This is a genomic window from Halococcus sediminicola, assembly GCF_000755245.1.
GTDB lineage: Archaea > Halobacteriota > Halobacteria > Halobacteriales > Halococcaceae > Halococcus > Halococcus sediminicola.
In genome coordinates, this window is sequence record NZ_BBMP01000006.1 from 113,168 (window position 1) to 224,779 (window position 111,612).

Genomic DNA, 111,612 nt, shown 5'->3' on the forward strand with positions numbered 1-111,612 from the left:
GCTCTGTTCAATCTCGACGGCGGGGCCTACCCGAGCGAGGGTTTCCTGGTCGCCTTCGAGATCATCGACCTCGCGCTCGTCGCGGCGCTCGCGGCCGCGGTGATGCTCGCGAAGACCGAGGAGAACGGTCGTATCGCCGGCGCGCTCCGGTTCGTCTCGCCAGACCGCGACGCCGACGACGAATCAGAAACCGCCGCGCGCGCCGACGGTGGCCGCGACGTGGCGAGCGAGAGGGAGGGTCGCTGATGGTTCCCGTCCAGTACTACCTCCTCCTGTCGGCAGGGCTGTTCTGTATCGGTCTGTTCGGGATTCTCACCCGCCGGAACGCGCTCGTCTTCCTCATGAGTGTGGAACTCATGCTCACCGCTGCCAACATCAACTTCGTTGCCTTTTCGTTCCAGCACGGGAATCTCACCGGACAGGTGTTCAGTTTGTTCACGATCGCACTCGCCGCGGCGGAGGTCGCGGTCGGCATCGGCATCGTCCTCGTCCTCTACCGCAACTTCCGCGGCGTGGACGTGACTGAAGCAGCGACGATGAGGTGGTGACAATGGCGGCATTCGATTACGCGCCGGCGATCGCGCTCCTGCCGCTCGCCTCGTTCGTCATCGCGCTCTTCGCGGGCAAGTACATGCCCAAACGCGGCGCGCTCGCGGGCATCCTCGCCACCGGCGGCTCGCTCGTCCTCTCGATTTGGATGGCGTTCACCGTTGCGGGCGGCAGCTCCTACAATCAGGTGCTCTACACGTTCGTCTCGCCCGAGGCGTTCGACCTCCACCTCGGAATCCTCATTGACCCGCTCGCGGCGATGATGCTGATCATCGTTTCCTTGGTGGCCTTTCTCGTCCACGTCTTCAGTCTCGGCTACATGAACGACGAGGGCGAGATCGGTCTGCCCCGCTACTACGCCGGTCTCGGGCTGTTCACGGCGAGCATGCTCGGATTCGTCCTGGCCGACAACCTCTTCATGGCGTTCATGTTCTTCGAGATGGTCGGCCTCTGCTCGTGGCTGCTCATCGGCTTCTGGTTCCGCGACGATGCGCCGCCGAGCGCGGCGAAGAAGGCCTTCTTAGTCACTCGCTTCGGTGATTACTTCTTCCTCGTCGGCGTCGTCGCCGTCTTCGCCACCTTCGGAACGGCGACCTTCGCCGGTCCCGAGAGCTTTGTGCGACTCGCCGAGGAGGCCCTCGCCGGCAATGCGGGCGACGTCTCCACGTTCGGTTTCAGCGCACAGACGTGGTTCGCGGTTCTCGGACTGCTCGTGCTCGGCGGCGTCATCGGCAAGTCCGCCCAGTTCCCGCTGCACACGTGGTTGCCCGACGCGATGGAAGGCCCTACCCCCGTGTCGGCGCTCATCCACGCCGCGACGATGGTCGCCGCCGGTGTCTACCTCGTCGCGCGTATGTACGGTTTCTACGCGCTGCTGCCCACTGTGCTCGCCATCATCGCGTTCATCGGCGGGTTCACCGCGCTGTTCGCGGCGTCGATGGCGGTCGTCAAACGCGAGATCAAGCAGGTGCTCGCGTACTCGACCATCTCCCAATACGGGTACATGATGCTCGGGCTCGGCGTCGGCGGCTACGTCGCCGCGACCTTCCACCTGATGACCCACGCCTTCTTCAAGGCACTCCTCTTCCTCGGCGCTGGCTCGGTCATCATCGCCATGCACCACAACGAGGACATGTGGGACATGGGTGGCCTCAAGGACCGAATGCCCGTCACCTACTGGACCTTCCTCGCCGGCTCCTTGGCGCTCGCGGGCATCTTCCCCTTTGCGGGCTTCTGGTCAAAAGACGAGGTGCTCTACGAGGCGCTCGTCCACGGCCTCAACGACCCGCTCCTGTTGGGTGCGTACGCGATGGGCCTGCTCGCCGTGCTCTTCACCGGATTCTATACTTTCCGGATGGTCCTCTTGACCTTCCACGGCGAGCCACGCAGCGACACCGCCAGAAACCCCCACGGCGTGGGCTGGAACGTCAAGGGTCCGCTCGCCGTGCTGGGAGTGCTCGCGGTCGTCGCCGGTTTCATCAACATGGTGCCGGTGGCCGAACTCACGGGACTCGAAATCGAGTTCCTCCACAAGTGGCTCGAACACGGTATCACGGGCGTGAACTCCGAACACTACGGCGAACTGCTACACGACGTCGCGGGCTACACCGCGGCCGAACTCTCGCCGCTGATTCCGGCCGTAGTCTCGCTGGCGCTCGCGCTCGCCGGCGCGGGACTGGCCTACGTCCTCTACCGTGGTCCCGCACCCGACGCACACACCGACCGACTCGGCAGTCTCAAAACGCTACTCATGAGCAATTACTACCAAGACGAGTATCAAGTCTGGCTGGCGAACGCGACCGCACGGGTCGCGCGCGCGGCCGATACGTTCGACCAGGGAGTCATCGACGGCGTCGTCAACGGCGTTTCGGGCGTGAGCCTCTTTTCGGGCAGTCGCGTCAAGCGCGTCCAAACTGGTGTCGTCACCAACTACGCCGCGCTGCTCTCGCTCGGACTGGTGGCGCTGTTGGTGGTCTTCGGCCTGCTCGGGGGGTGGTTCTGAGTGATCATCGAACTCCTGCTCGCGTTCTGTCTCGTCGGTGCGGTCGTGGTGTTCGTCCTGCCCGACGAGTACGCGCCCATGGGTGCGCTCGCGGCGAGTCTGTTCCCGCTCGTGACGAGCCTCGTCATGTGGTTCGACTTCGACGGTTCGGGCAACGCCTTCCTCGCGGGTGGCGATTTGGCCTACGAGACGATGGTCCAGTGGATATCGCTGGGACCGTATGCAATCAATTGGCACGTCGGCGTCGACGGCATCAGCATGCCGCTGGTCGTCCTCGCCACGCTGCTGACGACGCTGGCCATCCTGACGGCGTGGACGCCCATCGACGAGCGGCGCTCGCAGTTCTACGGGCTGATGCTGCTCCTCGAAGCGGGCCTGCTCGGCGTGTTCGTCGCGCTCGATTTCTTCGCGTGGCTCGTCTTCTGGGAGGTCGTGCTGGTCCCGATGTACATGCTCATCGGCGTCTGGGGCGGCCCACGGAGAAAGTACGCCGCCGTGAAGTTCTTCGTCTACACCAACCTCGCGACGCTGGTGATGTTCCTCGGGTTCATGGCGCTCGTGTTCGGACTCGGCGATTCGGTGTCGACGCTCGACATGCCGGCGATCACACAGGCGATCCGCGCCGGTGAACTCGGCTCGCTCGCTGGCGTCGCGCCGGGAACCATCAAGACCGTGGCCTTCATCGCCATGTTCGCCGGCTTCGCGGTCAAGGTACCCATCGTCCCGGTCCACACGTGGCTGCCAGACGCTCACGTCGAAGCGCCGACGCCAGCGTCGGTGATGCTGGCCGGTGTGTTGTTGAAGATGGGGACGTATGCCCTGCTGCGATTCAACTTCACCATGCTGCCCGACGTCGCCGCAGAGCTCGCGCCCTTCATCGCGCTGTTGGCGGCCGTCTCGGTCATCTACGGTGCGATGCTCGCGCTCGCCCAACAGGACCTCAAACGCATCGTCGCCTACTCCTCGATCTCCTCGATGGGCTTCGTCATCCTCGGATTGATCGCCTACACCGAATACGGGCTGGGCGGGGCGACCTTCCAGATGATCTCTCATGGGCTGCTCTCGGGCCTGCTCTTCGCCTGCGTCGGCGTCATCTACAACACGACGCACACGCGGATGGTCGGCGATATGTCCGGGCTCGCCGACCGCATGCCGGTCACGACCGGCATGTTCGTCGCGGGCTCGTTCGGCTACATGGGGCTGCCGTTCATGGCCGGCTTCATGGGCGAGTACTTCATCTTCCAGGGCGCGTTCGCCGCCGACTTCGCCGGGTCGATGGTCTTCACGGCGGTGTCGATGTTCGGCATCGTCATCGTCGCGGGCTACTTCCTCTACGCGATGCAGCGCACCCTCTTTGGAGAGTACCGCCTCGAAACCGACTATCAGGTGGGGCGGGCGGCCGTCCACGACATCGTGCCGCTGGCGGTGCTGGTCGTGTTCGTCATCGTCCTTGGTACTGCGCCGAACATCTTCTTCGACATGATCACCGATGCGGTCGGTCCGATGCTGGGGGGTGGGCTGTAGATGGCTCCGCTTCCCGACTGGGCGACGCTCGCGCCGACGCTGCTGCTCGCGCTCACGGCGCTCGTGCTGCTGGTCATCGACAGCATCAGCCCGCACACGAAAAACCGGAACCTGCTCGCGGGCACGACGCTCGTGGGGACACTGGCCGCCCTCGCCGCGGCGGCCGGGCTGCTCGTCACCGGGACGGGCACCGATGGTGGCATCTCCATCTACGGCGGCCAGCTCATCGTCGACGGGATGAGCCTCTTCTTCACGGTGATCTTCACGAGCGTTGCGGCGCTCGTCACGCTGGCGAGCTACGACTACCTCGCCGGCGAGACCGAGCAGGCCGAATACTACGCGCTCGTCATGCTCGCCACCACCGGGATGGCGCTGATGGCCTCGGCGGGCAGTCTCGCGGTCGTGTTCGTGAGCTTCGAGTTGCTCTCGTTGCCCTCCTACGCGCTGGTCGCGTTCATGAAGGACAACCGCGGCAGCGTCGAGGCCAGCCTGAAGTATCTCCTCATCGGCGCGCTCTCGTCGTCGATCCTCCTCTACGGCATCAGCCTCGTCTACGGCGTCACCGGCGGGCTGCTATTCGAGACGGTCGCCGAGAACGTTCAAAACAGTGGTCTCACAGGCATGCTCGGCATCGGCGTGCTGATGGTGCTCGGCGGGTTCGCGTTCAAGACCGCGAGCGTGCCGTTCCACTTCTGGGCACCGGAGGCTTACGAGGGCGCACCGGGACCGATCTCGGCGTTCCTCTCGTCGGCATCGAAGGCCGCCGGGTTCGTCGTTGCCTTCCGCGTGTTCACGATGGCCTTCGGCCTCGACATCGTCTCCAGCGTGGATTGGGTGCTCGCCTTCCAAGTTCTGGCCGTGGTGACGATGACGCTCGGCAACTTCGCCGCCGCGACCCAGGACAACGTCAAGCGGATGTTGGCCTACTCCTCGATCGGGCAGGCGGGCTACGTGCTCATCGGGCTGGCGGCCCTCGGCGGCGGTCAGAACGCGCTCGTGTTGGGTATGAGCATGACCCATCTCTTGGTCTACGGGTTCATGAACACCGGTGCCTTCCTGTTCATCGCGCTCGCAGAACACTGGGAGGTCGGCCGGACCTTCGAGGACTACAACGGACTCGGCTCGCAGGCCCCGATCGCCTGTGCGGCGATGTCGGTGTTCATGCTGAGCCTCGCCGGCATCCCGCTCGGCGGTGGGTTCCTCTCGAAGTACTTCCTGTTCGGCGCGGCCGTCGGCGCGGGCTTCTGGTGGCTCGCGGGCATCGCCATCATCAACAGCGTGCTCTCGCTGTACTACTACCTGCGCGTGGTCCGCGCGCTCTGGTTCGAGGACGCGAACGGCGAGCGCACCATCGAGAGCTACCCGCTCGGTCTCTACACTGCCGTGGTCGCCGCCGCGGTCGTCACGGTGCTGCTGATTCCCGCCTTCGGATTCGTCTCACAGCCGGCCGTCGACGCGGCTGCCGCGCTGTTCTGAATCGGTTTTCGCTTCGATCTATCCGTTATTCACGCTGCCGCCAGCGGCGGCTGTGCGGTTGCGGTAGCGGTTCCTTGCGGATGAAGGGCAAGACCGTGAGCGAAGCGAGCGGTCGAGGGCTTCTGTGGTGCTGTGCGGTTTGCGGAGAGCATCAGCATCCGCGCGAGTGAAACGAGCGCGGTTCGCCGCGAGCGAAGTGAGCGAGCGGGAGTTTTTAGTCCAGGTTTTTGGACGGGGTTCGAGGCGAGCGCAAGCGAGCCGAGGATCCCGTGTAAAAAAGTGGGCGACTATGTTCGGAACGACTCGCCGCAGCCACACTCGCTGACGACGTTCGGATTTTCGACGTGGAAGCCAGCGCCCTGGAGACCGCCCTCGAAGTCGAGGACACTGCCGCCGATGTAGTTCATGCTCGCGGGGTCGACGAACACCCGGAGGTCGTGGTGTTCGTACACTTGGTCGTCGGCTTCGGGTTCACCGTCGAAGCGCATCCCGTAGGAGAGACCCGCACAGCCACCCTGCTGGACGAACAGGCGGAGGCCAGCGACCCCGGTGTCCATGCCCTCGCCGTCGAGGAGGTCGAGCGCCTGCTCGGCGGCGGTCTCCGAGACCTCGATCGTCGGTGTCTCGTCGGCGGTTGCAGCCGTGCTCATACCGAGTACTTCGTCGCCAGCGGGTTAACGGTGACGGCGAGGGTCGTGGGTTGTCGAAGTGCTCGCCAGTCAGCCGTGGGTGGAGCGGTGGGTGAGCTACAGCACGCGCTTGCCGAGCGCGCTCGCGGCGAGTTCGGTGGCGAGTTCGGCGGTCTCGTTGTGCGAGTCGAGGATCGGATTCACTTCGACGACTTCGAGCGAGCGCAGCGCGTCGTCGTGGTCGGCCACCAGTTCCATCGCCGAGTGGGCCTCGCGGTAGGTGACGCCCCCTCTGACGGGAGTGCCCACGCCGGGCGCGTGGGAGGGATCAAGCCAGTCCATATCGAGGCTCACGTGCATCCCGTCGACGCCGTCGGTGGCGACGGCGAGCGCCTCCTCGGTGACCGAGACGACGCCACGCTCGTCGATGTCGGACATCGTGAACGCCGTCATCTCGCTGTCGCGGATGCGCTCGCGTTCTGGATCGTCGACGCTGCGCAAGCCGACGAGCGCGACGTTCTCCTCGGCGAGGTTCGAGGCGTTCGCCCACGGCGTGTCGGCGAAGCTCCCCATCCCGAGTGCGGCCGCCAGCGGCATGCCGTGGACGTTTCCTGACGGAGTGGTTGCGGGCGTGTTGACGTCGCTGTGGGCGTCGAACCAGACCGCGCCGATGTCGGCCCCCCGCGATGCGCCCGCGAGCGTGCCGATGGCGATGGAGTGGTCGCCGCCGAGGACGAGCGGCAGCGCGCCGTCGGCGAGCGTGCCGGCCACCTCGTCGGCGAGTCGCGTACAGATCGACTCGATCTCGGCGAGATACTTCGCGTTGCTCGTCTCCTCGTCCGGGTCGCGCTCCTCGGCGTGTGGCACCGTGAGATCGCCCCGCTCGACGGTCGAGCGGTCGATACCGTCGAGCGCCGCCGACAGACCGGCATACCGTATCGCCGACGGGCCCATGTCGACGCCACGCCGGTCGGCACCGAGATCCATCGGGACGCCGATAGTCCGAATCGTCATGGCGAACCTGTGTGTGGGCGGTATAAAAAACGACGTTTTACTGGTACTGTGCGCAGACGCGCCGGATACCTTCGTCGAAGTCGATCTCGGGTTCCCAGCCGGTCGCCGCCTTCATCTTCGAGGTGTCGGCCATCGTGTCGTGGACGTAGGCGTGGTCGGGGATCGGGTTCTCGATGTATTCGGGCTCGATATCCGAATCGAGTTCGTCGGTAAGGCGCTCGACGAGCGTGTTGATGGTGTAGCTCTCTCCCGTCCCGAGGTTGTAGATGCCCGTCAGGCGCTCCTCGGCGGCACGTTCGAGGCCGCGAACGATGTCGTCGACGTGGGTGAAATCGCGCGTCTGCGTGCCGTCGCCGTAGATCACCGGCGAGTCGCCGTTGGCGATGTCGTCGGCGAACTGGGCGATGAGGTTGGCGAACTCACCCTTGTGTTCCTCGGCGCCGCCGTAGCCCTGATAGACCGAGAAGAAGCGGAGGCCGGCCATGTCCATGTCGTAGTAGTGGGCGAAGTACTCGCCGTAGCGCTCGCGGGCGAGTTTCGAAGCCTCGTACCCCGTACGAGCTTTCACCTCCATGTCTTCCGGTGAGGGTTCGGTACGGTCGCCGTAGATCGAGGAGGTCGAGGCGTAGACCACGGTGTCGCAGCCGTCGGCGCGGGCCTGCTCGACGGTGTTGACGAAGCCTTCAACGTTGACCCGTGCGCCCTTCTGGGGGTTCTCTTCGTGCATCGGGCCCGACGAGAGCGCCGCGAGGTGGAAGACGACGTCGACGTCGGTCGGGAGGTCGTCGTCAAGCACACTCGTTTCGACGAACTCGACTTCAGAATCGAGGTTCTCGGGGGTACCGAGGAAGCCGTCGTCGAGGGCGATCACGTCGTTGTCCGCCGCGAGGTGGTTCGCGAGGTTCGAACCGATGAACCCCGCACCGCCGGTGACGAGCACGCGCTGTCCGTTCATGACTCGACAGCCTCGGCGAACAGTGAAATCTCTATCGGAATTCGTGGCGACGAACCGTCCGACCTGCCCTCCCTCCCGCGGGCCACCGAACCGGCAGCCGCCGGGTTTAAGGTCGGGTGTGACGAATGACACGATATGTCATCTATCGAACTCACCGACAGTCAGAAGAAGATTCTCCAGGAGCTCGTCGACCTCTATCGCGAGAGCGAGAGTGCGGTCAAGGGCGAAGCCATCGCCGACATGGTCGACCGCAATCCCGGCACCATCCGCAACCAGATGCAGAGCCTGAAAGCGCTCCAGCTCGTCGAAGGTGTCCCGGGACCGAAAGGCGGCTACAAACCCACGGCCAACGCCTACAGCGCGCTCGACATCGAGGAGATGGACGAGCCCGAATCCGTCCCGCTCAGCCACAATGGCGAAGTCGTCGAGAACGTCAACGTCCAAGAGATCGACCTCCTCAGCGTCCACCACCCCGAGAAGTGCCGTGCGGAGATCCACATTCAGGGCTCCGTTCGAGATTTCCACGAGGGTGATACCGTGACCGTTGGACCGACGCCGAAATCGAGTCTTGCCATCACGGGCCGGGTCGATGGTGTGGTCGACACCGACAACACGATCATTCTCGACACACAGAACATGAAAGCGCCCGCCGAGGACTGAGACCGCTCCGACACTCCGTCATCCCTGTCCTGCGACACCTACTGCAACCGTCTCGACGGTCGACGAACAGTACCGACTCCGGTGGATAGAAGCCTCACCGACTCGTGTCGCCTCCATGACCGGCCAGCAACACGATCGTGACACACTCGGACGGCGACGGTTCGTCGGAGCGGCGGCCGCGACGACTGTTTCGCTCGCTGGCTGCCTCGGCGGCGGGGCCGGTGACGAAGCAACGGCCGGCCCGACGGATGCCGGTGACGAGACGCCGACCGACGGATCGAGCGGAGAAGCGGCCCGAACGACCACTACCGCCTCGGACCTCGACCTGCGCGAGGCGAACGTCGTCGATGTCGCGGTCGAACCGAGCGGGGAGTCCTCCCGCTTCGCGGTGACGCTCTATCACGACGACGATGGCGAGGACGGCTACGCGAACTGGTGGCAAGTCGAAACGCTCGACGGAACGCGACTCGGCCGGCGCGAACTCAGCCATCCACACGGCACGACGCGGTTCACCCGCTCGGAAACCGTCGAAATCCCCTCGGGAACGACTCGTGTCGTCGTTCGTGGTCACGACCAGACCCACGGCTACGGCGGCCACGCGATGGTCGTGACCCTCGACACGGGCGAAACCGAAATCGTTGCACAGGGGTCCGAACCGCGGTCGTTCGGCGGGAACGGTTCCGGATCGACGACCGCAACCAGCGGCGGATAGCGAAGCGAGAGATGGCCGCAGAGAACGACGCTCGCGTAGCAGTCGACGCCGAACTCGATGATTTGGACGAACGTTTCGGCGACTTCGAACTCACCGAAACCACCGTCGAAAACGACCCCGCGTTCTACGAGCACGGTCTCGACCGCGTCCGCGAGACCGGCATGCTCGCCGACGCCAGCGCGCTCGTCTACGATGGTCGGAATCGAGTGCTGCTCGTTCGCCACCCCGATACGCCCGAATCGTGGGTGACACCCGGTGGGGGCTACGAGGCGAGTGACGGTTCGCTCGTGACGACGGTGATTCGTGAGGTCGAGGAAGAGACCGGCGTTCGCCTTGCGGTGACGGACGTTCTCTTCGCACGGGTCGAAACCATCGAACACCGCGACGAGCAGCGGTCGTATCCGATGCTCAGGCTGCAGTTCGCGGCTCGCGGCGACAGGCCAGCATCCGCCGCGAACGACGATGAGATACTCGAAGCACGGTGGTTCGCGGATCCACCGACCGATTTCGAGAACAACGATTTAACTGCTCCTCGCCCGATGGAGACCCATGCAGAACCCGCTTGCCGCGCTCGCCGGACGACTCCGCGGAACGCGAAAAACGGACGACTACACTGATCGCCCGATGCTCGACGTGGCCCACGAGATCCGCGAGAACCCACGCACCATCGAGTGTCGGGACGGCCGGGCGCTCGGCTACGCCGACTGTGGCGACCCCGCTGGCGACCCGCTGGTCGTCTTCCACGGCTTCCCGAACTCGCGGGTGTTCGGCGCACTCCTCGACCAAGCGGGCCGCGAGCGGGGGCTGCGAATCATCGCGCCCGAGCGCCCCGGTCTCGGGGTCTCGGACCCCCTACCGAACCGAACGGTCGCCGACTGGCCCGCCGACGTGGCCGATCTGGCCGCGGCGCTCGACCTCGATTCGTTTCCGGTACTCGGCGTTTCCGGCGGCGGGCCCTACGCGGCCGCCTGTGCCGCCGATCTCTCTAATGTCGAGCACGCGGCCATCGTCTGCGGGCTCGCGCCGCTCGAATCGGTGGGTCTCGGCGACCGATTGCCCTTCCTGCTGGCCGAGCACGCCCGGCCGCTGGCGACGCTTTCGCTGTGTGCCGACGGCCGCCGCGCTCGCAAGAACCCCGAAAAGTATCTCGCCTTGCGCGCCGCGGCGAGTGCCGCGGTGGACGAAAAGCGCTGGCGCGGCGAGATCGGGCAGGTATTACTCGCAAGCGGTCTGGAAGCGACGGCTCACCACGGCTACGGCCCGCTCACGACGGATCTCGCGGTGCCCGCCCGCGAGTGGGGGATCGACCTCGCGACCATCGACGTTCCCGTCTCGCTGTGGTACGGCAAGGACGACCACATCGTGCCGCTTTCGATGGGTGTTCACTACACCGAGCGGATCCCGACTGCCGAGAGCCACATCTATCCGAATCAGGGCCACCTCTCCGTCGTCGACGGCAACCAAGAGCGGATCCTCGATTCGCTCGTCGGCAGCTAGTGTTCGACCAACTCGACGAGAATCCCGCCCGTCGATTTCGGATGCAGGAAGGCGACCTCGTGGCCCCACGCGCCCGCTCTCGGCTCCTCGTCGATGGCTTCGACGCCGTGGTCGTCCATCCTGTCGAGCGCGCCCACGATGTCGTCGGTCGCCAGCGCGAGGTGGTGGATTCCGGGACCATTGCTGTCGAGATAGCGTGCGATGGTTCCGTCCTCGACCGGCTCGAGCAGTTCGAAATAGCCGTCCTCGAAGTCGAGAAATCGAACCTCCATCCCGTCGAAGCGCTCCTCGTGGACGACCGGTGTGTCGAACAGGTCGGCATAGAGGTCGGCGAGGCCGTTGGCGTCGTCGGTGGCGATGCCGGCGTGGTCGATGTGCATACGAGATATGGTCGGCGACGGCGGATGAGTGTGTGGATCGGCCACGACCATCGCGGACGGGACGAACGGTTGTGCGCGGCGGACGAATTTGGAGAAACAATTATTGCAGACCAATACCATGCATGTCTGTGTCTGACACAGATAGCACGGGTGCCGATTCGGAGAACAGGGAGGTCACACCGGACGATGCCGCGGCGGACGCGGAGACCAAGCCGGAAGCCGCGTCGGCCGGCGACGGGGAGTCGCTGTATGAGCGCCTCGGCGGTGCCTACGGCATCGCCGGCGCGGTGGACGACTTGGTCGACCGCCTGTATCACAACGATGCCGCCAATCAGAACCCCGCGGTCCAGGAGTTCCACCACGAGGGCGGCGAGGCGGGGTTCAAGTATCTCGTGACGGCGTGGTCCATTGAGGCGACCGGCGGGCCGAAGGTCTATGCGGGGCGTGACATGGAGGAGGCACACTTAGACCTCGAAGTCAGCGACCGCGAGTTCGACATCGTGTACACGGCGATCAAGCAAACCCTCCAACAGGTCGGCGTACCCGAGCGGGAGGAGACGGAGTTCATGGAGATCATCGAGAACTATCGGAACATGGTGGTCTATGACCGTGACTACGAGGACGATCCGGGCTACGTCGAGAGTCCGGGCACCCACTGACGGGGCGGGCCGATAGTCACCGGCGAGCGCTCGTCGGCCACTCGCCGCCGATACCTTTCGGCACGGAGATGTCCGATTAGAAAGTCGGACGAAACGTGTTCGGTTCGATCAAACAGTCCACATCAAAGCGTGGCCCCGCCTTGATGTTCGCCGAAGACGTCGCGCATCGCGTCGGCGATCTCGCCGGTCGTGGCTTCGGCTTTCACCGCGTCGATGATGTACGGCATCAGGTTCTCCTCGCCAGCGGCGGCGTCGTGGAGCGCGGCGAGCGCGTCCTCCACAGTCGAATCATCGCGCCCGTCCCTGACTTCCTGGAGGCGCTCGCGCTGGCGCTGTTGGTCCTCCTCGGTGACTTCCTCGATGTCGACTTCGGGTTCTTCGTCGACTTGATACTCGTTGACGCCGACGATCGTCCGTTCGCCCGACTCGATCTCGCGCTGGCGCTCGAAGGCCACGTCCTGGACCTCCCGCTGGACCCACTGGTCGTCGATGGCCTGTAACATGCCACCCCGTTCGTCGACCGATTCGAGGATATCGAAGGCTTCTTCTTCCAGTTCGTCGGTGAGGCTCTCGACGTAGTAACTGCCCGCGAGCGGGTCGATGGTGTCGGCCGCGCCCGACTCGTGGGCGAGGATCTGCTGGGTTCTGAGCGCCGTGCGCACGCTCTCCTCGGTCGGCAGGGCGAGCGCCTCGTCTTTCCCGTTCGTATGGAGGCTCTGGGTCCCACCCAGAACGCCGGCGAGCGCCTGATACGCCACTCTGACGATGTTGTTGTCGATCTGCTGGGCGGTCAGCGTCGAGCCGGCAGTCTGGGTGTGGAACTTGAGCTGTTTGGATTTCGGACTTTCCGCACCGAAGCGCTCGTCCATGATCTTCGCCCACATCCGGCGGGCGGCCCGGAACTTGGCGACCTCCTCGAAGACGTTGTTGTACGAGGCGAAGAAGAAGGACAGTTGGGGAGCGAACTCGTCGACCGCGAGACCGGCATCGAGCGCGCGCTCGACGTACTCGATGCCGTCACCGAGCGTGAAGGCGATCTCTTGGGCCGCCGAGGAGCCGGCCTCGCGAATGTGATAGCCCGAGATCGAGATGGTGTTGAAGTTCGGCACCTCCGCCGCACAGAACTCGAAGATGTCGGTGATGATTCGCATCGACGGCTCCGGCGGATAGATGTAGGTGTTGCGCGCGACGTACTCCTTGAGGACGTCGTTCTGGATGGTCCCACGGAGGTCCTCGCGGTCGACGCCCTTCCGGTCGCCGACGGCGATGTACATCGCCAACAGGATCGAGGCAGGCGCGTTGATAGTCATGCTCGTCGAGACTTCCTCCAGATCGATACCCTCGAAGACGGTCTCCATGTCGTGAATCGAGTCGATGGCCACGCCGGATTTGCCGACCTCGCCGGCGGCCATCCCGGCGTCCGAATCGTAGCCCATCTGTGTGGGCAGATCGAAGGCCATCGACAGTCCCGTTTGGCCCTCGTCGATGAGGTACTGGTAGCGCTCGTTGGTCTCTCTGGCGGTACCCATCCCGGCGTACTGGCGCATCGTCCAGAGCCGCCCGCGATACATCGTCGGATAGACACCACGAGTGTAGGGTTCCTCGCCCGGGAAGCCGAAATCGTCGTCGTAATCGCGCTCGCCGACATCGTCGGGCGTGTAGAGGCGGTCTATCTCGTGGCCGTCGGTGTCGGTCGTGAACTCCTCTTTCCGTTCGCCGAAGCGATCGAGCGTCGGCGCGAGCGTCTCCTCTTCCCAGTCGTCTTTCGCCGCGCGGATGTCGGCGAGGTCCTCCGCATCGAACATGGTCCGAATGGGCGGCGCGCGCCCTTAACGTTTGACTGCCTACCCGGTGTCGTACTTGTAGGTCGCGTTCTCGGTGTCGATGCCGAAGTCTTCCGGTGTTTCCTCGTTTTCGTCGTCCTCACCGGCGGCGCTGGCGTTCTTGAACCGCTCGCGGAGGCGTTCGGGCATCGCAAATTCCTCGATGGATACCGATAGGGGGACCGCATCGGGAACGCTGTCCTCGTGCTTCTCGTCGAGTCGTTCGTCGAGTTTCGCGGGGAGGTCCGCCCGGTCGCGGCGCTCGAAACCGAACCGTTCGAGATACTGAGCCTCGTCGGTGAGCGAATACACCGTCTCGAAGCCCTCGTCTCCCGCCCGGTCGAGCAGGCGCTCGATGACGTGTGCGCCGACGCCCTGTCCGCGCCACCGTTCGAGCACGCCGATGCCGGTGAGTTCGCAGACCCGTTCGTCACCACGGTGGATGCGAACCCGACCGAACCCTACCTTTTCGTTGCTTTGCTCGTCGATGGCGATGACGTAATCCCGGGACCGAAAGGCGGCAGCGTCGAGACCCATGTCCTCGATGTGGTCCAGAAGCCAGACCTCCTCGCGATTTCTCGCGTTCCGGACGTACATGGTCGTGATAGCCACGGCGACCATAAAAAGGGTTGCTTAGTAGGGAATCACGACGAGCGCGACGGCGAGGAACGGGATCAGCAGGAGCAACATCGTCGCCGCGTAGCCGAACATGTCGCGGGCGCGGATGCCGGTGATACCCAACAGTGGCAGCGCCCAGAACGGTTGGAACAGGTTGGTATGGGCGTCGCCGACCGCGTAGGCCACGACAGCCTTCCCGGGCGGCACGCCGAGTTCGTTCGCTGCTTGGAGAACCGTTTGTCCCACGACGGTCCACTCACCACCACCGGACGGCACGAAGAAGTTGATGAACCCCGCTGTGATCCACGCGATGGCCGGGAAGGTTGTGGGCGTCGAAACCGACACGAGCGCCTCGGCGAGCGTCGTCGACAGTCCCGACGAGTTCATCATGCCGATGATACCGGCGTAGAAGGGAAACTGGAGGATGATTCCACTAGTTGCCATGACCGCCTCGCCGAACTCGTTCTCGTAGGCTCGCGGGCGCGTAAACAGCGCCAGTCCGATGAATAGGAAGGCGAAGTTCACCACGTTGAGGTTGAGCGCGCCCAGCCCCTCCTGGGAGAACGTCCAGAGCGCGACGGCGACGCCGGTGAGCGCGATGACCGCGCCGACCGCACGGCTGTTGTTGATTCGGTCGCCAATCGTTCGCTCGCCACCGGCCGACTCGACGGCCGAGTCAGTCGGCGGCTCCTGCCCGCCATCGGCGGCCGCGCCGCCGAGTTGACTCTTTGGAACGAACTCGGTGATGCCCTCTGCCTCCTCGGGCGAGGGCGAGAGCAGATACAGCGCGATGGCGGCGTACGCGATTCCTAACACCGTGAGTGCGAGCGAGTACGTGCTGAAGATGGTTTGGGAAGTCGAGATGAGACCATCGACGATGCCCTGTTCGATGAAGACGTTGCCCGGTGTGTTCATCAACAGCGGAGCAGAGCCCGCAAGCCCCCAGTGCCACGTCAGGCCGAGACCCATGTAGCCAGCGACACAGAGGAGGGGATAGTGGACGGCAAGCCCGCGGCGGTCGGCCTGTCGGCCCATCTCGCGGGCGAGCACCGCGCCGACGATGAGACCCAGCCCCCACTGCACCCACGAAACGACCATCGCGAGCACGCCCACGAGGACGACTGCCTGCTTGCCGCTGTTCGGTATCGCGGCGACGCGTTCGATGGCTCGCCGGACGAGCGGGTGGTAGGCGAGGACGTAGCCGGTGGCGAGGATGAGCACCATCTGCATGGCGAAGGTCAACAGCGTCCAGAAACCGTCGTACCAGTAGCCGACCATCGCCCCTGGGCCTGCGCCCTCGATGACGATGCCGCCGAGGAAGACGATGTAACTCAGGATGATGGCGAACAGAAACGGACTCGGCATCCACCGTTCGACCACGTCCGCGATGCGCGACCCGAGGCGCTGAACCACCGTTCCGCCGGCGTCTGCTGACATGACGAGTACGATGGCTTATCCCGAAGGCATAACTCTTTCCCGGAACCGGCGGCCGCTCGCCGCACAAAGATACTTGTCGAATCCGACGGAAGGGCCAAATCACGATGACCTCCGTACCCGATACCGACGACATCGTCCACGACCCTTCACAGGAATTCGTCGAATCGACGAACGTGTGGGCGTTCATGCAGGAGTACGATATCGACGACTACGACGAACTCGTCGCCAGAACCTGCGGCGACGTTGAGGGCGTCGAGGAGTCGGGCATCGAGTGGTTCTGGGACGAACTCGTCGACTACCTCGACATCGAGTTTTACGAGGAGTACGACCGAGTGCGCGACAATTCGGATGGCCCGCAGTTCTCGGAGTGGTACCCCGGGGGGACGATCAACGTCGCGCACAACACGCTCGACCGCTACGCCGAGGGCGAGACACGGGACGAGGTGGCGTGTATCTGGGAGGGCGAACTCGGCGAGGTCCGCGAACTGACGTTCGGAGACGTTCACGAGCAGGCCAACCGGGTGGCCAACGCCCTCGAAGAGCGCGGTATCGAGACCGGCGACACCGTGGGACTGTACATGCCGATGGTCCCCGAGGTCATCTCGATCCTGTACGGCTGTTTCAAGGTCGGCGCGATCGCCGTGCCCGTCTTCTCGGGCTTTGGCGTCGATGCGACCGCCACCCGACTCGCCGACGCCGAACCCACGGTCCTCTTTACGGGCGATGGGTTCTACCGCCGCGGCAGCGAGGTCCGACTGAAAGGGGCTGCCGACGACGCCATCGCCGAGGCGGGTCACGTCGAGCACACCGTCGTCTTCGATAGGCTGGGACTAACCCCCGAGAACGACGGCGAAGTGCCGTGGGACGACACACGGGACGAGACGTGGAGCGAGGCCGTCGGCGAGCAGTCGGCCGAGTACGACACGAAGGAACTCGACGCCTCACAGGAGTCGATGCTGCTCTACTCGTCGGGGACCACCGGCACGCCGAAGGGCATCGTCCACACGCACGCGGGCATCCTCATGCAGTGTGCGAAGGAGATCCACTTCGGGTTCGACCACAAGGACGACGACCGCTTCTTCTGGGTGTCCGATATCGGCTGGATGATGGGACCGTGGACGCTCATCGGCAATCACGCCCTCGGCGGCACGGTCATGATGTACGAGGGCGCACCGGACCATCCGGAACCCGATCGGTTCTGGCGGATGATCGACGACCACGACCTCACGCAGTTTGGCATCTCGCCGACGGCCATCCGCGCGCTGCGCAAAAAGGGCGACGACTGGGTCGCCGGTCACGACCTCTCCAGTCTTCGATTACTCGGCTCGACCGGCGAGCCGTGGGACCCCGAATCGTGGTGCTGGTTCTACGAGAACGTGGGCGGCGGCGACACACCGATCATCAACATCTCCGGCGGGACCGAGATCTGTGGCTGTTTCCTGATGCCGATGCCGATACAGTCGCTGAAACCCTGCACACTCGGCGGCCCAGGGCTGGGGATGGACATCGACATCGTGAACGCGGCGGGCGAGAGCGTGGCCGACGAACACGAAAGGGGCTTTCTGGTAGCGCGCGATTCGTGTCCCTCGATGACCAAGAGCCTCTGGAGCGGCGACGACCGGTATCTGGAGGAATACTGGTCGACCTTCGAGGACCCACCGCTCTGGAATCACGGCGATTGGGCACAGAAAGACGAGGACGGCCTCTGGTTCCTGCACGGGCGGGCCGACGACGCGCTCAACGTCGCCGGGCGGAAAGTCGGTCCGGCGGAGGTCGAGGCGGCGCTCATCGAACACGAGAAAGCGAATCAGGCCGCCGCGGTCGGCGTCCCCGACGACACGACGGGAACGGCGGTGGTTGCCTACGTCGTCCTTGAAGACGGTGTGGAAACCTCGGACGCACTGCGCGAGGAACTCACGGCGCAAGTCGGCGAGGAACTCGGCAAGCCGTTCAGGCCGCGCGAAGTCCTGTTCGTCGAGGAGTTTCCGAAGACCCAGTCGGGCAAGATCATCCGCCGCGCCATCGCGTCGGTCTATCGGGGCGAGGAGTTGGGCGACATGGACTCCATCGAGAACCCCGACGCGCTCGACGCCGTCGAGCAGGCGCGATAGCTCGCCCGCACACGATCTCGACAGTACCGCAGCGCGGAAAGGCTGATACCATCGCCTCCCCCACATCCGGCTATGAGCACGCGCGCGTGGCGAGACCGCATCGTCGGCGACCGGATGACCGTCGATCAGGAGTTCGCCGATGCCGTCGAAAACTCACAGTTCAGCCGCCAGCAGTGGGGATTGATCATGACGGCCGTCGAGTTCGAGATCCACGACCCGGAGACGGACTCCGCCCGCCTCGTCGCCGATACCGAGAAACTGCCCCACGTGATGGACGAACTCGAAAACATCGATGCACGAACGAACTCGATGGGCGGAGCCGACGACTCCGGCGGCATCGTCGATTCGCTCAGAGGGATGCTCGGTGGCAATGACGGTAGCGACGAGCAGCTCGCGGCGGCCGAACGGCTCGCCGGGGAGTACGCCGACCGACTACAGACCCACCTCGAAGAGCGCGGGAAGTGGGACGAGATCCGCGCCGCCGCGCGCGACTAGGGACTGCCGCCGCGAAAGAGCGTGCGCTCTTCGGTCTCGTAGATGTTGATGAGTTCGGTCACGATCTCGTCGTAGGACTCTTCCTCGACGCGGAGGGCATCGAGACGGTCTATCGTGTCCTCGTCGAGTGAAATCTCGGGCATGAACTCGTCGTGCGAGCGCGAGCGGCTTAACCTCGGCGGTCAGAGCCGGTCGAGCAGTGCCCGCTCGACGTCCTCGGTCGCCGCCGTGCCCCCGAGATCCGGGGTGTGTGGTCCGTCGGCGAGGACTTCCATCACGGCCTGTCGGATCCGCTCGGCGCTCTCCGATCTCTCGAGGAATTCACAGCACATCGCGGCGCTCAGCACCGTCGCCACGGGGTTGGCGACGCCCTCGCCGGCGATGTCCGGTGCGCTGCCGTGGACCGGTTCGAACAGCGCGCGCTCGGGACCGATGTTCGCACTCGGCAGCAGTCCGAGACCACCGACTAGTCCGGCCGCCAGATCCGAGAGCATGTCGCCCGCGAGATTGGGACAGATGACGACGCCGTAGTCGGCCGGATTCATCACGAGATGCATCGCCAACGCGTCCATCAGGGCCGTCTCGTAGTCCGCCCCTTTCTCGTCGGCCACTCGTTCGGCGGTATCGAGGAACAACCCATCAGTCCGGCGCATCACGTTCGCCTTGTGCGCCACCGTCACCTCGTAGTCGTGCTCGGCGGCGTAGTCGAACCCGAACTCCGCGATGGCCCGCGAGGCGGGTTCGGTGATGAGTCGGGTCAGCGTCCGCACCTCCTCGGTGAGGTCGCTCTCGATGCCCGCGTAGACCCCCTCGGTGTTCTCGCGGACGAACACGAGGTCGGCGTCGGGATGGAGCGCGTCGACGCCAGGATAGGCTCTCGCGGGGCGGACGTTCGCGAAGGAATCGATCGCGCTTCGCAGCGGGAGGACGACGTCGGCCGCGCTCTCGCCAGCCGCACCGAACAGTGTTGCGTCGCTCTCTTCGGCTGCCCGTTTCGTCTCTTCGGGCAGCGCCTCGCCGGTCGCCTCCTTGACCCTGTCGCCGGCGTCGTACTCGGTGAACTCGAAGTCGCCCACCGCGTCGAGCACCGCGACCGCGACCGGCACGACTTCGCGGCCGATGCCGTCGCCCGGAATCACGGTGATGGTCTCAGTCATCGGCGTCGATGTAGGGGAGCGCGGCGGCCGTCTCGGCGACCGCACCCGAATTCGACCGCATCAGTGCCGTCGTGTCCCAGACGCCGTCGACGAGCGCCCGGCGCTGGGCGTCGCCGACCTCGACCGTCACTTCCTGATCCCCGTAGCGCACCGTCTCGTCGGCGACGTCGACCTCGATTTCGCTGTCGGGGTTCGCCTCAATCCACTCCTGGATGTCGGACACCGTCTCGTGGTCGGCCGTCACGGTCGGCATCCCGAGCGCGAGGCAGTTGCCCGCGAAGATCTCGGCGAACGACTCGCCGATCAGCGCGTCGATGCCCCAGCGCATGAGCGCTTGGGGGGCGTGTTCGCGCGAGGAGCCACAGCCGAAGTTGGCGTTGACGACCATCACCGACGAATCTCGGTACTGCGATTCGTTCATCGGGTGCTTTTTCTGGTCGTCATCGTCGTCGAATCGCTGGTCGAAGAAGGCGAACTCGCCGAGACCGTCGAAGGTAATGACCTTCAGGAAGCGTGCGGGAATGATCTGGTCGGTGTCGATGTCGTTGCCCCGAATCGGCATCCCAGTTCCCGCAACGCGCTCGACGGTTGCGACCTCTGAATCACTCATTGGACCGTCACCGCCGGCAGTTCGCGCACGTCGGTCACTTCACCCTCGACCGCCGCCGCGGCGACCATCACCGGACTCATCAGCACAGTCCTTCCCTCTTTCGAACCCTGCCGACCGACGAAGTTCCGGTTCGACGAGGAGGCACAGGCCTGATCACCCTCCAACTGGTCTTGGTTCATCCCGAGACACATCGAACAGCCAGCGCCGCGCCACTCGAAGCCCGCCTCGGTGAAGACATCGTCGAGACCTTCGTCCTCGGCGGCCGCCTTGACGCGCTGGCTGCCCGGCACGACCATCGCGCGCACGCTGGAATCGACCTCTCGACCCTCCACTACCTCCGCGGCCTCACGGAGGTCGGCCAGTCGGGCGTTCGTACACGAGCCGAGGAAGGCGACGTCGACGTCGTAGCCCTGCATGGTTTCGCCGGGTTCGACGCGCATGTGTTCCTGTGCGCGCCGTGCGGTGTCTTGCTTGTCCTCGGGGAGTTCTTCGGGGTCGGGAATCGCTTCGGTGATCCCGATGCCCTGCCCTGGCGTCGTGCCCCACGTCACGACGGGTTCGATTTCGTCGCCAACGATGGTCACGACGTCGTCGTACTCGGCGTCCGCATCCGAGGTGATCGACTCCCAGTACCCTCTGTACTCTGCGAACTTCTCCGGGTCGTCCTGGAAGGCATCCGTCTCGCGGAGCCACTCGTAGGTGGTTTCGTCGGGGTTGACGTACCCCGCCCGCGCGCCACCTTCGATCGACATGTTACAGATGCTCATCCGCCCCTCCATGCCAAGCGACTCGATGGCCTCTCCCCCGTATTCGTAGACGTAGCCGACGCCGCCGTCGACGCCGAGCCGGCGGATGATGGTCAGGATGACGTCCTTCGCGCCCACTCCGGGACCGAGGTCGCCCGTGACCTCGATTCGTCTGACCTTCTTCTTGTCCATCGCGATCGTCTGGGTAGCCAAGACATCTCGAATCTGTGAGGTGCCGATGCCAAAGGCGAGCGCGCCGAAGGCTCCGTGCGTCGAGGTGTGCGAATCGCCACAGACGATCGTCATTCCGGGCTGGGTGAGTCCCTGCTCCGGACCGATGACGTGGACGATACCCTGGTTTCCAGTCGTCGGGTCGTCGAACTCGATGTTCGAGTCTCGGACGTTCGCCTCCAACTCGCTCATCATCTCTTCGGCGGCATCGTCGTCGAACGGCCGGGACTGGTCCGCGGTGGGCACGATGTGGTCCACGGTCGCATGCGTCCGGTCTGGATAGGCCACGTCGAGGTCGCGCTCGCCGAGCATGCCAAAGGCCTGCGGACTCGTGACCTCGTGGATGAGGTGCAGGCCCACGAACAGCTGCGTCTGACCGGTGGGTAGCTCCGTGACGGCGTGTCTGTCCCAGACCTTATCGTAGAGCGTGCGCTCGCTCATCTGGTCTCGCCGCGGCCTTCCTCCCCTCGCTCGAACACCCGATTAGGGTCCTCCTCGTTCGGCGGCTCGTGATCGACATCCTTCATCCGCGCCTCGCCGGTCTCTTCGATGGTTTCCTCGGCGTCCGCGTCCGCTTCGGGCCCCTCGTCGCGCGCTCCCCCGTCGGCCGCTACCGTCGGGCCGCGCTGATAGACCACCGCCTCGCCGAACGGTCGGCCGGTGTCCGGGTGGGTGTGGTCGACTGCTTTCATCTCGGTTTGCGTCTCGGTGTCGGTGTTCTCAGTCATCTGCTTGCACTCGTTCGGTTTCGCTTTCGTCTTCGCTCTGTTCGGTCTCCTCGGCCCACGCGAACAGCCCGCGCAGGCGCTCGCCCACGTCCTCTATCTCGTGGTTCTTCTCGGCCTGTCGCAACTGACGGTAGGCGGGTCGGTTCGCCTGGTTTTCGGCGATCCACTCGCGGGCGAACGCCCCCGATTGAACGTCGTCGAGCACTTGCTCCATGTTCTCACGGGCGTGCTCGTCGACGACGACGTCGCCCTTGGTGAGACCCCCATATTCGGCCGTATCGGAGACCGAGTCCCACATCCCGCCGAGCCCGCCCTCGTACATCAGGTCCACGATGAGTTTCATCTCGTTGAGACACTCGAAGTAGGCCATCTCCGGACTGTAGCCGGCATCGACGAGCGTCTCGTAGGCCTGTTTGATGAGGCTCGTCACGCCACCACAGAGCACTGCCTGCTCGCCGAACAGATCGGTTTCGGTCTCCTCGCGGAAACTGGTCTCGACGACGCCCGCACGGGTGCAGCCGATCCCCTGTGCGTACGCGAGCGCTTCGTCGGCTGCCTCGCCCGTGGCGTCCCGATAGACCGCGAGCAGTCCGGGAGTCCCCTCGCCGCGCTCGTAATCCCGGCGGACGATGTGGCCCGGTCCCTTCGGTGCGATCATCGTCACGTCCACGTCCTCGGGTGGTTCGATCTGCCCGAAGTGGATGTTGAACCCGTGGGCGAACTGGAGGGTATCGCCACTGTCGAGTTCGCTCTCGATGTCGTCGTACACTGCGGGTTGGACGGTATCGGGCACGAGCATCGAGACGATGTCCGCTTGTGCGGCGGCCTCGACAGGAGTACCCACCGCCAGTCCGTCCTCGCGGGCGGCGTCGCGCGAACTCGACTCTTCGCGAAGGCCCACGACCACGTCGACCCCGCTGTCGGCGAGGTTCTGGGCGTGGGCGTGGCCCTGCGAGCCGTAGCCCATCACGGCCACGGTCTTGCCCTCGATGGCGCTACTCTCTACATCGTCGTCGTAGTGTATCGTCGCGTGTTCTGTCATGGTTCGTGTATTCGTTCGTACCGCTCCTCTTCCGCGTGTGTCGTCCACTCCTCGCCGCGGGCGAGCGCCGTCTGCCCGGTTCTGGCGAGTTCGCGAATGCCGAACTGTCGGAAGGCGTCGATGGCGTCGTCGATCTTCTGTTCGTCGCCGGTGATCTGCACCGTAATCGTCCGTGGTCCGGCATCCAGGGTCTCGCCGCCGTACATGTCGGTGATCGCGTTGACCTTGTCGGGTTCCTCACCGTGGACTTTCAGCACGACCAGCTCGCGGCGCACGGCGTCGCCGCCGAGTTCGCGCACCGAAATCACGTTCACGACTTTGGCGAGCTGTTTTTCGACCTGTCGGATGCCCGGTTCGGGTTCCTCGATGACGACTGTGACCCGCGACGTCTCGGGGTTCGTGGTCGTCCCCACAGTCAGGGATTCGATGTTGAACTGTCGGCGCGAGACCAGTCCCGAGATCTTCGCCAGCACGCCCGGTTCGTTCTGCACGAGCGCCGACAACACCGTGCGCCGCGGCTCGTGTGCAGCCTCCGTCTCGGGATCGATGCGGACGCCGTGGCTGGTGCGCCGGCCCGAGGGCTGGGGGCGCTCCTCGGGAGCCGGTCCCTGCAGGCCCTCGGCCGTCGTCTCTCCATCGCTCATAGCTGGTCCTCCTCCAGCACGAACTGGCCGTTGGCTCCCCCGCTTGGCACCATCGGATAGACGTTCTCGGTCGGGTCGATGTGTGCATCGACCACCGAGGGACCGTCGTGGGCGAGCGCCGCCTCGATGGTCCCTTCGACGTCGTCGTGGCTCTCCATCCGGAAGCCACGCGCGCCGAAGGCCTCGGCGAGCGTGGCGAAATCGGGCATCCACGGATACTCCGAGGCCATCCGCCGGCCCCCGTGGAAGCTGTCCTGCCACTGGCGCACCATCCCGATGCCCTCGTTGTTCAGCACGAACACCGTGATGTCGAGGTCCTCGCGGACGGCGACCGCGAGTTCCTGCAGCGTCATCAGGAACGAGCCATCCCCATCAAAACAGACCACCGACTGGTCGTCATCGGCAGCGAGGCGTGCACCGATAGCGGAGGGGAGTCCGTAGCCCATCGTACCCAGCCCGTGCGAGGAGACCCACGTTCGGGGTTCGGTGTACGTCCAGTACTGGACCGCCCACATCTGGTGCTGGCCGACGCCCGTGGTGACGATGGTGTCGTCGGCCGTCGCCCTATCGACGCTCTCGACGACGAACTGGGGTTTGAGCGGCCCCTCTTCGTCCATCGCGTAGTCCATCGGGTAGTCGGTCTTCCACTGCTGGCACTGCTCGACCCAGTCCTGGAAGCGCTCGCCGGTGGCCGCCATGTCCGCCGCGCGCTCATCGGCCATCGCCTCACCCATCTGTTCGATGACCGTGCCGGCGTCGCCCAGCAGCGGATGGTCGGCGTGGACGTTCTTCGAGATCTCCGCGGCGTCGATGTCGGCGTGGACGATCTCGGCTTCGGGAGCGAACGTCTCGACCCCTCCTGTGAGCCGGTCGTCGAACCGGGTGCCGACCGCGAACATGACGTCGCAGTGGGTGATCGCCATGTTGGCGTAGCCCGTGCCGTGCATCCCGGCCATCTCCAGTGCGAGGTCGTGGTCTTCGGGGAACACGCCCACCGCGGGCATCGTCGTCACCACCGGAATCCCGTACTCGGTGGCGAACTCCCTGAGTTCCTCGCAGGCCTCGCCTTTGAGCACACCGCCGCCCGCCAGAATCACGGGTTTCTCGGCGCGCGCGAGGACGCCGGCGGCCGTCTCGACCGCTTCGCTATCGGCGCGTTCGGGCGGATCGTACGTTTCGGGCGTCTCCCCCGCTTCGGGTTCGCGCTCGGTCGCGCCCTTCGTCACGTCCTTCGGGAGGTCGACGAGGGTGGGTCCCTGCCGGCCCTCACGGGCGAGCGCGAACGCCTCGCCTACCGTGTCGCCGACGGTATCGGCGTCGCCCGCGAAGTAGTTCTCCTTCGTTATCGGACTCGTCACGCCCGTGGTGTCGGTCTCTTGGAAGGCATCGGAGCCAACCATGTCCGATGGGACCTGGCCCGTCAGCGCCACCATCGGGTCCGAGTCCATCGAAGCGTCGGCGAGACCAGTGACCAGATTCGTCGCGCCGGGTCCCGACGTCGCCAGGCAGACGCCCGGTTCGCCGGCGACGATGCCGAAGGCGTCGGCTGCGTGGGCCGCACCCTGTTCGTGGGCCATCGTGACGTGGGTGAGGTCGGCGTCGTAGAGCGCGTCGTAGACGGGCATGATGGCCCCGCCCTGCACGCCGAAGAGGTGCTCGACGCCCGCGCGTTCGAGCGCCCGGGCGACCGATTCCGCGCCGGTCGTCACGGGTCGCTCGGCGGTCTCGTCCGCGCCGGTCGTCACCTCCGTCGGCTCGGCTGCCTCGGCCTCCTCGGCTCGCTGAGTTGGCTGTCCCTCACTCATCGTCGCCGCCCCCGTTGTCGGCGTCGGTTCGTGGTCGATACGTCGCTCGTGGGTGCGGTGTGTGCAGTCGTGTCTGGTGTTCTCTGTCGTTCATCGGTTGGCTGTCGTCGGCTGTCGTCGGCTGTCGCGCGTGCTGTTCGCTGTGTAGGATGCGTCCGAGTCGAAGTGAGGGGTGATGCAGGGGCTACGCCCCTACAATAATGCGTCCGCGCGCGCCGACCGCGCCGCTCGGAACCGGCGTGCGCCGAGCGGTCGTCGGTCGTGCCATCGTGGTCGTTCTCACTACGGTGGTGGTAATAACCCTTGCGCGCGGTGCAAACGTTGCCACGGACGCGCACGGTCCGCGCCACCTGCTGCTGGTCGGGTGGGGCGTTCGGTGAGGTCATCGTCAGGCGTTGACCTCCGTCCGTTCGGTCTCCCGGATGCCGACCTCGCGGGCGAACCGTTCGAGCACGCTCATCGTGACGCGCTCTTTCTCCGCACCGAAGTCCTTCACCCGCCGGGTGCACTCGCGCACCTCGTCGTCGGTCGGCTGGAATCCCGCTTCACACAACCGCTCGCGTACCGAGTGCGTGCCGGTGTGCTTGCCGAGAACGAGTTCGCGCTGTGCGCCGACCATCTCGGGGGTCATCACGCCCGGCTCGAAGGTATCGCTATTTTCGATGACGCCAGCGGCGTGGATACCCGACTCGTGCGAAAAGGCGTTCTTCCCCACGATCGGCTTGTTGCCGGGCGTGTCGATCTCGCTCGCCCGCTCGACCACCCGCGAGAGTTCCGTGATGCGGGTCGTGTCGATGCCCGTATCCACCCCGTAGAGCGACTCGGCGCTCATGACGACCTCCTCGTAGGCGGCGTTGCCGGCGCGCTCGCCGATGCCGTTGACGCTCACCTGAGCCTGCGCCGCACCGTTCTCGAAGCCAGCCAGCGCGTTCGCGCTCGCCAGCCCGAAGTCGTCGTGGGTGTGGACGTCGACCTGTGCGTCGGTGTGCGCACACACCTCGGCGATGAGGTCGCCAAACCTCGTGGGTGTGGCCACCCCGCAGGTGTCGGGGATGTTGATCCAGTCGGCCCCTGCCTCGGAGGTGGCCTCGATGACGTCCATCAGGTACGTTTCGTCCGTTCGGGTGGCGTCCATCGGCGAGAACATCACCGAGACGCCGGCCTCTTTGGCGCGCTCGACCGCCGCGACCGAGCGCTCCTTCATCTCCGCGCGACTCGAATGCATCGCGTCTTCGAGCTGGATGTCGCTCGTGGAGGCGAAGACGTGGACCATCTCGACGCCCGAATCGAGCGCCGCCTCCACGTCCTTCTCGACGACACGCGCCAGCCCGCAGGTCGTCACGCTCGTGCTCTCGGCGATGTCGCTGACGGCCTCGAATTCGGCATCCGAGTTCACCGGAAAGCCCGCCTCGATCACGTGGGTATCCATCTCGTCCAGCACGGCCGCTATCTCGCGCTTGTCGTCGTAGCTGAACGAGGTGCGTGGCGACTGCTCGCCGTCGCGCAGTGTGGTGTCGAAAACCCGAACTGTCTCTACCTCAGTCGTATCTCCCAGGGTGCCCTGGAAGAACTCGATCCGCCGGGGTCACCGACGAATCCTCCGTGTCCGCGTCGTAGTGGGACATGTACTCGACCGAATGCCCATCACACGGATAAACCTACCGCTCCGGAATCTCCGTTCTGTCGGTCTTCGAAACTCGAAATCGAAAAACCGCCAGCAGTCAACGGCCTTGTGCCCTCGGTAGTTCCTTATATCATACTGTTGCCCGGCGCGCCGAACCGCCTGATCGGTTCGCATCCGCGCCCGAATCGACGCGTGATTCGTCCAGCACGCGCTCGCCCGCGGCCGACCGGCGCGAACGCGTCGTGGCCGAACCTTTTTGCGCCGGTGTGGCGACGGCTGACGTATGTTTCCGCACGACGACCGACTGTGCCGACCGAGCGGGTGGCGGGCGTGAGCGTGCTCGACACGCTCGAACGCATCAGTGAGGGGGCGAGCACGTACTTCGTGGTCTGGGTGCTGCTGTTTTCGGGCGCGGCGCTCGTCGCGCCCTCGGGATTCACGTGGATCGCACCCTACATCACGCCGTTGTTGGGTGTCATCATGCTCGGGATGGGGCTGACGCTCCTGCCGGAGGATTTCAGGCGTATCGCCGAGCGCCCGCGCGACGTGGCCATCGGCGCGCTCACTCAGTGGCTCGTAATGCCGCTCGCCGCGTGGGCTCTCACTATCGTGCTCTCGCTGCCGCCGGCGCTCGCCATCGGCGTGATTCTGCTGGGGGCCGCACCGGGCGGCACGGCCTCGAACGTCATGACGTATCTCGGCAAGGGTGACGTGGCGCTCTCGGTGGCCATCACCACGGTGACGACGCTCGCCGCTCCGGTCGTGATGCCCGCGTGGGTCGTCGCGCTCGCTGGCGAACAACTCCAAGTCACCTTCGCCGAGATGTTTACCTCCATCGTCCAAGTCGTCCTGATTCCCGTGGTCGCGGGCTTCGCGCTCCGACTGGCCCTCGATCGCTACGCGCCACGTCTGGCGGCAGCGGGTCTGAACGTCTTTCCGGCGGTCAGCGTCGTCGCCATCGTCGCCATCGTCGCGGCGGTTGTCGGGTTGAACGTCGAGAACATCCTGACCGCGGGCGCAGTCGTCCTGATTGCGGTCGTCGCCCACAACGCCATCGGGCTGGGGGCCGGCTACGGCGTCGGGCGTGCGAGCGGCATGAATCCCGAACGGGTCCGGGCGTGCACCTTCGAGGTCGCCCTCCAGAACAGTGGACTCGCGGTCGCGCTCGCCACCGCCTATTTCAGCCCGCTCGCGGCGCTCCCGCCCGCACTCTTCAGCGTCTGGCACAACGTCACCGGCCCGGCGCTGGCGACGTACTTCTCGCGGCAGACGGAGACGGCCGACACGACGGCTGCGAGCGCGATCGACGACTGACAAACGAGGGTTTTTGTCGAGGCGCGGTGAGCCTGCGGTATGAGCGACTTCGACCTCGACCTGCAGGCCGTCGAAACCGAAATCGAGGAGAACGACCCCGAGCGCGCCCACCGCGTCGTCCTCGGCGTGCTCGACGGGCGGACACCGAGCGACGAATGGGTCGCCGAGGTCGAAGACGACGCGGTGCTCGTCCTCGCCGTCGAGGGTGACCTGAACCGCCTCGCAAGCGGCTTCGCCCGCGACGTCCGCGAGATGGGTGGCGAACTCATCCACTTCCGGAAGTTTCTGCTGGTGACCCCGCCCGGCGTCCACATCGACACTGATCGGCTGGACTGACTGGAGGCGCGGTTTTCGACTCCAATAAAAACGAACTGCGAACAGAGAGCTAGAAGTAGATGTCGGCGATTTTGTCGGCAGTCCGCAGCGCGAGCGCCTGTCCCGAGTTGGTAGGGTTCGGACCGCCGACGCCGTTTGCGAGCGCGGAGTGGTCGGCGACGAACAGTCGATTGACGTTTTTGGCTTCGGCGTTCGAATCGAGCACCTCGCCCATCCGCATCGACGACTGCATGTGGAGCAGCAGCGGCGGCCAATCACACCGGTGGACGTGCTCGGCTCCCGCTTCCTTGTGGATGTTCGCCGCGATACGCGAGAGTTCGTCGCGTTTCGCGTCGTCGTCGGGGTGTGGCTCCCACTTGACGTTCGGAACCGCGCCGTGCTCGTCCGAGAAGGTGGTATCGAGCGAGACACCGTTGTTCTGGCGCGGCAGGTCGTCGGTGAGGATCAACAGTGCCTTCGTCTGCTTGTAGTTCGACATCCGGCGTTTGAGTTCCTCGCCGACGACGTATCCCCGCGTATCCCACGGTTCGTCAGGGTCAACTTCGGTGTCGAAACTGTACCCGGCTTGGCTGAAGAGGTAATCGGCGTACGAGACCAGTCCCGGACTCATGCCGATGTCCTCCATCCCGCCGATGCCGGGCTTTTCGAACCGCACGGCCGAATTCTGGCCGACGTAGGGGTCCATGTGCTCGCCCTCGGGGTTGATGTCGGCGACGGTCTCGTCGTCGTAGACGCCGACGATCCAGTCGAACCAGTGAGTAGTGAGACCCTTGCCGACCCAGCCATCGTCGGGCAGGCCCGCGTTGAGCCAGAGCCGGGGTGTCTCGATACAGCCACCCGCGAGGACGACCGTATCGGAATCGACGGTCTGGGACTGACCGGACCACGAATCGCGGAAAGTCACTCCTGTGGCTTCGAGAGTTCCTGCACCCTCCTTGGTCTCGATGTCCGTCACGTAGGCGTTCGGTCGGAGCGCGACGTTGCCCTGCTCGGAACTCTCGTTGGTGTCGAGCGCGCGCGGCACGTAGCCCACGTTGCTCGACTTTCTGGCTTTGTCCCGCACGGGCGCATCGACGGGCGTCGAGGAACCCTGGAAGTGGTCGCCAACGAGTGTGTCTCCCCGAAAGCCGTCGTCGTAGGAGAACGACCCCTCGTAGTCGGCATCGAGCGGCTGCCCATTGGAGGTCTCTCGACCGGGAACTTCGACGGCGTTTGCCTGTGGCCGCCAGCCCGTCTCGGTGACGTTCTTGGTCTCGATGAGGTCGTAGCCAGCGTTCGTCGCCCCCTCGATGAACACCTCCTCCTTGCCGGTCATCGGTGCCTGCTGGGTGCTCGTCAGTTCCTCGTTCAGTTGGTAGTAGGGGACGAGTTCCTCGTAGTCGAACGGCCAGTGGGGCTGGTCGTTGAACGCGGTCGGGTAGCCACGAGGGTGGTTGGCGAAGTAGTGCAGCGACGTGCCACCCACGGCTCCGACCTGCCAGATGAAGGCGTTCTGGTGGAGGTTGCGGAACCACGGTGCCCGCGAGTGATCGGCCGGCCCCACGCGTAGATACCCATACGTGGGGTCGTTCGCGTCGGCCTCGCGGTGGGTGAACTGCTCGTCCAAGAGTTTGCCATCCAGATCGTCGGGGTCGGTGCTGACCGTCCCACCGGAATCGGCGTGTGGTTTCGGCCATTGTTCGTTGCCGTGCCACGGGCCGCCTTCGAGGAGAAGCACGTCCACACCGTGGTCGTGGGCGAGCTTCCACGCGGTCGCCGGCCCGTCAGCACCCGCACCGACGATGACCACATCGGGATCGTTCATGTTCCACCCCCGATGCCTTCGATGACGTCATCGCCTTTCAGGTCGCTCGGGAGGTTCAGGTCCTCGGCGTCTGGGTCGGCGAACCCGCCCTCGACGGCGTGTCGCCAGTTGGCGGCGTAGCCGTCGGCCGGGCCCGGATAGCCACTTTGTTTCCGGCTCTGGACCTCTCCAGCGGGCGTGGACAGCGAGCGCTCGGTCGGCGTGTTGGTCTTGGTCTCGCCCAGTCCGGACCACTCGGTGTAGTAGCCGAAACCGTGTAGCCCGTTGACAGCCATCACGACGTACTTCAGGATCCCCACATCCGGAACGAGCGGCGAGAGCAGGTCGTCGAGGCGGTCTATCACGCCGCCGTCGACGATGGTCCAGAGACATCGGAGGCGGTCCTCCGGGGAGAGCTGGACGAACGTGCCGCCGGCGGGGAACTTGCTTCTGTCGCGCTTGATAGCGTCCTCGTTTTCGCCGCGAGCGATGAACTCGGCGGCCACGATGTCGAAGACGAGCGTGAACGCCGGCGCGTAGGGGTAGTTCTGGACCACCTCGTGGGTCGTCTCGTTGGCGGTCTCGACGAGGAGTTCGAACGCGGCGGGACCCGACGAAGAGGCAACGTCATCGGCGAAGGAGATGTCGTAGCGTTCGACCGGTCCGAACGTGAGAGCCTCTTCGAGCGCATCGTCGTCCAGCCCGAGATCCAGACCGAGGAGGTCGAGGTCGGCGAGATTCAACACGGCATCGAGGGGCGAATCGGGACCGAACAGGCCACCGAGATTCGTCAGATCGAGCACCGACTCGAACATCTCCAGTGGCATCTCGGCGTCGGAAGGACCGTCGAGCAGTCCCTTCTCGGTGACCATCTCGGCACGGATCTCCTGGAAGTGATTGAAGTCCCAGACGAGGAACTTCTCCAGTTCGACGTCCAGCCCGCCGGGAACGTGCTCCGGCCCGAGCTCGCTCTCCAACTGTGGCGTGCGGGGCACGATGGCGTCCACGATGGAGCGGTACGTATCGAGCGTGTGCGGGTCGCTCGGCACCGAGTCGTTCAGAACGTCCTCTGCCTCCGCTATCGTCGCGCCGGACATCGACAGCGCGGCGAGACCGCCGATGCCCTTCATGACACCGCGTCGCGTCGTCGATGGGTCGGTTCGTTCGTTCATTGTCGTTTGTGACCTCGTCGCACTTCCGCCGATGGACTATCGATAGATAAATGTTTTGTTAACTCTTCTAGTACGTCCGACGATCGCAATCAAAATTTTGACTATGGTCGGCAAAGATCGGCTGCAGTATTGCGGTTTCGATCAGTATATTTTCCGTTCTCTATCCCAAATATATCTTGCCCACATCCGGCCCAATTCGACGTAGCAAAATTTCTTTGTCATGTATTATTTCATACTGTTACCGTAATACTACATTTTCACCCCCGAATTCCGTTCGGCATTACCGGACGAACTATGTAGACTGCGGCCCTCGTTCGACGCATGACGACCTACCCCGTTGCGGCGGTCAAAGTCTCCCACGACGTGCTCGGTGTGCTCGCCGACCGGGGCGAGGCCGGAGTGACCGAAGTCGCCGCCGCGCTCGACGTCCCGAAGAGCACGGCCCACGACCACCTCCGCACGCTGGAACGGGTCGGTTCGGTGGTCAACGAGAGCGGCCGCTACCGGCTGAGCATGCAGCACCTCCATTTCGGCAAGATCGCCCGGAACAACAACGAACTGTTCGTTCGAGGCCGTGACGAGGCACTCTCCCTCTCGGCGGCCGTCGGCGATCGAAAGTACGTCCAGCTCGTGACCGAGGAGAACGGCCGCTGTGCGGTGGTGCTGGCGACGCGCTGGCAGCGGGAGAACCTCCCGTCGCAGGCGACGCGGATCTACCCAACGCACGTCCCGCTCCACACGAACGCGCCGGGCAAGGCGATTCTCGCAAGCATGAATTCTGGAGACGTCGAACGGATCCTCGGCGGACAAGGGCTGAAGCGACGAACGCCCGCGACGATCACCGACGAGGACGAGCTCCTGCTCGAACTCGACTGCATCCGCGAGGAGGGGTACGCGACCGACGACGGGGAGCTGATCGCGGGCATGGCGGGCGTCGCCGCCCCCATCGTCACCGACGCCGACGTCCACGGTGCGATCGCCGTCTACAGCGCCAGCGAGGAGTTCGAAGCCGACCGGGACGACTCCCCCGTTGTCGACATGGTTCGTGACGCCGCCGACGAGATCCAGGCGAACCTCATCTTCGCCCATGACTGACGGGGTGGGTGCCGATCGACGAATTCGTCCGGCAATACCGGACGAGTGCTGTCGCTTTCGCCTTCCCTCTTAGTTCGCCAGTAATACTCGGTAGAATATATATCAGTTTCGTCGCAGAAACCCCTTTGGGAGCAGCTACCAAGCAGTATATCCATGAACTTCGCCACCCGTGCCGACCGCGCGGCACGAAACGCACCGACCGCCCTCGGAGTCAGCGATCGAGATCACTCAGTCACGTTCGAGCAGGTGGCCGAGCGCGCCGAGCGCATCGCGGATGGGCTGGCCGACCGCGGCGTCGAAGCGGGCGAACACGTGGCGCTCGATCTCCCGAACAGTGTGGCGTTCGTCTGTGCCTATCTCGGCGTGCTGAAGCGCGGCGCGGTGGCGGTCCCGATAAACACGCGCTTCACCGACCAGCAGATCCGGTACGTACTGGGTGACAGCGGCGCGGTCTGTGTGATCACGAGCGACGACATCGAAAACGACGAATACGCCTACATCGATCTGCTCAACGACGGAACATCCGGTCACGAGTCGACGCCACGGCGGAGCGAGGAGTTGGCCGAACTGCTCTACACGAGCGGGACGACCGGCGCGCCGAAGGGCGTCTATCATACGCATGGAAATCTCGCGGCGAACGCCGAGGGCTACATCGAATACAACGGCTGGGACACCGGGGATGTCGCGCTCACCGTCTGTCCGTGCTTTCACGTCACGGGTCTCAACGTCACCACGACGCCCTTTCTCGCCCTCGGGGCGGCGAACCACCTGCTCGAATCGTGGGACATCGAGGCGTTCCTGCGAGCAATCGAGCGCCACGGCGTCACCTACACTTTCCTGATTCCGACGATGATCGTCGAACTGCTTGATCACGAGGGAGTCGACGAGTACGACCTCTCGACGCTTCGGTCGGTCGGCGTCGGCGGGTCGCCGATGCCCGAAGAGCGCATCGTGGAGGCCGAGCGACTGCTCGATTGTGCGCTGCTCGAAGGCTACGGGATGACCGAGACCACGCCGCTGGCGGCGCTCAACCACCCCGGGAAAGACGGGCGCAAACCCGGCAGCATCGGCCGCCCGGCGAGCGAAGCAGTCGAGGTGCGCATCGAGGACCCCACCACAGGGGAGGCCGTCGAGCGCGGCGAGCGCGGCGAACTCCTCTGGCGCGGCGATACGGTCACGCCGCGGTACAACAAGCGCCAACTCACCGAGAGCGCGTTCGTCGAGCGCGCCGGCAAGCGCTGGCTCGAGTCCGGCGACATCGGCTGGATGGACGAGGAGGGATTTCTCTTCGTCGTCGACCGCATCGAGGACATGTTCACGACCGGGTGTGGCGACGTCTCGCCGCGGGAGATCGAGGCGGTCATCTACGCCATCGACCCCGTCCAGAAGGTCGCCATCATCGACCGCACCGACGACGTCCGTGGGGCGACGGTGACGGCCATCGTCAAGCGTCGCGGCGAGGAGTCCGTGTCGGCGGCCGACATCAAGCGCGCCTGCGAGCGAGAGTTGGAGAGCCACGAGGTTCCTGAACGTGTCGTCTTCGTCGAGGAGTTCCCCCGCACCGCGACCGGCAAGGTCGATCGGGGCGCGCTCCGCAGCGATTTCGGCTAGCCGACGAACGTCAGGAAGTGGCCGTCGGGGTCACGCACTCGGATTCCGTCGTCGAGACGCTCGACCGACCGCACCGAATTGTCCACCCGTTCGAGTGCTTTCTCGGGATTTTCGACCGCGACACCGAAATCGACGTGGACGCCGCCGCGCGCGTCGGCCAGCCCCAACTGGGGTTCCCAGAGTTCGAGGGCGAACCCGCCCGCCGAAAGCCGGGTTCGACGGCGGTCTTCCCCTTGGTCGACGACCTCCATCCCGAGGGAGGTGTAGAAGTCTTCGGCGCGCGCGAGGTCCTCGACTTCGAGGACGACCTCGAACATTCCGCAAACGCCGGGGCCGGCTTCGTCGGATTCGCCGAGTTCGACGCAGTTGCCCTCCGTGTCGTAAAAATACAGCGAGCGCGCGCTGCCGAAGGTGTGTTCGTCGAGAGTGAAACCTCTCGAAAGGCGGTCGTACCAGTCGTCGTACTCGCCCGCGGGAATCGAGAGCGCGTAGTGGGTGTGGAGACCGCCGCGGGGCACACTCTCCGGTCGGCGAAGCACGAGGTCGGTCTCGCCGACGGAAAAGGCGACCTCGCCATCGCTCTCGCGTACGGTATCGAGGGCGAGATGCTCGCGGTAGAACGCGCTCGCGCGGTCGAGATACTTGACTTCGAGGGCGAGCCAGCGCAGCGCCGCGATCATACGCCCCGAACGGTCCGTCAGCGTATAAATATCCGCCACCAACGCGCTCATCCGCCGCCGGTCCGAGGGTCGGGTATGTCGATGAAAGGCTCGGGAGCGACGGAATTGGAGGAAATCGACCGCTTCGAGGGTGGCGTCGGCTGGCTCGCCTATCCCGACGAGCGGATGCAGCGCGCGAGCCACGCGCTCGCCACCGAGGATGGCGTCTGGCTTGTCGACCCGGTGGATGCCAACGGCGTCGACGACCTCGTCGCCGAGTTCGGCGAGGTCGCGGGCGTGGTCGTCCTGTTGGATCGCCACAAGCGCGACGCCGCCGCGTTCGCCGAGCGCCACGACGTCTCGGTACATATCCCATCGTGGATGAGCGGCGTCGCGGGCGACATCGATGCTCCAGTGGAGCGCTTCGACGGCCAACTCGGCGAAACGAGCTATCGCCTCCGGATGGTCGCCACGCCGCTGTGGCAGGAGGCCGCACTCTATCACGAGGAAAACGAAACGCTCGTCGTCTCGGAGGCGCTCGGCACGGCTTCGTACATGCACACCGATACTGAGCGATTGGGAGTGCATCCGGCGCTTCGCCTGCTGCCGCCGCGGCAGTCGTTTCGGGATTTCACGCCCGAGCGCGTGCTCGTCGGCCACGGTGCGGGCGTCCACGAGCACGCGAACGCGGCGCTCGGGGCGGCGCTGTCGGGGTCACGCCGCCGCGCGCCGGCGCTCTATCTGAAGGCTGCTCGACTGTTCCTCTCGAACTGACGCGACGGGATTATACCGAGTGCCGCCGAACCCGGGGTAGGGACAGAACGGTGGTCTATGTGACTCACGGACTGGTCGAGATGCTGTGTGACCTCGCCCGCGAAGCCGAACCCGAGGCGGTGACGATAGCGCTCGCGACGACGCCGGCCGGCGAGTTCATCGATTCGTTGCCGCCGGAGACACCCGTGTTCACCCACTTCTACTTCCCCGAGGCGGGCCGGTCGCTGTCGGCAGTGTTCGGAATGGATCTGGGAACGCCCGTGGGTCAGACCCAGGGCCGGTTCGTCTCGCATCCGCAGGGAAAACTCGCACTCTCGCGGACCGACGACCTGCACGGTGTCGTGTTCGTCGCGGTCCCACCGTGGGAGCGAGAGGACCTCGCGGTCTTTTCGCGCGACGGTATCGAGAAGCCACTCGAACTCGTCGATTCCGAGCCACCGACCGAATCGCTCGGTTAGCCCCACCGAATTTCACACGAGCGATCGAGTGCTATCACATCTAATTATCCGAACACCGGCAACAGTTCTTCGTTCTGACCGAGTCGACTATCCGAGATAGCCCAGATCCCGGAGCTGCTCGGCGATCTCGTCGAACTGCGCTTCGGTGAGTTCGCCCTGTTTTTGATGTTGGATGACGATGCTGCGCAGCAGGAATCGGACGAGATCCGAAGTGCTCTGAAAACTCGTCCCTTCGATGGTTTCCTCGACCCGGTCGGCGAGGTCCTTGGGTATCGAGACGGTCGTGTAATCGGTCATGACGAGAGGAGGGCAAGCGCCCGGATAGTCGTTGTGCTCGCGGTCGTCGCACCGGGTACCCGCTGACGGGTGCGTGGCGACGGCGAACGGTCCAGCGCGCTATCGTCCGGACGACGCACCGACGGTGAGCGTCCGTGACGGCATATCGAGAAAGGCAGTCTCGTAGCCCTCGTGGCGGGCGACCTGTGGCGGCGCATCGACGGCGAGCATGAGTTCGTCACCGCTCTCGATGCGCCCGACGCCGGCCCCGTAGTGATAGTTCAGTTCCGGGTCGAGCGTCGCCCGCAGCGGCCCGTCGAAGACCGTCTCGTCGCCCCGCCGCACCGTCGCCGACAGCGACATCGCCGGCAGGACGTACCCGTTGTGCGGCGTCCGTGCCGAGACGACGAGATACGTTCCGTCGGAACCGAACCGCGAGGCGTCGTCGAGCGCCCGCACGACGAACGCGGCGTCGCCGGTCCGGGCCGTCCCGAGCGAGCGGCCGGGGAGCGCATCCCTCTTGGGTGCGACCGCGAGCGGCAGTTGCTTCATCCTCATCGGTTCGACCGCCCCGCGCGTGCCGGCCTTCCCGTCGAGTTCCTCGAAGGAGATATTGCTCACTTTCTCCGGGTCGAACGTGAGCGAGAACTCGAAGGACTGTCGGCTCCCGAACCGGCCCGCGAACGCCCCGGTCCGTCGTGCGGACGTCGGCGGAACGTCGACCGCGACGGTGTAGTCGCCGGCACCCGGAAGGGAGACGTTGTCACCGGTGTGAAAGCCCATGTTCTGTGAGAGCATCGTCCACGGTGAGAGCGTCGTCACCGACTCGCCGCCCTTCGAGACCGTCACCGTCGGGTTCGCGTCCATCGGGCTGATTCCCGTTTCCGGGTCCCAGACACTTACCATGAGGTGGAGCGAGTCGTCGTCCTCGATGGGCACCCTCTCGGTCCGCGTGCCGGTGACGGTCCAGAACCGGTGGGGGTAGCTGTAGGTGAGTGCACAGCGATAGCCCGCACTCATCTTCGAGCCGTCCGACGAGCCGTTCGAGCGGTTCGTCCGATCCGAGTTCGTCGTGTCCGCTGTCCCTGAGTCCGCTCCGGCCGCCCCATCGCTCACGCCGACCATCTCCATGCCCTCGATGTGGGAGGGGTAGTAGACGGCCGCCGGGCGGTTTTCGGGCAGCGCCGGCATCCGCTCTCGATAGCCCGTCTGGACGGAGAACAGTCCAGAACAGCCGGCGAGAAAGCCCGCACCGACCGCGCTCGCGGCCGTGCCGGCCCGGAGAAACGTGCGTCGATCCATTGCCCAATCTACGACTGCTCGCTTCGAGTGCGTTCTGGTTCGGGTCTGTGGCGGTCGTCGGCGTTCCGTCATCGTCGTGGCACGGCGGCGGGAAGCGCGCGCAACCCGCGCGGCGGGAGGAGGTAGTTGCCGCGTCGGGTCACGGACATGTACTGGAGGATGCCGTTGTTGTTCTTCCGGCCGAGCGCCGACTCCTCGGCGAGGTCGGTGCCGGTCATCGCTTCGTGTGTGTCGGTGAAGTCCGCTATCTCCTGTTGAAGCGAGAGGAAGTGCAGCGTCGCCTCGTCGCCGTCGGTCGAATCGAAGTCCCGTCGGAGGATGACCGGCCGGTCGTTCTCGCGCGCACGAGTGAGTTTCTGTGAGTGACCGACCAGCCCCGACTCGCGGGCGGACTCCTCGGCGGGCGGACAGTCGTCCATCCGGCTCGAATCGCCCAGATTGTCGCCGACGCCCTTGACGACGCCCGCCTCGGCGTGGGCGGGACAGAACATCTTCCCGACGCGCTGATACCGACTGTCCTGTTCGTACCACTGGTCGAGGTGGAGTTTGATGGTCGAGATCTGCTGGGTGGTCCCGCCCCTGAAGGGACCCGAGCGAATCGTCACGTCGTCTTCGGTCGCCTGATTCTTCTCGAAGCCCGACTTGAAACCCATGTACAGCGGCGCATCGTCGGGAACCGGCTCCGAATCGGGAATCCCCTGAACGTCCTGGTTCTCGGCGGGAAGTCCGTCGCCGACGAAGCCCGTCCGCCGGTCGCTGCGCTCGAAGATTCCATCGAGCGAGACGTCGATATCGACGCCGTTCAGGCTCTCCTTGTCGCCCAGCAACGCCTCCTCCGCACCGAGGACGACCTGCCCGTGGTCGCTGGCGAGGTGAACGACCGCATCAGGTGTATCGATTTCCGGGTCCTCGAACGGCGTGAGCGCCTTCGGCTGTTGGAGGTCCAGCGATTCCGGGAGGGCATCGTCGAAGCGCTCGAAGTACGCCGGGGAGTAGCTCACGGTGAACAGCAGGCCGTCGTGGGAGTGGGGATACGCCCGTTCGAGCGCCCGCAGCGCCCGTTCCATTCGCTCCCCGTCTGTTCGCGTCGGCGGGCCGCTCTTCGGGTAGCGGAGATACAGCAGCACGCGATGGCGCGGGCCGAGGTGGTTGTCGTTCTCGCCGAGCGCGAGGAACTCGTTCCAGGCGTGCTGGCGCGTCGGGAGCGCCGAGAGGTCGTCGGATCCCTTCGGGAGGTCGGGAGCACTCTCGCGGGCCAGACAGGCCGACAGCGCCGCCGGCCCACCGATGGCGACGGCGGCCTTCACGAACGCGCGCCGGGAGAGACCGCGCTCCGTGCCGTGTGGCATATATGGGGTACGTATCGCAGTAAAAAGGCGGTTCTGATCCACGCGCCGCAAGTCCGGAATCAGATTCGTTTGGTTGCCTGAAACGACACAAAACGTATGTTCGTGCACACGAAACGGACGAAAGAAATGCCCTACGACAGGGAAATCCTTCGTCAGTTCCTCGCGCTCGCGGCGGTCTGTGTCGTCGGTGCGGCGGTCATTGGGCCGGTTTTGGATACCGTGTTCGATATTGACGGCAACGTATTACTCGTCGGCATTTTCGTCTCCCTTGCAGGCTATGCACTTCTCGATACGGTGCGGAATCGACTGTCGGCGGGGTAGTTTCGCGCTCTTCGCCGTTGGCGTCGGGGGCTGCTCGTGTATCGAGATCCTCACTCGGTCAGGCCGTAGCCACGCTGGAACAGTGCGATATCGGCGGCGATCACCACCACTGCCGCGCCGGCGAGCACCGCGAGCGAGACGTTCGGGTCGATGTCGGCGACGCCGAGGAAGCCGTAGCGAACGCCGTCGACCATGTAGACCATCGGGTTCAACAGTGAAACCGTCTGCCAGAAGTTGGGCAGCGCCGACAGCGGGTAGAACACTGCGCCGAAGAAGACGAGCGGTCGGATGATGAACTGGTTCATCACGGTGAGATAGTCGAAATCGCGCGCCCAGAGACCACCCATGACGCCGAAGCCCGCAAAGAGGATCGTGATGACGAGCACGAACGCGACGACGTAGATCGGATGGGCGAGACTCACCGGTGGAATACCCGGATCGAGGTTCGTGAAGATCGTGCCGACGAGCGCGACCACCACCGCGATGACGATGCCGCGGAGCGCGCTCGCGGTGACGTAGGCGAACACCATCTCCACATACGAGAGCGGCGAGGTCTGGACCTCGTGGATGTACTTGTTCCAGCGGCCGTGAAAGATGGTGAACGAAGCGTTCTGGAAGGCATCGCTGGTCGCGCCGAGCACGACGAGTCCCGGGAGGATGAACAGGATGTACGGAATCCCGCCCGTGGCGCTGATGCGCCCGCCGAGGATGACACCGAAGACGACGAAGTACAGTGCATTCGTTATCGCCGGCGGGAGGAACGTGTTCCACGGCCGGCGGACGTATCTGAGTATCTCGCGGCGCACGAGCGTCCGCACGCCAACGGAGGCGAGGCTCACAACGACGCCTCCGGCGCTTCGCGTTCGCGCTGCTCGGCGTCGCGGCCTCCCTCGCGGCTCCCGCTTTCGTCGTCACCCGTGAGGGCGATGAACACCTCTTCGAGCGACGTGCGCGAGATGTCGATGTCGGTCACGGTGTGGCCCTGTCGGTCGAGCTGGCGGATGAGCCCCGGTGCGACCTCGCCGCCGGTGGGGGCTGTCGCCACGACCGCATCGTTCTCTATCTCGACCGACTCGACGCGCTCGACGTCGATTGCTGGAACTGTCGCCGGCGGTTCGCGCAGGCGGAGTCGAACCGTGTCGTTGCCCCGCGCCATTAGCTCGTCCGGGCTGGCGACCGTCACTTTTCGGCCGTCGTCCATGATGGCGACCTCGTCGCACAACTGCTCCGCCTCCTCGATGTAGTGCGTGGTGAGAAGAATGGTCGTCCCCTCGTCGTTGAGGCCGGTGATGATCTCCCAGAGGTCGTGGCGGAGTTCGACGTCCACGCCGGCAGTCGGTTCGTCGAGAATCAGCAGGTCGGGGTCCGAGACGAGCGCGCGGGCGAGCATGAACCGGCGTTTCATGCCCCCGGAGAGCCAGTCGAACCGGGAGTCACGCTTGTCGTAGATGCCTACCGTTTTGAGGGCGTCGTCGGCGCGCTCTGCGGCTTCGGCCTTCGAAATGCCGTGATAGCCCGCCTGATGGACCAGCACCTCGTGGACCGGGAAAAAGCGGTCGACGTTGAACTCCTGTGGGGCCAGCCCGATGGCCGAGCGCGCCTCCCGATAGTCGGACTCGACGTCGTGGCCGAATATTGCTGCCTCGCCGCCGGATTTGCCGACCAACCCTACCAGAATGTTGATGAACGTCGTTTTGCCCGCACCGTTCGGCCCGAGCAGGCCGAAAAAGTCGCCTTGCTCGACGTCGAGCGAGAGCCCGTCGAGCGCCCGAACGTCGCCGTAGTCCTTCACCAGATCCGTCGTCGAGATTGCGAGCGACACTACCGGAGAGAACGCCGGCGAGCGATTAAGCGTGTTGACTTCCCGTCGCGGCGGCTCAGCCCTCGACGGGCGTCGCTTGGCCCTCGACGTCGTACTTCTCGCGGAATTCGCCGATGAGTTGGCCCATCTTCGCGTACCAGTCGTTCAGCATTCGCTGCATCTCGTCGGCGACGACGTCGGGGTCGGTGGGGCGAAAGACGTGGTAGTAGCCACCCTGCTCGTAGTTGACCTGCTCCTTCTGGACGAACCCCGCCGTGAGCAGCCGTTGGAGCGACCGATAGACCGTCGAGCGCTCGCGGTCGACCTCGACGGCGATCTCGTCGACGGTCAATGCACTACTGCTGGCGACGACGACCGCGAAACACTCGCGGTCGAGATCGGTGAGACCGTGGAAACATTCGAGCAACCCCTCGCACTCCATGTCCGCACGGAGATACTCGACCATTGCATCGGGCATGGAGAACGTCGGTGAGCGACGACCAAAGGTGTTGTGTGTAGTGGACACGACTGCACACGACCCGTTCGGGGGCGGGTGTGTCACTCCACGACATCGCCGTGACCGTCGAATCTGTCGCGGGCACGGAAGCGAAACCCGTTTTTGTCGTGCCGTGCGAGGGCAGGACAGTTGATGGTATCCGTTTTGCTTGTCGTCGGCGTGTTGGTGGCGGTGTTCGTCGGCTACAACATCGGTGGCTCCTCGACCGGCGTCGCCTTCGGCCCGGCGGTGGGCAGTCGCATCACCGGCAAGACGCTTGCTGCCGTGCTGTTCACCGCGTTCGCACTGCTCGGCGGCTGGACGGTCGGGCGCGAGGTCGTCGAGACGATGGGCGGCGAGATCGTCCCCGCGAGCGAGTTCACCCTCGCCGCGAGCGTCGTCGTCCTCTTCTTTACGGGGCTCTCCCTGCTCATCTCGAACCTCTTTGGCGTCCCCGCTTCGACCTCGATGACCGCCGTCGGCGCGATCGCGGGACTCGGCGTCGTGACCGATTCGCTCAACGAAACCGTGATGTTCGGCATCGTCTCGGCGTGGATCGTCGCCCCGCTGGTCGCCTTCTGGTCCGGCGTCGTCATCGGTCGGTACATCTACCCGCACCTCAACGCACGCATCTCCTTCGGGCGCATCGAGGACGGGCTATTCGCGTTCGACCGGTCGGGCGTTCTCCCCCGGCCGATGCTCAAAGACGGCGCGACCGGCCGTGACGTCGTCGGCGCGGCGGTCGTGCTGTTGGTCGCCTGCTACAACGCCTTCTCGGCGGGCGCGTCGAACACCGCGAACGCGGTCGCACCATTAGTAGGAAGCAACGCCATCACCGTCGAGCAGGGCGTCCTCATCGCCGTCGGCGCGATGGCGCTCGGCGCGTTCACCATCGCCCGGCGCACGCTCGATACGGTCGGCGACGGCATCACCGACCTGCCGATTCTGGCGGCCATCCTCGTCTCGCTCGTCGGCGCGACCATCATCACCATCTTGTCGAATCTGGGCATCCCGGCGAGCCTCGCGGTGAGCATGACCTCCTGTATCATCGGGCTGGGTTGGGGCCGGTCGAGTCGGGCCGTGACGCTCGCCGACGCCGCCGGGTCGGCCATCGAGGGCGAGGGTCGACCCGACTTCTCGGTGGGCGCGCTCGCCGCCGAAGGAGGCGACGACAGTGGGCCACCGGCCGGTCCGACCGTCGGCGATCTCGCCACGGCCGAGACCGCCGCGGAACCGTCACCGACCGCCGCACCGAGCGGGAAAGTGCCGAAAATCGGCGAGGAGGAACCCGAGGAACTGCCGACCGACGATCTCTTCGACGCGGCGGCAACGGGTCGAATCGTCACGATGTGGCTGCTCACGCCGACGATCTCGGCCATCGGCTCGTATCTCGTCTTCTCGCTCTTCTTCTGACGCGCTCGCGACGGGGTGGGGAAGACATTTAGCCACGGAGTGTCAACATTTGACATGGGCGAGTCGCCAGACGACGCCGAGCGCGTACTCGTCCCGATGGAGGGCTCCGAGCGAGCCAAGCGGGCGTTCGAGCACGCGCTCGACCACTCCGAGGGGGTGCTCGTCATGCTCACCGTCATCGACCCGTTCGACACCGACCCGACCTCGACGGGGTATCACTCGCCAACGGGGGTCCCCGGTATGCCGGGCTACACCGAGGAGTGGTACGCGGGCGCACGAAACGACGCCGAAGAACTCCACGACAGCGCCCGTGAACGGGCCGGCGACCGCCCCGTCGAGAGCGCGGTCGTCTTCGGCAAACCCACTCGGTGTATCGTCGAGTTCGCCGACGAGCACGGCATCGACCACATCGTCATCGGCAATCACGCCCGCAACGGCCGCTTCCGTGGCCTGCTCGGCAACACCGCGACGTCGGTCGTCCGGCACTCGCGCGTCCCCGTCACCGTCGTTCGTTAGCCATTGCCGAGCAGCGACGCACAGCCGGCGGCGACGATACGCGCCACCTCGACGACCTCGTCGGTGTAGACGAACTCGCCGGCCCCGTGGATGTTCTCGCCGTCCGGCCCGACGATCACCGTGGGCAGTCCGGCCCGATGGCCGAAGTAGTTGAAGTCGCCGACGCTGGCGAAGTGCCCCGTGTCGGGTTCGTCACCGGAGACGTGCTCGACGCCCGCCGACAGCGCCGCGACGAGCGGGTCGTCGGGGTCGGTGACGTACGGTCCGTAGCGGACGTCCGGCCCGGGCGCGTCCCGGAATCCGACCTGTACTTCGGAATCGAGGGCGAGGTCATCGACGGCGCGCTCGGCGTCGGCGCGAACTTGGTCCTTCTCCTCGCCGATGACGACGTGGCGATCGACCAGCAGACGACAGGATTCGGGGACCGAAAGCGTCTCGCCGCCGCCGTCGATTTCGATCGGGCAGACCGAGCCGTCGCCGAGCCGTTCGTGCGTACCCACCTCGATGTCGGCGAGCGCATCGGCCAGCCGTCCCGCATCGACGACCGCGTTCGTTCCCTTGTGGGGCTGGGAGCCGTGGGCGGCTTTTCCTGTGACTCCGATGTCGTAGAGGAATCGCCCGCGCGCGCCGAGCAGCAGAGCGGGATTTTCGATGTCCTCTTGGGCGAGAATCGGACCCGGTTCGGTGACGATGACCCCATCGCAGTCGTCGGTCACTCCATCGCGAATGAGCTGGTTCGCCCCCAGCCCGTAGGGACCCTCCTCGTCGACGACGGCGCTGAAAACGACGTCGCCGGCGAGGTCGGTCTCGGCGAGTGCTTCGAACGCGACCATGACGGCCGCGAGACCGCCCTTCATGTCGCAGGCCCCCTGCCCGTAGAGTCGTCCATTTTCGATGCGCCCCGAGAGCGGGTCCTCTTCCCACGCCTCGACCAGCTGGACGGTGTCCATGTGGGCGTTCAACAACAGGGTGGGAGCCTCGGGGTCAGTTCCCGAAAGCCGGGCGAGCACGTTGTTGCCCTCGAAGCCCGTTAACTCCGACTCGCTCACCGGATGATACTCGGGGTCGAGTCCACGCTCGTCGAGCCAGTCGTACACGAACTCGGTGATTTCTTCTTCCTCGAAGTACGGGCTCTCGATGCGCACGAGGTCCTGGAGGAGCGAAATCGTTTCGTCGTGGTCGATTTCCTCGGCAATGTTCTCGATTGCATCCGTGTTCGCGGCGTCGGCGGTCGTGCTGTCGGCCGTTTGGGATGATGAATCAGTCATCGGCGGACGCCTCCTGGATGTCTGGGTCGTACTCGGTCGAGGGCACGCCGGGAAGGGTATCGAGAATCGCTTCCACGTCGGTGCCGGCCTGCTGGCCTCGATACCAGTAGATACCGAAGACGGCGATGCCGACGAGTATCCACGGCACGTAGATGACGAGCGAGCCCTGATAGGCCTGCGTGAGCAGCGCGAACGCGCCGAGCGCGCCGACCGCCCCCGTGAGATAGAGCCATCCACCCAGATCGAAGCCAGCCTGTTCGATGAGTTCCGGGCGAGCGGCGCGGGCGTACAGCAGCGTCACCGAGACGGCGAAGTAGGCGATGAGATAGCTGAACGTGGCGATCTTGATGGCTTGGTCGAGACCGGCAGTGAAGAAGGTGAGCGCCGAGGAGACCGCGTAGAGGGTGAGCAACGACCAGTGTGGTGAGCCGAAGCGGTCGCTGACGGCCGAGAACCAGCGCGGGAAGACGCCGTCCCACGACCACGAGTACGGCATCTTGATGCCGGCGGCCATCACCGCGTTCACGCTGGAGGCCGTGGCGAGCAGGCCGCCGATGGCGACGATGGCCGCCCCGTTCGCCCCGAGAAAGGTCTCGGCGGCGTCGGCGAGCGGTCGTGCCGAGTCGGCGAGCACGGTGTAATCGGCCACGACACCGTAGATGACCGCCGCCGTCCACATATACAATATTGTGAGGATCAGCGTCCCGCCGACCATCGCGAGGGGGAGGTTTCTGGACGGGTTCTTGACCTCCGCACCCATCTGGCCCGCGACCGCGATGCCGATGTAAGCGTAAAAGAGGGGGACGGCGGCGGCGAAGAAGCCGTCGAAGCCGCCGGTGAAGAAGGGCTGGTAGTTCGCGGTTTCGATGGTGCCCGTCCCCGGAATCACGAGCACGAGGATGGCGACGACGAGCAGGCCGAAGATGACGTTCTGGACGAGGCTGTACCCCCGAGAACCGACGAGATTCACCAGAAAGAGCACGGTGAGCAGGCCAAAGCCGACCAAGGCGACCTCGCTCTGGCCGGCTATGAGGTCCGGGAAGAAGACTTGGAGATAGCTGCCGAAGCCGATGGCGAGGACGGCGTCGGCGGCCATATAGCCGAGCCACTTCGACCACGTGACCAGAAAGCCCGGCAGGCGCGTGTTGAACGTCCGCGAGACGTACGCATAGGAGCCGGCCGCGCCCGGAAACACCGTCGCCATCCAACTGTAGTTGATGGCGATGGCGGTCGCCAGTGCCCCCGCCACGGCGACCACGAGGATGACGCTCGGACCAGTGGTGGAACTCGCAGTGCCGAGCGTGACGAACAGCCCGGCCCCGAGCGTGCCGGCGACGACGGTGCTCATCGCCCCGAGCGGGCCGATGTTCCGCGCGAGACTTCGGTCGTCGTTTCGCTCCGCGTTCGACATGGCTGGGCATTGCCGTGTAATGGCATAGCAGTCGTCCCTAGCATGGACGGGTCAACGACCGAGCAGTTTCGCCTCGGCCGTCCGGAGATGCTCCAACAGAGTGGCCTTCGAGACGTCGAGTTCGTCGGCGAGGTCCGTGGCGCTCGCCTCGCGCGGCCAGCAGTAGTAGTTCCGCCGGCGGGCGAGGTCGAAGACCTCGCGCTGGCGTTCCGAGAGGTCGCTAGTGGGTAAAACGCCGCTCGCGCTGTAGGCGGCAGTGACGTTCTCGATGCGAACCTCCGCATGCATCTCCTCGCGGACCGCCTCGACGCGCTCGCCGACCGCCTCGCGGCTCGCGTCGACGAGCACCGTCCAGCACTCCCGGCCGTCGGCCATCCGCACCGGCTCGTCGGGGATGAACCCGCGCGAGACGAGCGCGTCGTTGATGGAGTTCTCGTGTTCGTAGCGCACCACGATGGCCCGGCTCGCGCTGCCGGGGACGGGCGTCTCGGTCGGCCGCGCGCTCGCCTCCCAGACCGATTCCGTGAGCGGCGAGGCGCGCGCCGCGTCGATCAGTTCCTCGACCGCGGCAGTGGTCTCGCCGTAGACGGTGAACCGGCCGGTCGCCAGCCCGTCGATCGCGTAGACGCCGTGACCGAGCAGTCCGCCGGCCAGCCTCTCGGTGACTGCGAGCGTCCAGCAGTCGGGATGCCAGATGTCGAGGGTCACTCGCAACCCCGTCGAGCGCGAGGCGTTCATCCGCGCTAGTCGACGACACGCCCGCAAAAGCCGTTCGCCGCGAGCGGTGCGAAGAGTTATGTTGGTTGAAAATAATGTGTGCAATGATTACTATGGACATCGACATCGAGACGCTCCTGCGCTACCCTCTCCAGTCCGACGAGTGGGTGACGACCGTGCTCGTCGGCGGCATCGCGCTGTTGCTTTCGTTCCTGTTCGTCCCGCTGTTCATCGTCGCTGGCTACGGGGTGCGGGCGCTCCGAGCGGGCATGGACCGCGCCGCCGAGCCACCGGTCTTCGACGACTGGGGCAGCCTATTGACCGAGGGGTTCATCGCCAGCGTCATCGGGTTCGTCTATCAATTGATTCCGACAGCGGTATTCTTCGTCGTCGTCGGCGGATCGGTCGCCGCGCTGGCGACCGGTTCGGACGTCGGGGCCGGCCTCGGTATCTTCGGCTTCTTCGGCGGGCTGTTCGTCTGGTGGCTGCTCGCCATCGTCTTCGGCTACGTGGGCGTCGCCGGCGTCGCGAACTACGCCCGGGAGGGCCGCTTCGGCGCGGGGTTCGATATGGATACCATCTCCGGGGTCGTCACCTCGCGTGCGTATCTGGTCGCGTGGGCGTACGTCGTTCTCCTGAACGTCGCCGTGGGTGTCGTCGTCGCGGCGCTCAACATCGTGCCGATACTCGGCGGCATCGTCGGCGTGTTCGTTGGCTTCTACGCGCTCGTCGTCGCGGCGTGGCTGCTCGGCGACGGGTTCGCCACGGCCACGACGGGGGGACCGCGAACCACACAGGTCGAGGGCTCGCCCACCGGCGTCGGCCGCTCGGAACCGTGATCACAGCTATCGGACTGGCGACCTGTAACGTGGATTATGGCGATCGCATGAGTGATCTATCATGTCCATGCGGTGAATCGGATCGCTGACCCGGTTCGTGAGGCATCCGGCACAATCGATCGGGATTCGCCCGTAATTCATCCCGTTCCCGTTCGCACAAATGTGGCCGTGAGGCTGAAATTCGGTATTATTTATTAAAACTGTGAACAACGACCAGTCTTATCCGTGTCGAGCGTCGAGAGCCCTCACGACGGTGACAAAACACGGCGGTGGTTGGGGATGAAACATGATACACGTCGACACGGCGACGAAGCATCGTGCATTCGACCGATTCCGAGCCAGCCCGGAGTGCCGCCCCGCGGGTTCGTGGGGCGGACGGGACACCGCGCCGGTCGATGAGTCTGGTCGCCGAGTACACGGTCGATCTGCCGGCGTACGCAGCCATCCTGACGGACCTTCCCGGGATGCGACTCGTGGTCGAGGGGATGACCGCGTGCGGTCCCGAGACGGTGTCGGTGACGGTCTGGGCCGAAGGGGATGAGTTCGCGGCGCTCGAAGCCGGGTTCGGCCGAACAGCACTGATCGACGAGCTGCGTGAATTGAGCGACCGCATCGACGGGCGGAAGCTGTATCAGTTCCGACTGCCGGCCGCGGCGACGACGTACTGGGCGTGGACGGGTCTCGGCGGCGTGTTGCTCGACTGTACGCTCAGCCATTCCGGCATGTGGATGCGAATGCGCTGTCCGGATCGGGACGCGCTCGCCGCCTACCACGACCACTGCGAGACACGGGACTGTTCGTTCGAACTCAGCGGGCTGAAGGAGACCGACGGTTCGCCCACGAACGCCCACGGCATGCTCACCGCGCCGCAAGCCGAACTGCTCATGGCGGCCGTCGAGAGGGGGTATTTCGACGTTCCGCGCCGCGTCACGATGGGCGACCTCGCGGCGGAGTTCGACATCTCGAACCAAGCGGCCTCCGAACGGCTGCGCCGCGGCCTCTCGAACACCTTCCGGAACGGCGTCCTCGACGACCCGAACGTGCGCTGAGTCGGTCGCCGGCACGAACGGCCGTATCGACGGTGACGGCGACTTCGCCCTCAGTCGTCTTCCGTAGCCCCTGTATCGGACGGACTCTGGCTGCCCGAGCGGCTGCTCGTTCCGAACAATACCGTTTCCTCTCGCAGCAGGAGATTGCCGTACTGCTGGCGGAAGGACTTCGTCAGCCCAATGACGGTCACGAGACCGAGGATGGCGATCGGGAGCGCGGTGATGGCGGCCGCCGACTGGAAGGCGTTCGCCTTGCCGATGAGGATGAGCACCGCCGCGACCGCACCCAGCAAGACGGCCCAGAAGACGCGGCTGATCGACGAGGGACTCTCCTTGCCGCCCGTGGTCAACATCGCCAGCGCGAGCGACGACGAGTCAGCCGACGTGACGAAGAACGTCACCACGAGGACGACGAACCCGACGAGCAGCAGCGACCCGAGCGGCAGCGCGCTGTAGAGCACGTAGCCCGAGACGGACTCGCCGAGGCGGTTGATGGGACCGAGCATGTTCGCCCGCCCGGTGTGCTGGAGCCACGTGCCGGCGGTGCCGAGGATCAGGAACCACGGCACCGACGCCAGCGCCATCGCGCCGGTGCCCGTGAAGGCGACCTCACGGACGCTGCGCCCGCGCGAGATGCGCGCGATGAATAGCCCGACGAAGGGCGACCACGCCAGCGGCCACGCCCAGAAGAAGACCGTCCAACTGTTGGCCCACGCGTTGTTGTTCGCCGTATCGAGAAAGAGGCTCATGCTGAAGAAGTCGGTGATGACGCCGCTCATCGCGTTGACCGACGTCTGGAGGATGAATACGGTCGGGCCGACGATGAGCGTGGCGACCATCAACACGAAGAAGAGCACCATGTTGAAGTCGGACAGCCGACGGATGCCCTTGTCGACGCCGAGCAACAGCGAGACGGTAAAGAGCACCGTCATCCCGGTGATGACGAGTATCGTCCCCGTGCTGCCGAGGTCGATACCCCACTGATAATCGAGTCCGGTGAGGAACTGTCGGCCGATGAACCCGAGCGATGTCGCCACGCCGCCGAGCGTCGCGAACACCGCCAGCACGTCGACGAGCGTCGCCCAGTTGCTGTCCTTGATGCTGTCGGCACCGATAAAGGGCGTCAGAATCGACGAGACGCGCAGCGGCGCGCCGTGGTTGTAGACGTAGTAGCCGATGCCGATACCGAAGAGGGTGAAGCCGACGTACTGGGTGAACATCCAGTGAAAGGCCGAATACTGCACCGCGATCGGTATCGCGGCCGCCGACGCGTCGGCGACCCCGCCGTACAGCGGCGGGACGCTGCCGTAGTGCAGGAGTGCCTCGGTCGGCCCCCAGAAGGCGGTGCCAGCCGCGAGCCCCGCCGAGTAGAGCATTGCGAAATACGAGAAGTAGCTGTACTCCGGCGACTCGTCGCCGAACGTGAGATTTCCCCACGGCCCGACGATGAGGAAGCCGAGGAAGATCAGGAAAAACAGCATGACGACGAGGTAGCCCCAGTTGAAGTTGTCGAGCACGAGCGCCTGCAACCCGCTAACGGCCCCGACGAACGTGTCGGGGGCCACTAAAAACAGCACGATGAACAACACCGCGAGGCCCGCGCCGAAGGTGAACACTATCGGGTCGACTTCGTCGCGGAACTCCTCGACCATCCCCATCTCGGCGTCGCTCACGGTGTCTCACGCCCCGTTTCGGAACCGACGGTTTCCGGATGGCGCTTCCCCGGTCGTCTCGGTTCCGTCCGACCCCGAGGTGAGCGTGTGTCCGACCCGCTCGGGTCGGTCCCGTATCCGAGGTTCGATTCGATGCTGCCGCCGAACAGTGTGCCGATGTACCGTGTCATTTGCGTCCCTCTATCACTCCATCGGGAAAGACCCTGTTAAATCTTGCGGGAATTCGTACCCGGTGTAAACGGTTCGTGTTAATCACGCGGTCCGTGCCGTCGCGGTTCACATTATCGGAGAAATCGTCGTCCGCCGTCGGAGAGGAGTGCGTTCGGTGCTTATCGGTCGCCGAGAAACGCGATGCCATCCATCTCGACGGCGACGTCGCCCGGCAAGCGGGAGACCTCGACGCAGACGCGAGCCGGCGGTGTCGCGCCAAAGCGTGCTCCGTAGGCGTCGTTCATCGCGTCGTAGTCGTCGAGGTCGGTGAGATAGACGGTCACTTTCACGAGGTCGGCAAGCGACCCGCCCGCGGCCGCGACGGTGCGCTCGACGTTTTCGAGGGCCTGCTCGGTCTGCGCTTCAACAGCGCCCGCGACCTCCTCGCCAGCAGAATCGACCGGGCCGTAACCCGACACGTATAGTGTGTCACCGGCGCTGACGGCCTGCGAGTAGGGGTTGTCGTTGCGCGGCGCGTCGTCGGTGACGATGCGTTCGGGCATCGTCAGGCGGTCGGCTGCTCGGCCGTCGTCACGTGGGAGATGGCGTCGGCGACGACGTCGAGGGCGGTGTCGGCGAGGTCGTCGGTGAGCACCAGCGGCGGCAACAGTCGGAGGACGTTGCCGTGGCGGCCGGCGGTCCAGACGAGGACGCCGTGTTCGTAGCAGTACTGCTGGATCGCATCCACGAGATCGGAATCGGGATTGCCGTCCCCGTCGACGAACTCCGCACCGACGAACAGTCCTCTCCCTCGGACTTCGCCGAGATGGCTGTTGCCGTCGGCGATCTCTCGCAGGCGCGCACGGATGTTAGCACCGAGGTCGCGCGCGTGGGCGAGCAGGTCGTGCTGTTGGATGTACTCGATGGCGCGGCTGCCGGCCCGCATCGCCACGACGTGGCCACGATACGTGCCGGCGTGGTCGCCCGATCCCCACGTATCGAGGTCCTCGCGGTAGATGGTCGCCGACAGCGGGAAGCCAATCCCTCCAAGAGCCTTCGCGGTGGTCATGATGTCGGGCGTGACGCCCTCGTGCTCGCCGGCCCACCACTCGCCGGTCCGACCCATGCCGGCCTGAATCTCGTCGAAGATCAGGGGAAGGTCGTTCTCGTCGGCGATCTCGCGGAGTCCGGCGAGGAATCCCTCCGGTGGGACGACGACGCCGCCCTCGCCCTGAATCGGCTCGACGAAGATGCCTGCGGGGTTGGCAAGTCCGCCATAGGGGTCCTCGACGATGGCCGTGACCTCTTCAAGTGCGTGTTCGACGGCCTCGTCGGGAGCTTTTCCCTGTTCGAACGGGTTCGGGTAGGGGGCGTGTACGACATCGGAAAGCAGCGGCGTGTAGTGCTCCTTCGCCCCGGTGTTCGAGGTGAGGCTGAGCGCGCCGCTGGTCGCGCCGTGGTAGGCCCCCCGAAAGGCGATGAGACCGTCACCACCGGTGTTGTACTTGGCGAGTTTGATGGCCGCCTCGATGGCGTCGCTGCCAGTCGGTCCTCCAAAGACGACGCGGTTGTTGCCCTGGAGGTTGCCGGGCGCTATCTCGTCGAGCTTCTCGATGAGTTCGAGGCGCGCCTCGGTCGGGAAATCAACAGTATGAACCAGTTTGTCGGCCTGTTCGTGGACTGCTTCCAACACATATGGATTGGCATGGCCGACGTTGAGCACGCCGATGCCGCCGAACATGTCGATGAAGGTGTTGCCGTCGGCGTCCCGCACCGTCGCGCCCTTGCCCTCATCGAACGCGACGGGGATGTCCTCGGGATAGGCGACGGCGCTGCTGTCGATTTCGCGCTGCTTGTCGAGCAGTTCCTGCGATTCCGGTCCGGGAACGCTCCCGACGTTCGGTGCATCGTCGAAATGCAAGTCGCCGATGGGTGGACTATCGACCATGAAGGAGGCCACGGCGAACGGACGTAAATAACTTGTCCACAGTTAGTATGGCTGGTATCCACAGAAACCGTATCCGAGTTGGTGGGTAATGGGTCGATTACCGTGAAATCCGTTTCCGACGTACACAAAATTTATGAGGCGATTCGCCGAAGGGCGTGAGAGAGACTCATGCCCGGTGGTGTATTCGAACGAACGGAGTACGAGCGGCGTATCGAGCGGACGAAAGAGCGCATGCGCGAGCGGGGGCTCGATGCACTGGTGGTGACCGACCCCTCGAACATGAACTACCTCGCGGGCTACGACGGCTGGTCGTTCTACGTCCCGCAGGCGGTCATCGTCACCCACGAGCGTGACGAACCCGTGTGGGTCGGCCGCGGCATGGACCAACTCGGGGCGCAGGCGACGACATGGCTCGCCGAGGAAAATATTCACTCGTACAGCGATGATCACGTACACTCGCCGTACGACCTCCACCCGATGGATTACGTCGCCGATCTGCTGGCGGACCTTGACGTCGGCGAGGGGAAAATAGGGGTCGAGATGGACGCCTACTACTTCACCGCGAAATCCTACCAGCGCCTGCGCGAGGGACTTCCCGAAGCGGGTTTCGAGGACACGACGCTACTCGTGAACTGGATTCGCATCTATAAATCGGAAGCCGAACTCGACTACATGCGGCAGGCGGCGCGCATCTCCGAAAATGCAATGGAAGCAGGGTTGGATGCGGTCGGCGAGGGCGTGCCCGAGTACGAGGTCGCCGAGACCATCTATTCGGCGCTCATCGAGGGTACCGAAGAGTACGGCGGTGATTATCCCTCGATCGTTCCCTTGCTTCCCTCGGGCGATCATACGGGAACGCCGCATCTCACGTGGACCGACCGACGCTTCGAGGAGGGCGACCCGGTCATCATCGAGCTATCTGGCTGTCGGAATCGCTATCACTCGCCGCTCGCGCGCACGACGTTCGTCGGCGACCCACCGGAAAAACTGACTACGACCGCCGAAATCGTCGTCGAGGGCATCGACGCCGCGCTCGACGCCGCCGAACCGGGTGCCACCTGCGAGGAAGTCGAGAAAGCGTGGCGCGAGGTCATTCAGTCGTACGGCATCGAGAAGGAGGACCGCATCGGCTACTCGATGGGGCTTGGCTACCCGCCCGACTGGGGCGAACACACCGCGAGCCTCCGGCCCGGCGACGAAACAGTTTTAGAGGAGGACATGACCTTCCACATGATTCCGGGTATCTGGCAGGACGACGTCGGCGTCGAGATCAGCGAGACCTTTCACGTGACTGCGACCGGCGCGGAGACGCTCGCCGAGTTCCCCCGGAAGCTGTTCTCGACCTGAACTGCGGTACGCGAACGGCGCTTTCCCGTCCGTGTCGAGCCGTCGAAATGCAGGTACTGCGTACGATACGAGAATTCGAACCGGATGCGACCGCAGCGGCCCCCGACTTAGTCGTCGGTGTCGTTTTCGTCGTCCTCGTCGACCGCTCCGTCGCCGTCGTTGTCGACGTCGTCCGAGTTTCCGCTGTCGTGTTCGTCGTTTTCGTCGTAGTGGCCGTCACCGTCATCGTCGTCTTCGGCGTCGCCGTCGAAATCGTCCGAGCCGTCGTCGCCGTCGTCGGGTTCGTCGTCCTCATCGATGGCTCCATCCCCGTCATCGTCGTCGTTCGATGGACCGCCATCGCCCTCGTCGTCTTCGTCAACGTGCCCGTCGCCGTCGTCGTCCTCGTCGTTCGCGCCGCGTTCGTCGTCCGGTTCCGGTTCGTCGACGGGGACGTCCGCCCAGACGAGCCGGTGGTCGGAGGCGGTACGGACGGCTTCGAGCAGGCCGCGCTCGTCTGTTCTCTCGCTCGGCCAGACGACCGCCGAGCGCTCGATGCCGAGGTCGGGCGAGGGAAGTACGTAGTCGACCTGTGATTCGAACTCGGCGGTCCAGAACGCAGAGCGCGGTCCGTTCTTCGCCGCGCCGCCGGGACTCGTCGGGAACGGCGGCGCGATGAACCCGTCGTCGTTCCTGACGAAGTAACTGGTGGCAGCGTTGAGACTCTCCTCGTCGCCGGGCGCAGCGTTCATGTCTCCCATCAGGACGTACGAGTCGTCCCCGTCGAGACCGCCCTGCCTCCCGCTGTCGTCGTAGGGATACTCGGCACCGGCAGCGTAATCCGCCAGGAGGCGGATCTCGTCGTGATTGCGCTTGCCGTTGAAGTTCCCTTCGCCGTCGAAGACCGGCGGCGTGGGATGGGCGCTCAAGGCGTGGATGGTTTCGTCGCCAACCGCAACGGGAACGTCGATGTGGGTCTTCGACGAGAGGCGGAACTCGTCGGCTTCGGCGGCCGAGAGATACATCTCGGTATTCGGGTCCCGTGGAAGCAGACTGTCGGGCATGTCCTTCCAGAGGAACGTTCTGAACGTGCGGATCGCGTCCCGCTGGATGGGGAATCGGCTGAGAACCGCCAGTCCGTACTGGCCGGGAAACTCCCCGAACCCGTAGGCGTCGTTGCCGTAGGTGCGATCACCGGGCGTGTCGTCCACCTCGCCATTGTTGTCGAGGTCGAGGTCGCTGGCGACGCCCGTGTTGGTCTTCGGCATGACTGTTTCTGAGTAGTCGATGCCTCGGAGGTCGGAGCGCTGCGGGACGCTGAGATAGTTGTCGACGAACGCGCGTGCGTTCGAGGGCGACGACGGGACGTCGTTGACCCGATTCGCCTGACGATTGTTGGTGAGTTCGTTGAGCACCAGTACGTCCGGCCGGACCTCCTGGATGACGCGCGCCGCGGCGGCCGCCTGCTCGTCGCCGGGCGACTGTACCTGCTCGGTGCGGAGGTCGACCACGTTGTAGGTGGCGAACGTGACGGTTTCCGTGGGTGTTTCGTTGGCCCCGGCCGTCCCGGTTGCGAGAGCGGCCGTCCCGGCGATCGCGAGGAAATCACGGCGTGTGACAGTTGGTCGCACGAACTGTCGTCCGACCGCTAGAGCAAAAAACTGCCGTTGCCGGAGTCTTCCCGACGATCCAGACGCTCCGAACGGACGGAAGATTCTCCTCCGTCGCCCGCTCCCTCTCGGTGCGGTGAATGTGTCGTTGACACCCGAATCACAGCCACTATCGAATGATTTCGCCCATCTCAGCCTCATCGGGTTCACTTTCACAGTGCTGTTAGCGCCGGCTTATCCCGGTCGGTCACGTCCTTCATCGTATGGTAGCAATCGTAGGGACCGAACGTTCGAAGGGACGAAACGCACCGTCCGACTCGTCGATGCACCGAACACGACGGCGAGGTGCAGAGACGATCGAAAGCGAGGGTTCTGTGCCCGAATAACCGAACCATGAGTACGTCATCCACATACGACGAAGCGCTCGCGACGCGACCGTTCAAACACGAGATCGACAAGCGGGACCGACGGGCTCTCTCCGAACAGTTGACTGTCATCGAGTACGGTCCCGACATCTACCGAGTCTACAGCGAGGCAGGACGGGAGTATCTCGTCGACGTCCGAACACCCTCCTGTACCTGCCCGGACTTCATGTATCGGGAGGCCGACTGCAAACACATCCGGCGTGCGCGCATCGAAGCCGGACAGCGTGACCTCGACTCGCTCGACGGGGAGATTCGGGAGGCGATCGCCAAACTCGACGAGCACATCGCCAACCTCGCGGCCCAGCGTGCCGAACTCGTGAGCCTCCAGCGCGATCTCGACCGGCTCAAGAACGGCGCATCCACCTCGCCGAACGCCCGGCAGTGAGTCTATCGTCGGCCAAGATCGGCCAAATCTCCATTGGAGCGACCGTGCACTCGAACGAACTGCCACCCGTTCGTGGCGAAGCAGCAACGAATCGGCCCTCATCCCTTCGATTCCCGATGCTACTGCGATCTCGGTAGGCCGTTCCGTTGCTCCCGACACGAACTGCTTCGTTCATCTCGGCAAGCTTGCCGCCCAAGAGCTCGAAACTGTCGTTCAAACGCTCTCCGACGGTACTGGTCGTGCTATCGGCGAGCGAAAACAACTATACCCGTCCGATTCCTCCCCGACAGCAGAACCGAGCTATGACACGTGTTGACTCGAACTTCGACGACCGGCATCCGGTGGGAGTAGTGGCATAAAGCATGGCCGAGTCACGTGACAGCGGTCTGGCGAAGGTGCTCTCGAAGCGCGAGACGCTGGTACTGGCGTTCGGCGCGATGATCGGCTGGGGATGGATCATCCTCTCGGGAACGTGGATCAACGAGGCCGGGCCGACGGGCGCAATCATCGCGTTCCTGCTCGGTGGTCTGCTGGTCGGGGTCGTCGCGATCATCTACGGCGAACTCGCGTCGGCGATGCCGTTCGTCGGGGGCGAACACGTCTACAGCCACCGTGCGCTCGGGTCGACTGGTTCGTTCATCTGCACGTGGGCGATCATCTTCGGCTACGTGACCGTGGCGGCGTTCGAGGCGGTCGCGTTCCCGTCGGCGCTGGCGTACGTCGTTCCCGGTTTCAACACGCTCGAACTGTGGAGCATCGCCGGCGAACCCGTCTACGGGACGTGGATCCTCGCCGGGCTACTGGCAACGGTCGGGATCACCTATCTCAACTACCGCGGGATCCGGGTCGCAGCACAGTTCCAGATCATCATGACGATCGTCATCGGCGCCGCTGGCTTGCTGCTCATCTTCGGGGCCGTTCCTTTCGGACAGCCCTCATCCGATCCGGCCTTCACGTCCGGTACGGCGGGGATCTTCGCGGTCGTTCTCATGACGCCGTTCATGTTCGTCGGCTTCGACGTCATCCCGCAGTCGGCCGAAGAGGCCGATATCGCGCCGGACTCGCTCGGCAAGCTCATCTTCACGTCCGTGTTTCTCGCCGCCCTGTTCTACATCGCCGTCATCTGGGGCACGAGCAGAGCGCTTCCGGGCGCGGAACTCGCCGAGAGCACGCTCCCCGCTGCGGCGGCCATGGCGACCCTGTTCGATAGTCCGCTGGTGGGACAGCTGATGGCGCTCGCGGGTATCGCCGGCATCCTCACCAGCTGGAACGCCTTCATCATCGGCGGGAGCCGCGCGATATTCGCCCTCGCGGAGGCGGGCATGCTCCCCCGATCGTTGGCGAACGTCCACTCGGAGTACGACACGCCCGGGAGGGCGGTCGTGCTCGTAGGTTCGATCGCCGGCCTGGCGACGCTGTTCGGCGAGCAGATGCTCACGTGGGTCGTCAACGCCGGTGGGCTGGGCATCGTTACGGCGTGGTTTTTCGTGACGGTGTCGTTCCTCGTTCTCAGGTATCGAGAGCCGGGAATGGAACGCCCGTACTCGGTCCCGGCGGGCTACGCCGTCGGGGTCTTCGGGGTGATTCTGACGGCGTTTTTCGTCACGCTCTATCTCCCCGGTGGTCCGTCAGCACTGGTGTGGCCGTACGAGTGGCTGATCGTCCTCACGTGGGCGCTGCTCGGGGTCGTCTTCTATCTGTATTCGGTCAAGGCGTCGAGCGGCACGGTCGACGACCCGACCGGTTCGCTCGACTCGCTCGAAGACTGAGGATCGAATCGGACCTCGATATCCGTCCCCGTCGAAGGACGATGTATCATCGCCCGAAAAGCACCTGAAAAGATTTACTACTGTTTGCAACCGTGTTCCGCTATGGTCGCCAGTCAGCCGATAGAGACGCTTCATCTCGCCGAAGAGCCGGAGATCACTACCGAAATCCCCGGGCCGAACTCGAAGGAGCTCCTCGACCGCCAACGGGAGATCGACAGCAGCGCCGTCGCCTACCCGAAGGCCATCCCCATCGCCATCAACGAGGCGAAGGGTGCGACGATACGCGACGCCGACGGGAACGTCTTCCTCGATTTCTTCGCGGGCATCGGCGTGCTGAACGTCGGCCACTCGAACCCCTACGTCCTTGAGGCCGTCCACGACCAGCTGGACGACGTGACACACACCATCGACTTCCCGACCGAGGCGCGCCTCGAACTCATCGAGAAACTCGACTCGATCGCTCCCGGCAATCTCAAGGGCAACAACCGCGTCATCTTCGGCGGTCCCACCGGCAGCGACGCGATCGAAGGCTCGATCAAACTGGCGAAGTACAACACCGGCGGCACGGGAATGATCAGTTTCCGAGGAGCGTATCACGGCACGACCGCCGGTGCCGGCAGTCTGACCGCCGGCAAGAAATACAAAGACGACTACGCGCCGCTCCTTCCCGACGTCGCCTACGCCCCCTACCCTCGCAATGAAAACGAGGTCGAACACGCCCTCCGGGAGGTACGGGAACTGGTCGAGGACCCCTACGGCGGGCTATCTAACCCGGCCGGCATCTGGGTTGAGCCGATTCAGGGCGAGGGCGGCGTCATCGTCCCGCCCGAGGAGTTCCTGCCCGGTCTCAAGGAGATCACCGAGGCGAACGATCTCCTGCTTGTCGTCGACGAGATTCAGGCCGGCATGGGTCGAACCGGCGAGTGGTTCGCCGCCGACCACTACGGCGTCACCCCCGACGCCATCACGATGGCGAAGGGAATCGGCGGCATGGGATTGCCCCTGAGCGCGATGCTCTATCACGAGAAGTACGATACCTGGGAAGCGGGCGGCCACGTCGGCACGTTCCGCGGCAACGCCCCCGCGATGGTCGGCGGCATGAAGGCCATCGAGTACATCCAACAGCACGATTTACTCACTCACGCCACCGAGGTCGGCGACTACATGCGCTCGCGCCTCCGAGAGGCGGCGACCGAGACACCGTCTCTGGCGGACGTCCGCGGAAAGGGGCTGTTCATCGGGGCCGAGTTCCGCGATTCGAACGGCGAACCGATGCAGGAGACCGTGAACGACATTCAGGAGTACTGCTATCAACACGGCGTGCTCGTCTGGACTGCGGGTCGCCACGGAACCGTGCTTCGACTGCTTCCACCGCTCGTGGTCACCGAGAGACAGGCCGAGGTGGGACTCGACATCGTTATCGAGGCGATCAGCCGGATGGGTTGAGCGGCCGCCACTGACCGTTCGACGTCCTCGGAATCGACAGCGGAATTTTCACTCCATCGTTCTCGAACGAACGAGCGAAATCTACGGGTTTTCGTTCGTGGCCCGCCAGAGCTTCTCCGGGGTGAGCGGCATGTCGAGGTGGTCGATACCGAACGGTTCGAGCGCATCGACCACGGCGTTGACCATCGCCGGTTCGGCGGCGATGGTCGCCGATTCGCCGACACCCTTCACCCCGAGGGGATTGTGTGGGCTCGGCGTCTCCGTCGTCCCCGTCTCGAAATTCGGGAGCTGGCCCGCCTTGGGAACGGTGTAATCCTGCATCGAGCCGGTCACCAGCGTGCCGTTGTCGTCGTAGACCGCCCCCTCGAACAGGGCGGCACCGATGCCCTGTGCGATGCCGCCGTGGATCTGTCCCTCGACGATCATCGGGTTGATCTGCTTGCCACAGTCGTCGACGGCGACGTACCGCTCGATGTCTATCTCGCCGCTCTCCGGGTCGACCTCCACGACGGCGACGTGCGTCCCGAAGGGGAACGTGAAGTTCTCCGGGTCGTAGAACGACGTCGCTTCGAGGCCGGGTTCGACGTCGTCCGGCATGTCGTGGGCGAGGTACGCCTGTTGGGCGACTTCCTGTATCGTCAGCGAGCGCTCCGGAGCGCCCGCTACCTCGAACGCCCCCTCCTCGAACGTGATGTCTCCCACATCGGCCTCCAGTTGGTGGGCAGCAATCGTCCGCGCTTTCTCGACCACCTTTCCGGCGCTCTGGGCGATTGCCCCGCCGCCGACCGGGGCGCTTCGGCTTCCGTACGTCCCTCTGCCCTCCGGGATCTGGTCCGTGTCCCCCTCGACGATCTCGATGTCCTCGTAGGGGATGCCGAGTTCGGTCGCCGCGATCTGGGCGTACGTCGTCCGGTGGCCCTGTCCCTGGTCGGCCGTCCCGCAGAACACTGTCGCCGTCCCGGTGGGGTGGACGCGGACGAGACCGCTCTCCCAGAGACCGGCCTGCGACCCGAGTTCGCCGGCCGTCTGCGAGGGCGCGAGACCGGCCGATTCGACGAAGCACGCGACCCCGATGCCGAGATACCGACCTTCCGAACGAAGTTCTTCCTGACGCTCCCGGAGGTCGTCGTACCCTACGATATCGAGCGCCTCGTCCATCGCTTTCTCGTAGTCGCCGCTGTCGTAGACCACCGCGACGCTGGTCTCGAACGGGAAATCATCGGCGTCAATGAGGTTTCGCCGACGCAACTCCACGGGGTCGAAATCGGCCTCCCGAGCGGCGACGTCAACCAGCCGTTCGGTCACGTAGATGCCCTCCGCGCGTCCCGCTCCACGATAGGCATCCACCGGCGTCGTGGTGGTGAACGCCCCGACGACCCGGCAGTGTATCGCGGGGATGTCGTACTCGCTCGAAAGGATGGTCCCGTACAGATACGAGGGCGTGGCCGTGGCGAACTGCGACAGGAACGCCCCGAGACCGGCGTGGGTCTCGACGCGCAGGGCCGTAATGTTCCCGTCCTCGTCGAGCGCGATCGCCCCCTCGGTCACGTGGTCGCGGCCGTGGCAGTCCGTGACGTATCCCTCCGAGCGCGTCGCCTGCCACTTCACCGGCCGTCCGAGCTGCATCGAACACCACGCCACGACCGCCTCGTCGGGATAGTGGTAGATCTTGCTGCCGAACCCGCCGCCGACTTCGGGGGCGATGACGTCGATTTTCTGCTCGGGGAGGCCGAGCGTGCCCGTCGAGAGCAGCAGTCGGTGGAGATGAGGGTTCTGACTCGTCATCCACAGCGTCAGCTTCTCGGTAGCGGTGTCGAAGTCGGCCAGTGCGGCCCGCGGCTCCATCGCGTTCGGGATGATCCGTTGTTGAACGAGGTCCACCTCGGCCGTGTGTGCGGCGGTCTCGAACGCCTCGTCGACGGCGTCTCCGTCGCCGAGTTCCCAGTCGAAGGCGACGTTGTCGGGCGCTTCCTCGTGAACCGTCGGTGCGCTTTCCTCGACTGCGGCGGCCGGGTCGGTGACGGCGTCCAGCCGCTCGTACGTGACGTCGATGAGACCGAGCGCGTCCTGTGCGATATATCGGTCCTCGGCCACCACGACGGCGATTCCGTCGCCGGTGTGGCGAGTCTTGTCGGTGGCAAGAATCTTGTACTGGGGCGTCACGAGTCCCGGCAGCAGCCACGCCGTCGGGATGTCATTCGGAACCCCGCTCTCATCGATGTCCGCACCGGTATAGACGGCGATCACACCGTCGTGAGCCTCGGCGTCGCTCGTGTCGATGTTCTCGATTCGGGCGTGGGCGTACCGACTGCGAAGGATGGCGGCGTGGGCCGTCCCCGGCAGTGAGATGTCAGCCGTGTACTCGGCCTCGCCGGTGACGAGTGCGGCGTCCTCGCGGCGCTCGACCGCCGAGCCAAACGCCTCTTTGGGGTGGTCTGTGGGCATGATTCATACACCAATCATTCCGGCGCGATCTCGACGAGTTCTTGACCGGCTTCGATCTCGACTTCGTTCTCGACGAACACCCGCTCGACGACGCCGTCGGCGTCGGACGTGATCTCGTTGAAGTTCTTCATGACGCCGATCATCCCTACGACGTCCCCCTCTTCGATTCGGTCGCCCTCCTCGACGTAGAACTCCTCGTCCGGGTCCGGCCGCCGGTAGAAGACGCCCGGCATCGGTGCCTCGATGGTGGTATTCTCGCTCATTTGCGGTTATCTGGTCGTTCCGGTGTACGCATTACCTTATTGGTATTTTTCTTTCATATTTCCCGTGGCTATTTATCCCGTAACGCCATCGGGCGACGTCGTTCTCCGCTGCTCCCGATTCGCCTTCCAAACCGCCGCGCGACGATGACTGCTCACGGCGCGCTCGATAGCACGCCCACGAGTCGCAAATCGGTGTACCGCTCTCCGTGATGGCGGCCAAGGTTGATTATCGCCCGCCGCCATGCTCGCTCATGGTGACGATCGACATCAACTGCGACATGGGCGAGAGCTTCGGCAACTGGTCGATGGGCCGCGACGAGGAAGTGATGCCCTACATCACCTCCGCCAACATCGCCGGCGGCTACCACGCCGGCGATCCACACGTTATGCGCGAAACCGTCGACCGTGCCGTCGGTCACGATGTCGGTATCGGCGTTCATCCCGGCCTGCCGGACAAGATGGGGTTCGGTCGTCGGCAGATGGACGCGACCCCGGAGGAGTTGCGCGAGTACGTGCTCTACCAACTCGGTGCGCTCTCGTCGTTCGCCGACGCCAACGGAGCCTCGGTACAGCACGTGAAACCCCACGGCGCGATGTACTCGATGCTCTCGGAGAGTCCCGACCACGCGCGGGCCGTCATGGAGGGGATCACCGAACTGGATGCGGACCTCATCTATCTGGCGACCGATATGAACATCTACGAAGTCGCACAGGAATTCGACGATCTCAAGAGTGTGTTCGAGGGCTACGTCGACCTCACCTACCGGCCGGACCGAAGCGTCATCGTCGAACAGGAGAAGGAACGGCCGGACACGGAGCTGGTCGCCGAGCGGTTCGTCAGTATCGCGCTGGACGGCGAGGTCGAGGCCGAAAACGGCGAGACGATCGACATTCCGGCCGACAGCATCTGTATCCACGGCGACACGCCGAACGCCGTGGAGATTCTGGAAGCGATCCACGACCGGGTCGACGAGCACGACATCGAACTCGCCCCGCTTGCCGAGATCGTCTGATCAATCGGTTATCCGCTCAGCCGAGAGAATCTCGAATCGCATCGAGAGTCCGCGACTGTGCCTTTCTCGCGTCGAGCGCCTCGTCGATCGATATCGACTCGAAATCGACCGTCCCGTGCGTCGGCCGCTGGGCGAGCCGGTCACGGTCGGGGCTGATGACGGTCCCGACCGTCGCGTAGCCGCCGCCGGTGACGGCATCGCGCATCAGGATGATCGGCTGTTCGGGCACCTGAATCGAGCCGATGGGATAGCCGAGATCCACGACGTTCGAGGGATCCGCCCCGGCACCGAACGGCTGTTCGCGCTCGACGAACTCGATGTCGGGTCCCGTGAGCCGATAGCCCACCCGGTCGGCCTCGGGTGTCACCGACCAGTCGGCGTCGAGAAATGCTTCCTTACTCTCGTCGGTCAGGCGGTAGTCGCAGAGACCCATCACGACCCGGATCGAGGCGTCGTCGGCGTAGTCCGGGCGATGGTCGGATTCGACGCTGTTTCCGACAAAGTTGGATCCATCGGAGGCGTCACCCACTGAGAGCACGTCGCCGGCTTCGAGTTCGCGGCCCTCGTAGCCGCCGAGACCGATGAGCGTGTAGGTGGCACGGCTGTCCATGACGGTGGGGACGTCGATGCCGCCGGCGATGGCGAGATACGACCGCGCGCCCGCGGTCGCGTAGTCGACCGAGAGGGTCTGGCCGGCATCGACGGAGACGGCCTCCCAGAGCGGGACGTCCTCGCCGTCGAGTTCGGGCGACATGTCCGCCCCGGTGACGGCGACGACGGCGTCCTCCTCGAATTCGAGGTCGGATCCATAATACGTCATTTCGAGCGTTGCGGCGTCCTCGGAGTTGCCGACGAGCGCGTTCGCCACTCGATGGGCGAACTCGTCCATCGCACCTGCGGGCGGCATCCCGATGTGGTAGTGGCCGTATCGACCGGTATCCTGGACCGTCGTCGACAGTCCCGGCTCTTCGACACGGAGGCTCATGCGACTTCCTCCACGACCCGCTCGTTGTATCCATATGGGTCGGCGAAGAACTCGTCCGGCTCGAAGGCCAGATCACCAGTGGTGTACTCGTAGCTGTCGTTCTCGACCGCGTTCCGGATCCGGTCGTACTCGTCGCGGTCGATCCGCCGGAACGTGACGATGTCGCCGGGATTGAGATAGACCATCGACTCCTCGAACCCGGACAGCGACTGCTCGACGTCGAGCACCTCGACCGGCGTCCGTCCGAACAGCTGGTAGCCGCCCGCGCCCTGGACCGGATAGACCACCGAGAACGCTCCGCCGTACCCGATCGCGCGGCTCGGCGTGTTCGTGCGCGGCTGGACGTACTTCGGGACCTCGATCTGGCGGTCGGCGGGCACCATCTGAAACATCCACGGAAGCCCGGGGACGAAGCCCATCATCGTCACCATCTGTGGCTGGCTCGAGTGGGCCTCGATGAACGCCTCGGCGCTGTCGTAGCCGTTGATCCGAGCCGAGTACTCGAGATCGGTCGATTCCGGGTCCTGATGGTTGTCCCTGAAATCCATCATCACCTCGTGGGTCCACGGGTCATCGTAGAGGACGGGGATCTCGACGACCCGGGCGTCCCACGAGTAGTCCGTGAGGTCGATATCGGCAGCGATCTCCTCCAAGGTCTCGATGAGCGCGTCCGGGTGCAGGCGGTCGGGGTCGAATCGGAGCAGGTAGGATGCGTTCGCCGGGCACACCTCGACGACCCCGTCGATGTCACGCCGTCGGACCTGCTGAGTGATCGCCATCGCCTTGAAATTGGCATCGAAACTCATCGCCTCGTCGAGTTCGACGAACACGTGGTCGTCCCCACCGTACGTATACCGTGGCTCGGGGAGGCTCCGGCGCTCGATGACGTCTTCGCTCATGGTCCGTTGACCTCTCTCGACCGATCCACCTATACTTTCCGCAAAATTGAGTCCGCCGAGCGCCATCACTTTTACGCGTGGTGCGCGAAACCGCGAATGATGTTCGACGAAGTACTCGTCGCGAACCGTGGCGAGATCGCCGTTCGCGTCATTCAGGCGTGTCACGAACTCGGAATCGACGCGGCCGTCGTCTATAGCGACACCGACGAGCACGCAAAGCACGTCCGACAGGCCGACGAGGCGGTCCACGTCGGGTCGTCGGCCGCACGCGAGAGCTATCTCGACCAGGACGCCATCCTGGACGCTGCCCGCCAAGTGGATACTGATGCGATCCATCCGGGTTACGGCTTTCTCGCCGAGAACGCGGACTTCGCGGCCGCCGTCGAGGAGAGCCAGTTCGTCTGGGTCGGGCCGTCGAGCGACAGCATGACCACGTTCGGCGAGAAGATCCGTGCTCGACAGCAGATGGACCGCGCGGGCGTCCCCATCGTTCCCGGCTCGACTGACCCGATCGATTCGGCCGCCGAGGTGGAATCGTTCGCAACCGAACACGGCTATCCCGTTGCGATCAAGGCCACCGGTGGCGGTGGTGGCCGTGGACTCGAAGTCGTCGACGAGGGCGACGACGTCGATTCGAAGCTACAGAAAGCGCGCCAAGAGGGAAAGGAGTATTTCGACAATCCGGCTGTCTACGTCGAGAAGTATCTCGAAAGCCCTCGCCACATCGAGGTGCAGGTCATCGCGGACGAACACGGCAACGTCCGCCATCTCGGCGATCGTGACTGCTCGCTCCAGCGCCGTCAGCAGAAGCTCCTCGAAGAGACCCCGTCGCCGGCGCTCTCGGCCGACGAACGGGAAGCGGTCTGCGAGGCGGCGCGTCGCGGCATCGCCGAATCGGAGTACGTCAACGCCGGCACCGTCGAGTTCCTCTACGAGAACGGCGAGTTCTACTTCCTCGAAGTCAACGCGCGCATCCAGGTCGAACACACGATCTCCGAGGTGGCAACGGGTATCGATCTGGTGGCGTGGCAGCTCCGCGTCGCCGCTGGCGAGGAGTTGGAGTTCGCCCAGTCCGACATCCAGCACCGCGGCGCTGCCATCGAGTTCCGGATCAACGCCGAGAACCCGAGCGAGGACTTCGCCCCGATGCCGGGCGAGTTGACGACCTATCGGCCGCCGCGCGGAATCGGCGTCAGGATCGACGATGGGGTCGACGAAAATGATAGAATAAGCCCGTTCTACGACTCGATGGTCGCGAAGTTCGTCGTGAGCGGAATCGACCGCGACGAGGCGATCCGTCGCGGGAAGCGAGCGCTTCGAGAGGCGGCCATCGAGGGCATTCCGACGACGATTCCGTTCCATCTACAGGCGCTCGACGACGAAGCCTTCCTATCCGGCGACCACACCACCAAGTACGTCGACGAAGGGATGGATATCGACTAGACGGCTTGCGTGACAGACGACTGTAATTATATTTATTACGGTGGTGGGTGAGAGTACATTACGTCAACGGATGGTTGATTGCTGGCCGTCGGCGGCGAACGGATAGTCTCGGACGGACTGCGAACCGGAAACCGGCTCCCGATGAAACGGAAACCACACTCTCGACGCGGATTCGTCGGACACGCGCCCCGAATCGTGCTCACGGATCCGTACTATACGGTCGCGGAACTCACCCAGATCGTCGTCGGAGTGGTGGGTGTATTCGCGCTCGTCGTCGCCATCGTCGATGGGGCCGAATTTACCGTTCCGTCACTAACCGTGGGCGTCGTCTTCCTCGCGGTCTATTCGGTCGCCGAACTGACGCTATCCCGCGCGGAACCGCTCCGCGGACGGCTCGCCACGTCCGGGGGGAGCGTCCCCGACGCGGTCTGTCGGCTCCATCATCATTCCTTCCGTCCCGACGGAACGACGACCGCGGACGGAGCGGGACTCTCGCACCGAGAACAACCCCCGCAGATGACCTGGACGTGCGCTCGCTGTGGCGAACAACGCCGGCTCGAACCGGGTGTCTCACCCGACTGAGTGACCGAGACGTGTCTTCTCGTGGAATCTTCGAGAATCTCATCGAACCCTATCGAGGCGTTTCCCACGGTGTGCGAACGGCGTTTTCCAGTTCCTCACCCGAATCGAGGCGTTCGACGTTGCGCGCGACGATGTCGGCGAGGCGCTCCCAGTGGTGGGGTGTGTGCCCGCCCGTGTGGGGCGTGATGAGGCAGTTTTCGAGCGTCCAGAGCGGGTGTTTTTGGGGTAGGGGTTCGGGGTCGGTTACGTCGAGCGCCGCGCCACGGATGGTTTCGGACTGGAGCGCCGCCACGAGCGCGTCGGTGTCGACGATACCACCACGAGCGGCGTTGACGACAACTGCCGATGGAGGTAGGGTGGCGAGCGCCTCGCCATCGACGAGTCCGCGCGTCGTCTCGGTCAGCGGACAGGCGATGGTGAGGTAGTCGGTCCGTGCGAGCGCGTCGTGGAACTCCTCCTCGCCGAACCCACACACTTCGTCGGTCGGGCCACCCTTTTCGGGTGTGTAGCGAACGCCGATGGTATCCACTTCGAAGCCCTGCAATCGCTTGGCGAGGGCCTGCCCGATGGCACCGAGTCCGACGATAGTCACAGTACTGTCGGTGAATTCGCCCGATTGGAAGTGTCGCCACTCGCGGTTCTGCTTGCGTCGCCAGCCCTCGTGGAGCCGTCGGGCGAACACGAGCATGTTCCCGATGGCCTGCTCGGCGATGCCCGGAGCATGAATGCCGCCGGCGTTCGTGACGGCGACGCCGCGCTCTGTGAGCGCATCGACCGGCACGTGGTCGGTGCCGGCGAACGTGCACGCGAATAGTTCGAGATTTTCCGCTCTATCCAGCAGGCTCTCGTCGAGGTCGATGCCGGTGACGACGCGCGCGCCTTCGACGAGTTCGCGCTCTTCGTGCGGCGTTCGGGCGAGTTGGATCTCCAGTTCAGACAGTCGCTCGCGGAGTCGATCCGCGTACGCTGCCATCGACAGTCCTTCCGTTCCCTCGCGGAGCACGAGAATATCTGTATCGGCGGTCATGGATCCCTCACTCGCGCGGTCGGCCGGTCCCGTCTTATCGCTTTTGCGTGATGGCTTCAACAGTAACCGTACATTATTATGATGGTGGGGCGACATTGGCCGGTATGGCAGTATCAGTAGCCGACCGACTCGTGGACGTCCGCCGCCGACTCCATCGCTTTCCCGAACCGGCGTGGCGCGAGTTCCGCACGACGGCCGCGCTCGTCGAGGAGCTCCGGAGTATCGGCGTCGACGAACTCGCGGTCGGTCCCGACGCCTACGACCCCGACGACCGGATGGCCATTCCCGGCGAATCCGAACTCGCTCCGTGGTACGACCGCGCCCGCGAGGCCGGGGTCGACGAGGACCTACTCGCGCAGATGGAGGGCGGCAACACCGGCGTCGTCGCCGTCCTCGAAAAGGGAGCAGGGCCTTCGGTCGGCCTCCGCGTTGACATCGACGGGCTGTTGATCGAAGAATCCGACGAGAGCGGCCACCACCCACAGGCCGAGGGTTTTCGCTCGGAGACGGGCGAGACGATGCACTCGTGTGGCCACGACGGACACATGACCATCGGTCTCGGCGTGCTCGAAGCCATCGAGGAGAGCGACTTTGCGGGAACCTTCACCGTGTTTTTCCAGCCCGCCGAGGAAGAGTCGGGCGGCGGGAACCCGATGGCCGAGAGTCGCTTCGCCGACGGACTGGACTACCTCTTCGCCGTGCATCTCGGTCTCGACCATCCCTCCGGCGAGGTCGTCGCGGGCATCGAGAAGCCGCTGGCGATGTGTCACCTCACCGCCGAGTTCATCGGCACGTCCGCCCACGCTGGCAAGGCTCCACAGCAGGGCGACAACGCGATACAGGCGATGGCCACGGCCATCCAGAATATCTACGGGACTCCGCGCCACAGCGACGGGATGACACGGGTCAACGTCGGCCGGGCGGACGCCGGCAGCGCGAGCAACGTCATCGCCGAGCGCGCGAAGCTCTGGGGCGAGGTGCGCGGCGAGACGACGCCGCTGCGCGAGTACATGAAAACCGAGTTCGAGCGCACCCTCTACGCGGCGGCCGAAGTCCACGACTGCGACGTGGACTTCAAGATCGTCAGCGAGTCGCCGAGAGCCGACAGCGATCCGGAACTCGCCGAGGTCGTCTACGAGGTCGCCGACGGAATGGAACGCGTCGATTCCACAGTCAAATCGGCCGAATTCGGCGCGAGCGAGGACGCGACCTTCCTGATGGAGCGTGTCCAGGACGAGGGTGGGCTCGCGACCTATCTCATCGTCGGCACCGACCACCCGACGAGCCACCACACGCCGACCTTCGACATCGACGAGGCGAGTCTCGAAACGGGTATCGACGTTCTGACCGACTCGATCCTCGCCGTCGCCGATGGGCGAGTCTGACCTGACTGCGGCGGAGATCGTGAGTCTCGCCGATGTCGAGGCGGCCCGCGAGCGCATCGCCAACGTCGTCCATCGCACGCCGCTCGACACCTCGCGGACGTTTGCCGACATGAGCGGCGCAAGGTCGGTGGGTCTCAAACTGGAGGCGATGCAGCGCACCGGCTCGTTCAAGATACGTGGCGCGTACAACCGGCTGTCGCAACTCTCGGCCGACGAGCGAGCCAACGGCGTCGTCGCGTCGAGCGCGGGCAATCACGCGCAGGGGGTGGCGCTCGCCGGACAGTTGCTCGATATCGACACGACAATCGTCGTCCCGGAGATAACGCCCGCGGCGAAGATCGACGCGACGAGAGGTTACGGAGCCGACGTCATCGTCGAAGGCGAGCAGTACGAGGCGTCCTACGAACGGGCGCTCGACATCGCCGACGAGGAACGTCGAGAATTCGTCCACCCGTTCGACGACGCGGCCATCATCGCTGGACAGGGAACTATCGGATGCGAACTCCTCGAACAACTGCCCGATCTCGACACGGTGATCGTCTCCATCGGCGGCGGTGGCCTGATTTCGGGTATCGCAACCGCGCTCAAAGCCCACGACTCAGATGTTCGCGTCATCGGCGTTCAGCCCGAGGGCGCAGCCCACGCCAAGCCGTCACTCGAAAAAGGAGAGATTCGCCGGCTTTCGACCGTGGACACCGTCGCCGAGGGCATCGCCGACGCACGACTGCTCGAAAAGACGTTCGCCGTCGTCCGCGAGCGCGTCGACGACGTCGTTGCGGTATCGGACGACGAACTGAGCGCCGCGGTGGCGCTGACCGCTGAGCGTGCGAAAGTCGTCGCCGAAGCCGCGGGCGTGGCCCCGGTCGCGGCGCTGCTCTCGGACGGTCTCGATGTCGAGAATGAGACCGTCGCTGCGGTCGTCTCCGGCGGCAACGTGGGTCTGCGCGAACACGCCGAACTCGTGCGTTCGGGATTGCTCAAGCGTGGTCGATACGCAACCGTGCGCCTCGAACTTCGCAACTGGCCGACCGGTGTCGCCGCGGTCGTCGACGCAATCGAGGAGTGCGGGGCCGAACTCGACGAACTGGCGCGCGTTCGCCGCGACCGCGGAGACAGGCCCAATCGCACGCCCATCGAACTCGTCGTCGCGGGCAGCGGTCGAAACCATCTCGAAACGGTCGTCGAATCGCTGGACGATCTGGACGGCATTGGAGTGGCCGAGTGTTCGCCCGATCCACGGTCGACCGGGTAGTCGTATATCGTCCCCTGTGAGCGGAACGACCACGAAACCCTGACTCGCTGCATTCGTTACCTGCTACAACTATCGCCGATCAAGGCGATAGACTTAGTACATGATAGTCCGTACGAAAGAGCGTGCCCGACGAAACCATCGAAATCGAAAACGAACAGACCGCGGCGGATGCCGATTTCATCCGCGGTTCGTCAGGCGTATCGATAGCCTCGGTCGAATCGACAGCACGCTCGCCCCGTGCAGTAGTGCTGTTCGAACTGATCGAGGGTCCGGCGACTTCGCAAGACATCAGCGAGAGCACGGATCTCTCCGCCAAACGGGCCACCCAAGCGTCGAACGAACTTCTCAAGCGTGAGCTCATCGAGGTGCTCGTTCCCGAGAACGACTCCGCGGGGCCGGTTTTCGGCGTGCTGCCACGAGGCGAGAAGGCAGCAGTCCAGATCGAGCAATCGCAGTAGTTGGATCGACGGCCGCGGCCACTGCTTTCTCTTGAGATGACTCCTAAGTACCGAGAACAGAGGCAGCAACGTCTCCCGAGCGATTCGATTGCCGCCGTTCGATAGCGATTCGGAGATGGTGGTCCGAACGATGCAACGTTCGGCTGATTGATAATTTATATTCGAGATATGCGAGGTAAGGATTACTAAAGAATGATTTATATATTGTCGGTCAGTCGCCTTCTATCGAACGATGGGCGAGGAGAGAGGATGTCACACAAACCGGACGGGGGACAGGGTGACAGCGTACCGCGTGAAATCACTTCAACTATCGGTTGAGCGGTCCAGCGGAGGACCTCACGACTACCACACTGTGGAGACGAACGCAAAGAGGGCTCACTCCGAACGGGGGCGAGACGACTACCGTGTTGGGCCACCGCGCCCTCAGGACAGTGGTCCGTTTTCAGAGAACAAAGCGACACACTACCGACAACGTTACACATAGATGCTACGCAACGACAGCGAAAGCGAAACGAAAGATAGTGTATCGATCAACCGGCGGTCGTACCTGCTGACTGCGGGTGCTGCGGTCGGTCTGGGTGGGTTTGCCTCTAGAGAAGCCAGTGCTGCCATAGAGCGACGGGGAATGCAGTTCAATAGCGTCGTCGACATGGTCGAAGACGCCGGCTGTGATCCCTCTGGGAACGAGCCGTGTGACGAAGAGCTACGGGCGGCCGCCGACGACTACACGCTCTTGAAGTTCCCCGCCGGAACCTACAGACTGACCGAGCAAAGCGTCGTGCTAGGGAAAACGAACCTCGGCTTTCTCGGCGAGGGCGACGTTCGATTTGTGGTTCCGGAGGCGTTCAACGAGAAGGTGCTCGTCGTCGACAGCGGAACCGGAGTGCTCTTCGAGAACATCGACATCGACCTGACCGCCGACGGCGCGACGCCCGGCTTGCATCTCGGGACCGACGACGACCTCGAAGTCCACGATGTCGAGTTCGTCGGTCGGGGAATACATCCCGACAGCGACCCGCGAGGCGAAGGCAGCGCCAATCCCGCGGTCACCAACGCGTTCACCCCGATCGTGAGAGCACCCGACGGAACGGGTCGCGTCACCAACGTCGTTGCGAGAAATGCCGGATTGATGGGTGCGTACAACGGTGGCGACGGTCGCGTCGGCGTCTGGATCGGTCTCACCACACAGGGAACGATCACGCTCGAAGACTGTCGGTTCGAGGGCTTTCCCAACAACGGACTCTACTGTAGTCGGACGAACGGTGTCGTCCGAATCGAGGGTGGTGCATTCAGAAACAACGACATCTCGCAGGTTCGCATCGGCAGCGAGGGAAGCTACGTCGACGGCGGAACGCTCTCGGTCGATGTCGGCGCGAGTGACAGCCCCAACCCGGGCGATATGCTCAACGGGCGCGGCGTGCGCCTCGAAGTCGGTTCGCTCGACACGGCCGGGCCGGAAGTACGGAACTGTGATGTCGTCATCGCCAACGCACCGCATTCCGGCGGTGGAGTGGTGGCGTCGGGCGACATCGGCTCCTTTGCCGCACGCGACACCCGCATCCGCGTCGACCCCGACGGCGTTCGGGGCGTGTTGGCGAAGGACCCGACCGGTGGGAGCTACGCGACCGACCCGCCGTACGACGGCACGCTGCGAAGCGTCAGCGTCACCGGCACCGCACGCGACGCCGCGGCCATCGAACTCCGCCAGCGCTCCGGGTCGGTCGTCGAGAACTGTTGTGTCCAGACCAGCGGTGACGGCGTGAAACTCGTCGACTCCGACGACGCCGTCGTTCGGAACACGACGGTCGATGTGGCCGGCGAGGCAGTCGTGAGCGAGAACTCCTCGGTCGAGACCACCGCTATCGGTGACAGCGGACGGTGTCCCGTGCCGAACGGAGCCACAGACTCGGAGGGATCGTTCGAGAGCACGCTCACCATCGAGGCGGCCCCGGAGACCGACTACGAGTTCGCGGTGAGCGGGAAACTGGAGTCGAGCGCGGCGTTCGGGGCGACCGACGACCCGAACGACGAGGTCGCCGGTTCGACGGCGACCGGGCAGGTGGGTGAGGGCGGCCGCGACAGCTACACGTACTCGGGGAAAGTGACGAAACTGCTGTTGCGCGGCGGTGCGAACCTCTACTTCGACGGCGACTCGGTCGATCCAGCGGGGCATCTGCCGAACACGGTGACGGTCGAAAGCGAGTCGCACGCCGAGTACGAGATCACCACCAGCGACGGCATCGTCAAGAGCGAAGCGATGGGTGCGGCCGACCCGAACGACGATATCGGGGGACGAACCGTCGTCGGACAAGTCGGTGAGGGTGGACGCGACAGCTACGCCTACCCCGGCGAACTCACTGGTCTAGAAATCGACGGCAACGCCACCGTCTATCGCAATGGTGAGGAGATCGACCCCGATGAGTTCGGCGTCGGGGATACACTTACCATCGAGGGAGCGCCCGAGGCAGATTACGAACTCGTGGCGAACGAATCGCTCGAGAAGACCACCGCACACGATGCAACGGTCGACCCCAACGATGCGGTATCGGGGCGGCGTGCGACGGGACAGGTCGGCGGTGGGGGGCGTGACAGCTACGGGTTCGCGAGCGAGATCACCCGCCTCGTTCTCGACGGCGGCGCGAATCTCTACTATGGTGGTGACTCGGTCGATCCAGCGGGGTATCTGCCGAACACGGTGACGGTCGAAAGCGAATCGCGCGCCGAGTACGAGATCACCACCAGCGACGGCATCGTCAAGAGCGAAGCGATAGGTGCAGCCGACCCGAACGACAGTATTTCGGGACTGACGGCGACCGGACAGGTAGGCGAGGGTGGCCGCGACAGCTACGCCTATCCGGGGGAAATCGTGAGTCTCGGCACCGACGGCGACGCCACCGTCTACCGTAACGGGACGGAGATCGACCCGGACGAGTTCGGATCTGCCGACGTACTCACCATCGAGGGAGCACCCGAGGCCGACTACGAACTCGCGGTGACCGACACGCTCGAACAGAGCACGATGTACGATGCGACGGCCGACCCGAACGACGCCGTCGAGGGGGCGAGTGTAACCGGTCAGGTCGGCGGTGGTGGACGCGACAGCTACGCCGTTTCCGGGGGCGTCAGTCGGCTACTGCTGGAGGGAGGAGCGACCTTGTACTACAACGGCGAACCGGTCGACCCTGCCGAGTACCTGCCGAACACGGTGACGGTCGAAAGCGAGTCGCACGCCGAGTACGAGATCACCACCAGCGACGGCATCGTCAAGAGCGCGGCGATGGGTGCAGCGGACCCGACGGATACCATCGATGGAGCGACCACCACCGGACAGGTGGGCGCGGGCGGACGCGACAGCTACGCCTACCCCGGCGAACTCACGAATCTCGAACTCGACGGCGACGCCACCGTCTATCGCAACGGAACGGTTCTGGAAAACCCCGAGGAGCTGTGATATCCCTCACCAGTCGATACTGTCGGTCGGAAGTCGTTGCGTGATGGTTCACGGAAAGCCACGAGACAGCGAGATCGTCTCTCGAAGGTATCGTCGGTAGCGCCGACCGACAGTACGAGACGACGGGTCGACCCTGTGGTTCGGTCGCCATCGCGGCTCTGCTCATCACACCGGTGTGGAGACGTACCGATAGCGGTTGTCCCAGGGGACCGTTCGGGTCACGCTCGGGCGGCGTCGATTGCGTCGCCGAGAATCGAGGTTCCGAGATCGATTTCGCGCTCGGTGACGTCGAGCGGCGGCAACAGTCGAAGCGTCTTCTCGCCACAGCCGAGCGTCAACATCCCCCGTTCCAACGCTTCCGCCACGACCGCATCCCGGCGCGCGCCGGTGTCGAACTCGACGGCGAGCATCAGGCCTTTGCCGCGCACGTCGACGATTTTCTCCGAGTTCGTTTCGCGCAGCGTCGCCTTGGCCTGCCGGCCGCGCGCGACGGCGTTATCCATCAGATCGTGCTCGTCGATGGCTTCGAGCGTGAACAGCCCCTGCATCGAGGCGATGATATCGCCGCCGCCGAACGTCGAGCCGAGGCGGTTCTTCTCGTCGGGGAACATCTCGCGGCGCGCGACCGTTGCGCCAACCCTGAGCGCTTTCGCCGCCGCGATGATGTTCGGCTCGATTGGGTAGTGGTCGGATGCCCACATTTCGCCCGTGCGCCCGACGCCCGACTGGATTTCGTCGACGATGAGCGGAATCTCGTATTCTCGGCAGACGTCCCCGATCTCCGCCATGAAGGCGTCGCTCGGGAAGCGATAGCCGCCGACGCCCTGAATCGGTTCGAGGATCACGAACGCGACCTCTTCCGGGTCGACGTGGCCACCTTCGGGTGCGAGCGCGTTTCGGAACACGGAGCCGGAACCCGTGAAGAAACCACAGTCGCAGGTCTCGGCCGTGCAGTCGCGACGCTCGCAGAACGGAATCGTCTCGACGCCGGCTATCTCGGGATAGTGGCGCGTGTAGACGGGGTTCGCGTTGGTCGCAGACAGCGTGCCGAGCGTTCGCCCGTGGAAACTGCCGGCGAAGGAAAAGCCGTATTTCGCCGCGGGGCGGTGATCGTGGGCGATCTTCATCGCGTTCTCGACGGCCTCGGCCCCCGAATTCGAGAGGAAGACGGTGTCCATGCCATAGTGTGCCGAGCGCTCGGCGAGCGCTTCCATCAGGTGACTCGACGAGGGGAAGCGGGCGTCCTCGGGGTCCGTGCCCGCGCCGAAGTACATGTCCTGGCCGGCGATCTTCAGCGGGTCGACGAGGTCGAACTCCTCCAGTTTGCCGAGGATCTTCTCGTTGTTGTAGCCGAGCGGTGCGGCACCGATGTGACAGGTGAAATCCAGCAAGACGTTGCTATCGACGTCCGTGACGAACGGGCCGTCGGCCTCGCGGGTGATGTCCCAGACGAAATCGTGGGAGTGCTCGCTGGGTGCGGCGTGTGCGTGGCTGTGTTCGACCCAGCGGCGCGCCGCCGCGCCCGGAATCGCCGTCGCGTCCGGTTCCGCGCTGTCCCGATTCATATACAAAATACGTGTACGTCATCCCCCAAAATCGTTGCGGTCGTTTCGGTAATCGATATGAGTAGCCGAATCGTCGGCATTCGCCCCGTGCGGAACGCTTAATGGGCCGAATACACACTATCTGTGTATGGACGGCGACGAGACCGACGCGCCCGAGGGCCGTGCCTACTCGGCCGACCGGGGGCGCGGCATCCTCACGCCGAGCGACCGGGAATTTCTCCTCGGACGGAAGACCGACTACACCGAGCACTCGAAAAAGCAGAAGCGAAACCGCATTCGCCGCCGGCTGCGCAACGCGCTGCTCGATTTCACCATCCTGTTCGAGCACCTCGAAGAGCGCGACCGCGAGACGGTCTTCGACCCCGACGACGAGGCGCGCGCGGCCTACACGCAGGGCATCACGGATCTGCTGGGCTTCCTCCATCTCGGGACGATGGGCTATCACGTCCCGTTCAAGAACATGCTCAGTCAGGGCGTCAGCCGTGCCGAACAGGAGCTGTCGGGGTCGGACTACCGGATGGTCAACGTCGAGTTCAACGTCGAACCGGTCGGCCAGATCGACGTCGACGCGGTCATCGACAAACTCGACGCGGGCGCGTTCGACGACATCACCGACGAGGAACTGCGGGCGTTCATGCGCCTGCTCGCCGATTCCGAGGAGTTCTCCGCGACCGCGCTACGAACGGGTATGAAAGAGCAGATGCTGGAGTTCATCGAGGAGGTCAACGAGGCGTCCGAGGAGCACGACCGGCGCGTCGAGGAACTCGGCGACTGACGATCGGCCGGGGTCGCACTCCGTTCGACTCGTCGACTCGTGTCTCCCTTCCCGCGTCGAGCCGACGAAAACGACCAAAACGTTAATGACGTACACGATTAGTGGTTACGTCATGGAGACGGTCAACCCGGCGACCGGCGAAGTCGTCGATTCCTACGAGGAGGACAGCGCGAGCGACGTCGATAGCGCGCTCGCGCGTGCCGAGGACACCTTCGCGGAGTGGCGCGAGGTGCCCATCCGCGAGCGCGAACAGCTCATCGCAGCCGCCGGCGACGTGCTCCGCGAGAACGAGCGCGAGTACGCCGAACTCATGACCGAGGAGATGGGCAAACCCATCTCACAGGCGCTCGGCGAGGTCCAGAAGTGTCAGTGGCTCTGTGACCACTACGCCCAACACACGAGCGAGTACCTCGAAGCCGAGACCCATCCGAGTCCACCGGGTACAACTGTGAAAACTGTGTACGACCCGATGGGACCCGTGCTCGCGGTGATGCCGTGGAACTTCCCGTTCTGGCAGGCGATGCGCTTTGCCGTGCCCTACCTCGCGGCGGGTAATGTGGGGTTGCTCAAACACGCCTCGAACGTTCCGGGCTGTGCGCTCGCCATCGAGGAGATCTTCGAAGAGGCTGGCTTCCCCGAGGGCGCGTTCCAGACCCTGCTCGTCGGGTCGGAGAAGGTCGACGACGTGCTCGCCGACGACCGCGTGCGCGCGGCGACGCTGACGGGTAGCGGTCCGGCCGGGCGGGCGGTCGCCTCCTCGGCGGGCGAGAATTTGAAGAAGACAGTCCTCGAACTCGGCGGGAGCGACCCGTTCGTGGTGCTCGACGACGCCGACGTCGACGCGGCGGCCGAGACGGGCGCGTGGGCGCGCAACCAGAACGGCGGCCAATCCTGCATCGCCGCCAAACGCTTCATCGTTCACGAAGACATCTACGACGAGTTTCTCGACCGATTCGTCGAGGAGTGCGAGGCGCTCACCGTCGGCGACCCCACGGACGAAGAGACCGACGTCGGCCCGCAGGCCCAGTCTCACCTGATGGAGGAACTCCATGAACAGGTCGAAGAAAGTGTCGATGCCGGCGCGAACGTCGTCATCGGCGGCGAGCCGCTCGACAGGGAGGGACCGTTCTACCCGCCGACCGTCCTCACCGACGTGCCCGAGGGCTCGCCGGCGGACAGTCAAGAGCTGTTCGGGCCGGTCGCGTCGGTCTATTCGGTCGAAGACGAAGCGGCAGCCATCGAGAAAGCGAACGACACGGAGTTCGGCCTCGGCGCGAGCATCTGGACCGAGGACCGCGAGCGCGGCCAGCGCGTCGCCCGCCGCATCGACGCCGGCTGCACCTACATCAACCAGCTCACGAAATCCGACCCGAGGGTTCCCTTCGGCGGCGTCAAGAACTCGGGCTACGGTCGTGAACTCTCCGAAGCGGGCATCAAGGAGTTCGTCAACCGCAAGACCGTTTGGATCGAATAGTTCGACGAGCAGCCCGTTCGATCTCGTACCGTTCTCTCGACCGTCGTCTCTCGTGTGAAGATGGCCATTCACATGTACGTGCGGGGGTTCCCCTCCGCATGAGCGAGGACAGACAGGTGACCCTCGGCGGCGGTGAGGTCGAAGAGGGCGAACCGATGACCGACGATTTCGGCGAGGAACTCGACGAGAACGCGACCAAGGGTGGCTACAGCCGATACGACGTGTCGAGCCTGCTCCAGAAGGCGGTGCGGCGCTCGGACGAGGAGTGTGCCGCGTGGGCGGCGTGGGAACTCACGCGTTCGGGCTACGCGTGGAACCTCTGGGACCGCCTCGCGCTCTACGTTGTCGAGGACCTGCGCGCGGGCGAGGAGATCGTCCTCCTCATCGAGCGCTACGAGCGGTTGGCGACCGAACGCTGGGACGACGACGGCTGGGAGGGCCGCCTCTGCGGGATTCACGCCGCGCTCGCGGCCGCACGGGCAACCTCGACCCGGGAGGCCACCTACGCCGACGAGTATTTCGGGCGCGTCGCCGCCGAGCGCGCCGCCGCCCGCGAGGCGGGCCGCGACCCCTCGTACGATTTCCCGGTCGGCGACCTCGAACCCGGCGGACAGTACGACGTGATTTTCGACCAGCACACCTACGAGGGCAAGAAGATGGACCGTGGCGGGCGCTACTTTACGGTTCACGGCGCGCGCGTCGGGCCGACCGGCGAATCGGAACTGGGTGAGCGGTGGCGACGCCGGAGCCTCGACCTCGCCGAACGATCGTACAGCGACGCGGAACGCGACCACGCGCTCGCACCCGTCGATTCCGACGACCGGTGGAGCGAACCCCCCATCGACGAACCGGATTCGGACGACGCCTGACGATTGGAACTACGCCGATTCCGGCCCGAACGGCTGGATTTCGATACCTTCCTCCGCCTCGTGGAGGAACAGTGCGCTGTTGACGAAGCCGATGTGGCTGAACGCCTGCGGATAGTTCCCCAACAGTTCGCCCGTCTCGGCGTCGATCTCCTCCGAGACGAGACCGAGCGGGCTGAACTGCTCTTTGAGGTTCTCGAAGATTTCACGGGCGCGCTCGACCCGATCCATGCGCGCGAGACAGTCCACGAGCCAGAACGAGCAGAGGACGAACGTCCCCTCGTCGCCCGGCAGTTCGTCGTGTTCGTAGCGATAGACGAATCCTTCGTCGGTGGCTAGCCGGTCGACGACGCTCTCTATCGTGCCCTCGATGCGCGGGTCGTCGAACGGCAGCAGGCCCGTGAGCGGGAGCAAGAGCAGGCTCGCGTCGAGTTGGTCGTCGTCGAACGCCTGCGTGAAACTGTTTTGCTCCTCGTCGAAACCGCGCTCGAGGACCGTCTCCTTGATCGCTTCGCGCTCGTCGCGCCACTCGTCGAGCGGGGCGTCGAAGTCGTTCGCCTCGGCCATCTCGATGCCGCGGTCGACGGCCACCCAGCACATCGCCTTCGAGTGGACGAACTGTTTGGGACCGCTGCGCATCTCCCAGATGCCCGAATCGGGGCGCTCCCAGATCTCACAGACGTACTCGACGATCTCACGGACGGCCGCCCAGTCCTCGCCGGCGATCGAGCGGTCGGACCACGAGAGCTGGTGGATGGCGAGTATGAGTTCGCCGTAGATCCCCAGTTGCAGTTGGTCGGCCGCACCGTTGCCGATGCGCACCGGCGAGGAGTTCCGATAGCCGTCGAGGTGGTCGAGTTCCTGTTCCTCGTAGGTCGAGTCGTGCTGGAGTCCGTAGATCGGCTGGAGATCCGATGGATCGACCGCCCGTCCGAGTTCGAGGAAGTCGTCGAGGTAGTTCACCGCCTCCTCGGTGTCGCCGAGGTTGCCGAACGCCCGCACCGTGAAGGCCCCGTCGCGGAGCCAGTTGTAGCGGTAGTCCCAGTTGCGCACGCCGCCGACGACTTCCGGCAGCGAGGTGGTCGGTGCGGCGGTAATTCCTCCTGTGCCCTGATAGGTGAGCAGTTTGAGCACGAGGTCGGAACGCACGACCTCGTCGTGGCCGCGGCCCGCGAACGGACAGTCCTCGTCGTCGGGACAGGTGTGCGCCCAGTCGCGCCAGAACTCGATGGTGTTATCGAGTAGGCGTTCACACGAGTCGGCGTCGGTCGGTGCGCGCGTCCCGTATTCGAGGACGAACCACTCGCTGTCGTACTCGGAAAGCGAGAACGTCGTGCGGGCCGCGCCGTCGCCACAGTCGAGGGAGTGAGGACTCGACAGTGAAATCCGTCTGGCGTCGCCGGTCGCCACGACGCCGTCCTCGATGGGTTCGACGCGCGAATCCGCGCGGGCGTAGTCGAATAGCGGGTCGAACTCGACGGTGAAATCGACGCTGCCCTCGGTGCAGACCACGTTGCGGTAGAGACCGCGCACCTTCGGCTGGTTGCCCTCGTTGTCGGGCGACAGCGGCATGAAATCGGTCACGTGCGCGGTGCCCGACTCGGTGTGGAAGGTCGTCTGGAGGACGTTCGTCCGCTCCATGTACTCCTGTTCGGCCTCGTACTCGCCCGTGGGGTGGATGGCGAAGCGGCCGCCGTCGTCGGCGTCGAGGATGGCCGCGAAGACGCTCGAGGAGTTGAGTCGGGGGAGACAACACCAGTCGATCGCGCCATCCCGTCCGACGAGCGCACAGGTTTCGAGGTTGCCGACGAGACCGTAGTCAGAAAGCGGTTTGTAGTCACTCATCGCTTCGTGTGGGTCGTCTCGGTCGTATTCATTCCGACGGCTGTTGTGCGAGGCGGTATATCGGTCTGTCGCCCGAAATCACCCTCGAACGACAGTCCTAACAGCGCGTGACCCGGATTCGTGGCATGGTCGAGATCAACGAGCGAATCGTCGCCGAGGCCGACGACCGCGGCGAGTCGCTACTCGTCGACGAGTTCCTCACGCTCATCGAACAGTACCATTCCCACGACCGCCCCGGCATCGCGTGGGACACTCTCGAAGCGTACACCGACGCGATGGCGGGCACCGACTACGGCCACGGCCACGACATGGAGGGTGTCCTCGACGCGGTCGACGAGCGCCTCACCGACGGCGAGTACCGCACTGATGCCTTCTACCGCGTCGGCGACGACCGCGTCAGCGTCTATCCGGCCAGCTGGCACGACCAACTCGGCGGCGAGATCGATCTCCGCGAATACGTCCGCTTCCTCACGAACCGCGACATCGACGCCGAGAACGGGGCCGAACTCGGGGCGAACGGCGGCGGCGTTCCCGAACCGCTCCTGATCGAGATCGCCGGCATCGTCGGCCGGACCGACCCCGACACCGTGAAATCCAGGCTCGAAGACCTGCGCGAACAGCACGAACTCGTCGAGGGTGCCGACCAGCATCCGAACGCGCGCGTCCGCCTCCCCGAGAACGCCGACAACCTCCGCGATTCGAGCATCGACTCCTGAGCACCGATCGGCGCGCCCCACACCGTTCGACCGAATTCAGACCGAGCGGTACTCGCGGTGGATATCGAGACCGTCGTCCTCGCGGACGTCGCGGACGACCGTGGCGTCGTGGTCGCAGCGCTCGAAGACCTCGCCGCAGGGGATCATGGCCGCGCCGCCGAACGCCTCGGCGGCGCGGGCGGCGCCGACGCTGTAGACGACCCCGCCGAGACCGGCGATGGCCATGCCGCCGGCACACATCGGGCAGGGTTCGGTGCTCGTGTACATGGTCGTCCGCTCACGTTCTTCCGGGGTGAGTTCGCGTGCCCCGCGCCGGGCGAGGGCGAGTTCCGGGTGGGCGGCGATGTCGTCGTCGGTGTTCTCGTGATTGCTCGCCTCCATGACGATATCGCCGTCGAGGACGAGCAGCGAACCATAGGGTCCGTCGCCGCGCTCGCCGGCCTCGCGCGCGAGTTCGAACGCCCGCTCCATGTACGCCTCGTGGTCGCTCTGGGACGTCATACCCGCTCTTTTCGGGCCAGAGCAATGATTCGTGTGGTTCCGCGCTCAGTCCGTTTTGTAGACGCCGCGCACGTCGGCTATCGGCGTCCCGTCGGCGGTCGCTACGTCGACATCGACGACGCCGATAGCCCCGCCCTCGCGGACGACGTCGGCGGTGGCGTGGAGGTCGCCGGTGCCCGCTTCGAGGTAGTCGATGCGCATGTCGATGGTCGGTACGGGCTGGTCCACGACGGAGACGAGCGCCGCGCCGCCGACCGTATCGGCGAGCGTGAAGGTCACACCGCCGTGAGCCATCAGCCGGTCGGCGTTCCACGACAGTTCCTCGCGCATTGCGAGGTGGCCTTCGGCGTGGCCGTCGCTGGCCTCGGTCACCTCGACGCCGAGCAGATCGGCAAAGGGCATCTCCTCGAAGAAGTTCTCGATGTCCATACGCGACGCACTCCCACCGACCACTAAAGCGCATCGACGGTCGTGCAGGCGGTCGGTGGTTGGCAGTCGGTGGTTAACGGTCAGTCGGGCCGATAGACGCGCCCGCGGAACGTCGCGATCGGCTCGTCGCGCTCGTCGCTGACGCGGACGTCGTACTCGGCGGTGCGCCCCGCAGTGTGAGTCTCCTCGGCGACGGCAGTTATCGTCCCGTCGACGTCGGCCGGCGCGAGGTACGAGATGTTGGTTTCGAGCGCGAGCGCGGCTCTACCGTGTGAATTCGAGGCGGCGGCGAAGGCCGCATCCGCTAGCGAATAGACCGCGCCGCCGTGGGGCGTTCCGTGGAAGTTACACAGCGACTCGTCGAGTTCGAGTTTCGTGACTGCGCGCCCCGCTTCGAGCGTTTCGAGGTCGATGCCGAGGGTGGCGCAGTACGAGTCGTTCGCTATCCGTTCGCGGGCGTCGTCCATGCCCGCGACTCGTTCGCGTCGGACAATATCCCGTCGATGTCGCCAGCCGGTCGTGTGTCCGTCGCGCCAGCACCCGACAGGCATAGCCCCATCGCCGCACAAGGCTCGTCGATGTCGGCTACTGGCAGTTCGGTCGTCAGCGTGTGGAATCGGTATCGGTCCGTCCCGATCGTCTATCGCCTCGCCGCTGCGTTCGTCCTCGGGGTGGTCGTCGCCTTCACGGTCGGTCCGCCCGCGGCGGCGCTCGCGCCGATCGGCGACCTCTTCTTGCGTCTGCTCGGGATGATCGTCGTCCCGATCGTCGCCTTCAGCCTGCTGTCGGGCGTGCGCCGACTCTCGCCGGCCCGGATGGGGCGCGTCGGCGGCATCGTCGTCGGACTCTATGCCATCACGACCACGATAGCGGGCGTCATCGGGCTGGCGGTGGCGAACCTGCTCGACCCCGGCACGGGCACGACGCTCACCGGCGGCGGGAGCGACTCCGCACAGCCGCCCGGACTGCGCGAGGTCGTCCTCGGTATCGTCCCCGAGAACCCGGTGGGCGCGCTGGCTCGCGGCGACTTGCTCGCCATCATCTTCTTCGTCATCGTCTTCGCCATCGCGCTCGCGCTCGTCCGCGAGCGAACCGACGACGAGACGGTGCGTGAGGGCGTCGAGACGTTCTTCGCGCTCGCCGAGGCCGGCATGGAGGCGATGTTCACGATCGTCTGGGGCGTCATGGAGTTCGGCGTACTCGGCGTGTTCGCGCTCGTCGCGGCCGAACTCGCCGGCAAGGACGTCGGCGCGATCGTCGCGCTCGGCTCGCTGGTCGCCGTCGTCACCCTCGCCATCGGTATCCACATCGCGTTCACCTATCTGCTCGTCATCGTCTCCGGACTCGTCGGCAGATCCCCGGGCTCGTTCCTCCAGGGTGCTCGCAACGCGATGGTGACGGCGTTCACCATCCGCTCGTCGAGCGCGACGCTGCCGGTGACGATGAGCGACGCCGAGGAGAACCTCAAGATCGACGAGAGCATCTACGGCTTCTCGCTCCCCCTGGGATCGACGGCCAACATGGACGGCGCGGCGATCCGACAGGCAGTCACCGTCGTCTTCGCGGCGAACGTCGTCGGCCAATCGCTCGGTCTCGGCGAACAGGTCGCCATCCTCCTCATTACTGTGCTCATCAGCATCGGCACGGCTGGCGTCCCCGGTGCGGGGCTGATCATGCTCACCGTCGTGCTCCAGCAGGCCGGGCTCCCCTTGACGATCGTCGGCTTCGTCGCGGCTGTCGATCCGGTGCTCGGGCGCGTGGCGACGCTCAACAACGTCACCGGCGACCTCGCAGTCTCGACGCTCGCCGCGAAGTGGAACGACGCCATCGACCTCGATAGCGGCGTCTGGGCGAGCGGCGACACCACCCTATCGGGAACGCCCGCCGTCGACGCCTGACCTGCCGATTCAAGCCGTGCCGTTTACTCCTCCGAGAGTGACGATTCGGACATGGATAGCGACACATCGTGGTCGACGGACAGTACGGCGAACCGTCCACCCGTTTTCGAGGAACGATGACCGACCGTATCGTCGTCCTCGGGGCGGGCTACGGCGGCTGTGCGGCGGTCCGCAGTCTCGAAGACGAACTCGAAGACACCGACACCGAACTCGTCTGGATTTCCGAGGAGGACTATCATCTCCTGCTCCACGAGAGCCACCGCTGTATCCGGACACCCGACGCGCGCGCATCGGTCACGATTCCGGTCGCGGACATCAAATCCGCAGACACCGAGTTCGTGCAGGCGACCGTGACCGGTCTCGATACCGACGCTCGTACTGTGGAACTCGCCGATCACGAGGACGTCGACTACGACTACGTGGTGGTCGGGCTCGGTAGTCAGACCGCCTTCTACGGCATCGACGGTCTCGAAGAACACGCCTTGACGCTCAAGAGCCTCGGCGACGCGCTCGCCATCAACGAACACCTCACCGAGGCCGCCCGCGAGAGTTCCCGAAGCGACCCGGCACAGGTCGTCATCGGCGGTGGCGGTCTCACGGGCATCCAGGTCGCCGGCGAAATCGCGGCGTGGGCCGACGAGCAGGACGCGGAAATGGACGTCCACCTCGTCGAGCGCTCGGATCAGATATTCCCGGGCCACGACCACGAGTTTCAGGGGGCGATTCGTAACCAACTCGAAGCCCACGACGTCGAGATCGACACCGGCGCGGCGATGACCGGCGTCGAGGAGAGTGAAATCCAATTCGACGAGCGCGATCCGATGGACTACGACGTGCTGGTCTGGGCCGGCGGCGTCACCGGCTAGGACGCGCTCGAAAGCGCCGATGTCGACACGGACCACAATCGGGTATACACCGACGCGACCTTCGAAACGAGCGACGAGCGCGTGTTCGCGCTGGGCGATTCGGCGCTGGTCCAGCAGGACAAAGAGGAAGGGCCGCTCACCGAGGAGGCCGTCTGGGAGACCATCGTCGACGACGACCTCGCGGACGTGCCGCCCCCGACCGCCGAGGCCGCGTGGGAGGAGGGCGAGCACATCGGCGAGAACGTCGCGCGCGCCATCGCCGGCGACGAGCGCGAACACTGGGCGTACATGAACAAGGGCACGGTCGTATCCATCGGCGACGCGGCCGTCGCTCACGACGTCATCGGCATCCCCATCAACACGTTCGGTGGAACCGGCGCGCGCATCGTCAAGAAGGGGATCTCGGCGCGCTGGATCGAGTCGATCACGTCGGCGCGCCGCGCGGTCCGCTCCTGGAGCGACATGTAATCTCGCTAGACTCGGGGCCACACGGTTTACCACCGCCGGAGCCGTACCCCCGTCATGGCGCTGCTCATCGGGACGAACGACGGCGTCGTTCGCTCGGCGGATGGAACGCTCGACGACACCGAACGGATGCTCGACGCGGGCGATACGCTCCGCGTGCGGGTCTTCGACGGCGTGGCGTTCGCCACAACGAGAACCGGACTCTATCGCTCGATCGATGGCCACTCGTGGACCGATCTCGACGTGCCGCGCGAGGAGGTGTTCTCGGTCGTCACGAGTCCCGACGGTGAGCGCCTGTATGCGGGGACGCATCCCGCCCACCTGTACGTCTCGACGGATGACGGAGAGACGTGGCGCGAACTCGATGGGTTGCAGGACCTCCCGAGCCGCGGGGAGTGGCACACGCCGCGCCACCGCGACGAGGCCCACGTCCGTAGTCTCGGGACCCACCCCGACGCCCCCGACCGACTGGTCGCCGGCGTCGAGGTGGGCGGTGTCCACGTCAGCGACGATGGGGGTGAAACGTGGAGCGAACGGCGCGACGGCGTCCACGGCGATATCCACCACGTGCTCGTGCTCGACGCCGAGGAGTACGTGGCATCCTGTGGCGACGGTCTCTATCGAACGCACGACGCCGGCCGATCGTGGACGCGACTCGACGAGAACCTCGATCACCGCTATTTCCGTGAGGCCTTTGCGATGGATGGACAGTTGTACGCCGCCGCGGCGCGCGGGTCGCCGCCATCGTGGGACGGGCCGCGGGGTGCCGACGCGGCGCTGTTCGAATCGACGGACGGGGGAGACTCCTTCGAGACTGTGCCATATCCCGGCGCGCCAGACGAAATCGTTCTCGCGTGGGCGAGTCACGACGGGCGGGTGCTCGCCGGAACCGACGGCGGACGGGTGCTCGCCCGCGAACGCGATGGCTGGAGCACGCTCGGCGAGGTGCCCGCGGCGGTTCGCTCGCTTACCGCGCTTTGAGACGTGCGCTCGTGTCGTTTCGCGCATGGGACAGTGTAATCGATTTCGGTTGCATCAGTCGTTCGTCGGCGCGTAGCTTTAACCCTCGGCGACCGAAGGGCGGGTATGCTCGTCGACGGGTTCGGCCGCGAGGTCTCGGGGGTGCGCGTCTCGCTGACCGACCGGTGTAACTTCGACTGCGTGTACTGTCACAACGAGGGCCTCGGCGACACGCGCGGGCCGATGGAGGCCGCTGACGACGAGATGGACACTAATGAAGTGGTGCGATTTCTGGAGGTCGTCCGCGAGTTCGGCGTCGAGAAGGTGAAGTTCACCGGGGGCGAGCCGATGCTCCGCGAGGATCTGGAGGAGATCATCCGGCGCACACCCGAGGGAATGGAGACCTCGCTCACCACGAACGGGACCTTCTTGCCGGGCCGTGCCGAGGACCTCCGGGAAGCGGGACTCGACAGGGTAAACGTCTCACAGGACGCCCTCGACAGGGAGGATTTCGCCGAAATCACGAAATCCGGTGCGTACGAGCGCGTTCTCGAAGGTGTCGAGGCCGCACTCGATGCGGAGCTCGACCCGGTGAAGCTCAACATGGTGGTTTTCGATGGCACGGCCGAATTCATCCCCGAGATGGTCGACCATGTGGGGGCGAACTCCGGTCTCCAGCTCCAACTCATCGAGTATATGCCCGAGATCGCCGGCCATCCCGAGTGGGCCATCGACATCGCGCGCGTCCACGACTGGCTTTCCGAGAGAGCGGATCGGGTCGAACACCGCGAGATGCACGACCGGCGGCGCTACTGGGTCGATGGCGGGATGGTCGAAATCGTCGACCCCGTGGGCAACGAGACGTTCTGTGCGAACTGCCATCGGGTGAGAGTCACCCACGAGGGCTATCTCAAGGGCTGTCTCAATCGCAACGACGACCTCCGGCCGATGGGTGCGATGAGCAAGGACGAGATCCGCGACGCGTTCCGGGAGGTCGTCGCCAACAGAGTGCCATACTACGGCGAGTACATGATCCGCGACGGCGACGGCGGTTGGGAAGTCAACGAGGAGTACGTCGGCGCATAGAGCGGCAGGTCGCTGATTTTCACGCCGACCAGTCATCGGCTTCGAGCGCCCGCTCGGCGGCGGCGAACTCCTCACGGGTGTTCACGTTCGTGAACGTCCGCAGGTCGGCGTGCTCTCGAAGCTCGTCTTCTTCCACGACGACACAATCGAGCGACGATAGCGCTGCCCGAAGTTCACGATCGCCCCGGGAGAGCGCGCGCGCGCAGGCGTCGGCCATTCGTTCGGTGCGATAGACGGCCTGTGTGGGTTGCAGCCAGCCCTCGTGTCGGGGCACGGCCGCGTCGTGACCCGCCGCGCGCTCGAACAGGTGCGAGAGTAGTGTGGCGTCGACGAACGGCATGTCGGCGGCCACGACGGCGGCGTACTCGGCATCGAGCGCACGAAGACCGGTGTGGACGCCGATCATCGGTCCGCCGTCGGGCTCGGGGTCCACGACACACCGGACGTCCATCCCCGAAAGCGCCCGCTCGATTGCAGCCGTCTGGTCGGCACGACAGCTGACGAGCAGTTCGTCGAGGTCCGATAACCGGTCGGCGACCCGTCGAACCATCGGTACGCCCGCGAGGTCGGCGATGACCTTGTCCTGCTCGCCGAACCGTCTGGAGCGACCACCGGCGACGACGAGGCCGCCACGCCGTGGGTTCGAGCGCTCGGAAGCGATGTAATTCCTTCGCCCGAAGGCGCTTCGGTGTTTCGGCACGTCAGTGCGATTCTACGGTGTCCCGTCAGTCGGTCGCCGCTTCGGTTGCGGTCCCGGCGGGATGGCTCGCGCCCTGGAGTTTGCCGATCCGCCAGCGGAGGACGCCGACCGTCACGAGCCCCACGACGAGCGCGCCGTTCATGATGTACAGCGCGCTCGTGTAGTTCCCCGTCGATTCGAGGATGAGAGAGGCAAGCTGTGGGCCGGCCACGCCGGCGACACCCCACGCCGTGAGCGCGTAGCCGTGGATCGCGCTGACTTCCTTCGTCCCGAAGAGATCGCTGAGGTACGCCGGCAGACAGGAAAAGCCGCCACCGTAACACGTGATGACGAGGAAGATGATCCCTGCAAGGAACCAGACGCCCGTGATCTGTGGCATCACGAAGAAGGCCACGATCTGAATGGCGAAAAAGGCCGCGTACGTCGTCGTTCGGCCGATGTAGTCCGAGAGGGTGGCCCAGACGATGCGGCCGCCGCCGTTGAAGATGCCGATGTAGCCGGTGATGAACGCGGCGGTCGTCGCGCTCGCGCCGGCGATCTGCTGGAGCATCGGCGAGGCGAACGCGAGCAGCATGATGCCCGCCGAGACGTTGATGAAGACGATGAGCCAGACCATCCAGAAGCGCGGCGACGTGCGCGCCTCCTTGGCGGTGAGGTTGGTGATTCCCGACAGCGCGCTTCTGGCTTCCTCCCGGTTCTCCGGCGTGTTCTCCATTCCGTCGGGAAGCCATCCGTCCGGCGGCTTGGCGAGATAGCTCGACCCCGCCGCCATCAGGACGAAATAGAGGATACCCAGGGCGAAAAACGCCGTTGCGACGCCGTAGCCCTGAATCAGGAAGTTTCCAAGGGGACCGGTGAGTAGCGCGCCGGCACCGAAGCCCATCACCGCGAGCCCGGTCGCCATCCCGCGGCGGTCGGGAAACCACTCGACGAGCGTCCCGATAGGCGTGATGTATCCGAGGCCGATACCCATCCCGCCGACCACGCCGAAGGTAGCGAGAAACAGCGGGAGACTCCCAAGAAGAACGCTCACGCCGGAGCCGACCATCCCGAGACCATAGAGGACGGCCGCGGCCAGCCCGGATTTCCGGGGACCGTACTTTTCAACGTAGCTCCCGAGGAAGGCGGCCGTGATGCCGAGGACGAACACCGCAATGGAGAACGCGGTGGTCACGCTGCCCGTACTCCACCCCTGTGCCTCGTTCAGCGGTATCTGGTAGATGCTGTACGCGTAGATACTCCCGATCGAGAGGTGGATCGCCACGGCCGACGCCGCGATCAACCACCGATTCTTGCCCGTTTTCGTGCTTGACACACTCTCTCGGTGTTTCCGAAATAATTACTGCGTTCGGGTCACGTCAACATACTCCGGTTCGCCGAACGATCGAGCATCTCCCGTATGATACTGTCGTACCGTACGACGACCGACTCGTCACGAAATCCGGACGTGCGTTCGTCCGGCCCCGAGCAGCGGTTCGGCGATGCCCGCGTGAACGAAGACGCTCCCCCGTCGAATGCTCTCGCTGATTTCGACTGTGAGTTCGACGCGTCCGGTTGCGCTCTCGACGACGACGCGCTCGCCGTCGGCCACTCCGCGGGCATCGGCATCCGCCGGATGGATGGTGAGTGTCTCGTCGACTCTCCCCATTCCGCTTCCCATCGTCGTCGCGGCGACGTCGCCGCTGCGCGAACCGGTGAGCAACACCAGTTCGTCCGTATCCTCGTCGGACGACTCGCCGAGAGGGACCGGCACGAACGGCGCGCGGCGCTCGCCGTTGGCGAACTCTCCCCGATGAAGGACGTCTGTTCCTTCGTCCGCGCCGGCGGGGAACGGCCAGCGCTGGCTGCCCGTGCCGATACCCTCGTAGCTCATGCCCGCGTACTGTGGGTTCACGTCGGTGAGTTCGGCGAACACCTCCTGTGGATTCTCGTAGTCGAATCCATCACCGACGAGGCGCTCGCCGAGCGCACAGAGAACCTCGAAATCGCTGCGCGCCGCGCCCGGCGGTGATTCGAGCGCGCGCATGCGCTGGACCTGTCGGTCGATATTGGTGACCGTTCCTGCCTTCTCCGACCAAATACCCGCCGGCAGCACGACGTCCGCGTGAGCGGTCGTCTCGGTGTGGGTGACGTCCTGCACGAGCAGGAAATCGAGCGATCGGAGGCCGCGTGCGACGTTCTCAGTCCCGAGTTTCGTCACCGCGGGGTTCTCGCCGAGAACGAACGCACCGCGGATTTCTTCGCCAAAACCACGCACGAGGTCGATTTCCGTCGGTCCCGGCGCGGCGGGCGGTTCGACGCCCCAGACGTCGGCCACCTTTGCACGCGCCGCCGCGTCGGCCACGGGACGACCGCCGGGCAGTTGGTGGGGGAGCGCGCCGGCGTCACAGGCCCCCTGCTCGTTGTTGAGGCCGCGAAAGAGGTTCATGCCCGCGCCGCGCTTGCCCAGATTCCCCGTGAGCAAGAGGAGGTTCAACAGCGCGTCGGCGGTGGCGCTGTCGTCCGGGTCGTCGCCCTCAACCCCGGTGCCTGCGACGACGGCCGCCCGCTCGGCCCCACCGAACGCGCGGGCGGCTGCCTGGATTTTCGTCGAATCGACACCCGCTCGCTCGGCGAGCGTTTCGCCATCCATCTCCCCCACTGCTGCGGCGAACGCCGCGAATTCCTCGGTTCGGTCGGCGACGAACTCCTCGTCGACCAGTCCCTCGTCGAGAATCGTCTTCACGAACAGTGCGACCACGAGCGCGTCCGTGCCCGGTCGCGGCGCGATGTGCGTGTCGGCGAGGCGGGTCGTCGTGTTCGCGCGCGGGTCGATGTGGATCAGGTGTGCGCCACCGTTGACTGCGGGCCGAACGTACGAATCGAACGCGACCGGCTGCTGGTCGGCCGGGTTCGACCCGATAATCAGAAAGACCCCGGTTTCTGTGAGACCAGCGATCGAGTTCGTCATTCCGCCGGAGCCGAGGCGCTCTTCCATCGCCGACACGGTGGAGTCGTGGCAGAGCCGAGCGCGGTTGTCGACGTTGTTCGTGCCGAGGCTCCGCGCGAGCTTGCCGAAGAGGTAGTTCTCCTCGTTCGTGCAGTGTGGCGCACCGAGAAATGCCAGCGCGTCCGGGCCGTGTTCGGTGATGATTCGCTCGAACTCGCGCTCGATGCGGTCGTAGGCCTCGTTCCAGAAAACAGGCTCGAGGTCGCCGTCCCGTCGCATCAATGGACGAGTAAGTCGGTCCTCGTCGTCGAAGACGTCGAAGGCCGCGATCCCTTTCGGGCAAAGTTCTCCGTTCGCGTTGACGGGTGCGCCCGGCCAGCCGCGCGCGCGGCCGGTCGTCTCGTCGTAGCGGACGCTACAGCCGACCGCACAGAGCGGACAGATGCTTTTGGTGTCCTCGCGTGGCTCGTTCATCGGTTCGATCCGTCGACTCGTTCCTTGGGATGACGGACGCAAAAGGGTTCCTGGCTGAAGTCTAAACTGCCATCTCAGACTTCGTCGGGCTTGGTGATCTCGTGTGTCCCGGATGGTCCTTGATCCTCGGACGATCTGGACGGAGCGATCAGACACGTCGTGTTGGTGGGTTCGCCACCGACCACCTCGAATTCGTGCTCGGTCTCGGGCGGCGTGACGATCGTGTCACCGGCTTCCGCGTGGAACTCTTCGCCCTCGACTTCCCAGTACATCTTGCCGGTCCGCACGAAGATGATGTGCGTCTCCTCGTGCGTGTGTGGCTCGCTGGCTTTGTCTGGGCCGTGAGCACGCACGTCTACTTCGCAGTCTTCGAGCACGATGTGTTCGTCTTCGTCCTCGCTTCCGATGAACGGGTGGTACGCTGTTGTGTCGGGTTCAGTCATTGTTTTCATCTGTTTGCTCGCGCACTGCTCGTCAGGGTTCGTGTCGTGTAGGATTAGCCTTTCTGCTGGGACTATATCCTCGACACGGAGGCCGAGATGGCTTCGGCGGACGGGGATTCGGAACGGACGGTCGTTTTTCCGGGAGACGACACCCTTCGTGAGAGAATAGTATTTGAGGCCGCCATTGCTCCATGAGATCATCGATGAGTACGAACGGCTCGGCGTCTACGACGCGAGATGCTGCCGGCGAAGAACAGGACGTCACTCCCTTGGAGCTGTTTTTCGATCTGGTGTTCGTGTTCGCGTTCACTCAGGTTACCGGCTTCCTCGTCGAGAACCTCACGTGGACCGGGATGGCGCGTGGCGCGGCGCTGTTCGCGGCACTATGGTGGGCGTGGGTCACCTACTCGTGGCTCACTGGTGCAGTGCCCGCCGAGGAGCGCCTCCCCGCACGGCTGGTGATTCTCACCGCGATGGTGGCCATGCTCGTCGTTGCGCTCGCGGTCCCTGACGCGTTCGGCGACGACGCGGTACTGTTCGGGGGCGCTTACTTCGTCGTTCGACTGTTGCACGTCGCACTCTACGCGGTCGCCACCCCGCCTGAAACCCACGACGCGGTCCTACGAGCTTCACCGGGATTCTTGGGTGGACCGGCGCTGCTCGTTCTCGCTGGGTTCCTCGACGGGCCGCTTGCAGCCGTCCTCTGGGTCGTGGCACTCGCTGTCGATTACGGCATCGTGTTCGTCCGCGGTGTCGAGGGGTTTCACGTCAACGTCGGACACTTCGTCGAACGTCACCGGCTCGTGCTCATCATCGCGCTGGGCGAGTCGCTCGTCGCCATCGGCGTCGGAGCCGAAGGGTTGAACCTCAGCGCTTTGGTCGTTCTCGCGGCGTTGTTCGGCATCGTTCTCGTCATCGCGCTGTGGTGGCTCTACTTCGATTACGTCGTGCTCGCCGCAGAACAGCGCCTCGCCAGAGAGAGCGGCCACCAACAAGCGATACTGGCGCGCGATTCCTACAGCTACATCCACCTGTCGATGGTCGGGAGCATCATCTTCATCGCACTCGGAATCGAGCAGACGATCGCCCATGCCGGCGAGCCGCTCGGGACAGTCGCCGCCGTCGCGCTCTTCGGTGGCGGTGCACTCTATCTGCTCGGCCACAATGCCTTCCGGTTCCGCGACCACGGCACCGTCAGTATCCTCCGACTCGTCGTGGCGGTCGTTGCTCTCGTGTTGCTCATCGTGGCCGTGCGGGTTCCGGCTATCGTTGCCCTCGCGGTTCTCACCGCGCTATTCGTCGGACTCGCGGCTTACGAGACGGTGCGTTCCGAACACCGGAGCAGATTCCGTGCAGGCTGACCGACGAGTCGTTCCGAGAGATCCAGTCTCGAACGTAGTTCGCGAGCGAACGATCCTCTCGCTGGCTAACTTCGGGCAAAGGTTGTTGATCAGATCCAGAAAGGAAACGGGCGAACGATTATGGCCATCCACTGTGAAAGAGAGTGGTATGACGGACTTCGTCTCGGTGGCGACGACCGACGAACTCGACGACGGCGAGGGAACCGTCGTCGAAGCGAACGGCCACACGATCGCACTCTTCAGAGTCGAGGGCGACTTTTACGCCATCGGCAACGAGTGTACGCATGAGGGTGGACCGCTCGGTGAGGGGGACCTCGATGGAACGACTGTCACCTGTCCGTGGCATGGCGCACGGTTCGACGTCACCTCCGGCAAGGTGCTCGAACCGCCCGCCGACGATTCGGAGCCGGAATACGAGGTCCACATCGACGGTGATACGGTTCGCGTCGGCGTTTGAGCCGCCCGGAGAACTCCTTAGAGACGCTTTCGCTTCGGCCAACGCTCGCAGCCCCCATTCGCAACGGTAGTGCTCGCTCGACAGTCGCTCCTCAGACCCCGACACTGGTAGAGATGAGCCGAATCCCGATAATGGCCAGCAAGACCAACACGAATTCGTCGATGTATCGATCCGGCAGCAGATGGCGAACCCGTCGTCCGCTCTCCACACCGACCAGTCCGACGAGTGCCGCTCCAACCGAAAGCCACACGAGCGCTCCTGTGCCGTAGAGATCGAATGCCCATGCCGCGCCGACGCGGATCGACGAAATACCGAGGAAGATCAGCGCGAGAACTCCCACGAAGATCGACCGCTGGAGATCGAGGCTATCGAGATAAGCGACCATCGAGACGCCGACGTTACTCGCTCCGAAGATCAGCCCGCTTCCGAAGCCGATCCCGAGTTGGGCGTTCGGGTGTCGTTCGAAGTAGTTCGACGTGACGTGTCTCTTACCGGGGACTGGAACCGTATCCTGCGTGAACGCGACGTACCCCAACGTAAACACACCGAGTGCGACCGTCAGTATCGTCGTCGGAATCCACTGGAGTATCGCCATTCCGACGACGGTTCCAATAGCGGCCGCCACGATGAACGACGCAAACCGACGCCCGCAGGTCCGTAATCGGTCATGGTCGAGCTCACGTACGAGCGGGACGTTCGAAACAAACACCGGGATGATCATGAGGACGACGGCCTGCTGTGGACCGAGAACGGCCGCCGACCCGACGGTTCCGATGAGTGCATAGCCGAATCCAGTGATGCCAGTCACGGTTCCGGCGAAGAACACGATGCTCCCGACGAAAACGAGGACTTCCATCGAAAAGCCAACCATCTCGCTATGAACCTCCTACCCGGGCGTTCTCCAATCTATCATAACGTTTCGCGCAGTCGTGGCCGACTGTGCAACCTGACTGACCAAGACGTTCCAAACACTGATTTGTTAGTTCAGTCACCGATTGGATCATTCCTCGCTCGAAAACCCGATCTCTGCGTGCGTTCCATCGCAGAACGGTTTGGTCCCTGAACCACCACAGCGGCACAGAGCGGCATCGCTATCCTGGACTGTCGAGTCGTCGTCCGTCCCGTGGAGTTCGAACGCGCCGTCAAGGAGGGCTGGTCCATCCGGTTTCGGGACCACCTGCAGCGTGCCTCCATTGTCTACGTCTTCGGCTCCCTCGTGGTCTTCCGGTATCGAACTATCGGCCTCGAAGTCGGCCTTCGCGTGACTGTTGTCACAGAGTGGTTTGTTATCCGACAATCCACAACGACACAGCGCGACCCGTGTGTCCGCGAGCAGCGTTTCGTCGTCGGGTGTCGTAATCTCGATGTCGCCGTGGAGGTAGAGCGGTCCATCGGGTGCCACTGTGACCGAGTTCTCGTCCGGAATGGTTTCTGCGGGACCGTCGCCCGTTCGCTCGAAATGGAGTGCACCGGTGGGACATGCCGTGATGACGTCCGCTAGCTCGCCGGCCTCGGCGTTGTCAGGGTCGATCCACGGTCGCTTGTCGGGGTCGAACACCTCGGGCAATCCACGGACGCACTCTCTGACGTGAATGCACCGTTCGACGTCATAGCTAACCTCGATCTCCTCGCCGGAATATTGGTGAATGTCTTCTTTCATCGTGAATCACTCTCAGTTAGTGCTGTACTCAGGGTACCGAAGCACGTTAACATTGGGCATTTGCGCTTCCCATCGCTGCGAGCAGTCCGTACCGAGTGTGTCTACATGGAGACTACACCCAACTTCTGATCAGCAGTAATCTACCTTCGACGGACGAATTGCTCCCTCCGATGGTCGATGAGGTCGGATTCCGGAGGGCAGAGTGTTCCACACGGGCGGTAACCTTGCTGTCACCCGCTGCTTCGGATGTTAGCGGAGACATAAATGGTTCCGCCGCGTTAGATATGACACGATGTCACCGACAACACCGGGACTGCATCACGTGACTGCCATTGCGAGCGATCCGCAACGCACCGCCGAGTTCTACGTCGAAACGCTCGGTCTGCGATTCGTCAAGAAGACCATCAACCACGACGACAAGTACACCTATCACCTCTATTTCGGCGACAGCGAGGGCACGCCCGGGACGAACATCACGCTCTTCCCGTGGGGCGAGCGCGGCCGTTCGGGACGGTTCGGCGACGGACAAACCCGAACCACGGCATATTTCGTTCCCGAAGGCTCGCTCGACTACTGGCGTGAGCGACTGGAATCGCACGGGATCTCGGTTGATGGCCCGACCGAACGGTTCGGCGAGACCGTCATCGAATTCGACGATCCGGACGGCATCACGCTCGCGCTCGTCGCCACGGGCGATGCACCGGACGGACAGCCATGGGTTGATAGCCCGGTCCCCACGGAGCACCAGTTGCGCGGCTTTCACAGCGTCACCCTCGCGGTTAGCGAGATCGATCCAACCGCCACGGTGCTAACCGATGGACTCGGCTACGAATTCGAATTCGAAGAGAACGGTCGTCGCCGCTATCGCTCCGACGCTGGCGGCCCGGGCTCTATCATCGATATCGTCGAGACCGATCACGGGCGGGGACGAATGGGCGTCGGCACGGTCCACCACGTCGCCTACAAGGCCGAGGATACGGACGAACAGGAGCAGTGGCGCGAGCAACTGAGCGAACAGGGGCTTCGCGTCACCGACATCGTCGACCGGGTGTACTTCAAATCGATCTACTTCCGCGAACCGGGCGGCGTCCTGTTCGAGATCGCCACGATGGAACCCGGCTTCACTGCCGATCAGAGCCAGGACGAACTCGGCAGGGACCTCGCGCTACCGGAATGGTTAGAGGACGAACGCGACGAAATCGAGTCTCGCCTCCCGTCGTTCGAGAGTCCGTCGGTCGACCCCGATACCAACCGATAGCGATACAGCCGCTTGCCGTCCGTCCTTGGGTTCAGTAATTCCCCCCCCCTTCACTCGATTTTTGAGCCCCATCGGATGACGTATCTGGCTCCGCAAGTAGTGTGGTTCTGGCAGCTTCACTCGTGCCACCCCGTGATCTCGGTGTATTGGTCAGCCGGAGGTAATCGAGTGGCACGCCTGATACCAGGTTCCGCGGCTGTCAGTCTCATCTTTTAATAGGGCGAGAGTGTAGGCCGAACTGACGATGCTCTACGATCACGTCGGCGATCTCGAACTCCGAGTCGATGAGTACGATCTCGAACAACACGAGCGGGACACGTCGAGTGGTTTCACTCGCACGACGACCGTCGTCTCGTTGCACGGCGACGGCGAAACCGGGCAGGGCGAGGACGTTACCTACGACAACGAGGCCCACTACACTCTTCGCGATTCGTCCGAGGAATTCCCCGTCACGGGTGAATACACCCTCGACGAGTTCTCAGAACGGTTCTCCGAGATCGATCTCTTCGTCGGGAACGAACCGACCCAATCGATCTTCCGGAACTATCGGCGGTGGGCGTTCGAGAGCGCAGCACTGGATCTCGCGTTGAAGCAGGCGGGAACGACCCTCGCCGACCGACTCGACCGCGAGTATAGTCCTGTGCGATTCGTCGTGAGCACGCGGCTCCAGGACCCACCGACGGGCGACCGCATCCGCGACTGGCTCGACCGCAATCCCGATCTCGAATTCAAACTCGACCCGACCTCGGACTGGACCGCTGCGGTGGTCGAGCGATTGGCCGACACCGACGCCGTTCGTGCGCTCGACCTCAAAGGTCAGTACCATGGAACGACAGTGGACCAACCCGCCGACCCCGACCTCTACGAACGGGTCGTCGAGGGCTTTCCGGACGCGCTCATCGAGGACCCGGAACTGAACGACGACACGCGACCGCTATTCGAAGGCCACGAGGAGCGTGTGACGTGGGACTACCCGATTCGGAGCGTCGAGACCGTCGAAGACCTCCCGTGGGAGCCAATGTGGCTCAACATCAAGCCCTCGCGGTTCGGCTCCGTCGAATCGCTGCTCGATACGATCGATTACTGCCGGGAGAACGACATCGGAATGTTCGGTGGCGGTCAGTTCGAACTCGACGTCGGGCGCGAGCACATCCATGCGGTCGCGTCACTGTTCTATCCGGACGCGCCGAACGACGTCGCACCTAAGGAGTACAACGCCCCCGAGCCAAGTAGCGGTCTTCCATCGAGTCCGCTTTCGCCACCGACGTCCCCACAGGGACTCGAGTGGAAGTAAAGAGGAGTCAAAAAAAGCCAGTACGATCGATTTTGATTCGGGTACAATCAAGTGTCCGCAAGTACGGAGTGGTTGTGTCGGAGATCTCCCAGAGAAGCTAAAAAGGCAGGGATCTCGGAGCGGACTCGTCGTCAGTGGATCGACCAAAGAGATTGTCACGTGATGTCATGACACCACTGTAACCACGTGTCTTCACTGTCCACGAATCGTTTTATTCAGTGTTCCCGAACACCTGCGTGTGACCTGCCCATATCTCGACTACCGCGACGAAGCCGGTGAACGCTCGTTCGACGAGCCGCGCGCGTACTGCACAGCAGCTACCACGTTCGTCCAGCCGATGCGCGCCGACATCTGTAACGACCGCTACGATCTCGACCACGAGACCGACTGTGAGATATACCGCGAAGCAGAAGCCGAAAATGGGGTATGAGGCGTATCTGAACGGCGAACCCGTCGTCATCACCGCCGCGCTGACCGGCGGCGTCCACGGCAAGGAAGCGAATCCGAACCTTCCGGAGACACCGGAGGAGATCGGGAGCGCAGCCGCCGACGCGGAGTCCGCCGGTGCCGCCATCGTTCACCTCCACGCCCGACGAGAAAACGGTGAACGTGCCTTTTCGACCGAACGTTTTCAAGCAGTGACGGACGCTGTGCGTGAACGGACCGACGACGTCATCATCCAGCACTCGACCGGCGGGACTGGCGCACCGATCGAACAACGGCGGCAGTCGCTCCACACCGATCCGTCACCGGAGATGGCATCGCTCGATATGGGACCGCTGAATCGTTACGTCCACCTGACCAGCGAGAACACGCGCGCAACCATCGATGCACTCTACGACGAAATGGCTGACCGCGGCATCAAGCCGGAACTCGAAGTGTTCAACGATGGTCACCGTAACGAAGTCCACGGACTGCTCGAGAGACGCGATCTCGACGACCCCGTGTACGCGACGCTCATCTTCGGGTCGGGGACGCTCACGCGCCCACGTCCACGGAATTTCCTGAATGCCATCGATGACCTCCCCGACGGCGCGATGTTCAACACGCTTGGTTTCGGCCCGCATCAGCTTCCCTTTACCACGATGGGAATTCTCTTCGGTGGGCACGTCCGTGTCGGTCTCGAAGACAACGTCTATTACCGACGCGGCGACCTCGCGGAGAGTACTGCACAACTCGTCGGGAGAACCGCAGACATCGCCGGAATCCTCGGTCGGGAGGTCGCAACGCCGACGCAGGCACGACGGATCCTCGGCCTCTGATTGCCGAACGTGGTGTGTTAGTCTGAATTCATGCTGACTGTGGGTTCCTGAACCCACTCCTCGGCCCACGCCTCGATTTCGTCGAAGACAGGACAGAGCGATGTCCCTTTCTCCGTCAGTGCGTAGTACGTCGCCACGGGGGCGTCCTCTTCGAGTCGGCGCGTAATGAACCCCGTCTCTTGAAGATCACTCAGGACGCGTGACAGCGTTCGAGAGCTCGCGTCAGTGGAGCGCTTGAGTTCGTTGAACCGCTTTTCACCCTCTTGGAGGTCGTGCAGCACGATGAGTCGCCACTGCGACCCGATCTGCTCCAACGAATCGATGACCGAACACGCTCCCTCATCGTACAGGTCGTCCACTTCCTTCCGCGTCTTGTTCACTGCCATGAGATGCTACCTAGACTATGATCTTCCGCACACATATAGGTTCGTATCCGAATCCGGTTACAAAGTGATACTGGAAATAGCCCATCCTCCTCCGGATAACACCCACACAACCTGGTATCACTAATGACAGCAAGATTATAAGTAGGTTCCAGAACGAACTAGATACTGTAGTGATACCGAATGCTGCTCCCACGACCGTTGCACAACCCGACAATCATCCGACCATACAGGAGGTGAGAGCCTAATGGCAATCGATGCTGGACTCGGAGCCATCGTGTTCCTGATCGCGCGTATCCTCTTCGGTGGACTGTTCATATATCAGGGCCTCAACCACTTCCTGAATACCGATGCGATGGCCGAGTATGCCGAGTTCAAGAACGTGACCGCGGCGCGATTCGGTGTCCTCGCCTCGGGTGGATTGCTCGTACTCGGCGGACTCGGTATCCTCCTTGGCGTGTATCCAGCAATCGCCGCAGGACTACTCGTGGTGTTCCTCCTTATCGTGACACCACAGATGCACGATTTCTGGGCCGTGCCCGAGGACCAACAGCAAGACGAGATGACGAGTTTCATCAAGAACGTCGAACTCCTCGCTGCCTCGTTGGTTTTCCTCGCTCTCAGCAGTGAGACGTGGGCCTATGCACTCGGCATTGGACTCGGACTATAGCAGAGCGAGAGAACTCCGTTCCACAACCACCCAAGACATCACATGAATAACGAAACAAGCGGACTTCACCACGTAGTGTCCATCGAAACCAACAAACCGAGCTTCACCCGTGACAAGTCCTTCACAAGACTGGGAACAAGGCTAAGGCTCTCGTCGTGGTTAGAGAGTGGACAAGGTATGTTCGAACAGCACCTTCCCGAGATCGAATCGGCTCGCATACCGGAGGCACACTGACGTGACTGGACCCCATCAAAACCAACCCCTCGTGACGGCCGGCGCGTCCGTGGAGGCTGCCGAGGCCGCTGTCGTTCTCGTTCACGGCCGTGGAGCGACCGCTCGGAGTATCGTCCAGATGACCGATGAGTTCGACCACGACGATATCGCGTATCTCGCCCCACAGGCCGCCCGCAATACGTGGTATCCGAACGCGTTTACTGCACCCATCGAATCGAACGAACCCGAGCGCACGTCGGGGCTGCAAGCCATCGCTGACGCCGTGAGTAAGGCCAACGAGGCGGACATTTCGACGGACCGTGTGATGATCCTTGGTTTCTCACAGGGCGCGTGTCTCGCGAGCGAGTTCGTCGGGCGCAACCCAACGCGCTACGGTGGGCTTGCAGTCTTGAGCGGCGGTCTCATCGGTGAAGACGTTGCCCCCGACGACTACGAGGGTGACCTTGCGGACACGTCCGTGTTCCTCGGCTGTAGCGACGTGGACCCACACATCCCCGAAGAACGAGTCCGTACGACAGCCGATGTCTTCGAACGGATGGACGCCGACGTGACCATGCGTCTCTACGAAGGAATGAGCCACGGCATCAACGAGGACGAACTTCATGCGGTGGCCGATCTCCTCGATGGTCTCACTCGGGATAGTCCCCAGTGAGTTCAGCCAGTCACCTCGGGAGACACCCACTGCGGATGGATGGCTGTATACTGCCGCAGCGCACGGCCAAGCACGAACTCGACGATGAACTCGGCCGCCAGTGGCCTCTCGTCACCGACAGTATTAGCGTGCCGGATAGCTACACCGTCGCTGCGGACTGATCCAGTCCGCGGCTCGGTTCGACTTGCTTCTCCTGAGCAGCACTCGTCAGTTCAAGCGAAAATCGTTCTACGACACGCCGATACGATCGCAGCTAATTCGATGGAGTATCCGAGTCGTTGCGGAGAAATCATTGGCTTTGGGTGGATATCGCAACCGAACACCGTATGATAGTTGGTATGACGTACCGCCAAAGAAACGTCATATGACGTGATCGCGTTAGTTTCCCCTCATGGCGACACCAATAGCGATCATCACCCTCCTGCTCGTGGCAGCCGTCTCGCTGTTGATCATTCGTACTGGCGCCATCGCGCTCGTAATGACTGGCATGGCACGGGAAATCGCCTCGTTTCAGGCTTCCTCGGCGTTTTCGGGTGCGGGATTCACCACCGACGAAGCCGAGCGCGCGCTTGCGACACCACAGCGGCGTGCAATCGTCAAAACCCTCATTCGAGCGGGGAGTATCGGTATCGTCACTTCCGTCGCGTCGCTCGCGCTTTGGTTCACCCAAGTCAATACGTTTGCCGGGCCTCAGGTAGCGTACCTCGTCGTCGGTGCCGTCGTGCTCGGGCTATTCGCTCGAAGTCGCTGGTTCAACCGCCTCATTACTCCCGGCATCGAGTGGGCGCTCAACCGGACTACCACGCTTGAATTTAACGACTACACACATCTCCTGGAATTTCGGGAAGGTTATCGAATCGCGGAACTCGAAACGGAAGACAACGACTGGCTCGCCGGAGGATCGCTCGGCAGTCTTGACCTCAATGCCGAGGGCGTGATGATATTGGGGATCAATCGACGAGACGGATCGTATATCAGCCCGCCCGACCCGAACTACACCCTCCAGTCCGGTGACACACTTACCGCCTACGGGAAGAAAGATAGATTGGTTGAACTCTCGGAACGTACGGAGGACGATGAGAGAGCCCATACCGAAGCCATCGAAGACCACGAGCTGAATACTGAAGAGGGAGAATTTCCCACATACTCGTAGATCGGTTTTGTGCTTCCGATCGATCCCATCCTCAGAATTCGGTAGGCCGATCGGGTACTCCGCTTGTCCTCTGTGCTCACGGTTTCGGTGTCAACTGAACTCGGGTGGTATACTGGCTATTCACAGGCTCCTGCAAAGTCGATTTCAGTCTCTATTGTGTGAAAAATCCAGTCGTCTGAGTGCAGACTTCTGGGATCAGCCGAACTTGCCGGTGATGTAGTCTTCGACGCGCTGGCTGTCGGGGTTCTCGAAGATCTCGTTGGTGTCGCCGTACTCGACGAGTTCGCCGCCGGTGAGGAAGACCGCCGTTTGGTCCGAGATACGAGCCGCCTGCTGCATGTTGTGGGTGACGACGACCACGGTGTAGTCGTCGGCGAGCTCCTCGATGAGGTCCTCGATCTTCGCGGTCGCGATCGGGTCGAGCGCGCTCGCGGGTTCGTCCATCAGGATGACCTCAGGGTCGACGGCGAGACAGCGCGCGATGCAGAGGCGCTGTTGTTGTCCTCCTGACAATCCAAGTGCATTGTCGTCGAGCCGGTCGTCGACCTCCTCCCAGAGGGCGGCCTGTCGGAGCGCGCGCTCGACGAGCGCGTCCTCGTCGCCGGCGTCGTCGCCGAACAGCCGCGCGAGCAGCCCGGTCTCGACGTCGCCGTGTTTGCGCGGGCCGTACGAGACGTTCTTTCGAATCGACTTGGGGAACGGGTTCGGCTGCTGGAACACCATCCCGACGCGCTTTCTGAGCTCGACGAGATCGACGCCGTCGCCGTAGATCTCCTGGCCATCGAGTGCGACGCTGCCCTCGACGCGCGCGCTCTTGACGCGGTCGTTCATCCTGTTCAGACAGCGAAGAAACGTCGACTTCCCGCAGCCCGACGGGCCGATGAGCGCCGTGACGCTCTCTGCGGGGATGTCGAGGCTGATCCCTTCGAGCGCCTGCTCGTCGCCGTAGAAGACATCGAGGTCGTCGATGTCGAACTTCGTCCTGTTGTCGAAGTCGTAGTTCGTCCACTCCGGTTCGGTGCGTTCGTCGCTCTCGCCGGCGGTCCGGTCGCGGTCCTGTTGTAGCGTGCTCATGATTGAAGTTTGGTGTCGAAGTAGCGCCGCGAGGCGATGCCGACCGCGTAGAAGGCGAAGACCACCAGCAGGAGAACGAGCGCCGTCCCCCACGAGAACCCCTCGCCCACGTCGCCGACGCCGGCCGTGATGGTGGCGAACAGCTGGTAGGGCAGCGCCGTCGCCGGCTGGAGCAGTGCGTCGGTGTTGAGGAACGACAGCTCGACGAACGGGAACGACGAGGTGAACGCCGCCCCGAAGTTCAACAGATCGGGTCCGGTCTCGGGGAACGGTTCGCCGGTGAGGACGAGCAGGATGGGCGCGGTCTCGCCCGCGATGCGGCCCACGCCGAGGATCGCACCAGTCACGACGCCCGGCATCGCCGCCGGTAGGACGACGCTCTTGATCGTCTGCCAGCGACTCACGCCGAGGGCGGCGCTCGCGTCGCGGTACTGGTCGGGCACGTTGAGCAGGGCCTCGCGGCTCGTGATGATGACGAGGGGCAGGAGCATGAAACTGAGCACCAGCATGCCCGACAGCAGGCTGCTCCCGTTGCCGATGCGCGGCACGAGGAAGGCCAACCCGAAGAGCCCGTAGACGATGCTCGGGGTGCTCCAGAGTCCGTTCGTGGCGATCTCGACGAGCGACGTGATCCGACCCTGTTCGGCGTACTCGGTCAGGAATACTGCTGTGCCGACCCCGAGCGGGATGGCGACCGACACCGCACCGACGACCAGCCAGACGGTACCGACGATGGCCGGCGCGACGCCGTTGATCGCGTTGGTGATCGCGAACCCCTCCATCACGAACGGCCAGTGGAACCAGAGCAGGGGAGCGCTGATGACGACGTACTCGTCCCAGCCGGGTGGCTGAAACCATGTCACCGGCTCCCAGAACAGCCCGAAACGGATGCCTTCGGTCATCGGCCCCCAGCCGCGCACGGCGATAAAGGAGATGAGGACGACCAGCAGCGCGATCATGCCCGCCGCGTTCGCGCTCACGAGCAGCGACGCGCCGCGCGCCTTGCCCTGCGTGCCGAAGCCAGCGGCCGCCTGCGCGCCGACCCACGCGAGCACCAATCCGGCGACGCCGAGCAGGATCGGCAGGGTCGTCTCGGGCGTGAACGCGGCCGACAGGCCCTCCGGCTGCCATCGCCAGTCCGGGCCGATGACGTCCGTCAGAACGATCCCACCCACCACGAGTGAGAACCCGCCACCCGTCGCCGCGAGCGCGCTGTCTTCTTGCGGAACGATCGCCAGCACGATCCCGAGCGCCGCGCCGGCGAGCGCGCCGAGCGGCCACAGAGTACCGAATCCGAGTGTCTGTGCGCTCACGAGTCCGCCGGCGACGAGCCCGACGAGACCGAAGACGGTCGCGAGCGACGTGCCGGCGGTGTGGTCCGGTGCGGTGTCGAGCACGCTCAGTTTGGCGGCGACGACGACCGCGATCAGACAGCACGCCGCCGCGACGAGTGCGAGCGCAAGCACGTCGAACAGCGACGCACCCGTGATCGTGGTGGGAACGACCTGGACGAACGCGAGCAGGCTCGCGACGAGCACGATGGCACCGAGCGTGACGACCGCCCCACCGGCGTACCGCAGCGGGCCGGTGCTTCCCCGATCGAGCGCGCTCGCAACACCCGTGTCCGTGCTCATGTGTCGCCCCCGAGCGTTCGCTCCATCCGTCGTTCGACGTACTGCGAGCCGATGCTCAGGCCGAGCACAGTGACGAAGAGAACGACGCCGGCGGCGAACAGCGCGCTCATCTGCGAGCCGCTGGCGATGCCGTACTGGCTGGCGATGAGGCTCGTGAGCGTCTCGGTGTTGCCGAACACGTCATACAGCGGGTCGGGAAGCGCCTGTGCGTGAGCGAGGATCACCGTCGCGGCCATCGTCTCGCCGACGGCGCGGCCGATGCCGAGCAGGACGGCCGCCGACACGCCCGAAAAGGCCGCCGGCAGCGTCACAGCGGTCGTCGTCTGCCAGTCTGTCGCCCCGAGCGCGAGCGAGCCGTCCTTCATCGGGCCGGGCACGCTCGCGATGGCGTCCTCGGCGACCGATACCACGGTCGGGAGCGCCATCGCGCCGATGACGATGCCGACGACGAACAGGCTCCCGAACGTCGGGAGCGAGAACTCCTCGGCCATGAACGGGTTGAGAACGACGAAGCCGATGAACCCATAGACGATGGAGGGAATCCCCGCGAGCGCCTCGACGGCGGGCTTGAGGAGCCCACGCGCCCAGTCGGGAGCCATCTCGGCGATGAACACCGCGCCGGCGACGCCGAGCGGGGCGGCGATGGCGGTGGCGATGAGCGTCGTGACGAGTGTGCCCCACATCATCGGCACGAGCGAGTAGATCTCCGCGCTCGGGTCCCACAACGCACCGCCCGTCTTCGTCAGGATGTCGAGACCCATGAGCCGGAAGGCCGGAATCGACTGCACCACGAGATAGATCGTGATGAGCCCGAGCACGAGCACCGTCACGACCGTCGCCGCGAGCGCGAGCACGCGGGCGGTCGTTCCCTGCTCGTTGAAGACCCCGTAGACGACGACCAGCGCGAACGCCGCGAGCGGGTAGATCACCAGACCGGGCGCGAGGAAGAAGGTCAGCGCGACCGCCACCAGCGTGATCCCGAGCAGCACGCCGACGGGGGTCGCGATCGAGAGCGCTTCGAACCGGTCGACGAGCCCGCGTTCGACGCTCATCGCTTGGCGTTAGGGAGTTTTTCGCGCTGTTTCTTCCGGCGTTTCGGTGGCAGCGCCGAGTAGCCCACGGCCTTGACGAACGACTGCTGGCCGTACCCGCTGACGAGCATCCGCAATAGTGCGGCTTCCTTCTTCGAGGTGCCGTCGTAGGTGTAACAGTGCAGATCGCGTGCGAGCGGGTAGCCGCCCTCGGCGAGGTTCTCGCCGGGCACGTACTTCGTTCCCTGGAAGGTGAGCGCGATGGCCGGCACCGAGTCGTCGACGAACGCGAGCGCCATGTACGCGAGCGCGTTCGTCGAGTTGGTGACGATCTGTTTGACCTGCTGATTTTCACCTTTGCGGATGTCGACGCCGGGGATCGCGGCGTTCGGGTCGCCGAAGAGGTTGTTCCGGAAGGCGGTGTCGGTGCCGGACCCCTCAGAGCGCCCGACGACCTGGATCTCCGTGCTCGGACCGGAGTAGCCCGGCACCCCCCTCCAGTCGGTGATCTCGCCCTTGTAGATGGCTTTGAGTGTTTTCGCCGAGATCTCGCTGACGCCCGCTTCTTTGATCGCCTGACTGACGACGATCGGCTGGGCGTCGACGCCCACCACATGATCCTCGTACTTCGAGAGTTTCTTCTCCGCGAGATCGGGAAACTCGGCTTTCACCGGCGCGCTCGAATTGCCGAGATCGAGCCGACCGCTGCGCAGTTTTTCGAGACCGGTCCCCGAGTGGCTGAGACTCACGCTCACCACGATCGGCGGCGAGTCGCTCTTGGTCGCGTCGAAACCGTACAGTCCGGCCCAGTAGTCGGCGAGGCGCTCGTCGGTGTCGATGCCGTATTTGGTCGGTTTCCAGAACTTTCCCTCGGATGGGGCGGCGTTCGTTCCCCAGAACGAGGCGGCCCTGTCGACGACCGGGTACACCGTCGATGAGCCACCCGCCTTCAGGGTCGGCGCGTCGCCCGTTTCACCGCCCGAAGAATCGTTCGCGTCCGCGCTGTCCGGCGGCGTCGCGCTCGTGCTGATACAGCCAGCAAGCCCCGCGCACAGTCCGGCCCCGCCCGCCAGCACTGCGCGCCGACTCACAGGCGTTTCCTGCATCAGTCATCGCTAACCGCAGGGAGGATAAATACTCTACTATGAAATCTATATAGACGTGGGTACGGGCGCTACGATTCGTCGCCGTCGAAGCCGAGCGCCGCCGAGTTGATGCAGTAGCGCTTACCCGTGGGTTCCGGTCCGTCATCGAAGACGTGGCCGAGATGGCCGCCACAGGTCGCACAGACCACTTCGGTGCGCTCCATTCCGTGACTGGTGTCGCGCCGGAGCTCGACGTTCCCCTCGTCGGCGACGTCCGAGAAGCTCGGCCACCCCGTTTTGGACTCGAACTTGGTGTCCGAGGAGAACAGTTCGGTGCCACAGCCCGCACAGACGAAGGTGCCGTCGTCGTGCTGGTCAAGTAACTCGCCGCTGAATTTGGGTTCGGTGCCCTGCTCGCGCAGGATCTCGTACTCCTCGTCGGTCAGCACCTCGCGCCACTCCTCGTCGGTTTCTGGCAGTTCGCCGGTCGTCGCGGGTTCGTTCGACATACCGAACGGAGGGGACGCACGCTTTTGGCTGTTGTGGCGTGGCGGAGCGACCGCTGGGTGGGTCGTATTCGCTCGAAAATGCTCCGGCAGGGATTCGAACCCTGGTCATCACCGTGAGAGGGTGATATGATTGGCCGGACTACACCACCAGAGCACGCTTCGTGTCTGTACTCGATCGTAGCGACGAATCGGGTTTAACGGTTGCGCTTTTCCCTTACTCCTCATCGAACGGCGACCCGGTGGCCTCGGGTTCGTGGCCCGCGAGGCTCACGATGTTCTCGCGGCCGACGCGAAGCTTGCTCACACGGCCCTCCTCGGCCATCTCCGAGAGTAATGTACTCACCTTCGATTTCGACCAGTCGGTTTCGGACACGATGTCGCCCTGTTGCATCCGCCCGCCGTTGGCCTCGAGCAGTTCCTCGATATGGTCCGCGTCGCTCCTGAGGTCCGCAGCGCTCACCGTCGGCTCCGGCGGTGCGTCCGGTTCGTCGGCCGCGTCCTCGCGTTCGGTCTCTACGGCGGTCGCGTCCGTCGGCTCGTCGTCGGTGCTCTCGTCTCGAAACGGTATCGACGCCTCCGAACGCCCGACGACCACCGCACCGAGGAGGGCGACGACGGCGAGCGCCGCGACGATCCACACGAGCGGCGTGCCGGGGAGCGAATCACCCTCGGCCATCAGCGCCGACTCCTCGGTGAAGGCGATCCGTGGATGGCCGCCCGCGAACTGCGCCGGGCCGAAGTAGGTGAGCGAGTCGGTCACGTTCGCCGAGCCGTTGGCCGATGCGTCGGGTTCGGGGTCGACCTCGTCCCAGTCGACTTCGAGGTTCGGCCCGGCCCGGAACTCGATGGAGGTTCCCCGGGAGAGATACAGCCCGCTGTCGAAGCTCTCGCCGACCGGGTAGCCTCCCTCGGCGGTCGTGAAGTTCCGCCACACGAACGACATCTCGACGACGCCTGTCGCGTCCGGTCGCGAACTGACCTGCGCGTCACGGCTGAACCCTCGTGCGCTCATCGCCCGCCCGGTCGCGTTCGACCCCTCTGTGGTGAGCGCCGTCGCGCGCTCCCTGAAATCCGTGTACAGGGGTGTCTCCTCGTTCTCGAAGCGGTTGGCGTAGGCACGAAAGCGACTGATCTCGGTCTCGTTCCCGAGCGGTTGGTTGTAGCGCTGGGTCCAGCGCGCCGAGCCGTTCTCGTAGACCGTGACCACGAAGCGCGCCTCGTCGAACCCCGTCGCCGCCTCCGAACCGTTCGGTGCGGCCGTCTGCTGTGCGTCGCCGACCGCTATCGCGGGAACGACGAGCGCTCCCAGCGCTATCGCGGCGACGAGACCGAGCAGCCACACCCGCGTCATCCATCGTAGATGACCGGACCATCATATAAAAACGCTGTGACCCCGGCCCCTTCGGGCGAATCAGGGTGCGAGCCGGTTCTTCCGGCCCTTCATGTGCTCGTCGTAGTGGGCGAAGGTGAGCGGACACCACTCGGCGGCGAGGTCCAGAATTTCCTCGGTCAACTCCCGAATCTCCCACTGGCTGTCGGCGGCCGCGCGCATGTCCGCGACGTGCATCAGCATCCGGACGTTCATCGAGAACACCATATTCACCTCCGTGCCGATCGGCAGCACGAATCGGGCGTCCTCGGGCGGCATCCCGGTATCGAGCAGCTCCTGATAGCTCTCGACCGACCCGACGACCGACTCCCGAAAGACCTGCTCGCGTTTTTCCACCACCTCCTCGTCGGCCGCGCCGCCGCGCTGGTTGCGGCCCACCCAGTCGGGATCGGTCGCCGACGGCGGCGTGACGACCATCGCACCCTCACGCACCTCCGCCGGATCGACCTCGTCGAAGGCGACGTAGCGCATCGACTGTACGTCGAAGGAGACGTGGCGATGACGGGTGAGCTGGGCCATGCACGAGCGGCTGACGCCCTCGACGGCGAAGGTGGCTTGGGGGTGCTCGAACGGGCCGAAGTGGCCGTGGTCGAGCAGGTGGCCGATGAGCGTGCGCTTTTTCTCCTCGATGGTGTCGCCCTCGACGGTCGCCATCGTCTCCGCGAACGACTGCTCGCCGACGAAACCGGACGAATAGTCGTTGCGCGCGCCGATACAGACCACTCTCTCGGGGTCGTCGGTCGCTTCGAGCAGGCGGACGTCCATACCGAAAGCGATACAGCCCGATGTAATATCCTGTCGATCAGCGCCCGCTCACGACGGTTCGGGGCCCGGCGGTGCTCTCCCGGTCAGCCGAGTCGAATCCGTTCCGGCGGCCGACCCGTTCTTCGTACCGAACACGTCCGTGTCGATGCTGGTGCTGTAGCCAGCGCCGTCGAGCGGCACTCGTACTGTGGTGTCGCCGGGGAGGTCGAGGACGGCGACGAGCGACACCCGGAGGTCGGTGTGCTGGTCGCGCTCGACGTGGCTGACCCACCAGTCGTCGAGCTTGCGATTGCGGATGGCCGCGCTCGTCCGAACCGTCCGCTCGCCGCCGGGTGGAATCACCGTGCCCCGACCCGTGGTTCCGTTGGCGACGGCGATGTCGTTCATCGTGACGGTGTAGTCGATTCGACTCACCGGAATCGGGATCTCACTCGGGTTTTCCACCCCGAGAGCGATGTCGAGCGGCGTCGTTTCGGGAGTCACGGTCCCCCACGTCGCGGTCGTTCGATCGACCACCAGCACGGGGTCGTCAATCAGCGGCAGGCTCGCGTTTATCGGCCGTGGCTCGCTCGCGTTCAACGCGCCCGTGATGTCGGTGGTCACCGTCCGGTTCTCGCTCACCCGCTCGGTACCGAATACCGGCACGTCGACGCTCGCCCCCGTGGTGAGTCGCGTTCGCTCGCCGCGCGCGACGTGACTCGCCCACCACGCGGGAACTTTTCGGT

110 protein-coding genes, 1 tRNA gene and 1 pseudogene (2 of these 112 only partly in view) are annotated in these 111,612 nt (G+C 64.5%); 53 read left to right on the forward strand and 59 right to left on the reverse strand.

Annotation, left to right across the window (positions count from 1 at the left end; translation table 11 throughout):
- The 5 genes in view from ACP97_RS03490 to ACP97_RS03510 are tightly spaced (at most 2 nt apart) and all read left to right on the forward strand, a layout consistent with a single transcriptional unit that may run on beyond the window.
- Positions 1–246 carry the 3' portion of a hypothetical protein gene (locus ACP97_RS03490; protein WP_049996456.1) on the forward strand. The gene continues 159 nt to the left of window position 1, outside the view, so 246 of the gene's 405 nt are visible here — the last part of the coding sequence; its start codon lies beyond the left edge, outside the window; the stop codon is at positions 244–246.
- Complete coding sequence (gene nuoK / locus ACP97_RS03495) at positions 246–548, forward strand: NADH-quinone oxidoreductase subunit NuoK (protein WP_049996457.1); 303 nt, start codon at positions 246–248, stop codon at positions 546–548. The genes ACP97_RS03490 and nuoK overlap by 1 nt, the downstream gene beginning before the upstream one ends.
- Before the next feature lie 2 nt (positions 549–550).
- Complete coding sequence (nuoL, locus tag ACP97_RS03500) at positions 551–2,551, forward strand: NADH-quinone oxidoreductase subunit L (RefSeq protein ID WP_049996458.1); 2,001 nt, start codon at positions 551–553, stop codon at positions 2,549–2,551.
- On the forward strand, positions 2,552–4,075 hold the full coding sequence (locus ACP97_RS03505; RefSeq protein ID WP_049996459.1) for a complex I subunit 4 family protein: 1,524 nt from the start codon (positions 2,552–2,554) through the stop codon (positions 4,073–4,075). It abuts the gene before it with no gap.
- The gene (locus ACP97_RS03510) at positions 4,076–5,551 is read left to right on the forward strand and encodes an NADH-quinone oxidoreductase subunit N (RefSeq protein ID WP_049996460.1); all 1,476 of its coding nucleotides are present in this window, start codon (positions 4,076–4,078) and stop codon (positions 5,549–5,551) included. It abuts the gene before it with no gap.
- Between the two features lie 287 nt (positions 5,552–5,838).
- Here ACP97_RS03510 and ACP97_RS03515 read toward each other — a convergent pair whose 3' ends face one another.
- From ACP97_RS03515 to ACP97_RS03525, 3 genes are all read right to left on the reverse strand, one after another.
- Positions 5,839–6,201 carry a HesB/IscA family protein gene (locus ACP97_RS03515; protein ID WP_049996461.1) on the reverse strand — a complete coding sequence of 121 codons (363 nt, stop codon included), beginning with the start codon at positions 6,199–6,201 and terminating at the stop codon, positions 5,839–5,841.
- A gap of 96 nt (positions 6,202–6,297) precedes the next feature.
- A complete protein-coding gene (rocF, locus tag ACP97_RS03520) occupies positions 6,298–7,194 on the reverse strand; it encodes an arginase (protein WP_049996462.1) in 897 nt (298 codons plus the stop codon).
- A 37-nt stretch (positions 7,195–7,231) separates the two neighbouring features.
- The gene (locus ACP97_RS03525; protein ID WP_049996463.1) at positions 7,232–8,149 is read right to left on the reverse strand and encodes an NAD-dependent epimerase/dehydratase family protein; all 918 of its coding nucleotides are present in this window, start codon (positions 8,147–8,149) and stop codon (positions 7,232–7,234) included.
- 135 nt (positions 8,150–8,284) lie between these two features.
- Between ACP97_RS03525 and ACP97_RS03530 the strand changes: the two genes are divergently transcribed.
- The 4 genes from ACP97_RS03530 to ACP97_RS03545 all read left to right on the forward strand — a co-directional run bounded on the left by ACP97_RS03530 (position 8,285) and on the right by ACP97_RS03545 (position 11,018).
- Entirely contained in the window at positions 8,285–8,809 is a 525-nt protein-coding gene (locus tag ACP97_RS03530) for an Rrf2 family transcriptional regulator (protein ID WP_049996464.1), read from the forward strand.
- Between the two features lie 115 nt (positions 8,810–8,924).
- Positions 8,925–9,521, forward strand: coding sequence for a hypothetical protein (locus ACP97_RS03535; RefSeq protein WP_049996465.1), 597 nt, complete (start codon positions 8,925–8,927; stop codon positions 9,519–9,521).
- Between the two features lie 11 nt (positions 9,522–9,532).
- Positions 9,533–10,138, forward strand: a complete 606-nt coding sequence (locus ACP97_RS03540) for an NUDIX hydrolase (RefSeq protein ID WP_079977541.1) — start codon at positions 9,533–9,535, stop codon at positions 10,136–10,138.
- Positions 10,071–11,018, forward strand: coding sequence for an alpha/beta fold hydrolase (locus ACP97_RS03545; RefSeq protein ID WP_049996466.1), 948 nt, complete (start codon positions 10,071–10,073; stop codon positions 11,016–11,018). Before ACP97_RS03540 ends, ACP97_RS03545 begins: the two co-directional genes overlap by 68 nt.
- Here ACP97_RS03545 and mce read toward each other — a convergent pair.
- Complete coding sequence (gene mce / locus ACP97_RS03550; RefSeq protein ID WP_049996467.1) at positions 11,015–11,398, reverse strand: methylmalonyl-CoA epimerase; 384 nt, start codon at positions 11,396–11,398, stop codon at positions 11,015–11,017. The genes ACP97_RS03545 and mce overlap by 4 nt on opposite strands.
- Positions 11,399–11,526: 128 nt before the next feature.
- Here mce and ACP97_RS03555 point away from each other — a divergent pair, with 128 nt between their 5' ends.
- Positions 11,527–12,057, forward strand: a complete 531-nt coding sequence (locus ACP97_RS03555; protein WP_237561080.1) for a group I truncated hemoglobin — start codon at positions 11,527–11,529, stop codon at positions 12,055–12,057.
- Positions 12,058–12,179: 122 nt separating this feature from the next.
- Here ACP97_RS03555 and ACP97_RS03560 read toward each other — a convergent pair whose 3' ends face one another.
- Genes ACP97_RS03560 through ACP97_RS03570 form a run of 3 tightly spaced genes read right to left on the reverse strand, consistent with a single transcriptional unit; the run spans position 12,180 to position 15,935 of the window.
- Complete coding sequence (locus ACP97_RS03560) at positions 12,180–13,862, reverse strand: acyl-CoA mutase large subunit family protein (protein ID WP_049996468.1); 1,683 nt, start codon at positions 13,860–13,862, stop codon at positions 12,180–12,182.
- Positions 13,863–13,901: 39 nt separating this feature from the next.
- Entirely contained in the window at positions 13,902–14,477 is a 576-nt protein-coding gene (locus tag ACP97_RS03565) for a GNAT family N-acetyltransferase (protein WP_049996591.1), read from the reverse strand.
- A gap of 36 nt (positions 14,478–14,513) precedes the next feature.
- Positions 14,514–15,935 (reverse strand): short-chain fatty acid transporter, encoded by a 1,422-nt coding sequence (locus ACP97_RS03570; RefSeq protein WP_049996469.1) that lies wholly within the window; start codon positions 15,933–15,935, stop codon positions 14,514–14,516.
- Positions 15,936–16,039: 104 nt separating this feature from the next.
- Between ACP97_RS03570 and ACP97_RS03575 the strand changes: the two genes are divergently transcribed.
- A complete protein-coding gene (locus ACP97_RS03575) occupies positions 16,040–18,046 on the forward strand; it encodes an AMP-binding protein (protein ID WP_049996470.1) in 2,007 nt (668 codons plus the stop codon).
- Positions 18,047–18,118: 72 nt separating this feature from the next.
- The gene (locus tag ACP97_RS03580) at positions 18,119–18,541 is read left to right on the forward strand and encodes a DUF5799 family protein (protein WP_049996471.1); all 423 of its coding nucleotides are present in this window, start codon (positions 18,119–18,121) and stop codon (positions 18,539–18,541) included.
- Here the strand turns inward: ACP97_RS03580 and ACP97_RS20315 are convergent.
- Genes ACP97_RS20315 through ilvB form a run of 8 tightly spaced genes read right to left on the reverse strand, consistent with a single transcriptional unit; the run spans position 18,538 to position 25,504 of the window.
- Positions 18,538–18,684, reverse strand: a complete 147-nt coding sequence (locus tag ACP97_RS20315) for a DUF7557 family protein (RefSeq protein ID WP_202593548.1) — start codon at positions 18,682–18,684, stop codon at positions 18,538–18,540. The two genes, ACP97_RS03580 and ACP97_RS20315, sit on opposite strands and share 4 nt — an antisense overlap.
- A 39-nt stretch (positions 18,685–18,723) precedes the next feature.
- Positions 18,724–19,698 carry an isocitrate/isopropylmalate dehydrogenase family protein gene (locus tag ACP97_RS03585; protein WP_049996472.1) on the reverse strand — a complete coding sequence of 325 codons (975 nt, stop codon included), beginning with the start codon at positions 19,696–19,698 and terminating at the stop codon, positions 18,724–18,726.
- Positions 19,691–20,308, reverse strand: coding sequence for a 3-isopropylmalate dehydratase small subunit (gene leuD / locus ACP97_RS03590; protein WP_049996473.1), 618 nt, complete (start codon positions 20,306–20,308; stop codon positions 19,691–19,693). The genes ACP97_RS03585 and leuD overlap by 8 nt, the downstream gene beginning before the upstream one ends.
- Positions 20,305–21,726 carry a 3-isopropylmalate dehydratase large subunit gene (gene leuC / locus ACP97_RS03595; RefSeq protein WP_049996474.1) on the reverse strand — a complete coding sequence of 474 codons (1,422 nt, stop codon included), beginning with the start codon at positions 21,724–21,726 and terminating at the stop codon, positions 20,305–20,307. Before leuC ends, leuD begins: the two co-directional genes overlap by 4 nt.
- On the reverse strand, positions 21,723–22,013 hold the full coding sequence (locus tag ACP97_RS03600) for a hypothetical protein (RefSeq protein WP_049996475.1): 291 nt from the start codon (positions 22,011–22,013) through the stop codon (positions 21,723–21,725). Before ACP97_RS03600 ends, leuC begins: the two co-directional genes overlap by 4 nt.
- Complete coding sequence (gene ilvC / locus ACP97_RS03605; protein WP_049996476.1) at positions 22,006–23,055, reverse strand: ketol-acid reductoisomerase; 1,050 nt, start codon at positions 23,053–23,055, stop codon at positions 22,006–22,008. Before ilvC ends, ACP97_RS03600 begins: the two co-directional genes overlap by 8 nt.
- Positions 23,052–23,699, reverse strand: coding sequence for an acetolactate synthase small subunit (gene ilvN, locus ACP97_RS03610; protein ID WP_049996477.1), 648 nt, complete (start codon positions 23,697–23,699; stop codon positions 23,052–23,054). Before ilvN ends, ilvC begins: the two co-directional genes overlap by 4 nt.
- Complete coding sequence (gene ilvB / locus ACP97_RS03615; RefSeq protein WP_049996478.1) at positions 23,696–25,504, reverse strand: biosynthetic-type acetolactate synthase large subunit; 1,809 nt, start codon at positions 25,502–25,504, stop codon at positions 23,696–23,698. The genes ilvN and ilvB overlap by 4 nt, the downstream gene beginning before the upstream one ends.
- A 200-nt stretch (positions 25,505–25,704) precedes the next feature.
- On the opposite strand from ilvB, the gene ACP97_RS03620 reads away from it, so the two are divergent.
- Positions 25,705–25,884, forward strand: coding sequence for a hypothetical protein (locus tag ACP97_RS03620; RefSeq protein WP_049996479.1), 180 nt, complete (start codon positions 25,705–25,707; stop codon positions 25,882–25,884).
- Between the two features lie 8 nt (positions 25,885–25,892).
- On the opposite strand, the gene ACP97_RS03625 is transcribed toward ACP97_RS03620, so the two are convergent.
- The gene (locus tag ACP97_RS03625) at positions 25,893–27,080 is read right to left on the reverse strand and encodes a LeuA family protein (protein ID WP_202593554.1); all 1,188 of its coding nucleotides are present in this window, start codon (positions 27,078–27,080) and stop codon (positions 25,893–25,895) included.
- 378 nt (positions 27,081–27,458) lie between these two features.
- Between ACP97_RS03625 and ACP97_RS03630 the strand changes: the two genes are divergently transcribed.
- Positions 27,459–28,442, forward strand: coding sequence for a bile acid:sodium symporter family protein (locus tag ACP97_RS03630; protein ID WP_049996593.1), 984 nt, complete (start codon positions 27,459–27,461; stop codon positions 28,440–28,442).
- A 39-nt stretch (positions 28,443–28,481) separates the two neighbouring features.
- Positions 28,482–28,778, forward strand: coding sequence for a DUF5779 family protein (locus ACP97_RS03635; protein WP_049996480.1), 297 nt, complete (start codon positions 28,482–28,484; stop codon positions 28,776–28,778).
- A 49-nt stretch (positions 28,779–28,827) separates the two neighbouring features.
- On the opposite strand, the gene ACP97_RS03640 is transcribed toward ACP97_RS03635, so the two are convergent.
- Complete coding sequence (locus tag ACP97_RS03640; RefSeq protein ID WP_049996481.1) at positions 28,828–30,582, reverse strand: GMC family oxidoreductase N-terminal domain-containing protein; 1,755 nt, start codon at positions 30,580–30,582, stop codon at positions 28,828–28,830.
- On the reverse strand, positions 30,579–31,733 hold the full coding sequence (locus ACP97_RS03645) for a hypothetical protein (protein ID WP_049996482.1): 1,155 nt from the start codon (positions 31,731–31,733) through the stop codon (positions 30,579–30,581). Before ACP97_RS03645 ends, ACP97_RS03640 begins: the two co-directional genes overlap by 4 nt.
- A gap of 321 nt (positions 31,734–32,054) precedes the next feature.
- Between ACP97_RS03645 and ACP97_RS03650 the strand changes: the two genes are divergently transcribed.
- Both ACP97_RS03650 and ACP97_RS03655 read left to right on the forward strand, forming a co-directional pair.
- Positions 32,055–32,828: an IclR family transcriptional regulator gene (locus ACP97_RS03650; protein ID WP_049996483.1), complete on the forward strand. Its 774-nt coding sequence runs from the start codon at positions 32,055–32,057 to the stop codon at positions 32,826–32,828.
- A gap of 153 nt (positions 32,829–32,981) precedes the next feature.
- Positions 32,982–34,439 (forward strand): class I adenylate-forming enzyme family protein, encoded by a 1,458-nt coding sequence (locus ACP97_RS03655; protein ID WP_049996484.1) that lies wholly within the window; start codon positions 32,982–32,984, stop codon positions 34,437–34,439.
- On the opposite strand, the gene ACP97_RS03660 is transcribed toward ACP97_RS03655, so the two are convergent.
- Complete coding sequence (locus ACP97_RS03660; protein ID WP_049996485.1) at positions 34,436–35,119, reverse strand: VOC family protein; 684 nt, start codon at positions 35,117–35,119, stop codon at positions 34,436–34,438. The genes ACP97_RS03655 and ACP97_RS03660 overlap by 4 nt on opposite strands.
- A 75-nt stretch (positions 35,120–35,194) precedes the next feature.
- Between ACP97_RS03660 and ACP97_RS03665 the strand changes: the two genes are divergently transcribed.
- Positions 35,195–35,872 carry a hypothetical protein gene (locus ACP97_RS03665; protein WP_049996486.1) on the forward strand — a complete coding sequence of 226 codons (678 nt, stop codon included), beginning with the start codon at positions 35,195–35,197 and terminating at the stop codon, positions 35,870–35,872.
- A gap of 50 nt (positions 35,873–35,922) precedes the next feature.
- Complete coding sequence (locus ACP97_RS03670; RefSeq protein WP_049996487.1) at positions 35,923–36,330, forward strand: hypothetical protein; 408 nt, start codon at positions 35,923–35,925, stop codon at positions 36,328–36,330.
- Between the two features lie 87 nt (positions 36,331–36,417).
- Here ACP97_RS03670 and ACP97_RS03675 read toward each other — a convergent pair whose 3' ends face one another.
- From ACP97_RS03675 to ACP97_RS03685, 3 genes are all read right to left on the reverse strand, one after another.
- Positions 36,418–36,627, reverse strand: a complete 210-nt coding sequence (locus ACP97_RS03675) for a ribbon-helix-helix domain-containing protein (RefSeq protein ID WP_004054695.1) — start codon at positions 36,625–36,627, stop codon at positions 36,418–36,420.
- 99 nt (positions 36,628–36,726) lie between these two features.
- On the reverse strand, positions 36,727–37,908 hold the full coding sequence (locus ACP97_RS03680; RefSeq protein ID WP_049996488.1) for a DUF7350 domain-containing protein: 1,182 nt from the start codon (positions 37,906–37,908) through the stop codon (positions 36,727–36,729).
- 68 nt (positions 37,909–37,976) lie between these two features.
- On the reverse strand, positions 37,977–39,257 hold the full coding sequence (locus ACP97_RS03685; RefSeq protein ID WP_049996489.1) for a DUF7405 family protein: 1,281 nt from the start codon (positions 39,255–39,257) through the stop codon (positions 37,977–37,979).
- 96 nt (positions 39,258–39,353) lie between these two features.
- Between ACP97_RS03685 and ACP97_RS03690 the strand changes: the two genes are divergently transcribed.
- Entirely contained in the window at positions 39,354–39,578 is a 225-nt protein-coding gene (locus ACP97_RS03690) for a hypothetical protein (RefSeq protein WP_049996490.1), read from the forward strand.
- Between the two features lie 50 nt (positions 39,579–39,628).
- Here ACP97_RS03690 and ACP97_RS03695 read toward each other — a convergent pair whose 3' ends face one another.
- From ACP97_RS03695 to ACP97_RS03705, 3 genes are read right to left on the reverse strand one after another with little or no spacing between them, the layout of a single operon-like run.
- A complete protein-coding gene (locus ACP97_RS03695; protein ID WP_049996491.1) occupies positions 39,629–40,417 on the reverse strand; it encodes an ABC transporter permease in 789 nt (262 codons plus the stop codon).
- Entirely contained in the window at positions 40,414–41,400 is a 987-nt protein-coding gene (locus ACP97_RS03700) for an ABC transporter ATP-binding protein (protein ID WP_049996492.1), read from the reverse strand. Before ACP97_RS03700 ends, ACP97_RS03695 begins: the two co-directional genes overlap by 4 nt.
- A 55-nt stretch (positions 41,401–41,455) precedes the next feature.
- Entirely contained in the window at positions 41,456–41,857 is a 402-nt protein-coding gene (locus ACP97_RS03705; RefSeq protein ID WP_049996493.1) for a helix-turn-helix domain-containing protein, read from the reverse strand.
- A 171-nt stretch (positions 41,858–42,028) separates the two neighbouring features.
- Here ACP97_RS03705 and ACP97_RS03710 point away from each other — a divergent pair, with 171 nt between their 5' ends.
- Positions 42,029–43,288 (forward strand): inorganic phosphate transporter, encoded by a 1,260-nt coding sequence (locus tag ACP97_RS03710; protein ID WP_049996494.1) that lies wholly within the window; start codon positions 42,029–42,031, stop codon positions 43,286–43,288.
- A 54-nt stretch (positions 43,289–43,342) separates the two neighbouring features.
- On the forward strand, positions 43,343–43,804 hold the full coding sequence (locus tag ACP97_RS03715) for a universal stress protein (protein ID WP_049996495.1): 462 nt from the start codon (positions 43,343–43,345) through the stop codon (positions 43,802–43,804).
- Here the strand turns inward: ACP97_RS03715 and ACP97_RS03720 are convergent.
- Genes ACP97_RS03720 through ACP97_RS03730 form a run of 3 tightly spaced genes read right to left on the reverse strand, consistent with a single transcriptional unit; the run spans position 43,801 to position 47,221 of the window.
- Positions 43,801–45,072 carry a M20 family metallopeptidase gene (locus ACP97_RS03720; RefSeq protein WP_049996496.1) on the reverse strand — a complete coding sequence of 424 codons (1,272 nt, stop codon included), beginning with the start codon at positions 45,070–45,072 and terminating at the stop codon, positions 43,801–43,803. The genes ACP97_RS03715 and ACP97_RS03720 overlap by 4 nt on opposite strands.
- Positions 45,065–46,483 (reverse strand): APC family permease, encoded by a 1,419-nt coding sequence (locus ACP97_RS03725; RefSeq protein WP_049996497.1) that lies wholly within the window; start codon positions 46,481–46,483, stop codon positions 45,065–45,067. Before ACP97_RS03725 ends, ACP97_RS03720 begins: the two co-directional genes overlap by 8 nt.
- Before the next feature lie 51 nt (positions 46,484–46,534).
- Positions 46,535–47,221 carry a helix-turn-helix domain-containing protein gene (locus tag ACP97_RS03730; protein WP_049996498.1) on the reverse strand — a complete coding sequence of 229 codons (687 nt, stop codon included), beginning with the start codon at positions 47,219–47,221 and terminating at the stop codon, positions 46,535–46,537.
- Positions 47,222–47,304: 83 nt separating this feature from the next.
- Between ACP97_RS03730 and ACP97_RS03735 the strand changes: the two genes are divergently transcribed.
- Positions 47,305–48,039, forward strand: coding sequence for a DUF4013 domain-containing protein (locus tag ACP97_RS03735; RefSeq protein ID WP_237561081.1), 735 nt, complete (start codon positions 47,305–47,307; stop codon positions 48,037–48,039).
- A gap of 317 nt (positions 48,040–48,356) precedes the next feature.
- Positions 48,357–49,088, forward strand: a complete 732-nt coding sequence (locus tag ACP97_RS03740; RefSeq protein ID WP_237561082.1) for a helix-turn-helix domain-containing protein — start codon at positions 48,357–48,359, stop codon at positions 49,086–49,088.
- A 50-nt stretch (positions 49,089–49,138) separates the two neighbouring features.
- Here ACP97_RS03740 and ACP97_RS03745 read toward each other — a convergent pair whose 3' ends face one another.
- The 4 genes from ACP97_RS03745 to ACP97_RS03755 all read right to left on the reverse strand — a co-directional run bounded on the left by ACP97_RS03745 (position 49,139) and on the right by ACP97_RS03755 (position 52,859).
- Positions 49,139–50,746, reverse strand: coding sequence for a BCCT family transporter (locus tag ACP97_RS03745; protein WP_049996594.1), 1,608 nt, complete (start codon positions 50,744–50,746; stop codon positions 49,139–49,141).
- Positions 50,747–50,757: 11 nt separating this feature from the next.
- Complete coding sequence (locus tag ACP97_RS19765; protein WP_154019943.1) at positions 50,758–50,931, reverse strand: hypothetical protein; 174 nt, start codon at positions 50,929–50,931, stop codon at positions 50,758–50,760.
- A gap of 159 nt (positions 50,932–51,090) precedes the next feature.
- A complete protein-coding gene (locus tag ACP97_RS03750) occupies positions 51,091–51,474 on the reverse strand; it encodes a RidA family protein (RefSeq protein ID WP_202593549.1) in 384 nt (127 codons plus the stop codon).
- A gap of 2 nt (positions 51,475–51,476) precedes the next feature.
- Complete coding sequence (locus ACP97_RS03755) at positions 51,477–52,859, reverse strand: aspartate aminotransferase family protein (RefSeq protein WP_049996502.1); 1,383 nt, start codon at positions 52,857–52,859, stop codon at positions 51,477–51,479.
- A 168-nt stretch (positions 52,860–53,027) separates the two neighbouring features.
- Between ACP97_RS03755 and ACP97_RS03760 the strand changes: the two genes are divergently transcribed.
- The gene (locus tag ACP97_RS03760) at positions 53,028–54,206 is read left to right on the forward strand and encodes a M24 family metallopeptidase (RefSeq protein ID WP_049996503.1); all 1,179 of its coding nucleotides are present in this window, start codon (positions 53,028–53,030) and stop codon (positions 54,204–54,206) included.
- A 107-nt stretch (positions 54,207–54,313) separates the two neighbouring features.
- On the opposite strand, the gene ACP97_RS18950 is transcribed toward ACP97_RS03760, so the two are convergent.
- Positions 54,314–55,816 (reverse strand): endonuclease/exonuclease/phosphatase family protein, encoded by a 1,503-nt coding sequence (locus tag ACP97_RS18950; protein WP_202593550.1) that lies wholly within the window; start codon positions 55,814–55,816, stop codon positions 54,314–54,316.
- Positions 55,817–56,188: 372 nt separating this feature from the next.
- Between ACP97_RS18950 and ACP97_RS03770 the strand changes: the two genes are divergently transcribed.
- The 3 genes from ACP97_RS03770 (at position 56,189) to ACP97_RS03780 (ending at position 59,820) form a co-directional block, all read left to right on the forward strand.
- Positions 56,189–56,605: an SWIM zinc finger family protein gene (locus ACP97_RS03770; protein ID WP_049996504.1), complete on the forward strand. Its 417-nt coding sequence runs from the start codon at positions 56,189–56,191 to the stop codon at positions 56,603–56,605.
- Between the two features lie 362 nt (positions 56,606–56,967).
- Complete coding sequence (locus tag ACP97_RS03775; RefSeq protein ID WP_049996505.1) at positions 56,968–58,374, forward strand: APC family permease; 1,407 nt, start codon at positions 56,968–56,970, stop codon at positions 58,372–58,374.
- 102 nt (positions 58,375–58,476) lie between these two features.
- Positions 58,477–59,820, forward strand: coding sequence for an aspartate aminotransferase family protein (locus ACP97_RS03780; protein WP_049996506.1), 1,344 nt, complete (start codon positions 58,477–58,479; stop codon positions 59,818–59,820).
- Positions 59,821–59,901: 81 nt separating this feature from the next.
- Here the strand turns inward: ACP97_RS03780 and ACP97_RS03785 are convergent, their stop codons facing one another.
- Complete coding sequence (locus tag ACP97_RS03785) at positions 59,902–62,265, reverse strand: xanthine dehydrogenase family protein molybdopterin-binding subunit (protein WP_049996507.1); 2,364 nt, start codon at positions 62,263–62,265, stop codon at positions 59,902–59,904.
- Positions 62,266–62,279: 14 nt separating this feature from the next.
- Positions 62,280–62,528: an acetyl-CoA carboxylase gene (locus ACP97_RS03790; RefSeq protein WP_049996508.1), complete on the reverse strand. Its 249-nt coding sequence runs from the start codon at positions 62,526–62,528 to the stop codon at positions 62,280–62,282.
- 251 nt (positions 62,529–62,779) lie between these two features.
- On the opposite strand from ACP97_RS03790, the gene ACP97_RS03795 reads away from it, so the two are divergent.
- Positions 62,780–63,541, forward strand: a complete 762-nt coding sequence (locus ACP97_RS03795; RefSeq protein ID WP_049996509.1) for a LamB/YcsF family protein — start codon at positions 62,780–62,782, stop codon at positions 63,539–63,541.
- Positions 63,542–63,557: 16 nt separating this feature from the next.
- Here the strand turns inward: ACP97_RS03795 and ACP97_RS03800 are convergent, their stop codons facing one another.
- A complete protein-coding gene (locus ACP97_RS03800) occupies positions 63,558–64,526 on the reverse strand; it encodes a 5-oxoprolinase subunit C family protein (protein WP_049996510.1) in 969 nt (322 codons plus the stop codon).
- Positions 64,523–65,425: a 5-oxoprolinase subunit B family protein gene (locus ACP97_RS03805; protein WP_049996595.1), complete on the reverse strand. Its 903-nt coding sequence runs from the start codon at positions 65,423–65,425 to the stop codon at positions 64,523–64,525. Before ACP97_RS03805 ends, ACP97_RS03800 begins: the two co-directional genes overlap by 4 nt.
- A 99-nt stretch (positions 65,426–65,524) precedes the next feature.
- On the opposite strand from ACP97_RS03805, the gene ACP97_RS03810 reads away from it, so the two are divergent.
- Together ACP97_RS03810 and ACP97_RS03815 are read left to right on the forward strand one after the other, a co-directional pair.
- Complete coding sequence (locus ACP97_RS03810; protein WP_049996596.1) at positions 65,525–66,868, forward strand: acetyl-CoA carboxylase biotin carboxylase subunit; 1,344 nt, start codon at positions 65,525–65,527, stop codon at positions 66,866–66,868.
- A gap of 141 nt (positions 66,869–67,009) precedes the next feature.
- The gene (locus ACP97_RS03815) at positions 67,010–67,450 is read left to right on the forward strand and encodes a hypothetical protein (protein ID WP_049996597.1); all 441 of its coding nucleotides are present in this window, start codon (positions 67,010–67,012) and stop codon (positions 67,448–67,450) included.
- Positions 67,451–67,499: 49 nt separating this feature from the next.
- Here ACP97_RS03815 and ACP97_RS03820 read toward each other — a convergent pair whose 3' ends face one another.
- The gene (locus ACP97_RS03820; RefSeq protein ID WP_049996511.1) at positions 67,500–68,477 is read right to left on the reverse strand and encodes an NAD(P)-dependent oxidoreductase; all 978 of its coding nucleotides are present in this window, start codon (positions 68,475–68,477) and stop codon (positions 67,500–67,502) included.
- A gap of 104 nt (positions 68,478–68,581) precedes the next feature.
- Here ACP97_RS03820 and ACP97_RS03825 point away from each other — a divergent pair, with 104 nt between their 5' ends.
- The 4 genes from ACP97_RS03825 (at position 68,582) to ACP97_RS03840 (ending at position 75,023) form a co-directional block, all read left to right on the forward strand.
- Positions 68,582–69,862 (forward strand): amidohydrolase, encoded by a 1,281-nt coding sequence (locus ACP97_RS03825; RefSeq protein WP_049996512.1) that lies wholly within the window; start codon positions 68,582–68,584, stop codon positions 69,860–69,862.
- Entirely contained in the window at positions 69,849–71,114 is a 1,266-nt protein-coding gene (gene ilvA, locus ACP97_RS03830) for a threonine ammonia-lyase (protein WP_049996513.1), read from the forward strand. Before ACP97_RS03825 ends, ilvA begins: the two co-directional genes overlap by 14 nt.
- 122 nt (positions 71,115–71,236) lie before the next feature.
- Positions 71,237–71,572, forward strand: a complete 336-nt coding sequence (locus ACP97_RS03835) for a hypothetical protein (RefSeq protein WP_049996514.1) — start codon at positions 71,237–71,239, stop codon at positions 71,570–71,572.
- A gap of 625 nt (positions 71,573–72,197) precedes the next feature.
- Positions 72,198–75,023 carry a hypothetical protein gene (locus ACP97_RS03840; protein ID WP_237561084.1) on the forward strand — a complete coding sequence of 942 codons (2,826 nt, stop codon included), beginning with the start codon at positions 72,198–72,200 and terminating at the stop codon, positions 75,021–75,023.
- 218 nt (positions 75,024–75,241) lie between these two features.
- On the opposite strand, the gene ACP97_RS03845 is transcribed toward ACP97_RS03840, so the two are convergent.
- Positions 75,242–76,588 carry an aminotransferase class III-fold pyridoxal phosphate-dependent enzyme gene (locus tag ACP97_RS03845; protein WP_049996515.1) on the reverse strand — a complete coding sequence of 449 codons (1,347 nt, stop codon included), beginning with the start codon at positions 76,586–76,588 and terminating at the stop codon, positions 75,242–75,244.
- Between the two features lie 127 nt (positions 76,589–76,715).
- Between ACP97_RS03845 and ACP97_RS03850 the strand changes: the two genes are divergently transcribed.
- The 3 genes from ACP97_RS03850 (at position 76,716) to ACP97_RS03860 (ending at position 79,706) form a co-directional block, all read left to right on the forward strand.
- Entirely contained in the window at positions 76,716–77,363 is a 648-nt protein-coding gene (locus ACP97_RS03850; protein ID WP_049996516.1) for a hypothetical protein, read from the forward strand.
- A gap of 112 nt (positions 77,364–77,475) precedes the next feature.
- Positions 77,476–78,837 (forward strand): NAD-dependent succinate-semialdehyde dehydrogenase, encoded by a 1,362-nt coding sequence (locus ACP97_RS03855; protein ID WP_049996517.1) that lies wholly within the window; start codon positions 77,476–77,478, stop codon positions 78,835–78,837.
- Between the two features lie 98 nt (positions 78,838–78,935).
- Complete coding sequence (locus ACP97_RS03860; protein ID WP_049996518.1) at positions 78,936–79,706, forward strand: hypothetical protein; 771 nt, start codon at positions 78,936–78,938, stop codon at positions 79,704–79,706.
- A 9-nt stretch (positions 79,707–79,715) separates the two neighbouring features.
- Here the strand turns inward: ACP97_RS03860 and ACP97_RS03865 are convergent, their stop codons facing one another.
- On the reverse strand, positions 79,716–81,548 hold the full coding sequence (locus ACP97_RS03865) for a glycoside hydrolase family 15 protein (RefSeq protein WP_049996519.1): 1,833 nt from the start codon (positions 81,546–81,548) through the stop codon (positions 79,716–79,718).
- Positions 81,549–81,673: 125 nt separating this feature from the next.
- Here ACP97_RS03865 and ACP97_RS03870 point away from each other — a divergent pair, with 125 nt between their 5' ends.
- The gene (locus ACP97_RS03870) at positions 81,674–82,264 is read left to right on the forward strand and encodes a hypothetical protein (RefSeq protein WP_049996520.1); all 591 of its coding nucleotides are present in this window, start codon (positions 81,674–81,676) and stop codon (positions 82,262–82,264) included.
- A gap of 36 nt (positions 82,265–82,300) precedes the next feature.
- Here ACP97_RS03870 and ACP97_RS03875 read toward each other — a convergent pair whose 3' ends face one another.
- The 3 genes from ACP97_RS03875 to ACP97_RS03885 all read right to left on the reverse strand — a co-directional run bounded on the left by ACP97_RS03875 (position 82,301) and on the right by ACP97_RS03885 (position 83,661).
- Complete coding sequence (locus ACP97_RS03875) at positions 82,301–82,765, reverse strand: nucleoside deaminase (protein ID WP_049996521.1); 465 nt, start codon at positions 82,763–82,765, stop codon at positions 82,301–82,303.
- Between the two features lie 45 nt (positions 82,766–82,810).
- On the reverse strand, positions 82,811–83,194 hold the full coding sequence (locus ACP97_RS03880) for a PaaI family thioesterase (protein WP_049996522.1): 384 nt from the start codon (positions 83,192–83,194) through the stop codon (positions 82,811–82,813).
- Between the two features lie 80 nt (positions 83,195–83,274).
- Positions 83,275–83,661, reverse strand: coding sequence for a PaaI family thioesterase (locus tag ACP97_RS03885; protein WP_049996523.1), 387 nt, complete (start codon positions 83,659–83,661; stop codon positions 83,275–83,277).
- Between the two features lie 111 nt (positions 83,662–83,772).
- Here ACP97_RS03885 and ACP97_RS03890 point away from each other — a divergent pair, with 111 nt between their 5' ends.
- The 4 genes and pseudogenes from ACP97_RS03890 to moaA all read left to right on the forward strand — a co-directional run bounded on the left by ACP97_RS03890 (position 83,773) and on the right by moaA (position 88,469).
- Positions 83,773–85,092, forward strand: a complete 1,320-nt coding sequence (locus ACP97_RS03890; protein WP_049996524.1) for a dicarboxylate/amino acid:cation symporter — start codon at positions 83,773–83,775, stop codon at positions 85,090–85,092.
- Positions 85,093–85,208: 116 nt separating this feature from the next.
- Positions 85,209–86,426: pseudogene (locus ACP97_RS03895) on the forward strand (NAD(P)/FAD-dependent oxidoreductase).
- Positions 86,427–86,480: 54 nt separating this feature from the next.
- Positions 86,481–87,404 carry a WD40/YVTN/BNR-like repeat-containing protein gene (locus tag ACP97_RS03900; protein WP_049996525.1) on the forward strand — a complete coding sequence of 308 codons (924 nt, stop codon included), beginning with the start codon at positions 86,481–86,483 and terminating at the stop codon, positions 87,402–87,404.
- A gap of 105 nt (positions 87,405–87,509) precedes the next feature.
- Positions 87,510–88,469 carry a GTP 3',8-cyclase MoaA gene (moaA, locus tag ACP97_RS03905; protein ID WP_049996526.1) on the forward strand — a complete coding sequence of 320 codons (960 nt, stop codon included), beginning with the start codon at positions 87,510–87,512 and terminating at the stop codon, positions 88,467–88,469.
- 19 nt (positions 88,470–88,488) lie between these two features.
- On the opposite strand, the gene ACP97_RS03910 is transcribed toward moaA, so the two are convergent.
- The 4 genes from ACP97_RS03910 to ACP97_RS03925 form a co-directional block, all read right to left on the reverse strand.
- A complete protein-coding gene (locus tag ACP97_RS03910; protein WP_049996598.1) occupies positions 88,489–89,130 on the reverse strand; it encodes a molybdenum cofactor guanylyltransferase in 642 nt (213 codons plus the stop codon).
- 64 nt (positions 89,131–89,194) lie between these two features.
- On the reverse strand, positions 89,195–90,484 hold the full coding sequence (locus ACP97_RS03915) for an L-lactate MFS transporter (RefSeq protein ID WP_049996527.1): 1,290 nt from the start codon (positions 90,482–90,484) through the stop codon (positions 89,195–89,197).
- A 117-nt stretch (positions 90,485–90,601) separates the two neighbouring features.
- Positions 90,602–92,572 (reverse strand): molybdopterin oxidoreductase family protein, encoded by a 1,971-nt coding sequence (locus ACP97_RS03920; protein WP_049996528.1) that lies wholly within the window; start codon positions 92,570–92,572, stop codon positions 90,602–90,604.
- 74 nt (positions 92,573–92,646) lie between these two features.
- On the reverse strand, positions 92,647–93,015 hold the full coding sequence (locus ACP97_RS03925) for a cupin domain-containing protein (protein ID WP_049996599.1): 369 nt from the start codon (positions 93,013–93,015) through the stop codon (positions 92,647–92,649).
- Positions 93,016–93,218: 203 nt separating this feature from the next.
- On the opposite strand from ACP97_RS03925, the gene ACP97_RS03930 reads away from it, so the two are divergent.
- Both ACP97_RS03930 and ACP97_RS03935 read left to right on the forward strand, forming a co-directional pair.
- Positions 93,219–94,376 carry a low temperature requirement protein A gene (locus tag ACP97_RS03930; RefSeq protein ID WP_049996529.1) on the forward strand — a complete coding sequence of 386 codons (1,158 nt, stop codon included), beginning with the start codon at positions 93,219–93,221 and terminating at the stop codon, positions 94,374–94,376.
- Between the two features lie 148 nt (positions 94,377–94,524).
- A complete protein-coding gene (locus ACP97_RS03935) occupies positions 94,525–94,833 on the forward strand; it encodes a Rieske (2Fe-2S) protein (protein WP_049996530.1) in 309 nt (102 codons plus the stop codon).
- 91 nt (positions 94,834–94,924) lie between these two features.
- Here ACP97_RS03935 and ACP97_RS03940 read toward each other — a convergent pair whose 3' ends face one another.
- Together ACP97_RS03940 and ACP97_RS03945 are read right to left on the reverse strand one after the other, a co-directional pair.
- Positions 94,925–95,704: a sulfite exporter TauE/SafE family protein gene (locus tag ACP97_RS03940; protein WP_202593552.1), complete on the reverse strand. Its 780-nt coding sequence runs from the start codon at positions 95,702–95,704 to the stop codon at positions 94,925–94,927.
- Positions 95,705–95,833: 129 nt separating this feature from the next.
- Entirely contained in the window at positions 95,834–96,493 is a 660-nt protein-coding gene (locus ACP97_RS03945) for a CDGSH iron-sulfur domain-containing protein (RefSeq protein WP_049996532.1), read from the reverse strand.
- Between the two features lie 292 nt (positions 96,494–96,785).
- Between ACP97_RS03945 and ACP97_RS03950 the strand changes: the two genes are divergently transcribed.
- The 4 genes from ACP97_RS03950 to ACP97_RS03965 all read left to right on the forward strand — a co-directional run bounded on the left by ACP97_RS03950 (position 96,786) and on the right by ACP97_RS03965 (position 100,307).
- Entirely contained in the window at positions 96,786–97,751 is a 966-nt protein-coding gene (locus ACP97_RS03950; protein WP_049996533.1) for a ring-cleaving dioxygenase, read from the forward strand.
- Positions 97,752–97,995: 244 nt separating this feature from the next.
- On the forward strand, positions 97,996–99,045 hold the full coding sequence (locus ACP97_RS03955; protein WP_049996534.1) for an enolase: 1,050 nt from the start codon (positions 97,996–97,998) through the stop codon (positions 99,043–99,045).
- A gap of 238 nt (positions 99,046–99,283) precedes the next feature.
- Positions 99,284–99,475, forward strand: a complete 192-nt coding sequence (locus ACP97_RS03960; RefSeq protein ID WP_049996535.1) for a hypothetical protein — start codon at positions 99,284–99,286, stop codon at positions 99,473–99,475.
- Positions 99,465–100,307: a BKACE family enzyme gene (locus ACP97_RS03965; protein ID WP_049996536.1), complete on the forward strand. Its 843-nt coding sequence runs from the start codon at positions 99,465–99,467 to the stop codon at positions 100,305–100,307. Before ACP97_RS03960 ends, ACP97_RS03965 begins: the two co-directional genes overlap by 11 nt.
- Positions 100,308–100,324: 17 nt before the next feature.
- Here the strand turns inward: ACP97_RS03965 and ACP97_RS03970 are convergent, their stop codons facing one another.
- Complete coding sequence (locus ACP97_RS03970; RefSeq protein ID WP_049996537.1) at positions 100,325–100,693, reverse strand: winged helix-turn-helix transcriptional regulator; 369 nt, start codon at positions 100,691–100,693, stop codon at positions 100,325–100,327.
- A 244-nt stretch (positions 100,694–100,937) separates the two neighbouring features.
- Here ACP97_RS03970 and ACP97_RS03975 point away from each other — a divergent pair, with 244 nt between their 5' ends.
- The 4 genes from ACP97_RS03975 (at position 100,938) to ACP97_RS03985 (ending at position 103,399) form a co-directional block, all read left to right on the forward strand.
- A complete protein-coding gene (locus ACP97_RS03975; RefSeq protein WP_049996538.1) occupies positions 100,938–101,360 on the forward strand; it encodes a DoxX family membrane protein in 423 nt (140 codons plus the stop codon).
- A 235-nt stretch (positions 101,361–101,595) separates the two neighbouring features.
- Positions 101,596–102,246, forward strand: a complete 651-nt coding sequence (locus ACP97_RS03980) for an alpha/beta hydrolase (protein ID WP_049996539.1) — start codon at positions 101,596–101,598, stop codon at positions 102,244–102,246.
- A gap of 35 nt (positions 102,247–102,281) precedes the next feature.
- Positions 102,282–102,407, forward strand: coding sequence for a hypothetical protein (locus ACP97_RS20990; protein ID WP_272913432.1), 126 nt, complete (start codon positions 102,282–102,284; stop codon positions 102,405–102,407).
- 230 nt (positions 102,408–102,637) lie between these two features.
- Positions 102,638–103,399: a TrkA C-terminal domain-containing protein gene (locus ACP97_RS03985; RefSeq protein WP_049996540.1), complete on the forward strand. Its 762-nt coding sequence runs from the start codon at positions 102,638–102,640 to the stop codon at positions 103,397–103,399.
- Between the two features lie 195 nt (positions 103,400–103,594).
- Here ACP97_RS03985 and pstB read toward each other — a convergent pair whose 3' ends face one another.
- The 9 genes from pstB to ACP97_RS04030 form a co-directional block, all read right to left on the reverse strand.
- Positions 103,595–104,473, reverse strand: a complete 879-nt coding sequence (gene pstB / locus ACP97_RS03990) for a phosphate ABC transporter ATP-binding protein PstB (protein ID WP_049996541.1) — start codon at positions 104,471–104,473, stop codon at positions 103,595–103,597.
- The gene (pstA, locus tag ACP97_RS03995) at positions 104,470–106,107 is read right to left on the reverse strand and encodes a phosphate ABC transporter permease PstA (RefSeq protein WP_049996542.1); all 1,638 of its coding nucleotides are present in this window, start codon (positions 106,105–106,107) and stop codon (positions 104,470–104,472) included. Before pstA ends, pstB begins: the two co-directional genes overlap by 4 nt.
- Positions 106,104–107,159 (reverse strand): phosphate ABC transporter permease subunit PstC, encoded by a 1,056-nt coding sequence (gene pstC, locus ACP97_RS04000; RefSeq protein ID WP_049996543.1) that lies wholly within the window; start codon positions 107,157–107,159, stop codon positions 106,104–106,106. Before pstC ends, pstA begins: the two co-directional genes overlap by 4 nt.
- Positions 107,156–108,244 (reverse strand): PstS family phosphate ABC transporter substrate-binding protein, encoded by a 1,089-nt coding sequence (locus tag ACP97_RS04005; protein ID WP_237561085.1) that lies wholly within the window; start codon positions 108,242–108,244, stop codon positions 107,156–107,158. Before ACP97_RS04005 ends, pstC begins: the two co-directional genes overlap by 4 nt.
- Positions 108,245–108,312: 68 nt before the next feature.
- Positions 108,313–108,732: a peptide-methionine (R)-S-oxide reductase MsrB gene (gene msrB / locus ACP97_RS04010; protein ID WP_049996544.1), complete on the reverse strand. Its 420-nt coding sequence runs from the start codon at positions 108,730–108,732 to the stop codon at positions 108,313–108,315.
- 79 nt (positions 108,733–108,811) lie between these two features.
- Positions 108,812–108,886 (reverse strand) — tRNA-Glu (locus ACP97_RS04015).
- 60 nt (positions 108,887–108,946) lie between these two features.
- Positions 108,947–110,083: a helix-turn-helix transcriptional regulator gene (locus tag ACP97_RS04020; protein ID WP_049996545.1), complete on the reverse strand. Its 1,137-nt coding sequence runs from the start codon at positions 110,081–110,083 to the stop codon at positions 108,947–108,949.
- Between the two features lie 60 nt (positions 110,084–110,143).
- Positions 110,144–110,887 (reverse strand): FAD-dependent thymidylate synthase, encoded by a 744-nt coding sequence (gene thyX / locus ACP97_RS04025; protein WP_049996546.1) that lies wholly within the window; start codon positions 110,885–110,887, stop codon positions 110,144–110,146.
- 48 nt (positions 110,888–110,935) lie between these two features.
- Positions 110,936–111,612 carry the 3' portion of an LEA type 2 family protein gene (locus ACP97_RS04030; protein ID WP_049996547.1) on the reverse strand. The gene runs 310 nt beyond the window's last position, so only the last 677 of its 987 coding nucleotides appear in the window; the start codon falls outside the window, past its right edge; the stop codon is at positions 110,936–110,938.

Coding starts and splice junctions, on each gene's coding strand:
- ACP97_RS03640 (WP_049996481.1), bottom strand. CDS start 30,582: ATGAACGATCCCGATGTGGTCATCGTCGGTGCGGGTGCTGACGGGCCG.
- ACP97_RS03880 (WP_049996522.1), bottom strand. CDS start 83,194: ATGGACATCGAGAACTTCTTCGAGGAGATGCCCTTTGCCGATCTGCTC.
- ACP97_RS03940 (WP_202593552.1), bottom strand. CDS start 95,704: ATGGTTGGCTTTTCGATGGAAGTCCTCGTTTTCGTCGGGAGCATCGTG.
- ACP97_RS03655 (WP_049996484.1), top strand. CDS start 32,982: ATGAACTTCGCCACCCGTGCCGACCGCGCGGCACGAAACGCACCGACC.
- pstB (WP_049996541.1), bottom strand. CDS start 104,473: ATGAGCACGCTACAACAGGACCGCGACCGGACCGCCGGCGAGAGCGAC.
- ACP97_RS03795 (WP_049996509.1), top strand. CDS start 62,780: ATGGTGACGATCGACATCAACTGCGACATGGGCGAGAGCTTCGGCAAC.
- ACP97_RS03530 (WP_049996464.1), top strand. CDS start 8,285: ATGTCATCTATCGAACTCACCGACAGTCAGAAGAAGATTCTCCAGGAG.
- ACP97_RS03725 (WP_049996497.1), bottom strand. CDS start 46,483: ATGTCGAACGCGGAGCGAAACGACGACCGAAGTCTCGCGCGGAACATC.
- ACP97_RS03535 (WP_049996465.1), top strand. CDS start 8,925: ATGACCGGCCAGCAACACGATCGTGACACACTCGGACGGCGACGGTTC.
- ACP97_RS03735 (WP_237561081.1), top strand. CDS start 47,305: ATGATTACTATGGACATCGACATCGAGACGCTCCTGCGCTACCCTCTC.
- ACP97_RS03730 (WP_049996498.1), bottom strand. CDS start 47,221: ATGAACGCCTCGCGCTCGACGGGGTTGCGAGTGACCCTCGACATCTGG.
- ACP97_RS20315 (WP_202593548.1), bottom strand. CDS start 18,684: ATGCCCGAGATTTCACTCGACGAGGACACGATAGACCGTCTCGATGCC.
- ACP97_RS03600 (WP_049996475.1), bottom strand. CDS start 22,013: ATGACTGAGAACACCGACACCGAGACGCAAACCGAGATGAAAGCAGTC.
- ACP97_RS03805 (WP_049996595.1), bottom strand. CDS start 65,425: ATGAGCGAAGACGTCATCGAGCGCCGGAGCCTCCCCGAGCCACGGTAT.
- ACP97_RS03540 (WP_079977541.1), top strand. CDS start 9,533: ATGGCCGCAGAGAACGACGCTCGCGTAGCAGTCGACGCCGAACTCGAT.
- ilvB (WP_049996478.1), bottom strand. CDS start 25,504: ATGAGTGAGGGACAGCCAACTCAGCGAGCCGAGGAGGCCGAGGCAGCC.
- ACP97_RS03785 (WP_049996507.1), bottom strand. CDS start 62,265: ATGCCCACAGACCACCCCAAAGAGGCGTTTGGCTCGGCGGTCGAGCGC.
- ACP97_RS03930 (WP_049996529.1), top strand. CDS start 93,219: ATGAGTACGAACGGCTCGGCGTCTACGACGCGAGATGCTGCCGGCGAA.
- mce (WP_049996467.1), bottom strand. CDS start 11,398: ATGCACATCGACCACGCCGGCATCGCCACCGACGACGCCAACGGCCTC.
- ACP97_RS03685 (WP_049996489.1), bottom strand. CDS start 39,257: ATGCCACACGGCACGGAGCGCGGTCTCTCCCGGCGCGCGTTCGTGAAG.
- ACP97_RS03885 (WP_049996523.1), bottom strand. CDS start 83,661: ATGGACGACGCCCGCGAACGGATAGCGAACGACTCGTACTGCGCCACC.
- ilvN (WP_049996477.1), bottom strand. CDS start 23,699: ATGAGCGATGGAGAGACGACGGCCGAGGGCCTGCAGGGACCGGCTCCC.
- nuoK (WP_049996457.1), top strand. CDS start 246: ATGGTTCCCGTCCAGTACTACCTCCTCCTGTCGGCAGGGCTGTTCTGT.
- ACP97_RS03760 (WP_049996503.1), top strand. CDS start 53,028: ATGCCCGGTGGTGTATTCGAACGAACGGAGTACGAGCGGCGTATCGAG.
- ACP97_RS03845 (WP_049996515.1), bottom strand. CDS start 76,588: ATGAATCGGGACAGCGCGGAACCGGACGCGACGGCGATTCCGGGCGCG.
- ACP97_RS03825 (WP_049996512.1), top strand. CDS start 68,582: ATGGCAGTATCAGTAGCCGACCGACTCGTGGACGTCCGCCGCCGACTC.
- ACP97_RS03925 (WP_049996599.1), bottom strand. CDS start 93,015: ATGACTGAACCCGACACAACAGCGTACCACCCGTTCATCGGAAGCGAG.
- ACP97_RS04020 (WP_049996545.1), bottom strand. CDS start 110,083: ATGACGCGGGTGTGGCTGCTCGGTCTCGTCGCCGCGATAGCGCTGGGA.
- ACP97_RS03675 (WP_004054695.1), bottom strand. CDS start 36,627: ATGACCGATTACACGACCGTCTCGATACCCAAGGACCTCGCCGACCGG.
- ACP97_RS03635 (WP_049996480.1), top strand. CDS start 28,482: ATGAGCGACTTCGACCTCGACCTGCAGGCCGTCGAAACCGAAATCGAG.
- pstC (WP_049996543.1), bottom strand. CDS start 107,159: ATGAGCGTCGAACGCGGGCTCGTCGACCGGTTCGAAGCGCTCTCGATC.
- leuD (WP_049996473.1), bottom strand. CDS start 20,308: ATGAGTGATTCAGAGGTCGCAACCGTCGAGCGCGTTGCGGGAACTGGG.
- moaA (WP_049996526.1), top strand. CDS start 87,510: ATGCTCGTCGACGGGTTCGGCCGCGAGGTCTCGGGGGTGCGCGTCTCG.
- ACP97_RS03720 (WP_049996496.1), bottom strand. CDS start 45,072: ATGACTGATTCATCATCCCAAACGGCCGACAGCACGACCGCCGACGCC.
- ACP97_RS03690 (WP_049996490.1), top strand. CDS start 39,354: ATGTTCGTGCACACGAAACGGACGAAAGAAATGCCCTACGACAGGGAA.
- ACP97_RS03770 (WP_049996504.1), top strand. CDS start 56,189: ATGAGTACGTCATCCACATACGACGAAGCGCTCGCGACGCGACCGTTC.
- ACP97_RS03815 (WP_049996597.1), top strand. CDS start 67,010: ATGAAACGGAAACCACACTCTCGACGCGGATTCGTCGGACACGCGCCC.
- ACP97_RS03945 (WP_049996532.1), bottom strand. CDS start 96,493: ATGAAAGAAGACATTCACCAATATTCCGGCGAGGAGATCGAGGTTAGC.
- ACP97_RS03660 (WP_049996485.1), bottom strand. CDS start 35,119: ATGATCGCGGCGCTGCGCTGGCTCGCCCTCGAAGTCAAGTATCTCGAC.
- ACP97_RS03515 (WP_049996461.1), bottom strand. CDS start 6,201: ATGAGCACGGCTGCAACCGCCGACGAGACACCGACGATCGAGGTCTCG.
- ACP97_RS03570 (WP_049996469.1), bottom strand. CDS start 15,935: ATGTCAGCAGACGCCGGCGGAACGGTGGTTCAGCGCCTCGGGTCGCGC.
- ACP97_RS03560 (WP_049996468.1), bottom strand. CDS start 13,862: ATGTTCGATGCGGAGGACCTCGCCGACATCCGCGCGGCGAAAGACGAC.
- ACP97_RS20990 (WP_272913432.1), top strand. CDS start 102,282: ATGGATGGCTGTATACTGCCGCAGCGCACGGCCAAGCACGAACTCGAC.
- ACP97_RS03855 (WP_049996517.1), top strand. CDS start 77,476: ATGGAGACGGTCAACCCGGCGACCGGCGAAGTCGTCGATTCCTACGAG.
- ACP97_RS04005 (WP_237561085.1), bottom strand. CDS start 108,244: ATGCAGGAAACGCCTGTGAGTCGGCGCGCAGTGCTGGCGGGCGGGGCC.
- ACP97_RS03780 (WP_049996506.1), top strand. CDS start 58,477: ATGGTCGCCAGTCAGCCGATAGAGACGCTTCATCTCGCCGAAGAGCCG.
- ACP97_RS03710 (WP_049996494.1), top strand. CDS start 42,029: ATGGTATCCGTTTTGCTTGTCGTCGGCGTGTTGGTGGCGGTGTTCGTC.
- ACP97_RS03510 (WP_049996460.1), top strand. CDS start 4,076: ATGGCTCCGCTTCCCGACTGGGCGACGCTCGCGCCGACGCTGCTGCTC.
- ACP97_RS03800 (WP_049996510.1), bottom strand. CDS start 64,526: ATGAGCCTCCGTGTCGAAGAGCCGGGACTGTCGACGACGGTCCAGGAT.
- ACP97_RS03715 (WP_049996495.1), top strand. CDS start 43,343: ATGGGCGAGTCGCCAGACGACGCCGAGCGCGTACTCGTCCCGATGGAG.
- ilvA (WP_049996513.1), top strand. CDS start 69,849: ATGGGCGAGTCTGACCTGACTGCGGCGGAGATCGTGAGTCTCGCCGAT.
- ACP97_RS03820 (WP_049996511.1), bottom strand. CDS start 68,477: ATGACCGCCGATACAGATATTCTCGTGCTCCGCGAGGGAACGGAAGGA.
- pstA (WP_049996542.1), bottom strand. CDS start 106,107: ATGAGCACGGACACGGGTGTTGCGAGCGCGCTCGATCGGGGAAGCACC.
- ACP97_RS03950 (WP_049996533.1), top strand. CDS start 96,786: ATGTCACCGACAACACCGGGACTGCATCACGTGACTGCCATTGCGAGC.
- leuC (WP_049996474.1), bottom strand. CDS start 21,726: ATGAGCGAGCGCACGCTCTACGATAAGGTCTGGGACAGACACGCCGTC.
- ACP97_RS19765 (WP_154019943.1), bottom strand. CDS start 50,931: ATGACACGGTACATCGGCACACTGTTCGGCGGCAGCATCGAATCGAAC.
- ACP97_RS03775 (WP_049996505.1), top strand. CDS start 56,968: ATGGCCGAGTCACGTGACAGCGGTCTGGCGAAGGTGCTCTCGAAGCGC.
- ACP97_RS03680 (WP_049996488.1), bottom strand. CDS start 37,908: ATGGATCGACGCACGTTTCTCCGGGCCGGCACGGCCGCGAGCGCGGTC.
- ACP97_RS03750 (WP_202593549.1), bottom strand. CDS start 51,474: ATGCCCGAACGCATCGTCACCGACGACGCGCCGCGCAACGACAACCCC.
- ilvC (WP_049996476.1), bottom strand. CDS start 23,055: ATGACAGAACACGCGACGATACACTACGACGACGATGTAGAGAGTAGC.
- ACP97_RS03575 (WP_049996470.1), top strand. CDS start 16,040: ATGACCTCCGTACCCGATACCGACGACATCGTCCACGACCCTTCACAG.
- ACP97_RS03565 (WP_049996591.1), bottom strand. CDS start 14,477: ATGTACGTCCGGAACGCGAGAAATCGCGAGGAGGTCTGGCTTCTGGAC.
- ACP97_RS03985 (WP_049996540.1), top strand. CDS start 102,638: ATGGCGACACCAATAGCGATCATCACCCTCCTGCTCGTGGCAGCCGTC.
- thyX (WP_049996546.1), bottom strand. CDS start 110,887: ATGGACGTCCGCCTGCTCGAAGCGACCGACGACCCCGAGAGAGTGGTC.
- ACP97_RS03965 (WP_049996536.1), top strand. CDS start 99,465: ATGGGGTATGAGGCGTATCTGAACGGCGAACCCGTCGTCATCACCGCC.
- rocF (WP_049996462.1), bottom strand. CDS start 7,194: ATGACGATTCGGACTATCGGCGTCCCGATGGATCTCGGTGCCGACCGG.
- ACP97_RS03955 (WP_049996534.1), top strand. CDS start 97,996: ATGCTCTACGATCACGTCGGCGATCTCGAACTCCGAGTCGATGAGTAC.
- ACP97_RS03860 (WP_049996518.1), top strand. CDS start 78,936: ATGAGCGAGGACAGACAGGTGACCCTCGGCGGCGGTGAGGTCGAAGAG.
- ACP97_RS03665 (WP_049996486.1), top strand. CDS start 35,195: ATGTCGATGAAAGGCTCGGGAGCGACGGAATTGGAGGAAATCGACCGC.
- ACP97_RS03810 (WP_049996596.1), top strand. CDS start 65,525: ATGTTCGACGAAGTACTCGTCGCGAACCGTGGCGAGATCGCCGTTCGC.
- ACP97_RS03790 (WP_049996508.1), bottom strand. CDS start 62,528: ATGAGCGAGAATACCACCATCGAGGCACCGATGCCGGGCGTCTTCTAC.
- ACP97_RS03580 (WP_049996471.1), top strand. CDS start 18,119: ATGAGCACGCGCGCGTGGCGAGACCGCATCGTCGGCGACCGGATGACC.
- ACP97_RS03645 (WP_049996482.1), bottom strand. CDS start 31,733: ATGAACGAACGAACCGACCCATCGACGACGCGACGCGGTGTCATGAAG.
- ACP97_RS03850 (WP_049996516.1), top strand. CDS start 76,716: ATGGACGGCGACGAGACCGACGCGCCCGAGGGCCGTGCCTACTCGGCC.
- ACP97_RS03620 (WP_049996479.1), top strand. CDS start 25,705: ATGCGTCCGCGCGCGCCGACCGCGCCGCTCGGAACCGGCGTGCGCCGA.
- ACP97_RS03745 (WP_049996594.1), bottom strand. CDS start 50,746: ATGGGGATGGTCGAGGAGTTCCGCGACGAAGTCGACCCGATAGTGTTC.
- ACP97_RS03900 (WP_049996525.1), top strand. CDS start 86,481: ATGGCGCTGCTCATCGGGACGAACGACGGCGTCGTTCGCTCGGCGGAT.
- ACP97_RS03525 (WP_049996463.1), bottom strand. CDS start 8,149: ATGAACGGACAGCGCGTGCTCGTCACCGGCGGTGCGGGGTTCATCGGT.
- ACP97_RS03975 (WP_049996538.1), top strand. CDS start 100,938: ATGGCAATCGATGCTGGACTCGGAGCCATCGTGTTCCTGATCGCGCGT.
- nuoL (WP_049996458.1), top strand. CDS start 551: ATGGCGGCATTCGATTACGCGCCGGCGATCGCGCTCCTGCCGCTCGCC.
- ACP97_RS03755 (WP_049996502.1), bottom strand. CDS start 52,859: ATGGTCGATAGTCCACCCATCGGCGACTTGCATTTCGACGATGCACCG.
- ACP97_RS03840 (WP_237561084.1), top strand. CDS start 72,198: ATGCAGTTCAATAGCGTCGTCGACATGGTCGAAGACGCCGGCTGTGAT.
- ACP97_RS03970 (WP_049996537.1), bottom strand. CDS start 100,693: ATGGCAGTGAACAAGACGCGGAAGGAAGTGGACGACCTGTACGATGAG.
- ACP97_RS03870 (WP_049996520.1), top strand. CDS start 81,674: ATGGTCGAGATCAACGAGCGAATCGTCGCCGAGGCCGACGACCGCGGC.
- ACP97_RS03545 (WP_049996466.1), top strand. CDS start 10,071: ATGCAGAACCCGCTTGCCGCGCTCGCCGGACGACTCCGCGGAACGCGA.
- ACP97_RS03865 (WP_049996519.1), bottom strand. CDS start 81,548: ATGAGTGACTACAAACCGCTTTCTGACTACGGTCTCGTCGGCAACCTC.
- ACP97_RS03920 (WP_049996528.1), bottom strand. CDS start 92,572: ATGAACGAGCCACGCGAGGACACCAAAAGCATCTGTCCGCTCTGTGCG.
- ACP97_RS03875 (WP_049996521.1), bottom strand. CDS start 82,765: ATGACGTCCCAGAGCGACCACGAGGCGTACATGGAGCGGGCGTTCGAA.
- ACP97_RS03705 (WP_049996493.1), bottom strand. CDS start 41,857: ATGCCCGATGCAATGGTCGAGTATCTCCGTGCGGACATGGAGTGCGAG.
- ACP97_RS03935 (WP_049996530.1), top strand. CDS start 94,525: ATGACGGACTTCGTCTCGGTGGCGACGACCGACGAACTCGACGACGGC.
- ACP97_RS03650 (WP_049996483.1), top strand. CDS start 32,055: ATGACGACCTACCCCGTTGCGGCGGTCAAAGTCTCCCACGACGTGCTC.
- ACP97_RS03585 (WP_049996472.1), bottom strand. CDS start 19,698: ATGACTGAGACCATCACCGTGATTCCGGGCGACGGCATCGGCCGCGAA.
- msrB (WP_049996544.1), bottom strand. CDS start 108,732: ATGTCGAACGAACCCGCGACGACCGGCGAACTGCCAGAAACCGACGAG.
- ACP97_RS03890 (WP_049996524.1), top strand. CDS start 83,773: ATGTCGGCTACTGGCAGTTCGGTCGTCAGCGTGTGGAATCGGTATCGG.